This is a genomic window from Helicobacter pylori, from assembly GCA_008032935.1.
GTDB lineage: Bacteria > Campylobacterota > Campylobacteria > Campylobacterales > Helicobacteraceae > Helicobacter > Helicobacter pylori_CX.
Genome location: CP032039.1, coordinates 519,043 through 631,038, shown reverse-complemented (window position 1 = coordinate 631,038; position 111,996 = coordinate 519,043). Strand labels below are relative to the sequence as shown.

Sequence of the window (111,996 nt, the reverse complement as noted above, 5' to 3'; positions counted from 1 at the left end):
GGCTCTTAGTTTTCTTCTTTCGCTTTACGCAAATTATCTAAACCGGTCACAAAATAACGCGCCGGAGCCGTCCAAACAGAAAGCAACATTCCCATAAGCTCTTCTTTGCTTGGGAGTTTTGAAACCGCTTCCACATGAGCTACGCTAACGCTTTCTTTATCAAACAAGCCCGCTTTCAACACAAAGTGATCTTTATGCTCTTTTTGGAAATCAAACACGAGTTTAGAGAGAGCGATTTGATCACCGCCCCACAAAAACACATTGGTTTCTTTCAAATCCAAATCAGAATAGCCAGCCTCTTTCATGGCAATATGAGCGAGAGTGTTCTTAATCACTTGCACTTTAATGCCTTGAGTGCGAGCCTTATTCCTTAAAGCTTCCAACTTTTTCACGCTAAGACCCTTATAATCGCAAATTAAAAGGGCTTTGGCATCTACAAATTGCGACTTTAAGTTAGCGACTAGCTCTACTTTATGCTGCCTTTGATGTTGTTTTTGCATCTTTTCCTCCTTTCTAGACTAGACCTCTGCAAGATTATCTTTTTAAAAAAGAAATTTTAAGCTTTTTAGCTCTTACGATCTTCAGCCTAAGATTAAAAACTCCTAACGCTATTTAATATCCATCAATTCCTGTGCGTCCAAACTCACTGAAGGCGACATGGTGAGCGAGAGAGCGGCGTTTCTAATATACTTGCCTTTCGCGCTACTGGGTTTTAGGCGGTTGATCGTTTTAACCAACTCAAGCATGTTTTCTTTGATTTTTTCTTCAGGAAAACTCGCTTTGCCAATAGGGGCATGAACATTGCCCTTTTTATCCACCCTGAAATTCACTTGACCGCTTTTAGCGTTACTAACCGCTTTAGCAATATCCATCGTAACGGTTCCGGTTTTAGGGTTTGGCATCAAACCTTTAGGGCCTAAAATCCTACCCACTTTACCGACAACCGCCATCATATCAGGCGTTGCGATCACCATGTCAAAATCAATACGGCCATTTTTGATTTCTTCAGCCAAATCGTCTCCGCCAACGACATCAGCCCCAGCGTTCTTGGCTTCATCTTGCTTGATGTCTTTTGCAAAAACGGCCACTCTTACTTTTTTCCCTGTTCCATGAGGAAGCACCACCGCACCGCGCACCATTTGATCCGCATGCCTTGGATCAACCCCTAGCCTTAACGCTACTTCCACGGTTTCATCAAATTTGGCTGAAGCGAGGGACTTAACCACCTCTACGCCTTGCTCTACGCCATACGCTTTATCGTTTTGAATTTTAGAAAAAAGTTTTTCCAATCTTTTAAATACTTTTTTTGCCACGATTCTAATCCTTAAAAATTTCTTTCAATTCCAACAAAACCCAATCAATCCACAACTTCTACGCCCATGCTCCTAGCGCTACCCATAACGATTTTTTTGGCCGCTTCCATGGTACTTGTGTTTAAATCTTCCATTTTCAATTGTGCGATCTCTTCCACTTGCTTGTGGGTGAGCTTTGCAATTTTATTTTTGAGCGGGTTGTCAGAACCTTTTTCAACCCCAGAAGCTTTTTTGATCAAATCCGTTACCGGAGGCTTTTTAGTGATAAAAGTGAAACTCTTATCTTGATAAACCGTGATAATGACCGGGATATTAAAACTCCCCATGTCTTTAGTTCTCTCATTAAAAGCCTTGCAAAATTCCATGATATTAACCCCTCTTTGACCCAACGCTGGCCCTACGGGAGGTGAAGGGTTTGCCTTACCGGCAGGGATTTGAAGTTTGATTTCTCCGACTACTTTTTTAGCCATGTTTTCTCCTTAAAAAGTTATATAATTTTTTCCACTTGCGAATGCAAAATCTCTATTGGAGTGTTCCTACCAAAAATAGAAACATTGAGCTTGAGTTTGCGGTGCTCCACATCATACTCTTCCACCGTAGCGGTAAAGTTCGCAAAAGGGCCTTCCACCACGCGCACCACTTCGCCTTGCTCAAAAAAGATTTTGGGCTTGGGGGCCGCTCGGTTATTCATTTTTTCTAAAATATGCCCAATATCCGCTTCACTCAATGGGGTTGGCTTTTTATTTTCTCCAATAAAACGGCTCACTCTTGGCAAAGATTGTATCTTATGCCACAAAACCGTATCTAAATCCACCTTAATAAAAACATACCCAGGATAAAGGCTTCGTTCCGTTACTTTCGTCTTGCTTTTTTTAGAAACCTCTATAATATCTTCAGTAGGCACAATGATCTCTTGTATCCTATCTCTTATATTATGATCGTTCGCTAGATTCTCAATCGCTTTCTTAACGGACTGCTCGCTCCCTGAATAAGTTTGTATAGCATACCAATCCATCATTATTCTCCTTATTTAAAGCCACCAACCTATAGAACACTAGAGATAAAAGCCCCCAGAGAAAAATCCAACAAAGCTAAAAACAGCGTGATAGCACTCACCACCACCAAAACAGAAACAAGCGCGTTGCGTATCTGCTCCTTAATGGGAAATATCACTTTAGAAAGCTCTTCTCTAGCTAATTTATATTGCATGAGCCATTTATCCATAATTTCTTTTCGCCCTCACTTAAACTTAATACATTTATACATTAAAAGAATTTTCAATTTTATCCAAAATAGCTTAAACTAAAATTAAAAATTCAAAAACAATCCAATTGAAACAAAAATTTGATAGAATAAATTAGTAGATGGCAGGCCAGGAGGGACTCGAACCCCCAACAACCGGTTTTGGAGACCGACGCTCTACCATTGGAGCTACTGACCTAACCTCCCCTCCCTTTAAATTGCAATGCAAAAGAAAGAGCTAACTCTTCAATTTAATTTCTTTATGAAGAGTGTGCTTATTTTCCCTTGGGCAGAACTTTTTAAGCTCCAGTTTTTCAGTGTTAGTCTTGGCGTTCTTAGTGGTGCTGTAATTGATATCTTCGCAATCAGAACACTTCAACCCTATTTTAACTTTCATGATAACCCTTTATTAGCGACCTTTATGGTAACTTTTTCACTTCCATATGAGTAAGATTATTCAATAATATTACTCACAACACCAGCACCAACAGTCCTACCGCCTTCACGAATCGCAAATTTAGTTCCCAACTCTAACGCAACAGGGCTAATCAATTCTACAGTGATTTTAACATTATCGCCAGGCATAACCATTTCTACGCCTTCAGGAAGGGTGATAGAGCCAGTCACATCAGTTGTGCGCACATAGAATTGCGGGCGGTAATTGGTGAAGAATGGAGTGTGTCTCCCGCCTTCTTCTTTAGAAAGGACATAAATTTCTCCCTCAAATTTCTTGTGCGGAGTGATAGAACCTGGTTTGCATAGAACCATACCGCGTTCTACTTCTTCTTTTTTAGTTCCTCTTAAAAGCACGCCCACATTATCGCCGGCTTCACCTTTTTCCAACTCTTTCCTAAACATTTCTACACCGGTTACAGTCGTTTTTTGTGTAGGTCTGATACCAACGATTTCCACTTCATCGCCTACTTTCACCACACCTCTTTCAATCCTACCTGTAACCACAGTCCCTCTACCCGCAATAGAGAACACATCTTCAACCGGCATCAAGAAAGTTTTTTCAGTGTCTCTTTCTGGAGTAGGGATATAGGCATCCACTTCAGCCATGAGCTTAAGCACTTTTTCACCCCATTCACCCACATTACCAGCCTTTGCTTCTTCTAAAGCTCTCAAAGCTGAACCCGCTATGATAGGAGTGTCATCGCCAGGGAATTCATACGCGCTCAACAATTCGCGTACTTCCATTTCCACAAGCTCTAACAATTCTTGGTCATCTACCATGTCTTGTTTGTTTAAGAAAACAACGATGTGAGGCACGCCTACTTGACGAGACAATAAGATATGCTCTCTGGTTTGAGGCATAGGACCATCAGCTGCAGAAACAACCAAAATCGCTCCGTCCATTTGCGCCGCACCGGTGATCATGTTTTTTACATAGTCAGCGTGTCCTGGGCAATCCACATGCGCATAGTGTCTGTTTTCAGTCTCATATTCAATGTGAGAAGTAGCGATAGTGATCCCTCTTTCTTTTTCTTCAGGGGCGTTATCAATATTATCATAGTCTTTCATTTCTGCAAGACCTTTCAAAGAAAGCACCGCTGAAATCGCTGCACTCAAAGTCGTTTTACCATGGTCTACATGCCCAATGGTTCCAATATTAACATGCGGCTTAGTTCTGTTAAACTTTTCTTTTGCCATTTGTATTTCTCCTTAATTTTTTGAAATGGATTTTAGAATTATACTAAACAAAATCCTAAGTATTCCTAAATGCTACCACAAAATTTAAGACATTTTTGTCTTATCGCCATTCAAGAGATTATAAACTGGAGCCTATAAGCGGAATTGAACCGCCGACCTCTTCCTTACCAAGGAAGTGCTCTGCCTCTGAGCTATATAGGCGTCTCAAAAACTAAAATGTTATCCTAAAAATGGAGCGGGAAACGGGACTCGAACCCGCGACCCTCAGCTTGGAAGGCTGATGCTCTAGCCAACTGAGCTATTCCCGCATCTAAAAAAACAAAATGGTGGTGAGACGTGGATTCGAACCACGGAAGACATAGTCAGCAGATTTACAGTCTGCCCTCGTTGGCCACTTGAGTATCTCACCAAAAACTTCGCAAAATAACATTTTAACTGGAGCTGGCTAAGGGACTTGAACCCCCGACCTGCTGCTTACAAGGCAGCTGCTCTACCAACTGAGCTAAGCCAGCAACTAAAATAATCAAAGACTTGGGATTATAGCAGTTTTATACTTGACTTGTCAAGAAATGATGACGGAAAGCTAAATTATTCGTATGGCACAGAGCATGGTTAAAATTTAGCTATAATCTAGCTCAATTTGGCTTAACACAGCTCAAAGCTTATTACATATAAAGGAATTTATGGACACTTAAATTATGGCGAAAAAAAAACATAAAATTTCTACTTTAAAATACTTTTTGCGCTCTTTAAAGCAAATCTACATGCTCATCACTTTCAAGGAAAAAATGGTTTTTTTCCTGCTTGTGCTGATGGCGGTTTTTTCTTCTTTTGTGGAAGTGATGTCTCTAACCCTCCTAATGCCTTTTATCACTCTCGCTTCCGATCCCAGCAGGGCTTTAGACGATAAAGATTGGAAAATGGTCTATGATTTTTTCCATTTTTCATCTCCCGTTCGCCTCATGTATTTCTTTAGTTTTTGCTTAGTAGGGATTTATTTGTTCAGGATGTTTTATGGGGTGTCTTTCACTTATTTGAAAGGGCGTTTTTCCAACAAGAAAGCTTATCAAATCAAGCAACAACTTTTTTTACAGCACATTAAAAGCAACTACCTCTCCCACCTTAACCACAACTTGGATTCTTTAAGAGATATTATCAATAATAAAGCGGATGGCATGTTTATGAGCTTTAACGCTTTTTTGAATCTACTCACTGAATTAACCGTGATCGTTTTTTTCTATTCCACGCTATTAATCACTAACTGGAAGTTAACGCTTGTATTCACTCTAATCATCTCTATACAAATTTTTATCATCACTAAAAAAATCACCATTCTTATTCAAAAAAAGGGCGAGATAGCGGCAAAATCTAGGGCGCAAACGCTTAAGGTTTTTTCCAAATTTTTCAGCAATTTCAAAATCACTAAACTCAAAGACAACCACGAAGAAGCCCACAAGCTTTTTGGAGAAAATAGCCGTAAAGCCCATGACACTGAGATCATTTACGCTACTTTGCAAGTAGTCCCCAGGTATTCATTAGAAACGGTGGGTTTTAGTTTGTTGATTTTAGCGGTCGCTTACATTTTATTCAAATACGGCGAAGCTAAAATGGTGCTTCCTACCATTTCTATGTATGCTCTAGCGCTTTATCGCACGCTCCCTTCTGTTACTGGCGTTTTGAATCAATATAATGAAATCGCTTACAACCAACTTGCGACCAACATTGTTTTTAAAAGCCTTACTAAAACCATCGTTGAAGAGGATTTAGTCCCTTTAGACTTTAATAAAAAAATCACTCTCCAAAACATTTCATTCGCTTATAAGCCAAAACACCCGGTTTTAAAGAATTTTAACCTCACCATTCAAAAAGGTCAAAAAGTCGCTCTCATAGGCCATAGCGGGTGCGGAAAATCCACGCTGGCGGATATTATTATGGGGCTTACCTACCCTAAAAGTGGGGAAATTTTTATTGATAACACCCTTTTAACCAACGAAAACAGGCGCTCATGGCGTAAAAAAATAGGCTATATCCCCCAAAATATTTACCTTTTTGATGGCACTGTGGGGGATAATATCGCTTTTGGGAGCGCCATAGATGAAAAACGCTTGATTAAGGTGTGCAAAATGGCTCATATTTATGATTTTTTATGCGAGCATGAGGGCCTTAAAACCCAAGTGGGCGAAGGGGGTGCTAAGCTTAGTGGCGGTCAAAAACAGCGCATAGGCATTGCAAGAGCCTTATACGATAACCCTGAAATTTTGGTTTTAGATGAAGCCACTTCGGCCCTAGACAATGAAACCGAGAGTAAAATCATGGATGAAATCTATCAAATCGCTAAAAATAAAACTCTGATCGTTATCGCCCACCGCTTAAGCACGATTGAACGCTGTGAAGTCATCATTGACATGAGCCAACACAAAGACAATCTTGACTAATCAGCTGGCTTTATTCTTGCTTGAAGTTTTGTAAATCAAACCCCTTAAAGCTCTCCAAATACTTCCCTTGATAGCCGTTTTGACCCACTAAATTTTTCAAAACCTTGCTGTTGTAACCCAAAAACGCCACTTCATTAGCTTGAGCGCTTTCATAGTCATTGACACTATCGCCTATCATTAGCATGCGGCTTGGGTTATAGGCGTATTTTTGAATGATATTAGCGATGATCTTGGGTTTATTAGGCGGACTCCCTTCAACGCTCCTAAAATACTTAGTAATCCCTAAAAACTCGCACAACACTTGCAATTCGCTATGCAAAGCCGCTGAAGCGATATGGAAAATATAATTTTTATAATGCTCATCAATAAACGCCATCACTTCGCTGTTCAAATGCTCCCTATCAAAAAGCTTTTGTTCTATGATAGTGCCAAACTCTAGGGCTAATGCATCCACTTCTTCTTGATCGATAGGGGTTTTTAAAATCTCGTTATAAAAATATTGGATTTTTTCATTCCTTGAAATCCCCCCACTTTGATAGTGATAAACTTCAAATCGCTTCAAACTCTCTTGATTCTTGTTGCCATGCTTTTGAAACAACGCCTTAAACCCTTCATTTTTTAAATGCATGCTGTCAAAAATCACGCCATCAAAATCCCATAAAACCACTTCAAGCACCATGATTTCCCCTTTTTTATAGGCTTATTTTGGCTTCATTTTACCTTATTCAAGCGGTATTTAAGCGATTATTTTTATCATTATTGGAGTATCTTGGATTGGTTTTAATCAAATACCGCCTGCTAAAGCCTCATTTAAAAACTCTAACGCTCTTTAGACTTTTAACTTAAAGCTCGTTCTTAAAGGTTGGGCTGTTTTGACTCTTATTTGATAAGAATATGCAAACACTCTTTGGTGTGTGCGGCTTTGTGGGCGCGTTTGTTATCCGCTTTAAAACGCATGTAGGTTTTGGTCATTAAGGAGTAAGTGCCGTATTTTTTTAAAATATTTTTAATCTCTGTCTCGCTCATAAGCCCTTCATTGTTATAGCTTAAAAAAATATATTTGAATCGCGCTTTTTTGATTAAATTTTCAAAAGCGTTTAAGATTTGAGAACGAGAGCAAAAAGAGGATTTCTGGTAATTAGGCAAGCCGGTTTTGCCTTTTGGAGCAAAGGGCGTATAAGCAGCAATCGTGTTCAATAAATGGTAATTCGCCCCGTATTGTCTCGCATTGTAAGGGGGGTCTAAATACAAAATATCCCCTGAAATCTTTCCAATCAAATCATTAGAATCCTGCTGGTACACTTCATTAGCGTTTAAACTCACATCAAAATGAGCGCCTTTTAAGATGAGTTCTTTTTGAGCGCTTTTTTTAAGGCGTTTTAAAAAAGCCCCATACACTGAAGCGGTGTTAGCCACCTTGTCCGCGCTTTCTAATAGCGATGCGAGCAAAAAATAATATGCATGATTATCAATGTTTTGAGAAAGTTTAAGCTCTTCAATTTTTAGACGCACCGCATCAATTTTTTGAGCGTTTGTTTCGCTAAAATACTGCCTTGAACTCCCCCCTAAAGAATAATGCGAATGAATAAAACCCTTTTTTAAAGCAACGCTATTAAGCCTATCAATAAGCTCTTCTTGATTAGGGATTTCTTGGATATTGCCGATATAATTTTGATTCAAAACAAAGCTATAATATTCCAAATCATTAGAAATAACCTTATTAACGACTTTTTTAAACGCGCGCCCCACAATGCCCGTCCCAGCGAACAGATCACAAAAAATCGTGCCAGAGAGATCATTGCCCGCAACCGCATGGATATTTTCTTTAATAAAGGGAATGAGCTTGTATTTAGAGCCGATGTAGTTCATTGCAACCGCTATAAAGTAGTTTTTTGATGGTATCCAATTTGATACCCATCACCATAGCCTTTTTGATACCCTTCATTGTATATCCTATCATTACAAGTTTTCCTGTATTGTATGGGGTCATACTGGTAACAACCCACACAGCCGTCATATTCAAGCCTCCCCTTCATAAAAAGGATAATGATTGCCAGGAATTTTTGTTGCATCAAATCTATAGCCAGTCTCTTTGCATTCTTTACAAATCTGGCGTTTCTTGTCATTACAAGCTTTGCATAAAGCCTGAAAATCATCAAAAGTCTGTGCGTTTGAATCAGAAACTCTTGAATCATCCTTGCGGCCGTCTTTATGATCCACTTCTATTTGAGTGTTTTCAGAATTGCCGCACGCACCGCACATCGTGCAACATTGTTGCTTATAGTGGTTTTTAATGTCTTGACGGATACTTTGGTTAAAAACACATTCGGTATTATAGCCATTCAAGCGTATTCTATCAATAAAATTCCCTAGAGTTTGCCCTTTATCAAACTCCAAATTAAATTCTTTAGCTAAAGATAAGTTGTTCCTACACCAACTCCCCCCATTACCTAGCTGTAATCCTTGGTATTTTCCTACAAATTTTGTAACGCTTACCCAACGACTCACCCTGTTTTATCAGGTTGTGCAAGTTCCAAAAATAATTCTTTTTTACTTTTATTCATCTTTAAAATTCTCTCTATAAAATTTCATAAATTCTAATCAATTTATTTCAAAATAACCCGCATGGCGCAAACTCCAACCGCTTATTTAAAATTAATGATCCTTTGTGATGGTTTTAGCTTTAGCGCCTACAGCCGTAGAACCCGTAGGTAAATCTGAAAGCACCACCGCATTAGCCCCAATCCTCACATCATCGCCCACGCAAATCGCGCCCAAGACCTTAGCCCCTGCCCCCACTACCACTCGGTTGCCTAAAGTAGGGTGGCGCTTGCCCTTAAACTTGCCCGTGCCCCCTAGAGTTACGCCATGATAAATGGTAACATCATCCCCAATTTCTGTGGTCTCGCCAATCACCACACCCATGCCATGATCAATAAAAAGCCCTCTCCCAATCTTAGCGCCAGGGTGGATTTCTATCCCAGTGATAAAGCGCGCTAACTGAGAAAGCGCGCGTGCAATAAAATAAAACCCTTTCTTGTGCAACGCATGCGCTAGGCGGTAACAAAGCAGTGCATGAATGCCCGGATAAAGCAAGAGCACCTCCCACTTATTCCTAGCTGCCGGGTCTTCTTGCAAGACACGCTCCAGGCTATAAGACAAATCTAGCATGACAGAGTCTCCGGTTGGAATATATTTGAATCAACATGACTTAAGCAGATTTTTTCTCATCCATTCCAATAAAACTTGATGCAAATTTTTCTTGTCATTATACCTAAACTCACACTCCTTATTATAATGGATTAAACAATCCTTTAAAAAAGGCTTAAAAAACCCACTAATCCACATTGATTTGGCATTTATTTGGGATAAAACTATTTTAATGAAAAAATAAAAAGCAGATTGAAAAAGATTACTATTAACTATTAATGGTGCCGAAGGTCGGACTCGAACCGACACGGGATTGCTCCCACCAGATTTTGAGTCTAGCGTGTCTACCAATTCCACCACTTCGGCGTGTATAAAGCAAAGAGTGAGATTATACCCATTTATTCCTTAAAGAAACTTAATGGTGCACTGGGCGAGACTCGAACTCGCACGAGATTGCTCCCACCACCCCCTCAAGATGGCGTGTCTACCAATTCCACCACCAGTGCTAAAAATTTAAAACAGGTATTATAGCTAAATCATGCCTTTTAAGCAATAATTTAGCCCATCAAAAAACCCTTAACTTAAGAATGGGTTACTATAAATAGCGATAATAGCAAACACTAGAGTATAAATCACTTGCGCTTCAATCATCGCCATGGCCACGAACATGGTTGTGAGCAATTTACCGCCCACTCCTGGGTTTCTCGCTGTGCCTGTAATGGTCGCTGCGGCCGCATTCCCCATGCCGATCGCCCCACCAAAAGCGGCAATCCCTAAACCAATCATCGCCCCTAAGATAGAATAGGATTTAATCATATCCATCCCACCCATTCCACCATCATGAGCGAAAGCGACACCCGCTAAAGCCAGAAAAAATAACGCTAAAAATTTCATTTTCGCACTCCGTTTCAAAAATTGGGCTTGATTTTCATTTCGAATCGTTCCTCTACTTTCAAAAATACAAGCAAGAATCTATTCTAATACAAACTAGCTTAAAATCTCTTTTAAAATAATAAATTTTTATTAAATTATTAGAAATAAGGAAGTTTTTAAAAAACAAATTTGCTTTAAGCAATAAGTTATCCTTAAAAACTTAAAACAATCCATTAGTAGTATAATGATGTGGTCAATAAATTAGATACAACAAAGGATCACAATGCCAAAAGATAACAATAAAGAACTCACTCTACTTGAAAGGGTTTTGGGTAGCAGAATAGAAGTTCTGCCGACTTTGCCAAGAAAACAAACACTTGATAGCAATTATCAACGCATGATTTTAATTAAATCAAATGAGCTATACGATAAGCTAGGTCATATCATCAATCATGGCCTTAGCTCTTTGCCTATTTTTACAACAAGTGTTCCTTATAGATAAATTAGTGTTATATAAAGATGGAAAGGTTTCATCTATGTTAAAAGGTGTCAAAGGGTTTGGGGGCCATGAAGGTTTTGAGATAGTAGGTGCTATTGAGCTAACTACAGGGATTATGAACCATATTGCCCCTATTCTTAATTATAAACTAGCAGAAATCTATTATGAAGCATATGCCGAAACTAATCGTCTTTTTGACGAAAACCAAAGGCTACTCACACAACAAAACATCTTTGTTGCCCAACAAGTTAATGCCTTAAAAGCTAAAACTAAATTTCTCCAAGAAGTTTATAAGGATATTTCTCAAATTTCTAAAAGTGATATTTGGAGACAATCAACATGCACAAATTTACAAAGAATACATATTGAATTAAATGAAATTTTTTATAATTTTATATCCTAAATAAATCAAGGGCTAATATTAAAGAACTTTAATGATGTAAGTGGTAACCACATTTGTGCAAGATACGCTCTTTCTCATTATATTTTTGCGTTGGTTTTAGAATATGTTGCTGCAGGACTCATTGATAATGAGAGCATGAAATTTTTAAAAGCCAAAGTTGAAGAAGCTTTTGATAGTTTTAACAAAACAACAAGTGATTTGGAAAGAGAATTAAATTTTATCCAAAATAGCAATTTTCAAACACAAAAATATATTTGGAATAATCCGTTTCTTGGTTGGTGGTATGATAGCTGGAACAATCAACCACAACCACAACACCCTTATCAGCAAAACGAATTAAATAGGTTGAATAATGAAAATATAAATATAGAATATATTAAAAATAATGTTTTAAGTTATTTTGATATAAAAAGGGATAGAGAAGCTCTCTTTAATTTAATTGAAGCCCCTAAACAATACCTTCAAAATATTGTTATCACCCACGAAGAGTAATAAAAAGAGTGTATATATTTTAGCCAAGTCCTATGTATTAGATTGGTTTTACATAGGACTATGGATAATTTAAGAGATGGATTAAGCCAAATCCAAAGCGATTTTACCCTTATTGAAACTAATCACCCTACATTTGATGCTATCGCCTTCTTTTAAAACCACTTGACACCTGTCCATGTGTTGTTTTCTTAACAAGCCTTCGCCCCCCTTAGGCAAGCTTAAAAACGCCCCAAAATCCACGATTCGTTTCACTTGAGCTTCTAGCACCTCATCAATAGCGTATTGCTCCAATTCTTGATCTAAAGAATGCAAATAGTTTAAAATAAATTCCTTAGTTTTTAAAACGTGCTCTTTATTCCCCATGATTTTCACTTCACCGCTTGGTTTGTTCAAATCAATTTTAACTTCAAACTTTTCCACTATCTCTTTAATCACACGCCCCCCTTGACCGATAATTTCTACAATTTTATCGGGCGCGACATTAAAAATTTCAGTCGTGGGCAAATGGGAAAAATTGATCACAATCTTTTCTTTCGCTTCATGCATGATTTTTAAAATATGTTTCCGCGCTTCTTTAGCTTGGAGTAAGGCTTGGTATAAAACCTCTAATCTAATACCGCTCATTTTGGTATCCATTTGCATGGCCGTAATGCCTTCTAAATTCCCAGCAATTTTAAAATCCATATCGCCTTCTGCGTCTTCTAAGCCGCTAATATCGCTTAAAATAGCGTGATCTTGCCCTTCGCTCACCATGCCCATAGCCACCCCAGCGACTAAATCGTAAATTTCCACACCGCTTGCATAAAGGGCTAAAGAGCCTGCGCACACGCTCGCCATTGAGCTTGAACCATTGCTTTCTAAAATCTCAGAAACCAATCGTATCACCTGCTCTTTATTTTTAATGCTCGTTTCTAAGGCCCTTTTAGCCAAATTCCCATGCCCTAATTCGCGCCTTGAAGCCGCGCCAATAGAACTCGCTTCGCCCACGCAAAAAGGAGGGAAATTGTAATGAAACATGAAGCGCTCTTTAATGGGAGCTTTATGCTCCAAACTCTCATGGGTTTGAGCGTCATTATCCGTGCCTAAAACCCCTACCACTAAGCTCTGCGTTTGCCCCCTAGTGAATAAAATAGAGCTGTGCGCCATAGGGAGCAAGTTGCTCTCTATTGAAATGGGCCGCACTTCTTCTAACGCGCGCTTATCCGGGCGGATTTTATCTTGAATAATCATGCACCTTATCTCAGTTTTTTTCACTTTTTCTAAAGACCATTCAATTTCTTCTAAACTGAATTCTGAGTGGGCTTCGCTGATTTTTTTAGCAATTTCATTGAAAACATTTTCTCGCTCGCTCAAAGCAGAACTTTCAATGCCTTTGATGATTTCATCAAAATACTGATTTTTTAATAAATCTAACAGCCTTTCATTAAAAATTATTCCTTGGCTCTCTTTAAAAAGCAGCTCGTTTTGGTGGGGCGTGAAAACCTCTTCATAAAGCGTGCAAGTTTCTTTCAAACTTTTTTGAGCCAATTCTAAAGCTTTTAGCATTAAAGGCTCTTCTAAAGCGTTTAATTTTTGCCCCAAAGAGCGCATTTCTATCATGTTCAAACTCTCTTTTGTGCCGGACACGAACAAATCCAAACTGGATTGATTCAAAAGGCTTGTGTTAGGGTTAATGATAAATTCGTTATCCACCCTAGCGATCCTGCAAGCGCTCACGCTTTTAATAGGAGCGATATGGGCCAAAAAGAGAGCGGCTGAAGCGGCGTTTAAAGCAGAAACCTGCAAGTCATTTTCAATATCATGGCTTAAAACCATTAAAGTGATCTGGGTAGGGTAGCGGTAGTCTTTAGGGAATAAAGGGCGTAAAGTCCTATCTATGAGCCTAGAGGTTAAGATTTCAAAATCTTGCGCCCTGCCTTCTCTTTTGACAAAACCGCCCGGGATCTTTCCGGCTGCATAAGATTTTTCTAAAAACTGCACCACTAAAGGCAGAAAATCTCCACTCACAGGCTCTCTTTCTATGCACACGCTCGCTAAAATGATGGTTTTTCCTAAGCGATACATTAGAGAGCTGGTGGCTTGTTTGGCCACTTGTTTGAGAGCGAACTCTTCGTTTTTGTTACTAGAATTGATGGTGATAAAATCCATATTTAATGTTCCTTTTTTAAATTAGGCGCGTTGTTAGCGCCCAAGTATTTTTCAATTTCTTCATTGCTTAATCGCTTGAGTTCTTTATAATGATGCTCCACAGAGACAAAACATTCAGGGCGATACACGCTAATCACCCCATCGCACAAACCTTCTAAGCCTTGAGCGACATTTTGTGCGAGAATGGGGGTTAAAATATAAATGTCTTGGCATTCTTTTTTCAAGCAAGTTTGCACGCCTAACCCTGCTCTAAATCCGGTTTCAATCCCCCTATCTACGATAAAAATATTTTTATCTTTTAAGCTTTTGATCGCATTGCCTTTGCGATACTGATAAATGTGAGACAAAATGTCTTCTTCATAAGCTCGCTTGGCTTCCCCATAAACATAATCTAAAGTGATGTCAAAGGAATTGATCAAACTTTCATTCATCACTATATCCATGCTCTCACTCACTAAAGCGATTTCGCATTTTGAGTTTAAAGGGGCTAGGATAGGTTCTAAAAAAAGTATATCATAAGTCGCTCCAAATTTTTGCGCTAAAGCGTGAGCTAAATACAGAGCGTTAAAACTCAAAGCGAGCATGATGGAATCTTTTAAATCAATGTGGCGCGTGTGGATTTCATTAATCAATTTGTTTAAAGCGTCTTCTTCATTAATAAAACGCATGCCCTCTATATCGGTGATATGGCTAAAGTCCGTATTCAAATGCATTCCTTATTCTTACTTACGCTGTAAAGAGCGGTAAGTTACATTGGTTTTAGTGATCGGTGAAAAGTCTAATTCTAGCTTAACATAGTTATTTTCAAACACCCTTATAGGCTGGTTGGGATCGCCAGTAAGGATAGGGCGTCGTTGGTTGACGAATTGAAAGCCAATCCCAAAACAACGGATTTTTTTATAAATCCCCACATTCCAATTTAAAACCACATTGTTTCTAATATCATAACCCACATCCGCACTCATGGAAAAGTAACCAAAGTCGTTGCTAAAACCCGCCTTTAAATAATCCGCAGGATTTTCTACAATGCTATTAATCCCACTGCTAAAATTGTTCCTTAAAAAATAAGAGAGGTTAAAGCTTAAAAACTTGCGTTGGTAATTGGCGTTCACAGAGATTTCTTCTAAGCGGTTTTGATAAAACGAATAAAAGACATTCCCAAAGATGTTCAATCCCGTTAAGGGCGAAAACCCGATCTTGCTCTCTAATGGCATTCTAAAGGGCGAAACTTTATCGTCAAGATTGATGAGTTGCGATATTTTAAAATACAATAACTCTTGCCCCCCTAAGCCATAAAGGTATTGCGTTAGGGTTAAATCCACCGTCTTATTGCTCGCATTGATAGGTAAAATACTGCTAGGATTCCACACCGAGTCATACAAACGCCCTTGATAATCATAATCTCTCAATAAAGGCGAAGTGTAGCTGTTTAGAGCTTGCGCGCTTAAAGCATACATGTTTTGAGAAAACAAGCCGTTTTTAAAGGTGTAATAAGGGATGTTGAAAATCGCTTCCAATTGGATCGTGTGGAAAAGCTTGTTGTATTCTCTGGCTAAATCCGTATTGACATACATGGAAAAATTTGAAGACACAAAATTCCCAAATTCCCTTGATTCATTAGGGATCGTAGGCACGAAGGAATTTTTAGATTGCATTAAAGCCACATTAGATAGTTGGAGATCGTTCCAAAGCCCTATAGACAAATACTTTTTAAACAAAGAAAATTGCAAACCCACCGGCACATTCAAAGCGTTTTGCACATAGCCATAGCCAATCTCTCTTGCGGTGTTTCTAAACTGATAATCCACTGAATACAATAAATTCCTGAAATACAAAGAATTTAAATATTTATGGTATTGCAAATTAGGGACAGATTGGAAAGTGCGGTTATTGTTGATTTTATTCAGGTTTAAAAAATACTTGATATTCAAGCCGTAATAATTGTTTTCTGTTTGCAAATAGTAATTCGCTCTAGACATGTGCGTGGCGTCTGTGATGCGCTTATTAACCTTTTCAAAACGCACATAGTCCAAATCGTTCATGTATAAAAAGTCAATGTAATGCCCGTTGTCAATATTAGACTTAAGATGGAAGTATTTTTGTAAAGTGTCCCTACTGGAGCTTAAAAATTCAAACCCGTAGATATTTTGATTCCTCAAATCATAGCGTTTGACGTATTGGGTGTAATTCCTAAAATAGCGCGCATTGAATAAAAACCTGTCGTTTTTAGAGTTGATGTAGCGCGCTTCAAAATTCAAGCCAAAACCCCTTTTATAGCGGATTTGTGGGGTAAAGGTCATATCCCATGAGTTTTTGGGGGCTAAATAAAAGGGTTGCAAATAAATAAAGCCGTCTAAGTTGGAAGTGCCAAACTCAGGGTATAAAAACCCGGTAGTTCTTTTATTGCTAGTGGACATGAAAATATAGGGCAAATACAATACAGGAATATCACCGACATAGATCTTAGGATTCCACATAGACAAATGCGATTTTTGCATGTTGAATGAGCCTGAAGTCGCATTGACATGCCAAATGGGGTTATCAATGCTGCACCCTGAAGCGCTCATGTTTTTAACCTTATATTTTTGATCCTTCCCACTAGCAATATCCGCGCTCACCCAAATCCCGCTCACGCTGTCTTGGACATAAAAGGGGAAAATGATCTCATATTTTTCATTCAAACTCAATTTCACATAATCGGTTTTAACGAGCAAACCCTCGCCCCTATAAACCTTGATATTGCCTTCTAATAACGCTTCTTTAGTCTTGGTGTCATAACGCACCTTGTCCGCTAGAATATACACGTCATAATTCAACAAGATCGCATTCCCTGAGGCGGTTATCACATTGTCTTTAGCGCTCACTTTATCCGCAAGGATTTCAAAAATCTTATGGTTTTGTTTGTCAAATCGTTGCATGGCGATTTCTTTAGCGTCTAATGCGCTCAACAAAAAAAAGACCGCCAAATACAACCAATAAATCATGATTAAAACAACACCAAAAGACTTTTGCTTTTTTCTTCATGCCATGCCCTATGATAGGGGTTTTTAAATACCACAAACCATAAAAAGGGGCATAGAAAAACCACAATCTTTAACCCTAAACGCTTCAATAAAATAGCCCTACTGGGGCAATCCGCTAAATAAATATCAATAATCTTAATCCTAAAAACCAGTTTAGCCAAACTCATCTTGCACAAACACACAAAAAAGATTTCATAAACGCCATACAAGATGATAAAACCCATCGCAACAAACACGCTGTGATAAATGGGGTTAGCTAGCCAATATAAAGAATGCAAAAAATCGCACGCCCCTAAAAGATCGCTCAATAAAAACGCCACCAATAAACTATCGGTTAAAAACGCTAAGATGCGCCAATACAAGGGGCATAAACGCATTTTTTCATGCATAAGAAGTGTTTCTATGATTTCAGTTTCTTCTTTTTCTAAGTTTGGAGAGCGCATTCAAAACAAACAAGACAAACTCTTTGGTTTGTCTTAAACTTCAAGAATATTCTTTCAAATCTAACACCTTAAAACCAATATCCTTGCGATAAAACATGCCTTCAAAATGCACCTTTTGAGCGATTTCATAAGCATGGTTTCTGGCTTCTAATAAAGATTTTCCTCTGCCAATGGCAAAGATCACCCTCCCCCACTGCTTTCAAACACGCCATTATCCTGCTCCACCTCCCCTAAAATCAAATGACCCTTTTTTTCATCAACCGGATCAATATAAAGGGTTTGCTTGGGCGAAGAGCTAGTGGGGTAATTCCTAGAAACAAGCGCCACACTCATCACAAATTCTTTAGAAAACACCAATTCAAGAGAATGTAATTCCCCTTTAGCTGTAGCCAAACACAAATCTAAAAGCGAGCTTTCTAAAAGGGGTAAAATCGTCTGGCATTCAATGTCTTTAAAACGCACGCTAAAATCCAATAAATACGGCTCTAAAACGCCCTTTTCTTCTATGATTACAATTTCAGCGAGTAAAACCCCTTTAAAAGGCGTGTTATTAGCTTGAAGTTTCTCTAAAGTGGGTTTAAAGATATGATTTTTTATTTTCTCTTCTAATTCATTAGAGAAAAAGTTTGCAGGAGCGATGGCCCCCATACCCCCCGTATTGACTCCATTATCCCCTTCTAATAAGCGTTTGTAGTTTTGGCAAAAGGGCAACAAGATAAAATCATCATTGGCTATGAGCGCTGTAACTGAAAGCTCAAACCCCTCTAAAAAAGGCTCTATGATCACAGGCCCATTGCTTTGTTTGAAAGCGTATTCAAGGATTTTTATCGCTTCTTCTTGTTGATGGACAATGCTTGTGTTTTTATTCAACGCTTTAATCACTAAGGGGAAAGAAGCGTTTTGAATGTAACTCAAAGCTTCTTTTAAGTCGTTTGTTTCAAAATAAGACGCGCTTTTGATACCGCATTCTTTAACAAAAGCTTTCATATAGCTTTTAGAAGCCTCTAATTTCGCCGCTTCTTTAGAAGCCCCAAACACTAAAATACCCACTTTTTCTAGCATCTCTGTAAGCCCTAAAACCAAAAGCTCTTCTTCTGAAATGATGGCTAAATGGATCTGTTTTTTCAGGGCTAATTCCACGATATGCTCGTAATGTTCGCATTCTAGATTTTCGCCTAAATCTTGAGTGCCACCATTACCCAAACAAAAATACAAAGCATTCACTCGCTCATCTTGCTGAAGCCTTTGAGCCAAAGCATACTCTCGCCCCTTATTCCCCACAATTAAAACATTATAGTTATTGTTATCTTTCATGTCTTTCCTAAAATGTGGTTGTTTTTAAACCCAGATGACCGCTACTTTTACATGCGCATAAGTTCAACAAACCTACACTAATAAGGCTAGGAGGATTTTCTTAGGGGCAGATTTAAAAAATGCCATCACACAAAAACCACTACCTTAGCCTAACTTATTTTTTCAACGAACTTGCCATCAATAAGAAACACGAATCATCCAGGCGATTCTTGCAATTATACTTAAATTTTAAAGAAATTCCATGTAAAACTATACAGCATAAAAAACACAATCAAAAAATAGAAAACGAGAGAAATTATAGTCGTGGGTATGGGCGGTAAGGTTTCAATTGCGTTCGAATTTCTAATTTTTTGCTCTTAATCTTTTAGAAAAAATTCAAATTCTAAGGATCTATCTTTTCGTTAGGGTTTAGAGCGATTTGGTTCATCGCATTCAAATGAAAAATTTTTTCCGTCAAACTTTCTGAGAAAAAGACCTGATTGTTTGCACAATTCCAATGCTTTGTTAAGCTTTTGATTCCTTATCTCTTCCAATTGTTTAATATTCGTATCAAGATAGACTTCATAGGTTTCTTCTGTCATTATAATTACTCCAAATGTTAAAATACTATAGCCTTTATTTTGATAATAGGTTTTAAGTGCAACAAAGATCACTAAAGCATAAACACCTAGAAGCGCCAATAACCAAAGAGTTATTTTGCTTGTTATGGATAATGCTTTTTTCACTTCAATACCTAAGATTATCAAAATAATCAAACATTTTAGTATTGTTTTGTGGCTGTGTATTTTGATGATTGGAGTTAAGAATGTTGTTTGTAGGGTTTTCTAAGGGCTTTTTTGTAGCCGGCTCATCGCATTCAAACGAAAAATTGGTGTTATCAAATTTTTTAAGAACACGATTTTGTTGTTTGCAAAATTCTAAAAACTTTTGAAAATTCTCTTGAGATTTTTTTCTTGCTCTTCTTTTTGCCTACGCTGTTCTTTAAGATTTTTTTCTCTTAAAAGTTCTGTATGCCACCTTGAGATTTCAGTATCTCTTTTAACTTCTGCTTCTTTTAATCCAATATTGCTAAGTTTTTTAAACTTAATACAATTTTCAAGAGATTTGAATAAAGAAAGACATAAAGAATCTTCAATTTCTAATCCATCTAGTTGCTTGCCAATTTTATACTGAAACCAAATATTATCCATGTGTAATTCCTTGTGAGAAATTATTATTCTACCAAAAATAGAATAAGACAAAAATTCTAGCTATTTCTAATTTTAATACCCCATTAAACTTAATGAAACCTAAACTCAACGAAACCAAAACCCAACATAAATATTACTAAAAAGATTTTTTCTAAAGATCTCACCACCAACAAAGCGATAACTCGCAATTCAATCTTAGGCTTCATCTGCAACAATACAATCTTTAGCAATCAAGCCATCTGTTATGATTAGACATGACTTTAGATTTTATTTTTAATAGTAAAACTCATTCCCCCTACAACCCCAAACTAAACCCCCTAACCCTAAAGAGCGCTTTTTTAAGAAGTTATCATTTAACTAGCGTCAAAATCTTTTATTTATTATAAAAAACGCTTTTAGTATTTCTTAAAATATTATCACTCAATAGGAAATCCTTTACTGATTTATTTCAACCTTTCTTTATACGCCGCTTCCAAACTGCTATACCCTTTTTTCAATTCTCCCACATCCCCAAAAGCCACCACTTTGGCTTCTTTTAAAAAAATCGCGCTGTCTAAATACTTTTCCACATCCACCACCAAATGCGTAGAGACTAGCAAACTTGCGTTTTGGCTAAATTCCTTAGCGATTAACTCAAAAATCTCTTCTCTAGCGATAGGGTCAATCCCAGCCACCGGCTCATCAAAAAGATACAAAGAAGCGTTTCGTGATAGGGTTAAAATCAGTTGCAATTTTTCCCTCATGCCTTTTGAAAGGGCTTTGAACTCTCTTTTTAAAGGCACGCTGAAGCGTTTTAGCAAATTTAGGGCTTTTGATGAATCAAAATCGCTGAAAAAATCCTTGTAAAAAGCGATCGCTTTTAAAGGCGTTAATTTAGGATCTAAAAAATCGCCATCGCTTAAAAACGCCACGCTTTTTTTCGTCTCTATGCCGATCTTCTGATTTAAAATTTTCACTTCCCCTTGATAGTTCAAATTCAACCCAGCTAAAATTTTTAACAGAGTGGTTTTACCCGCCCCATTAGGGCCTAAAAGCCCTATGAATTGCTGTTTGGGTAGTTTCAAACTGATATTGTCTAGCGCTTTTAAACTCCCATAAGTTTTAGTCAAATTCTCTATTTCTACTAGCATTTTAATTCCCCAAATTTGCGCACTCTTTTGTAAAAATCGCTAATGATGTTTTCTAAATCTTTAGGGGTGAAATCAGGCCATAAAATCGGCGTGAAAAACAATTCCGCATAACTGGACTGCCACAATAAAAAATTGGATAGGCGCATTTCTCCCCCTGTTCGCAACAACAAATCCACCTCAGGCAAATCATGCGTGTCTAAACGATTAGAAATTTCATTTTCTAAGCTTTCTAAAGGGTCTATATTGTTAGGTGGGTTTTCTAGCAAGCTTTTAAACGCCCTTGAAAGCTCGTTTTTAGATCCGTAATTAAGGGCTAAAACTTGCGTAAAATCCTTAAAATGCCTGGTATCGTTTTCAAGCCGTAAAATCGTATCTCGTAATTCTTTAGAAAAGCCCTCTAAATCCCCTATCGCCCTGAAGCGTATGTTATTATCCAAGTAAGTGGATCGCTCATCTTTAAGGTATTTTTTAAGCATTTTCATCAAAAAATCCACTTCACTTTTGGGGCGTTTCCAATTTTCCGTAGAAAAAGCGTATAAAGTCAAGCATTCTAATTTATGGTTAGCGCACCAGATCGTAATGTCTTTAAGGGTTTTTACGCCCTTTTTATGCCCATAAGCCCTAGCTTTATTCTTTAATTTAGCCCACCTGCCATTACCATCCATAATAATGGCAAGATGTTTGAGAGTGTTATCCAATGCCTTTACCCTTTAAAGAAAGTCTTTAATTATACACCATTAAAGCGTGCAAGCATCCACTAAATAAGCGATATGCTGCCAAGCGAATTGGGTTTTTTCACTCAAACCAATTTCACAAGTGCTAGAAGTGGAAAAGCCCCTTTTAAGATCATAGGATTGGTAAAATTCTTGAAAGCCGTTTAAAGCGCTCTCGTTCAATTCAGGGGTGAAAAAGCCCTTATTCCCCGCAAAGCCGCAACAACCCGTCTCTTTATGGATAACAATCTCGCCCAAAGTGCATTTTTTAGCCAAATTGAATAACAACTCTTCTTTATTTTCTAACTTTAAAGCGCACATCGTGTATAGCCCTATGTCTTCGTTAATGGGGTTGAATTTTAATTTAGGGCTTAGAACTTCTTCAATATAGACGCTCAAATCATAGACTTTCAAATCCTTATAGGCTTTCATCTGCTTGAAAAAATGCGTCGAACATGCACTATGGTCTAAAACGATCGGTATTTTTCCCTTATCGCTTAATTGCAAAAAAATCGCATGGTTTTTTTCATTGTTTTGCTTGGTCAAATCGGTATAATTGATAAAGGCTTTCCCGCAACAAAGTGCATTCAATCCATTAGGATACATTACCGAAACTTTGGCTTTTTGGCATAAGGATTCAAACACTTCTTGAATGCATCTTTTATCCGCCATTTTGGTTGATGGAGCGAACGAACGGTTGATGCAAGTGCTGAAATAAATGACTTTTTCTTCGCTCTTATGCGTTTTATTTTCTAAAGGATAGGCGTTGTTTTTGGGCATGTAATGAAAGGCTTTAGGGAAGGGCTTGATGAATTTTTTAATCCCTTTGGTCAGGCTCACTAAGTTGTGAGAGCCTATGAGATTTTGAACGAAGCGAGCGCTTTTTAAAGAAAAACGAGCCGCGCTTGTGGTTGTTTGCATGTTATTAAGGATCTTTGAAGCGATCTTTTCGCCTTTAGGGTTTTTTTGATAATAATTTAAAGCGATCTTTCCGGTATCAATTCCTAAAGGGCATAGCATAGAGCACATATGGCACACCGCACAAGTGGCGTGCGCTAAATATTCAGACTCTTTTAAAAGCTCATCTAATAAAACTTGATCTTCATTATGACCTTGACTTACCCTTTCTTTTAAGCACTCTATCTCTCTGTGGATAACGATTCGTTGTCGTGGCGTTAAAGATAAATCTTTGCTAGGGCAAACCCTTTCACAAAACCCGCATTCCATGCACATGTCCAAATGCTCTTCAATAGGGTGAATGCTCTTTAAATTTTTAGTGTGGATTTCTTTATCGTTTGTGATGATCACATCAGGGTTTAAAATGCCGTTAGGATCAAACAATTCTTTGATTTGTTTGTGGATTTTATAGGCTTTTTCTCCCCATTCCATTTCCACAAAGGGGGCTACCATCCTGCCTGTGCCATGTTCGGCTTTAATAGATCCAGAGCTTTCGCTCACCATTAAAAACATGTCAGAAACTAAATTTTCAAACGCCTTTCTTTCAGTTTCATTTTCTAAAATCGGCGTAACGACAAAGTGCAAATTCCCGCTTAAGGCATGCCCAAAAATAATGCTGTTATCCTTAAAGCCATGTTTTTTTAGAAGCCCTTCAATCGCTTTTGCTCCCTCTACAAAATTTTCTTGACTAAAGCACACATCTTCAATGATCACAGAGCTTTGGCTTTTTCTTTGAGACGCTGCGATAGGGAAAATGCCTTTTCTGATCTTCCACCACGATTGATAAACAGTAGGATCACTGCTGATTTGAGAATCTAAAACGACCGGTACCGCACTCAAAGCGTTCAAAATCGCTTGCATGTTGTTTTCTAAAATCAAAGGATCATCGCTTTCGCTTTGAATGAGTAAGCATGCGTTAGGCTCTTTGACTTCTAAAACCACTCTAGGCATGCCCTCTAAATTTTTCACGCTTTTTAAGCACGCATAATCCATAAGCTCTGCTGAAGAAATCATTTCGGGTTGTTTGGCTTTTAAGGCGGCTAAAATTTGAGCGGCTTTGGCGCATTGCTCTAAATTTTCATAAAACAATAACGTGCAAGTTTTGTAAGCGTAGTCTTTCACGCATTCTAATCCCACGCTTGAAATAAAGCCTAAAGTCCCCTCAGAGCCTATGAATAAATGGCTGATAATCTCAATAGGGTCTTCAAAATCAATGAGAGCGTTTAAGCTGTAGCCGGTGGTGTTTTTGATCTCGTATTTTTTCTTGATTAGAGCATGCAATTCCTTATCTTCTAATATTTCTTTTCTTAAGTTTAAAACCCCTTCAATCAAATCTTTACGCGCGTTTTTGAAATCCTCAACGCTCTCTTGATTGGCCGTGTCTAAAAGAGTGCCATCAGCTAAAATCACTCTTAAGGATTTTAGGGTTTTGTAGCTGTTTTGCTCCACCCCGCAACACATCCCGCTAGCGTTATTAGCGACAATCCCCCTATCATAGCGGTGTTTATCGTAGAAGGATCCGGGCCTATTTTTTTATGATAAGGTTTCAATAAAGCGTTCGCGTTACTCCCTATGACTCCGCATGAGAGCTGAATGCTTGTAGCGTTATTTAAAATTTTAGCGTCTTTGAAAAAATGCGTAACCATAACCAGCACCCCATCACAGATCGCTTGCCCTGATAAAGAACTCCCAGCCGCTCTAAAAGTCAATGTAACGCCATGCTTTTTGGCTAAAACACAAAGCTTTTGAACTTCTTCTTCATTTTTCACCCAAGCGACTATTTTAGGGATATAACGATAACATGACGCATCAATGCCATAAGCCAAACGGCGTAAATAATCCTTAAAGATCCGCTCGTTTAAAAACCCGCTCGCTTCGGTAAAAAAAGCATGATAATTTTCTTCCACACGCACTCCTTAAATATTCCTATTTATCAAATCATTGTAACATAACCTTACTTTAAAAATTAAGGATAAACATGCTCGAAGATTATGCGATCAGTTTAGAAGAAGTCAATTTCAATGATTTTATTGTCGTAGATGTGCGCGAGTTGGACGAATATGAAGAACTGCATTTGCCTAACGCCACGCTCATTAGCGTCAATGACCAAGAAAAGCTCGCTGATTTTTTAGCCCAACACAAAGATCAAAAAGTGTTGCTCCATTGCAGGGCTGGTCGCAGGGCTTTAGATGCGGCTAAAAGCATGCATGAATTAGGCTATACGCCCTATTATTTAGAGGGCAATGTCTATGATTTTGAAAAATACGGCTTTAGAATGGTCTATGATGATACCTCTTTGAGCAATAAAAAAAACTAAGCATGAGGGAGATTGTATGGGTGCATTCTCAAAGAATCGCCCCCTATAAGACTCTCATTTTAAATGAATTGCACTACTATCCATTAGAATTAGATCCAACCCCTTTTAACGCTCTTGTTTTCACTTCTAAAAATGCGGTGTTTTCCTTGTTAGAAACCCTAAAAAACAGCCCCAAACTCAAAATTTTACAAAACATTCCTGCCTACGCTTTGAGCGAACCCACCGCCAAAACTCTACAAGATCACCATTTTAAAGTCGCCTTTATAGGGGAAAAAGCCCATGGCAAGGAGTTTGTTCAAGAAATCCTTCCTTTATTGGAAAAAAAAAGCGTTTTGTATCTCAGGGCAAAAGAAATTGCCTCTCCTTTAGACACCATTCTTTTAGAGCATGGCATTAATTTCCAACAAGCCGTTGTTTATGAAAACAAGCTCAAACATTTAACCTTAAGCGAACAAAACGCCCTAAAACCCAAAGAAAAGAGCATTCTTATTTTTACCGCTATAAGCCATGCAAAAGCCTTCTTGCACTATTTTGAATTTTTAGAAAATTACACCGCTATAAGCATTGGCAACACGACCGCTCTTTATTTGCAAGAGCAAGGCATTCAAAGCTATAGCGCCAAAAAGCCCTCCTTAGAAGCGTGTTTAGAGCTGGCTTTGAGTTTGAGGGTTAAAGAATGTTAAAGACATCTCATTATAATGCTCTCAGTGATTTTTTAAAGGATGATGCATGAATTTTGTCTTTTTATGGGCCGCTTTAGGGGGGGCTATAGGGAGTTCGTTAAGGTATTTTGTGGGCAAAATGATGCCCAGTAAATTTTTAATGTTTGAAAGTTTTCCTTTAGGGACTTTTAGCGTGAATATCATAGGGTGTTTTGTCATCGGCTTTATGGGGCATTTAGCTGTTAAAAAAGTTTTTGGCGATGATTTTGGGATTTTCTTTATAACTGGGGTTTTAGGAGGTTTTACGACCTTTTCTTCTTATGGGTTAGACACTTTAAAACTCTTGCAAAAATCCCAATACATTGAAGCCGTTTCTTATGCCTTAGGCACTAACATTTTAGGGCTTATTGGGGTAGCCATTGGTTGGTTTTTGGCTAAAAATTTTGTAGGCATTAATTAAAAAACGCTTTTTAGCGTTTTATTAACGCTTGATTCAAACAGAGCCTTACAACAGCCACAAAGCCATTTCATCGGCCATGAAAAAATCGCTCGCTACCAATCGGTCATTTTTAATGAAAGCCTTGTTTTCTTCAATCAAAAACTTTACTTTATTTTCATCTAAGAAACTAAGCTCAACCCCCAGCACGCACCTTAAGCCTAAAAACAGCTTTTCTAAACGTTTGTCTTGTTCGCTAAGCGTTTCAACTTGGCGTTTTAGGGGGTCTTTGATGTAGTTTTCTATGAGTTTTTTCGCATAAAAGCGCTCATTCGCCACGCAGCCTACAGCCCCAGCCCCACACCCTAAATAATCTTTAGCCCCCCAGTAAGCTAAATTGTGCTTGACTTGATAATTTCTAGCGTAATTAGACACTTCGTATTGCTTGAAAGAAAAGCCCTCTAAAATCTCTTTTATGGCATTGTCAAAATTGGTGCATGAGGGTTTTTTGGCGTTTTTTTCTAAATTCGTGTTTTTTTCAACACTCAAAGCATAAGCACTCAAGTGGTTGATAGGGAGTTCTTCAGCGAGCTTTAATTCTTCTTTTAAAGAGTTTTCATTGTCTAATGGGGTGTTATAAATCAAATCAATGCTGACATTTTCAATCCCGCTATTTAAAATAGTTTCTATCACAGGAGCGATATTTTTGGAATGTTGGCGCTCTAAAAACAATAATTTATCCTCCCTAAAACTTTGCACCCCTAAACTCAAGCGGTTGATCCCTAAATCTTTTAAGCCTTGACACCAAGCTTTAGTGATCAATTCGGGGTTAGCTTCAGTGGTGATCTCACAATCCATGCTCAAGCGCGCATTGTAGTAAATGCTTTCAAAAATCCTTTCAAAAGACTCCACGCTTAAAGTGTTAGGCGTGCCGCCGCCAATAAAAACGCTCTCAATTGGTTCATCAGTTTGGCTTAAGGCATGCTTTAAATCCAGGCATAGCGCTTGAGTGTATTCTTCTTTTAGCCCATGCTTATTTTCATAGGAATTGAAAGCGCAATAACCGCATTTATTTTCACAAAAGGGAATATGAATGTATAAAATCATATTTATTTCTCTCATTTTCATTTCATTTTAAGCAAAACTTAAACTTGTAATTGTATCATTTTAGGGTTATTTTGATAAGCATGAGGAGACACACTATGAAAAAGGTTATTATGGCTTTAGGCGTTTTAGCGTTCGCAAACGCTTTAATGGCAACAGATGTTAAGGCTCTTGCAAAAAGTTGTGCCGCTTGCCATGGGGTTAAGTTTGAAAAGAAAGCTTTAGGCAAAAGCAAAATCGTCAACATGATGAGTGAAGCGGAAATTGAAAAAGAGCTTATGGGTTTTAAAAGCGGTGCCAACAAGAATCCTGTCATGACCATGCAAGCTAAAAAATTAAGCGATGAAGACATCAAAGCTTTAGCCAAATACATCCCCACTCTCAAATAAATTCTCTTAGTTTTAATAGTGCTGTTTGGGCGCTATTAAAATGAGTTTCAAGCCCTTTTTTTTAATTTTTGATTTTAATGGCGTTCTTAACCCTACTTAAAGCCAGCATACACTATAATACCATCTTAATCAAACAAGAAAGAGCTAAAATAAAGACCTATGCTACATAAAAAATATCGTCCTAATGTTGCGGCTATCATTGTGTCGCCAGATTACCCTAATACATGCGAAATTTTTATCGCTGAGCGCATAGATATTGAAGGAGCGTGGCAATTCCCCCAAGGGGGCATTGATGAGGGTGAAACCCCTTTAGAAGCGCTCCATAGAGAATTATTAGAAGAAATTGGCACGAATGAAATAGAGATTTTAGCGCAATACCCCAGATGGATCGCCTATGATTTCCCAAGCAATATGGAGCACAAATTCTATTCGTTTGACGGGCAAAAACAACGCTATTTTTTAGTGCGCCTAAAGCATGCTAACAACATTGATTTGAACAAGCACACGCCAGAATTTAGAGCTTACCAATTCATTCATCTTAAGGATTTGCTTAAAAAAATCGTTCCCTTTAAGCGTCAAGTGTATCGCCAAGTCATTGCTTATTTCAGAAGAGAGGGGTATTTAGGGTGTTAATCGTTCAAAAATACGGCGGCACGAGCATGGGCAGCGTAGAAAGGATCCACAATGTCGCTCAAAGGGTTTTAGAAAGCGTTAAATTAGGGCATCAGGTGGTGGTAGTGGTTTCGGCAATGAGCGGCGAAACCGATAGGCTTTTAGAATTTGGCAAGAATTTTAGCCATAACCCTAACAAGCGAGAAATGGATAGGATTGTAAGCGTGGGGGAATTGGTTTCAAGCGCGGCTTTGAGCATGGCGTTAGAGAGGTATGGGCATAGAGCCATTTCCTTGAGCGGGAAAGAAGCGGGCATTTTAACCAGTTCGCATTTTCAAAACGCCGTGATCCAATCCATTGACACCAAACGCATCGCAGAGCTTTTAGAAAAAAACTACATTGTGGTGATCGCTGGGTTTCAAGGCGCTGACATTCAAGGCGAAACAACGACTTTAGGGCGTGGGGGGAGCGATTTGAGTGCGGTCGCTTTGGCCGGGGCTTTAAAAGCGCATTTGTGCGAAATCTATACGGATGTGGATGGCGTTTATACCACTGATCCACGCATTGAAGAAAAGGCTCAAAAAATCGCACAAATCAGCTATGATGAAATGCTTGAACTGGCTTCTATGGGGGCTAAGGTTTTATTAAACCGCTCGGTGGAATTAGCTAAAAAACTCAGCGTGAAGTTAGTGACTCGCAATTCGTTTAACCATAGCGAAGGCACGCTCATTGTGGCTGAAAAAGACTTTAAAGGAGAACGCATGGAAACCCCTATAGTGAGTGGGATCGCATTGGATAAGAATCAGGCTCGTGTGAGCATGGAGGGCGTGGAAGATAGGCCAGGCATTGCCGCTGAAATCTTTGGCGCTTTAGCGGAGTATCGCATTAATGTGGATATGATCGTCCAAACGATCGGCAGAGACGGCAAAACCGATTTGGATTTTACGATCGTTAAAACCCAAATAGAAGAAACCAAGCAAGCCTTAAAGCCTTTTTTAGCGCAAATGGATTCCATTGATTATGATGAAAATATCGCTAAAGTTTCCATAGTGGGCGTGGGCATGAAGTCGCATTCTGGGGTAGCGAGTATCGCTTTTAAAGCCCTAGCCAAAGACAATATCAATATCATGATGATTTCTACAAGCGAGATTAAAATTTCGGTTTTGATTGACATTAAATACGCTGAATTAGCGGTTAGAACTTTGCATGCGGTGTATCAATTAGATCAATGAAAAATTTCTACGATTGGATCAAGGAATTTGTGCGCGATCAGGGGGAATTTATCGCCCAACAAAGCGGGTGGCTGGAGTTAGAGCGATCAAGCTACGCCAAGCTCATCGCGCAAACCATCTCGCATGTGCTTAATGGCGGATCGCTGTTAGTGAGCGCTGATTCTTCTAGGCACTGGTTTTTAAACTACATTCTTTCTAATCTCAACCCTAAAGACTTAAAAGAGCGCCCCTTATTGTCCGTCATTGATTTTAACGCTTCTTCTTTCTACCCTAAAAACGATGCGAATCTCTCTCTGGCCACCATAGAGATGACTTATCAAAACCCCATGTTTTGGCATGTTGGGAAAATTGAAAATGAAGGCTTGAAAACCTTACTATTGAGTAAAATCCCTAGTTTTTTATGGCTTTTTGAAGAGCTTAAAGAAGATTGCTTGCTTTTAAAAGAGCATGATAATTTGCTAGATTATAAATTATTGCAACTCTTCAAACTCTTTGAAAACGCGCTTTTTAGCGTGCTATACAATAAGGTTACTCTGTGAAAAACCTCAACCGCCTTATTTATACGGACAATCTTGAAGAGAGCCTAGAAGAGACTGCAAGCCTTTTTGAACACCACATTAAATTCTACACCGAGATCATTGAAAAAGACAAAAAGGTGATCAAAACTTTTAACAAGGATTTTAAAATAGAGCATGCCAAAGAAGTGATTTCAAAGGCCCATCTCAAACACAGCGAACTGAACGCTTTTTTAATCGCTGCACCCAGCTATGGCATAGAAGCCCAAAACGCGCTTTTAAAAATCTTAGAAGAACCTCCGAATAATGTTTGTTTTATCATGTTCGCTAAAAGCCCAAACCATGTGTTAGCCACCATTAAATCCCGCCTGATCAAAGAAGACAGGCGCCAAAAAATCCCCCTAAAACCTTTAGATTTGGATCTATCAAGGCTGGATTTGAAAGATATTTATGCGTTTTTAAAAAATTTAGACAAAGAAAATTTTGATTCCAGAGAAAATCAGAGGGAAAAAATTGAAAGCCTGTTAGAGAGCGTCAATAGGCATAAGATCCCATTAAACGAGCAAGAATTGCAAGCCTTTGATTTAGCGATTAAGGCTAATAACTCTTATTACAAGCTCAGCTATAATCTTTTACCTTTACTTTTAAGCCTTTTATCTAAAAAGAAAACGCCATGATTTTAAAACGCCTTAACCCTGATGCGCTCAAAAACGCCCTTTTAAAAACCGGATCAGAAAAATCCGCTCAAACCCATATGCACAAAAAAGGCGTTAGCTTTGTTTTTGAAATCCAGCATCTGCCCTTAAGTGCAACGCTCATTTTAAAACAAGAGGCCATCAGCGTTGGGGGCGATTTCGCCACGCCAAGAGATTGTATTTTAGCTAAAGAGTCTTTTTATGATGGGGTGCTGATTGTGAGCGCTAACCAGTTAGAACGCCTTATTGTCAAGTGCCATTCCCAACCCTTTGGGCTTAAAAATTTAGCGCAAGAATTAAAAAGCCACCTTAAATCCCAAAAGCCTAACAACCCACAGATCATGGCAATTTTGAATCTCACGCCGGATAGTTTTTATGAAAAAAGCCGGTTTGATAGCAAAAAAGCGCTTGAAGAAATCTATCAATTGCTAGAAAAGGGTATCACGCTCATTGATATAGGCGCAGCCAGTTCAAGGCCAGGGAGTGAAACCATTGATCCAAAAATAGAGCAAGATCGCTTAAAAGAAGTTTTATTAGAAATCAAATCCCAAAAACTCTACCAATGCGCTAAATTCAGCATAGACACCTACCATGCCACAACCGCCCAAATGGCTTTGGAGCATTATTTTTCCATCCTTAATGATGTGAGCGGTTTTAATAGCGTTGAAATGCTAGAAGTCGCAAAAGATTACAAGCCCACTTGCATTTTAATGCACGCTCAAAAAACCCCCAAAGACATGCAAGAAAATGTTTTTTACCACAATCTGTTTGATGAAATGGATCGCTTCTTTAAGGAAAAACTAGAGGTTTTAGAAAAACACGCGCTTCAAGATATTATTTTAGATATAGGGTTTGGGTTCGCTAAATTAAAAGAGCATAATTTAGCCTTAATCAAGCATTTAAGCCACTTCCTCAAATTCAAAAAACCCTTATTGGTGGGAGCGAGTCGTAAAAACACGATCGGGCTTATCACCGGGCGTGAAGTTCAAAACCGGCTCGCCGGCACTTTGAGTTTGCATTTAATGGCACTGCAAAATGGAGCGAGTATTTTAAGAACGCATGACATTGATGAGCATATAGACCTCATCAAGGTGTTTAAGAGCTTGGAAGAAACAAATTGAAAAGCGCCTCACCCTAACCTTGTTTTAAAGGGTAACATCCATAGAAGAAGGGTTATTATAAGCGTTCTGGTAGCGTTGCAAAAAAGCGTTATGGTTGGTAGCGTTAAAGGTTTGTAGGGCTTTTTTGTGCAAGCCATTTATCGGTTGCTTGGGGGCGTTTTCCACTTCTTTAGAGAATTTTCCGTTATAAAAATCCGTCAAACTATAGAGCGACTGAGCGGCCAAGCGTTTTTGGCTCTCATCCATTCCAGCCGTAGCCCTTAAAAAAGCCTCATACTCCCTATCGCTCATCAATTCTAAAACCAAAAAGCCGTAAGTTTCTCGCTTGTCAGGGTTAAAGGGGAGGTTTTCTGTTGGAGCGTCCTTTTTTTCTCGCTCTATTTTTTCTGTGTTTTCAACAGGAGCTAGGTCTTCTTTAGGAGCGCTTTTAGCGTTTAAAAGCCCATAGAGGTTAGAATCAAACTGATTGATAGAAGAAACAGCCATGCGAATTTCCTAAAATTGAATTTTACGCTGATATTAAGCAAAATCCATTCCCTAATGAGATAATCCTCTAGCATGGGGTTTTAACAAAACAAGGGATTTAAAAAGCTTAAAAGAGTTTTCTAATAGTGGCGTTCAAACCCTTTAAAAAGGGTCTAGGAGTTTATTTTCAAAAAGGATTCGTGTTTTTATGTTTTCATATTTCTATAAGGAGTTTGAAATGCTGAAGCTTCTAGAATGATTCTAGACAAAACAAAAGGTAAAACTCCTAAAACATTGTTATAACATGATTTTACCAATCAATGCAACTTTTATGCTTTTAGAGCTTAAAAACTTTAATCCTTAATTAGAGATTTTAGGTTAAACTACCCTAAAAATCTTTATTGATGGGTAAAAGGCATGCGTAATACCATTTTATTTGGCGTTTCAATGATACTCTTGGCGAACTTATGCTTTGGAATCATGAGCGCGTTTGTTAAAATCACAGCGGATTATTTTTCCCCTATGGAAAATGTGTTTTACCGCTCCATTACCATGACGCTCTTACTCTTACTTATTTATCCTTTCAAACCCTACCGCTTGAAGAGTTACAAACAAGGCGGTTTTAAAAAGCTCGCTTTTAGGGTCGTTGTAGGGGGCTTGGCCATGTTAGCGTTTTTTTATAATATTGAAAAAATTTCGCTCGCTACAGCGACGGCTTTCTCGCAATGTGCGCCGATTTATACGGTGCTTCTTTCCCCTTTTCTTTTGAAAGAAAAGCTCAAAAGAAGCGCGTTAATTTCCGCATGCATCGGGCTAGTGGGGGTGGTGTTGATCTCCGATCCTAGCGTGGAAAATGTGGGGCCGGTTGAAATTTTTATGGGCATATTGAGCGGGATCTTTGTGTCTTTAGCGTATATCACTTTAAGGGATTTGAGGGAATATTATGACAAGCAAGCCGTGATTTTAGCGTTCGCCTTTGGCATGAGCCTTCTTGGATTAATAGGCATGTTTGTTGATATTCCTTTTTTATCCACAGGCATTCATATCCCTAGAAAAGAGGATATTTTGTGGATTTCTTTAATAGGGATTAGCGGGACTTTAGGGCAGTATTTCTTAACTTATGCTTACATGAACGCTCCTGCTGGGATCATCGCCCCCATTGAATACACCCGCATTGTTTGGGGGCTGTTGTTTGGGCTGTATTTAGGCGATACATTTTTGGATCTTAAAAGCTCTTTAGGGGTGGCTTTGATCTTATGTTCAGGCTTACTCATTGCCTTGCCCGCTCTTTTAAAAGAATTAAAAAAAATTTAAGTCATGCAACTAAGCCCCTTACAAAGCGCTCTGTTATATTTCCGCTATTTTATTTATCCGGAAAAAAAAACAAGGAGCTTTGATTTAAGCGATTTAATTTTTATCATCATGGCTTTTTTAGTCCTAGCTTTGGGGCTGTTGATGAGTGGAGAAATTTCTATCAGCTACAATGAAGCGAAGGATTTTTTTTATAGCAGCGCATGGTTTGTTCAAATCGCTCAAAAAAGCACCGCTATTTTAGGTCAAAACGATTTGGCTTTAAGATTGCCTTTTTTGATCGCTCATCTCATTAACATGTTTTTATTTTATTTGATAGGGCGAAAGATTTTAAAAAAGCCTAAAGACGCCCTTTATGTGGTATTGACTTACGCTTTATTGCCTGGAGTGAATCTCTTTGCGATTTTACTAGCTAAAAGCGTGCTGTTGTTAAGCCTTGGGCTTTTGGTTAGCTATTTGTATATCAAAACCCAAAAAATCCCTTATTTAACCCTTAGCGCTTGCGCGTTTTTAGACGGCGCGTTTATCCCGCTTTTACTAGGGGTTTTTGCCTACGCTTTAAGAAGACGCTATTTTAAGAGCGCGATCTTTATTTTGGTGGTTTTAATTGTGAATACCGCTCTTTTTAGCGGGAGTTTCAATAAGGGCTTGCCTAGTGGGTATTTTATAGACACATGCTTAGAACTCATGCTTTTATATTCACCCTTATTCTTCCTCTACTACCCTTATACGCTCTATAAAGCCCTTTTGGATAAAAAACCATCGTTACTAGCCTTTATGAGCGCGAGCGGTTGGCTTTTCCCTTTGCTTTTGAGCATGCGCCAAGAGATAGATTTAAAAACTTTCGCCCCCTTAGCGTTAATCGGTTTGCCTTTGTTTGTTAAAAGCGTTTTAAATAGCCTTAGGGTGCGTTTAAAGGAATTTAGGGGGCAATATTATTTGCGCGTTTTCAGTTTGTATCTTTTAATGCTCACTGAAACGCTTTTTTTATGGGGGAGTAAAATTTCTGGCGCTAATGAAAAATTATTAAACCGGCATTTCTTAGCCAAAGAAGTCGCTACAGCCTTGCAATTAAGGGGCATCCATCAAATCCGCACTAACGATAAACAACTCGCTTTAAGGCTCCAATTCTATGGCATTAAAGAGGGGGGAGGTTAAGACTGATTAACACTAAGATTTCTAAAAAACGCCCTGATATTACAATCATCTACGCTGATAAAATTCTACAATCCTATAGTTTGGTGCGCCATTAAATTAATTCTTTAAAAAGCGTTTTATCTAAAAAACGATAAAATACACTCTAAACAAAATATAAAATACGCGAGAAAAATCATGAGACTCAAACTAACCCATATCACCCACATAAGCCATAAGATTGCTAACGACTTTATCCATTCAAAACTATTAGAATTAAAAGCCCCTAGAGAATTATTGTGTGAATTGATAGAGGGGATTTTGGAAAAAAGCGTTAAAAAAGAAAACGCCATAGATGAGCAAGCCAGAGAGCTTTTAGAAGAAAACACCGATGAGATAGAATTCATGCGGATGGATGAAAGGCAGCTTTTTTGGATGATTAAAAGACAGATCGCTCAAAAAGAGGGCTTTCATTTGTTTTGGGAAGAAAGGTGCAGCGATTTGTCGCACCAGATTTTGAATAAAATCTTAGACGAAGATTTAATCATGTTTAATGTGTCAGAGAATTTGATAAGAAACTTGATTTACAAATCCATTGACACCTATTCTAAAGCGTATGAAAGCATTGAAAATGAAGTGCATGAAAAAATCAAGCATTACAAACGCAAACTGCCCGTAGGGAGCGATGAATACGAGCTCGTGTTTGAAAGGCTTTATGAAGAAGAATTAAGGCGCAAGGGCTTTTTATAATGGTCTCTCTCTACTTAGAAAACGGGCTTTTTTTGCAAGCGCAAAGTTTTGGGGCTAGCGGCACGCAAGCGGGCGAGCTTGTTTTTAACACTTCTATGAGCGGCTATCAAGAAGTCATTAGCGACCCTAGCTATAAGGGGCAATTCGTGGTTTTTAGCATGCCTGAAATTGGGGTTGTGGGCGCTAATTCTAAAGATGATGAATCCTTTTTTTCATGCGCAGGGGTTTTAGCGCGCCATTACAACGAATTTTTTTCTAATTCAAGGGCGGATTTTAGCTTGAGCGCTTATTTAAAAAAGCGCGGCGTTTTAGGGATTTGTGGCGTTGATACCAGGAGTTTGATTAAAACCTTACGCCATCATGGGTGCTTGATGATGGTCGCTTCCACGATAGAGCATGACAAAAACAAACTTGAAGAAATTTTAAAAAACGCTCCTAAAATTTCCCACTCCCCCCTAGTGTCTAGCGTTTCTACGCCAAAAATCATCACGCACCAACGCACTACTTTTGATTTCAAAACCCTAGATTACAAGCCTTTTGATGAAAAAACTCCGCATAAAATTATCGCGGTGCTAGACTTTGGGGCTAAGGACAATATTTTAAACGAGCTTCAAAATGTGGGGTTAAAAGCCCTTATTTACCCGCACCACACTAAAGCTAGCGAGCTGATTAAAGCCTATGAAAAAAAAGAAATTAGCGGGATTTTCCTCTCTAATGGGCCGGGCGATCCTTTGAGCTTGCAGCAAGAAATTAAAGAAATCAAGCAACTCATTGAAGCTAAAATCCCCATGTTTGGCATTTGCTTAGGGCATCAATTGCTCTCTATCGCGCAAGGTTATCCCACTTACAAGCTCAAATTTGGCCATCATGGGAGCAACCACCCCGTTAAAAACCTAAAAACAAACGCCGTTGAAATCACCGCGCAAAACCACAACTATTGCATCCCTGAAGAAATTGAAGAAATCGCTACTATCACGCACCGCAATCTTTTTGACAACACCATTGAGGGCGTGCGCTATAAAAACGCTCCCATCATCTCTGTCCAGCACCACCCAGAAAGCAGCCCAGGCCCCAAAGAAAGCCATTATATTTTTAAGGAATTTGTGGGATTGTTAAAGGGTTTTTAGGGGGTTTTAAAACAACACCTATAAAGGTTGAAAAGCGCTTTAAAAATAGATTTAAATCTTTTTATCAAAAAATCTCGCATTTACTCTAAATTAGTTCTCTTGCAATAGTATTCTCTCGCAATAATTGTTATTGTTATTGCGACAAAACTTTTAGAAGGAGTTATTATGGGAAGTATCGGTAGTATGGGCAAACCTATTGAAGGGTTTTTAGTGGCAGCCATTCAGTTTCCTGTGCCAATTGTCAACAGCCGTAAGGATATTGATCACAATATTGAAAGCATTATCAGAACCTTGCATGCGACTAAAGCGGGGTATCCGGGAGTGGAGCTTATCATTTTCCCTGAGTATAGCACGCAAGGTTTGAATACCGCTAAGTGGCTTAGCGAAGAGTTTTTATTAGACGTCCCGGGTAAAGAGACAGAGTTATACGCTCAAGCGTGTAAAGAGGCGAAAGTTTATGGTGTTTTTTCAATCATGGAGCGCAATCCTGATTCTAACAAAAACCCCTACAACACCGCCATTATCATCGATCCGCAAGGTGAAATCATTTTAAAATACCGCAAGCTATTCCCATGGAATCCTATTGAGCCATGGTATCCTGGGGATTTAGGAATGCCTGTGTGCGAGGGTCCGGGCGGATCAAAATTAGCCGTGTGCATTTGCCATGACGGCATGATTCCAGAGCTCGCTAGAGAAGCAGCCTATAAAGGGTGCAATGTGTATATCCGCATTTCAGGCTATAGCACTCAAGTCAATGATCAGTGGATTTTGACCAACCGCTCCAACGCATGGCACAATTTGATGTATACCGTGAGCGTGAATTTAGCCGGCTATGATAATGTCTTTTACTACTTTGGTGAGGGGCAAATCTGTAACTTTGATGGCACGACTCTTGTTCAAGGGCACCGCAACCCTTGGGAGATTGTAACCGGGGAAATCTATCCTAAAATGGCAGACAACGCTCGCTTAAGCTGGGGCTTAGAAAACAACATTTACAACCTAGGCCATAGAGGGTATGTGGCTAAACCGGGCGGAGAACATGACGCAGGCTTAACCTACATCAAAGACTTAGCCGCTGGTAAATACAAATTGCCTTGGGAAGATCACATGAAAATCAAAGACGGCTCTATTTATGGCTACCCTACCACCGGTGGGCGTTTTGGGAAATAATCCCTAACCTTGTATTTTTGCTAGAACCTGTTTAAAGGTTCTGGTTTTTCCCCTATTTTAATTTTTTTTCAATCAATTTTTACGAATAGTCTTCTATTGTAGAGCATGTAAGACGACCCATAAAAAGCGTAAGCCCCATAAAGCGATATAGCCCACACAAAACCATGTTATTTTTGATAAAGACCACCACCCCATTGTAGATGATAGAGCGCTAAAATCTGTAATAATGCCATAGCCACAATAGATCATTCCCGCTAAACATGCCAATTTATGAGCATGGTAGTAAGCGCTAATCCCAAAACCACCACCAAGATTGATAAAAGAATACGAGACCAAGACCCCATGACAACTCCTTAAACATCAAATGTTGTATTATATCGTTTTTTTGTTTGTCAAGGGGGTTTATCAGTCAGTGGATAGTGTTTTAATATTTATAAAACAATAGCGTTTATAATAATGAAAGTTTAGCCCCTAATTGTAGCGCCCCTAACAAGCCTTCCACATTCAGCCCCAACCCCACGCTCAAATTCTCGCTTGAGCTTTTAATATAGGGGCTATGAAAGTCCTCTAACCGCACACAGCCCGCGCTTTCTTGCCACAAGCCGCTCTCTAAGTATTTTTCTATCTCGCTACAATCAAACGCCTTTAAACGCGCTCTAAAAACCGACAGATCCAGCCATTCTAGTTTAGGAGAAATCAATGCCGAACAGGTTAAAACCTCTATTTCATTGCCATTTTGGAGTTTTAAAAATTCAAGGGCTTCTCGCTTGTTTTGAGCTTTTCGTTGCATGCGATTACCCACGCTCACCACGCTATCAGCAACCACGATAGCGCAATGGTTTGTGAGTAATTTTTTAGCTTTTTCTAATTTCCCCTTGCACGCCAAATAGACAAACTCCTTAGGGTCTGTGGTTTTTAGGCTTTCTTCATCAAAATAGAGCGCTTTTTGTTCAAACTCAATCCCATGCTCTTTTAAAAGATTCGCCCTAGCGCTAGATTGAGAGCCTAAAATAAGCTCCATGTTATCCCTCTAAAGCTTTAAGAGCGGTATTTTTCGCTAAATTGAGCGCGGCTTGCAAATTTTCAATATCCTTGCCCCCAGCGCTCGCAAAATCATCTCTTCCGCCCCCTTTGCCCCCTAAAATTTGCGCCACTTCATTAGCCCATGCGTTCGCTTTTATGGGCGCGTTTTTCACCCCGCATGCGAGAGTTATGCGCTCGTTTTCTTTTTTAAACACCATAGCGAGCAATCTTTCATGCTTACTTTTCAATCGGTCAATCATTTCTTTAATGTCGCCTTGCTCCACGACGCCCACCACCAAACTCACGCCATGGATTTTTTCAACCGGTAAATCCATAGAAACGGGGGCTTTTTGGCTGTTTTTCACGCTCTCTTTAAGCTTGTTGATGCCGGCGATCACATCGTTATTTTTCAATAAAGTCTTAGCGCTTTTAAGCTCTTTATTTTCTTCTTTGGCCAATTGGTAAAAGGCCTTCCCGCACACCGCTTCAATGCGTCTGACCCCACTACTCACCCCGCTTTCTTTTACAATCCTAAACCCCCCAATCAGCCCGGTATTTTCCACATGAATGCCCCCACACAATTCAATGGACGCTTCTTTAAAGCTCACCACCCGCACATTTTCAGCGTATTTTTCACTAAATAACGCTAACGCTCCCTTATCTTTGGCCTGATTTAAGGGCATATGCTCCACCTGGCTTTTTAGGTGCTTGAAAATTTGAGCGTTGACTAGATCTTCTACTTTTTCTAACTCTTCATCATTGAGCGCTTTAGCATGCGAGAAATCAAAGCGCAATCGTTTGGATTCCACTAAACTCCCCGCTTGACTCACATGCGAGCCTAAAACTTCTCTTAAAGCGCTCTGCAATAAATGCGTCGCGCTATGGTGTTTGGCGATTTCAAAGCGTTCATCGCTCACTTGCGCGATCACTTGATCGCCTTTTTTTAACGCTTTTTTGATTTCAAGGAGCGAAAAATTAAGCCCAAAAAAGTTTTTTGTATCTAGCACTAGAGCCGCTTCTTCATCACCTTTTAAAAGCGCGCCTTTATCGCCTATAGCCCCCCCACCTTCTGCATAAAAAGGGGTTTTTTCTAATAAGACCCAGACTTCTTGGTTAGGATTTGCCTCTGCTATTTCTTTAAAACCGCTATCAAAAAACCCTAAAACTTTAGCAGAACATTCTGTCGTTTCATACCCTACAAATGTATTAGGCGCATAAGCGTTTAAAATAGCGCTAAAATCGGCGTTGTTTTGCTTGCCTTTCCATGAGGCTTTAGAGCGTTTCACTTGCTCTTGCATGCAATTTTCAAAGCCTTGCATGTCCACACACGCCCCATAGCTTCTTAGCATGTCGTTTGTCAAGTCTAAAGGAAAACCAAAAGTGTCATAAAGCTTGAAAGCGATCTTGCCATCAAAAATTTTATTTTCATTCAAATGCTTTAAAGACAAGTTAAACAATTCCATGCCCGATTCCAAAGTCTCTAAAAAGCGCTCTTCTTCTTCAAAACATTCTTTTACCACCATTTCTTTAGATTCTTTCAAATACGCATGCACATTAGAAAATTGCTCGCACACCACGCCCACGACTTTGTATAAAAACGCTTCTTTCAAGCCCATTAAATACCCATGCCTTAAGGCTCGCCTTAAAATGCGCCTTAAAACATAGCCACGGCCTTCCTTATTGAAATGCACCCCTTGAGCGAGCAAAAACGCTACCGCCCTTGCGTGATCGGCCACTACCCTAAAGCTTGGCTGGAACTCGCTCGCATAATCCAAACCTGTAAGCTCGCTGATTTCTGCCATTAAAGGCGCAAATAATGAAGAATCAAAATTATTGAGCTTATGTTCTAATAGCGCTTGCACCCTTTCTAATCCCATGCCTGTATCAATGCTAGGCTTTGGCAAGGGGGATAAAACGCCATCATTAGAGCGTTCGTATTGCATGAACACCAGATTCCAAATTTCTAAAAACCTATCGCCCTCGCCCCCAAAATAATCCTCGCTCCCCTTAAAGTGTTTTTCGCCCTGATCAATGTAGATTTCACTGCAAGGCCCGCAAGGCCCGCTATCGCCCATTTGCCAGAAATTATCTTTATCGCCCATTTTTTTAATCCTATCAACAGGCACAAACTTTTCCCATAATTTAACGGCTTCATCGTCCTTTTCATGCACGCTGATGTATAAATCTTTAGGCTTAAACCCTAAATTCTTGGTTACAAATTCCCACGCAAACAAGATCGCTTCTTCTTTGAAATAATCCCCAAAAGAGAAATTCCCTAGCATTTCAAAAAGCGTGTGGTGCCTTGCGGTGTAACCGACATTTTCTAAATCGTTATGCTTACCGCCTGCGCGCATGCACAATTGCGAGCTTGCCGCTCTAGGAACGCTAGGGCGTGGCACTATACCGGTAAAAATATCTTTAAACTGCACCATGCCGGCATTGGTAAAAAGCAAGGTGGCATCATTAGGCACTAAAGGCATGCTGGGATAAATCTCATGCCCTTTATTTTTAAAAAATTGTAAAAATTCGTTGCGAATGTCCATGGGTATTCCTTTTTGTCGTTTTATCGCGCGCTTTAAAGCTATTTTATAGCTCTTTTAAGTTGTTTTTTTAAAAAGATAGTTTATTATACTTTAAACATCCAAAATAAAGGAGAAAACCATGTTCCATGAATTTAGAGACGAAATCAGCGTGTTAAAAGCGAATAATCCGCATTTTGATAAGATTTTTGAGAAACACAACCAGCTTGATGACGACATCAAAACCGCTGAGCAACAAAACGCTAGCGACGCTGAAATCAGCCACATGAAAAAACAAAAATTAAAATTAAAAGATGAAATCCACGGCATGATCATAGAGTATAGAGAAAAGCAAAAATCCGATCATGTTTAAGGTTTAGCCATCTTGGTGAAAACACGCTAAAACGCTTTTTAAGGAGCGTTTTCGCTTTACCGCTTAGTTAGATTTAACGCTTTGATTTTGATTAAAGCGGTAGGTTGTTTTTAACTTTATTTCCACCATAAGCTTTATTAATTTTAATGTTCTTTACATCATTTTAAAAATGGGGTTTTGTTTTATCGTTTTAGCTCTCATTTTGTTGTAAAAATCATTTTATTAAAGTTTCGTTTTATTAAAGTTTTATTTTATTTTCTTGAGATATAGAAAGCGCTTTGAAACCATTCTCCCCCTTTTAATCTCCAACTTAAACCCCCTAAAAAAGCGCTTTTTTAAAAACTATCGCTTAAAGTAGCGTCAAGTTTCCCACTAACCAAATCGTCAAAAACGCTAAAAAGGATTTTGCATCAACCCCCCCAAAAAAAAGAGGATTTAAGAGAGGGGGTTCAAAAGAAAAAAGATTTTTCATTAAAATCCCCCAAAAAAATAAAGAGTTCAAAAACAAAGGGTTCAAAAGAAACCCCCCCAAAAAGAGGGTTAAAAAAGGGAGTTCCACAAATAGCTAAACATCAATAAGCGAACACATAATTCAAATACACGCTATAGAGCCTTCGGTATTTGAGTTCAGCCCCCATAAAGGAATAGTAATTGGTGTTGATGGTGGGGATTTTAAGCCCTAGTTCAATGCCGTGTTGAGCCACATGATCGCTGCCTTTTTTCTTAGATCTAGCGAGATTCATCCTCACTCCCATGTTGAATAAGAATTGGAAATTCGCCACGTTCATTTTAGCGTTATAGACGTTATTCACGGTGGCTAAATTCACGTATTCAGAGTTAAGCCATGAAGTGCCCGCTAACGCAATGCCACCAAAAAGCCCCACAGAAAGCTTGTTGTTTTTGCCTAAGAAATTGGTGGCTTTATCGTTGATGAAGTTATAGAGGGCGTCCGCTCCAAAGCCATAAGTCCACACGTCAGAAGCCGAGTTGAAGAAGCTGGATTTGATGAACGCATGGTTGTAATCAAAAAAGCCGTAGTATCTTGCGCCCCATTTTCTTTTTTGGCCAAAGAATTGCTTGTAGCCCACCTGAATACCGATCCCATTCATGGCACCGTTGTTGGTTTGAGAACTGACGATGCCCACTTTCCTAAAGGGATTACGCCCTAACTCTTGGTTGATGGTTTGGACTTGGTTATACGAGTTTTGATTCAAGTAGTAGTTGGTTTCTATGCCTTGCGGGCTATAGGGGTTATTCTTTTTGCTCACCGCATTTTGCAAGCTTGAGCCGTTAGGGATGCTTGAAAGCGCAGTAGTGATGCTGTTATAGGTATTCCCTAATTCATTGTATCGGGATTTGAAATTCACCAAAGTGTCAGCGATGTTTTCGGCTTGCTGTATTTGCTGTTCTTGAGTGCCAAAATGCGCGATGCTGTTGGTTAAATTCGTTATGGTTTCTTGCACATACGCGCAACCGGCCCCCCAAGTGTTAGAAGTTGTCTGACCTGGATTGGTGCCCCTACGCTCACCCCCTTCCACTTGATAACACACCCCTAAAGAGCCATTTACAAAGGCTGTAGGGATTTTTTCAAAGTTTTTCACCACTTGTTCGGCTTGGTTTAAAATCTCTGCTTGGGCTTGCGCGTTTTTGAGCATGCTTTGCGCAAAGCTAGCGTCTGTGTAAGGGTTGAATGGTTTTCCAGTGTCTAAGTTGCTCTGATTTTGCGCATTTTCACTAACGATTTTGCTTTGCGCAACGGCTTCTTGCGCGTTAGCGATCATGCCTTGGATAGCGCTGATTTCATTCTTAAACATCCCACACATTGTCCCATTGCCGCTTATCCCTGCCCAATAACCGCTACCACCATTCTGGAAGTTTGGGCATGCCTCATTTAAGGTAGTGATAATGACGCTCGCTTGTTTTAAAAGCTCTTGAGCGTTATTTTCTGTGTTGATACTTTCTGTTGTTGGTGTTGATGTTCCTCCATTCCACGAGGTTGAAATAGCTTTCCCATGACTCCATGGGTATATTAAAGGTTCATTTGGTTTGCCCTCCGTTCTTTTGTCTCCATTGATAGTGAAATCAAGTTTTGTGGTGGTGTTGCTTAAAACGGGGACCCCATCCCCACTAGATCCATTGGCTGTCAAAGCCTTTTGAATGATTTGATAGGCCTTGTTAATGATCGCATAATTTTCAGTGGATATAGGCCCACCATGTCCTGGTTGGTAATACGAATTGCAAGTGATGGTCGTCGTATTTTGTCCTGGCACATTATTAAAAGTTTGGATCCCTCCATTCGCGTTCTCGTTACTGCCAGGACCACAAGCAGTAAAAGCATAGCTTGTAACTTGCCACAACCCCACCGCCGCATTCAACGCTAAAAGCACGGCTTGATAAGCCGGGGAGTTGGTTTTGACATCAAGCAAATTCCTAGAGCTTGAACCTAGATTATCCCTTACTTCGTTAATCGTGCTCGGATCAGAGGATAATTTGATCAGGGTGTTTAGGGTGCTGTAATTATTCAAAAAATTGTTCAACTTTTCATAATTTTCTGAAAGCTGTTGGATGCCCTTAGTGTTTGTTACCATTTGAGCGGCTTCACCGATTTGATAGCCTACGCTTGTGTAAAAGCCGTCGTCTTCAGCGCTCAAAGTGGAAACTAAAAGCGAGCCTAAAGCTAATGAAAGGATGTGTTTTTTCATGTTTTCTCCTTGAAATTAAAATGGTTAGGTAAGTCTTTTAAAAGAATAAGATCTTATCACAAGATTTTGTTAATATAGCATGGATTGATAAGATTTTTGCACTAATTTGGCGTTTTGTTGTTTCAAAAAAAAAAAAAAGGGTTTTTGGGGTGTTTTGGAACCATTTTAAATGATTAAAAAGGTTTTAAAATTTGTTTTAATCAAGATAGCGGTAAAAATGGGGGTTTAGTTACTTGGTGGGATCGTTTTAGATTTGGCTGCAAAACTCTTAAGGGGGTATTTTAAAATAACATTCCCACTAGTTCAATAATAACGCTTAAGAAACCACCGCTAAAATCAAGATTTTTCATTTTGTCATGAAGCGCCCAAACACTAGAGATATTTGGGTTTTCTGCTTGGGTGGTTTTAAGGGGGATTTTTATCGTTTTTACCGCTAGCGCTCCATAAAAGCCAAGCCAAGATTAAATAAGATTAAATTAAATAAGATTAAATTAAATAAGATTAAATTAAATAAGATTAAATTAAATAAGATTAAATTAAATAAGATTAAATTAAATAAGATTAAATTAAATAAGATTAAAAGGGCATGCCCCCTATTAGCCCTAAAAAATTCAGTGCTGTTTAAAAGGGCTATCCACGACCTTTTTCCTGTCCACAATGTAGGGGATTAAAGCCATGTGGCGGGCTCTTTTGATCGCCACTTCCACCCTCTCTTGCCACTTTTTGCTATTGCCTGTCAATCTCCTTGGCATGATTTTATAGCGCTCTGATAGCGTGTGCTTGAGCATGTCTAAATCTTTATAGTCAATAAAGCTGATTTTAGCTTCAGTGTATTTGCAATAGCGTTTTGAATAGCGTTTTCTTTCCATAATGTCTCCTTAATTTTAACCCTTAAAAGGGGATTTCTTCTTCATCAATATTGATTTCAGGCACGCTGTTTTGATACTTGGACGGCTGTGCTTGTAAATTCTCTTTAGCGTGAGCGTTTTGCACATAACTTGGGGCTTGGTTAAAAGGATCTTGGCTAGAAGCGTTATGATTAGCGGGATAAGCGTTGTTGAAATTCTCATGCATCATGCTATCTTGCATAGCGTTTGCTTGGGGATTGTCTGACTTTTTATCCATAAATTGCAACGAGTCCGCTGTGATAGTGTGGCGGGAATTTTTTTGCCCGTTTGATCCATCCAACTCTCATAAGTCAAACGCCCTTCTATCAAAACGCTTGAACCCTTGCTCAAATACTGGTTAGCGATTTCAGCCGTTCGCCCAAACAAACGCACATCTATAAAGCACACTTCTTCGCCTAGCGTGCCGTCTTGCTTTTTGAAACGCCTGCTTGTGGCTAAACCTATTGTAGCCGCAGCCGAACCGCTAGGCAAATATTTCAATTCCACATTCCTAGTCAAACGCCCTACCATAATCACTTTATTAAACATGATAAGCCCTTATTCGCTATGAGATCCTGTGCTTTTTGCTTCCTCTGCGTGGTGAGAATGCGTGTGTTCGGTTTTTTCGTGTTTTTCTTTAGCGTGCGATGGCTTTTTATTAGCCCTATCCACTAACGCATGCCACGCTTCTACCTCTTTTTTGCTTTCGTATTTGATCACAATGAAACGCAACACGTCTTCATTGATGCGATACAATCGTTCAAGCTCTAAAATCATGGACGGCTCTGCTTTGAAATACGCCACATAATAATAGCCTCTTTTGTGCTTTTTGATTTCATAAGCCAAATTACGCATGCCCATATCCAGGCTCGTTTCAATCACGCCGTGATGCTTAGTGATCACTTCTTTATAAAATTCAATCTTGGATTTAATCTCTTCTTCTACTAAAGTAGGTTTGAGAATAAACATTGTTTCATAATGCCTCATCCATTCTCCTTGTGGTTGTATAGCCCTTTTTTTACTAAAAAAGAGCAAGGTCTAAAAAACTTTCGATTATACCTTGCTTTCGCTTGTTTTTGGATTAAATGTTTCTCATCAAATATTGAAACTCAAAACTTTATTCTTAATTTTTTAAAAAATGGGGTTTTTAACTTCAATTTTTTATAACAAAACTCATTCTCTTAAGGGGATAGGGGGGTATTTTGAAATAACTCTCCCCCTTAACCCCCTTAAAATCCCCCTAACCCAAGAAGACCGCTTTTTTAGTAAAGTTATCGCTTGCTTGACGCAAGCTCTTTTATTGTTAGATTATAAAAACACCTTTCAGCATTTTCAAGGGTTAATGATTTTTTGAATGGGGGTTAAATACAAAAAGCCCAATTCCTTTTGCCCTTGCATGCTTTGAATGTGCCATAACCTAAAAATTTCAAAAACCCTCTTATAGCCGGCTTCTTTCAAACGCAGGGCGTTTTTGGCGTAATTTTCGGCAATCTCTTTAGGAGGAGCGTAGCCTAAAACCTCTTTAGCGTCCATTAGACCGGTCGTTTTAATGTGGGCGAAAAATAAAAAAAGCTGGTAAAAATACCGCTCTAACCCCCTTAAAATATCCGCATCTTTTTTGCCCTCTTTTAACAAATAATCATAAATATCAAGCACGCTTTTTTTCAAAAAAAGCCCTAAAATGAGCTTTTGCAAATCCATATCCCCCGCATTGGAGCTTAATTCTTGAATGTCTTCTAAAGTGATGGGCGTATTTAAAACCGCTAGCTTGTCCAAATCGTTAAACGAAACGCCTAAATCTTCGTTATTAATTTCAAAAAGAGCGTTTAAAAGATGGCTGCTGATGTCTAAATGTAAAACATTAGCCCTTTCTTGCAAGAATTTCAAACTCTCCCAAGTTTTAGGGGTAAAAAAGCGCGCACAAATGGCTTCATCTTTCAAGGGGCTTTTTTGGAAAAATTTAACGATAGCGTCGCTAGTGTGTTTGTATTTTGTGGTGTCGCTTTTAGCATTATAAAGCCCTATGATAAGCCTGTTATGGCTAGGCCTCTCTAAAGCCTTTAAAAAAGATTGATATCATTTTCCTTAAATTTCTTATGCAGGGCAAAATCCAGTTTTAAAACGACTAAACTGCTCCCTCCAAATAAAGAATCCTGCTCTAAAAGGGTCGCAATCTGGCTTTTTTCATAATCGCTCGCATAAAAAAGCGAAGTTTCTGTGTCAGGGTTATTGCATTTAAAAAGCACGCTAATCGTTTGAATGTAATAATGGATAAAAAAATCAAACTCCCCATACAAAAACACCGCTTTAGGGAGGCGCTGTTTTAAATAATGGTCCAAATCTTTACGATACATGCTCTTTAATCCTTTCTGTGATTTCGCCTCTAACTTGCCCTAAAATCAAATCCGCATGCGTGATTTTAATACGCACCTTTTCTAACGGCTTAAAAACCTTGTTCGTTTTGATTAAAACTTTAAGCCCTATAAATTCTTTTAACCCCACCACCACCCAATCTTTAACCTCCAAAACCACGCCCAAAAATTCTTTTTCTAAAAGTTCTAAAGCTAAGCGGGCGAATTTGCGTTTGACAAAATCCCTTTCAATCAAAGCGGCCTTTTTTTGTAAAGCGTTCAACTCAGCGCACAATTCAGGCGTTTCTTCTAACAAATACGAGCAGCCTTTAGCTTGATGGAACAACAATTCTTTTAAAAGTCTGTGTAAGGCTAGATCGCTGTATCGTCTAATGGGCGAAGTGAAATGCGTATAGCTGGCAAACCCCAAACCAAAATGGCTTTCTTGCATGGGGCTATAAAGAGCTAAATTTTGAGATTTAATGATCAAGCGCGAAACTTCTCTCTCTATACTCTTTTCTTTGGCTATCTTTAAGGCATGCTCTAAAAAAGGAAAAAAGCCCATGTTTTTAGGGCGAACAATCTCATAATCAAAAAGCTTGGCATAGAGGCGTTTTTGCTGCTCCAAACTTGGCTCTTTGTGGGTGCGGTATATCCCCCTATTTTGAAAATGTTCATCTAATAACCTAGCGCTAGACTGGTTGGCTAAGAGCATGGCTTCTTCTATAAGGGTGTGCGCATCGCTTTCTTGTTGCGTTTCAATTTTTTCTATACGCCCTTCTTCATTCAAATACAGCTTGTTTTCAAACGAGTTGAAATTAAACCCCTTTTTTAAACGCTCCTTTTTTAACTTTAAAGCCACTTCTAAAAACCCCAAAAGGCTTTGTTGCAAATCTTTATCTAAAGAGCTTTGTTGAGCGCTTAAAAAATGATTGATTTCTTCATAAGTGCAATTAGCCCTAACTTCAATAACGCCTTGAGATAATCGGGCGTTTTTCAAATTATCTAAAGGGATTTCATACACTAAAGCCAGGCGTTTTTCAAACGCTTTTAATGAGCATGCCCCTTGAGACAAACTCAAAGGCAGCATGGGATACACGCTATTAGGGAAATACACGCTAAAGCCCCTAACCCTAGCTTCTTTATCCAAACTGGAATGTTTCGGCACAAATTCGCTCACATCAGCAACCGCCACAAACAAAACCCTTTTTTCTTGGTCATAAAAAATCGCATCGTCAAAATCTTTAGCGTCTTTGGGGTCAATGGTGATAAAAGGGATATGAGAATAATTGATCCTGTCTTTAAAATCGCTCGCTTTGAGTTGCGCGTAATATTGCGCTAAATTCAAGCAATCTTTTGAAAAATCCTTAATCCTGTCAAAAAGGCTTAAAGAAAGGTTTTCATCTATTAAAGGGTCTTCTAAAGCCCCTAAAATTTCGCTGATTTCACGCTTTTTAAGATCGATCTTTACCACGCAATGCCTGGGCAATTCCAATAAGGATTTTTGGCTGTGCTTTAAAGAAACAGGTTTTTTAAAAGGCTCTTTAAAAGGGATAGCCACAATCTGGTTTTTTTCTTTAGCCAAGTAAGCTATCATCGTGTCTTGCACATCAAAAAATGCGGCTTTAAAAAAGGCTATGGGGCGTTTTTTAGAACATTCTATTTGGCATAAAATCAAAGCGCCTGTTTTAAAAGACGGGGGTAAGTTTTTGATTAAAGGGTCTTTAGGGTAATTTTTCGCTAAAGAAATGAAAAACGCCTTATCTTTTACTTTTTCAACTTTGCCTATATCAAAGCCTTCTTTTAAAAAATAGCGATCCTTATTTGATTCAAGCGCTTCTTTTAAAACGCCCTTTTCTATTAGAGGAGCGAATGATCTAGGGATCTTTTTAACCCCAAAAAACAGGCTTCTTAAAAACCCTTGCATCAAAAAACACTTCGCATGACTTCAAACGCTTTTGAATAAGGGATTTGAGAAGCGCTGAATTTTTCAAAACTTAAAGAGGCTTGATAGATGAGCATGTCTTTTCCGTCTTGAAAGGGGATTTTTAACTCTTTGGCTAAAGACAAAAAGGGCGTTAAAAACCCATACGCCAAATCATAAGCGAGCTTAGCCTCTTTAAAATACCCTTTCAAAACCTCTTTATTTAAAGGCAATTCGTTATTCAAACTCGCTGAAGTGGCGTTAATGATCAAATCAAAAGCGCTTTTAGGAGGCTTTATAAAACAATCACAGCCCAAGCGTTGGAAAAAATCCAATCCCCTAGAAGAGCGGTTCAACACGCTCACTTTCAAGCCTTGTTTTTTTAATTCGCACGCTAAAGCTTTAGCGCTCCCCCCAGAGCCTAAAATCAAAGCGCTCTGGTAGCCCTCATCTCCCAAAGAGAGCCAGAAACCTAAAGCGTCGGTATTGTAACCCACAAGCTCATCATTTTCCAAAACAAGCGTATTGATTGAAGTGCATTCAAGCGCGATACCTTTGATTTTATCGCAAATTTGAAACGCTTTTTCTTTAAAGGGTAAGGTTACATTAGCCCCACTCAATCCTAAATGCAAGAACTCGTTTTTGATGTGGCTTTCTAAAGGGAGTAATATGGGGTGGTAATGCCCCAAAAACCCTAATTCTTTTTGAAAAGTCAAAAAACAAGCGTTATGGATCAAGGGCGATTTGGAATGCTTAATGGGATTTCCAAAAACCCCAAACGATTTTAATTTCATTATTCTTTCATTCAGCCTTTTTTAAAAGTTTTAAAAACACATAGCCCTTTGTTTTATTAGAAAATTCAATTTCAGCCCAATCGTTTTGGATTTCTAAAACCTTCACGCTTTTATTTTTTAAAAGCAATCCCAAGATTTTACCTTTTGTGCTAGGAAAAGCGCGCACATTCACGCCATTGACTGCGACCTTATACTCTAAAGGTTTTTTTCCCATTAAGGGGGTTGTAGGGGTTTTTTGATTGTTTTGAGTGGGTGAGGCGCTGTTTTGTTTAGGCTCGTTTTCTTTTTCTTGCTCTTGTTTAATCTCTTGTTTGGTTTCTTTTTCTTGCGCGGCTGTGTCTAAAGGTGGCGCTGTGTCTTTGGTGGGGCTTTCTTCTGTGGCGGTTGTGGTTGCGTTGGCTTCTTCTTGTTTGGGCGAAAGCGCGCTGTTTTGGCGCTCTGTCTCGGTTTTTTCTGCATTTGGGCTCATTGGAGCGCTGTCTTTTTTCACATAAAAACCAAGCGCAGCATGCGCTAAAGCATACAACAACATGAACGCTAAAACCACCAACAAAGGCCGCATAAAAAGTTTTAAAGAAGATTTCATCTCAGTTTTCATTCCTACCCTCAACGCTTTTCAAAATCAATCCTAGGGTCAATCACCACGCAAAGCAAATCGCTTATCAAACTCGCCACCAAGCCTAAAAGCGTGAAAATATAGAGCGAACCAAACACAACAGGATAATCCCTACTCACAATGCTTTCATACCCTAAAAGCCCTAACCCGTCTAAACTGAAAACAATCTCTATCAATAAACTTGAGCTAAAAAACATGCCCAAAAAAGCCTGCGGGAAACCCGCCACCACTAATAAAATCGCATTACGAAACACATGCGCATAAAAAATACGCCCCACTGAACAGCCCTTAGCCTTAGCGCTCAGTACATAAAGTTTGCCCATTTCATCTAAAAAAGAGTTTTTCACCAAAAGCGTGAGGCTTGCAAAACCCCTAAAGAAATGCAAAGAACGGGCAAGGTGATATGCCATAAATAATCCTTGATTTTACCTAACGCGCTCAAACTTTCAAAATTATCGCTCACTAGCCCTTTTAAAGGGAACCAATGCCAATAATTCCCTCCAGCAAAAAACACGATCAACACCACCGCAAACAAAAAGGCCGGGATAGCGTTAGCGACAATGATCACCACGCTGCTTAGCACGTCTAAAGGCTCGTTATTGCGTTTGGCCTTGAAAATCCCTAAAGGGATAGAAATAAGATAAATCAAAAGCGTGCTAAAAAACCCTAACGAAATGGATACCGGCAATTTTTCCTTAATCAAATCTATCACTTTAATCTGGCGGTAAAAGCTCTCCCCAAAATCAAATTGCAGGTATTTTTTGAGCATGAGGAGGTAGCGCTCCCCTATAGGTTTATCAAAACCATAGAGTTTTTTTAAATTTTCTAACAAATCGCTCTCCAACCCTTGAGACGCCCTATACGAACGCTCTTTAACAACGCCTTGAATCTCTTTGGACTGCGTGTTATTGATTTTAGCCATCATCTGCTCAATAGGCCCTCCTGGGGCGGATTGGATCAGAAAAAAATTGATCGTCATGATGGCTAGTAAAGTGGGGATAATTAAAAGCAAGCGTTTGAGGATGTAAGCAATCATTGAAGATCCTTTTCTTTTATCCACCACAAATACGGCGAAAATCCATAGCTAGGGCTGATTTCAGGCATGCCAATGTAATTATACGCTGCGATCCTGTAATTAGGCAAATAAAAATGCGGTATCACATAAAACCCCCACAACAGCACCCTATCCATCGCTTGAATGGCGGCTAATTGCTCCTTGTAATCTTTAGCGTTAATGATTTTTTCAATCAAATCATCTACCGCTTTACTAGAGATCCCCGCATAATTCCTTGTGCCTTTTTCTTTCGCGCTCAAAGAGCCAAAATAAAAGCGCTGCTCATTACCCGGGAAAGACGATTGGCCAATCACTCCTACAATCATGTCAAAATCATAGCTTTTGACCCGATTGACATACTGGCTTAAATCCACTCTTTGGATTTTCATTTCAATCCCTAACACCCTTAAGTTTTTAGCAAAAGCTAGGGCCAGTCTTTCAAATGCCGGGCTGTTTAAAAGCAAAGTGAAACTGAAAGGCTTGTTATTCTTATCCACTAAACGCATGTTTTTGTAAGAAAAACCCGCACTCTCTAAAAGCTTTTGAGCGTATTTTAAATTTTCCCTCAAATTATCGCCCAAAACATCAGCCCCATCGGTTCTAGGCACGACATAAGGCTCTTTAAAAACCCTTTCATCTAAACTTTTTTCATAAGGGGCTAACAGAACTTTTTCTTCAGGGCTTGGGAGTGGAGGGGACGCATAAACAGAGTTACTGAAAAAACTGGTGGTGCGCTTGTATTGCGAAAAAAACAAATTTTTATTCGCCCATTCAAAATCAAACGCATAAAACAAGGCTTCACGCACCCTTTTATCCTTAAAAATTTCCCGGCGCGTGTTGAAGAAAAACCCTTGCATGCCGCTTGGCATTTTATGGGCTATTAGGTATTTAGTGATTTTTTTATTATCCATAGCTTTCCCCACATAGCCCCTAGCCCAAATTTTAGCCGTGCTTTCAATGCGCCAATCATACGCCCCGCTTAAAAAAGCCTGTAAGGCGACGGTTTCATCTTTGTAATACTCAAACTTAACCTGATCAAAATTGAATTGCCCCTTTCTGCTAGGCAAATTCCTCGCCCAATAATTAGGGTTTCTTTGGTAGGTGATTTTCTTGCCCACATCAAAGGAAGCGATCACATAAGGGCCGCTAGAAACAGGAATGAGTAAAGGGTTTTTTTCAAAATAATCCTTTTGAAACGCTTTTTTGGAAAAGATCTGCAACTGCCCTAAAATGAGAGGCAACTCTTTATTTTCAGTGGTTTTGAAAATGAATTTAACATGGTGTTTGTCTAAGATAACCGCCTTTTTAACATCTTGGTAATACTGCCGATAAATAGGCGATCCTAACTTCATGATCGTATCAAAACTAAACTTCACATCGCTCGCTAAAATGGGGGCGTTATTGCTGAATCTCGCTCTTTTATCTAGGGTAAAAATCACATAGCTGTTATCCTTAGCCACTTCAGCGTCTTTAGCGATCAAAGGGTATTCGGCAAAAGGTTCGTCCAAACTTTGCACCATTAAAGTGTCATAAATCAAATCCAAGCCTTCGGCTTTAGTGCCTTTAAGCGCAAAAGGGTTAAGGCTATCAAAAGTCCCTATGGCGTCATTCCTTAAAACACCGCCTTTTCTGGCGTTAGGGTTAGCGTATTCAAAATGCGTGAAATTGTCTTTATATTTAGGCTCTTCGCCCAAGTATAAATAAGGCGTAGCTTTAAGGAAACAAAACACCCCTAACCATAAACTTAAAATTTTCATCTAAACCAACCCCATCAATTCTTTAGCCTTTTGGTAAGTCGCCCTCGCTAAAGGCCTGGCTTTTTCTACGCCGCCATTTAAGACGGCTTTCACTTCATCATCGCTGATTTCTTTGTATCTTTCTTGGATAGGCTTTAAAGATTGGATCACTACTTCAGCCAATTCCTTTTTAAAATCCCCATAGCCTTTATTTTTGAAACGCTCTTCTATGTTTTCTGGGTTTTCATCGCTCAAAAGCATGTAAATATTTAAAAGGTTAAAAACGCCCTCTCTTTTTTCATCAAATGCAATAACGCCGGCAGAATCAGTGGCCGCTTTTTTGATTTTTTTTACAATAATGTCTGGCTCATCTAAAAGAAAAATCGCATGGTTAGCCCCTTGATGCGATTTACTCATCTTCACTTTTGGATCGTCTAGCCCCATAACCCTTGCCCCCACTTTAGCGATCAAAGGCTCTGGCACTTTAAAGCAGTTCCCAAAATCCCTGTTAAATTTTTCTGCAACGTTTCGCGTGAGCTCTAAATGCTGTTTTTGATCTTCGCCCACTGGCACTAAATCGCTTTGGTATAATAAAATATCTGACGCCATTAAAATAGGGTAATTGAAAAGCCCCACGTTCACGCTTTTAGGGTTTTTTAAAGACTTGTCTTTGAATTGCGTCATTCTTTGCATTTCCCCCATAGACACCTGACAATTTAATAGCCATGCTAAAGCTGCGTGCTCATCCACTTCACTTTGAATGAACAACCCCGATTGCTTAGGATTAATCCCGCAAGCTAAAAGCAATTTGACTAACTCATAGGTTTGGGATTTTAAAAATGTAGGATCTATGGGTAGGGTGATCGCATGCGAATTGACGACGCAAAAAAGGTTTTCATATTCATCTTGCATCTCTACCCAATGCTTGATCGCTCCTAAATAGTTGCCCAAATGGATTTGCCCAGTAGGTTGGATGCCTGAAAAGACTCGTTTTTTATGCATGTTGTTTCTCGTTGGTTTAGTTAGTATTATTGTAACCACCTAATTTTAATATTTTAATTTATCTTAGTTTTTAAGAACGCTTGATCCCCGAAAAGAGTAACACTTCATAGCTCAATTTTTCAAACGCCATGTTTTGAAAAAAATGTTTTTTTTGCTTGAAACTCAGCGTTGAACCTCCCAAAAGACCGCATTTTTTAAGGTAATTCAAGCAATCTTGTTTGCGGTTGAAATAAAGAGAAAAGCGCTTGTTTTCTAATTCTATTTGAAAATGTTTAAAAGCGTTTTTGATCAAGGATTTGAGCGTTTTAAGATCCCTTAAAGGCGAAGGCGTGCCTAAAAATTCATGCACTTCATGCAAACTAAAATCCGTATGGATAGCTAAAGCCACCTCTTGACTAGAAAGAGCGATTTTTTCTAAAACGCTTTTTAAATCCCTTGCCCATTGTAAAGAGGAAGAAGACACAACCAGATCGTAATCGCAAAAAACATGCTCTTCAAAATCCGCATGCTCTAAAGAGATTTTTGGATGTTAATAGAATGCGTGGGGTGTAATTTGAGCATGTTTATGGAATTATCCAAAGCGATAAAGTCTTCAATCACAATATTTTGCCGCTCTAAAGCGTTAAAAACAGCCCCACTCCCCGATCCTAGATCTAAAACTTTATCGTAATGTTTTTGTTTTAAAAATTGAACAAGACAGATAGCGATTTGCTGCTGGATATGAGCAAAGAGGTGATAAGTTTTGGCATGCTTATTGAATGAATGCTGATTGAATGCAAGCTGATTGAATGAATAAAAAGAGTCCAACACTACCGCCTTTAACGCGCCACGCTTGAAATTAAAACTAAATTTTAGTGTATTCTTAGCAAATTTTAGATAAGATCAAGCGTAATTTTTTCTAAATTTTAGGGATTTAAGGAATCAGTGTTTATGACAAGCGCTCTGTTAGGCTTACAAATTGTTTTAGCGGTATTGATTGTGGTGGTGGTTTTGTTGCAAAAAAGTTCTAGCATCGGCTTAGGGGCTTATAGCGGGAGCAATGAGTCTTTATTTGGCGCTAAAGGACCTGCGAGCTTTATGGCGAAATTGACCATGTTTTTAGGGCTGTTATTTGTTACCAACACCATCGCTTTGGGCTATTTTTATAACAAAGAATACGGCAAAAGCATTTTAGATGAAACTAAAACCAACAAAGAACTTTCGCCCTTAGTCCCTGCCACCGGCACGCTTAACCCAACGCTTAATCCCACACTTAACCCTACGCTCAACCCTTTAGAGCAAGCCCCCACTAACCCTTTAATGCCCAAACAAACGCCTAACGAGCTTCCTAAAGAGCCAGCCAAAGTGCCTTTTATTGAAAGCCCCAAACAGAATGAAAAAAATGATGCCAATAAAGAGAATAAAGAGAATAATATAAAGGGCGTTGAAAAAACCAAAGAGAATGCAAAAACGCCCCCAACCGCCCACCAAAAGCCTAAAACGCATGCGACAACCAACGCCCATACCAACCAAAAAAAGGATGAAAAATAATGTTACAAGCCATTTATAACGAAACCAAAGATCTCATGCAAAAAAGCATTCAAGCTTTAAATAGAGATTTTTCCACTCTAAGGAGCGCGAAAGTTTCAGTCAATATCTTAGATCACATCAAAGTGGATTATTACGGCACGCCCACGGCATTAAATCAAGTCGGCTCGGTGATGAGCTTGGATGCGACCACTCTTCAAATCAGCCCGTGGGAAAAAAACCTGCTCAAAGAAATTGAAAGATCCATTCAAGAAGCCAATATCGGCGTGAATCCTAATAACGACGGCGAAACGATCAAGCTTTTTTTCCCGCCCATGACAACCGAGCAAAGAAAACTCATCGCAAAAGACGCCAAAGCGATGGGTGAAAAGGCTAAAGTGGCTGTAAGGAATATCCGCCAAGACGCTAACAACAAGATAAAGAAATTAGAAAAAGACAAAGAAATCAGCGAAGATGAAAGCAAAAAAGCCCAAGAGCAGATCCAAAAAACCACCGATGAAGCCATTAAAACAATTGATGAAAGCGTGAAAAACAAAGAAGACGCGATTTTAAAGGTCTAAACATGGATATTAAGGCATGTTATCAAAACGCTAAAGCGCTGTTAGAGGGGCATTTCTTGCTCAGTAGCGGGTTTCATTCTAATTATTATTTGCAATCCGCTAAAGTTTTAGAAGATCCCAAACTAGCCGAACAATTAGCCAAAGAATTGGCCAAACAGATCCAAGAAGCCCATTTGAATATTGAATGCGTGTGCTCGCCTGCTATTGGGGGGATCTTGGCTGGATATGAGCTTGCAAGGGCTTTGGGCGTGCGTTTTATTTTCACTGAAAGGGTGGATAATACCATGGCGTTAAGGCGTGGCTTTGAAGTCAAAAAAAACGAAAGAATTTTAGTGTGTGAGGATATTATCACTACGGGAAAATCCGCCATGGAATGCACTAAAGTTTTAGAAGAAAAGGGCGCTCAAATCGTGGCTTTTGGCGCTTTAGCTAATCGGGGCATTTGCAAGCGCGTTCATTCTCATTTAAAAGCCCAAGAGGGCGCGTGTTTGCCTAGCCATTTGCCCCTTTTTGCTTTAGAAGATTTTGTTTTTGACATGCACAAGCCTAGCTCTTGCCCTTTATGCGCTACTAGCGTTGCTATAAAACCAGGAAGTCGTGGCAACTAAAAAAACCAAAAAAAATAAAATTCCAGAAAAAAAGCAAGCGTTAGAAAGCCCTTTAAAAGGGCTGTATCTCTCTTTGCGCTTAAAGGCCTTTATCACCGATATTTTTATGATTTATACCCCCATGCTTTACATAATGACCTATGCGATTTTAGGGAGCGCGAAGGATTTTAGGGAAAACCAGAGCGCGATTTTTTTATGCTTGCTTTTTTACGCCCTAACGCACAGCTTTTTTATCGCTTTTAAATCCCAAAGCCCTGGCATGCGTTACGCTCAGTTTAAATTAGTCAAAAATAATGGCAAAAAGGTGGGCTTTTTTTTAGCTTTGTGGCGGTTTGTTTTGTGGGTGTTGAGCATGGGGTTACTTATAGGGTTTGTTACGCCTTTTATTTTTAAGTTTTTTTTGCATGACAAACTCAGCGGCACTCATATTGAAATCATCAAGGAGGAAACATGAAAAATTTAGTGATCCTAAGCGGGGCTGGCATTTCAGCAGAAAGCGGGATTAAAACCTTTAGAGACGCTGATGGTTTGTGGGAAGGGCATGACATCATGGAAGTCGCCTCGCCTTATGGTTGGAAAAAGAACCCACAAAAAGTGTTGGATTTCTACAACCAAAGGCGCCGACAGCTTTTTGAAGTTTATCCTAACAAGGCTCATGAGGCTTTAGCGGAATTGGAAAAACACTATCAAGTCAATATCATCACCCAAAATGTAGATGATTTGCATGAAAGAGCGGGTTCTTCTCGCATTTTGCACTTGCATGGGGAATTATTGAGCGTTCGCAGCGAAAAAGATCCTAATTTAGTTTATAGGTGGGAAAAGGACTTGAATTTAGGCGATCTCGCCCATGATGATTCGCAATTACGCCCTGATATTGTGTGGTTTGGCGAAGCGGTGCCTTTGCTTAAAGAAGCGATTTCTTTAGTCAAACAAGCGCATCTTTTAATCATCATTGGCACTTCTTTGCAAGTCTATCCGGCCGCTAGTCTCTATACGCATGCGCATAAAGACGCTCTCATTTATTACATTGACCCTAAGGCTAAAAACGCCCATTTGCCCCAGAATGTCCAATGCATTAGTGATAGTGCGGTGCATGCCATGCAAGATTTAATGCCCAAACTCATAGAAATGGCCTTTTAAGAGATGTTGAAATAATTTTTATTTTTTCAGCTAACGATTAGCAAAAACATGGTTTAATTGGCTTCATCATTTGCTAGTAATTAAAGGAGTTTGAGAGTCTGATGCAACAAGCCACAGAAGCATTGAATCACCCCTATTTTGGCGTTTTTGTTTTGCTAGTATTCACCTTTTGGGTGTTTAACTTAACCTTAAGGATCCAAAGGTTTTTAAGCCGTAAAATGGCTCAAAAAAAGGGCGAAAAGCTCAAGCTCGCTCCCTATGAATGCGGGCCTGTGGCTCTCAAACAGCCTAATAGAGTGTCGCACCATTTCTATATCATGGCCATGCTTTTTATTTTATTTGATGTAGAAATCGTTTTCATGTTCCCTTGGGCGATTGATTTTAAAAAATTAGGCTTGTTTGGGCTCGTTGAAATGCTAGGCTTTGTCTTCTTTTTAACCATTGGTTTTATTTACGCTTTAAAGCGAAACGCTTTGAGTTGGCAGAAATTAGAGGTGAAATAATGCAACAAGTACCGGTTGTTCTAAGCACTTTGGATAAATTATTGAATTGGGGGCGTTCTAATTCGCTTTGGCCTTTAACCTATGGCTTGGCGTGTTGCGCAATTGAGATGATGGCGACAGGGGGTTCAAGGTTTGACTTTGACCGGTTTGGCACGATTTTTAGAGCGAGTCCTAGGCAATCGGATGTGATGATCATCGCTGGCACGCTCACCAAAAAACATGCCGAATTCATGCGTAGGCTCTATGATCAAATGCCTGAACCTAAATGGGTGATCTCTATGGGGAGTTGCGCTAACACGGGCGGGATGTTCAACACTTATGCGACCGTTCAAGGAGCAGACAGGATCGTTCCTGTGGATATTTACTTGCCCGGTTGCGCGCCACGCCCAGAGACTTTACAATACGCTCTTATGGTTTTGCAAGATAAAATCAGACGCTCTAAAGCGATCAAACAAGACGCTCCTAAAAGGTTAGTGTGATGGTAAGAAAACAATCCCCCTATGAAGATGTGCAAAAACAATCGCGCCAGCATGACCCCTATAAAATCATAGAACCCACCCCTAAAAATATTTAGAAGGCAGTGCTTATGAGATCATTTACAACCACCTTTCTTACAAGCATGAGATTTTAGACAAATACATAGAGACTAACACGGCTGTGTTTTGGATCAAAAAAGACGATATTTTTTCTGTTGCTACGATTTTAAGGCATTTGGGTTATGAGTGTTTGAGCGAAATGAGCGCGATAGATTTGTGCGCTAAAAAAGGGCATTTTGAATTGTTTTATCAATTCGTGGGTTTTAGCGATAGCTGTAAGAACCGCCGTAGGGTGCGCGTGAAATGCGTTTTGTTGCCTAATGAGAGCGTGGATTCTTTGAGTTTTTTATACCGATCGGCTAATTGGAGCGAAAGGGAAGCGTATGACATGCTTGGTATTGTGTTTGACAAACACCCCTATTTGAAACGCCTTATCATGCCGCATGATTGGGTAGGCCACCCCTTATTGCGTTCTTACCCGCTCAAAGGCGATGAATTCGCTCAATGGTATGAAGTGGATAAAATTTTTGGCAAAGAATACCGAGAAGTGGTGGGCAAAGAACAGAGAGACAGCGCGAGAGTGGATGAAAAAGACACTTTCAATTTTGCAAAAATTGGCTATGAGCAGGGCAAGGGCGAAGAATTAAAAGAAGTAGAAGAAAAACATGCGTTTAAGAAAATCCCTTTTGTCAAAGATTTGCACAAAATCGCCCCCACTATCTTAAAAAAGAGGCTATAAAATGGCTCAAAATTTCACGAAACTCAACCCCCAGTTTGAAAACATCATTTTTGAACATGACGACAACCAAATGATTTTAAACTTTGGCCCCCAACACCCCAGTAGTCACGGACAATTGCGCTTGATTTTGGAATTAGAGGGCGAAAAAATCATTAAGGCTACCCCTGAGATTGGCTACTTGCATAGAGGCTGTGAAAAGTTAGGCGAAAACATGACCTATAACGAATACATGCCCACTACCGACAGATTGGATTACACTTCTTCTACCAGCAATAATTACGCTTACGCTTATGCGGTAGAGACCTTGCTCAATTTAGAAATCCCGCGCCGAGCGCAAGTGATCCGCACGATTTTACTAGAGCTTAACCGTATGATCTCACACATCTTTTTTATCAGCGTGCATGCTTTAGATGTGGGGGCGATGAGCGTGTTTTTGTATGCGTTTAAAACGAGGGAATACGGCTTGGATTTGATGGAGGATTATTGCGGGGCTAGGCTCACGCATAACGCTATAAGGATTGGGGGCGTGCCTTTAGATTTACCCCCTAATTGGTTAGAAGGCTTAAGAAAATTTTTAGGCGAAATGAGGGAATGCAAAAAACTCATTCAAGGCTTATTGGATAAAAATCGCATTTGGCGGATGCGCTTGGAAAATGTGGGCGTTGTAACGCCAAAAATGGCGCAAAGTTGGGGCATGAGCGGTATCATGTTAAGAGGGACTGGGATCGCTTATGATATTAGAAAAGAAGAGCCTTATGAGCTTTATAAAGAGCTTGATTTTGATGTGCCGGTGGGTAATTATGGCGATAGTTATGATCGGTATTGTTTGTATATGTTAGAAATTGATGAAAGCATTCGCATCATTGAGCAACTCATTCCCATGTATGCTAAAACCGATACGCCTATCATGGCTCAAAACCCGCATTATATTTCCGCCCCTAAAGAAGATATAATGACGCAAAACTACGCCTTGATGCAGCATTTTGTTTTAGTGGCTCAAGGCATGCGCCCGCCTGTTGGGGAAGTGTATGCCCCCACAGAAAGCCCCAAAGGGGAATTAGGGTTTTTTATCCATTCAGAGGGCGAGCCTTACCCTCACAGATTAAAAATCAGAGCCCCTAGCTTTTATCACATTGGGGCTTTGAGCGATATTTTAGTAGGGCAATATTTAGCGGATGCAGTAACCGTGATTGGCTCAACCAATGCGGTGTTTGGCGAGGTGGATAGATGAAACGCTTTGATTTACGCCCCTTGAAAGCAGATATTTTTGAACGCTTAGAGGAATTGATTGAAAAAGAAATGCAACCTAATGAAGTCGCTATTTTCATGTTTGAAGTGGGGGATTTTTCTAATATCCCTAAGAGCGCTGAATTTATCCAATCTAAAGGGCATGAGCTCCTCAATTCTTTGCGTTTCAATCAGGCGGATTGGACGATTGTCGTGAGGAAAAAGGCTTGATTTTGAGCGGCTTTAACCCCTTAAATTCTCCCTTAATCGCAAGCTCTTCTCTTAGCTTGAAAGAAGCCTATTGTTTAGAAAAATTATCTCTTCAAAAAGGGTTTAAGATCAATTACAAGATGACAAAAGATAGCTTAAACCTTTTAGAAAAAAGCGATTTGTGCGTTTTGTTTGGGGGGTTTTCAAACGCTTGTTTGAATGAAAATGAACGATTGATTTTAGGAAGCATTAACCAACTAAAACTCCCCTACGCCTTGTTAAGACCCTTACAAGACATAAGAGACTTGCAAGAAAATTGCCTTTTTGCGTCGTATGAAATCAACACGGAAGCGGCGGTTTTGGCTTTGATTTTAAGGGGCATTTTAGAAAAAACTTCCCAATTAAAAGGGCATGTTTTAGAAGGTGTTGATGTGGGGTATTTAAGCTCTGAAGCGAACATGAGCGAAGAAGAATTGCAAGAACTTATCGCTCTTATCATTAAAGCGAAAAAAAGAGTGCTTGTTTTAAACAGAGAAATCACTAAGCATGCGGATAGCGCTTTTTTATACACCCTTTTAAGCGAGTTGCAAAACCACCTAGAAATTTTGCATATCCCTTGCAAGGATTCAAACGCAACCCCCACTTTTTATGATTCTAAAGATCAAGAATGGCTGCTAGAAACAGCCTTAAAAGAGGGTATTTTGCCTTTTGAATCACAACTTAAATCAAAAGATTTAGAGCTTTTAGAGCGAATGAGTGAGGCTAACGGCTCGTTTGTTTATGTTTCTTACAAGAGCCTTGAAACCCCCAAATTATCTTTTTCCAAGCAATTTAAGATCGCTAATAAGATCGAGCATTCTAAAGCGGGGTTTCAAATCTCAAATAAAGCGCTAGAATGCGAGTTAGAAGAAAGCCCCCATTTGAAGGGTTTGATTGCGATTTTAGAAGGGGCGTTTTTTGACGCTTACCCTTATATCCCTATTTTATCCCACTCTCAAGGAATTTCATGATCACAATGAATATCAATGGCAAAACGATTGAATGCCAAGAGGGACAAAGCGTTTTAGAGGCTGCTAGGAGCGCTGGGATCTATATCCCTACTATTTGCTATTTAAGCGGTTGCTCGCCCACAGTCGCATGCAAAATGTGCATGGTTGAAATGGATGGCAAACGGGTTTATAGCTGCAACACGAAAGCCAAAAACAACGCCGTTATCCTCACCAACACCCCAACGCTCATGGATGAAAGAAAAAGCATCATGCAAACTTATGATGTCAATCACCCCCTAGAGTGTGGCGTGTGCGATAAGAGCGGGGAGTGCGAATTGCAAGACATGACGCATTTAACCGGCGTAGAGCACCAACCTTATGCGGTGGCTGATGATTTTAAAGCGCTAGATTCATGGGCACAAGCCTTGTATGATCCCAATTTGTGCATCATGTGCGAAAGGTGCGTAACCACTTGCAAGGACAATGTGGGCGAAAACAACCTCAAAGCCACTAAAGCCGATTTGCATGCTCCGGATAAATTTAAAGACAGCATGTCCAAAGACGCTTTTAGCGTGTGGAGTCGTAAGCAAAAAGGCATTATTTCTTTTGTGGGTAGCGTGCCTTGTTATGATTGCGGGGAATGCATTGCGGTATGCCCTGTGGGCGCTTTGAGCTATAAAGATTTCGCTTACACGGCTAACGCATGGGAACTCAAAAAGATCCATTCTACTTGTTCGCATTGCTCAGCTGGGTGTTTGATTTCTTATGATGTGCGCCATTTTGATACTCTAGGCGAAGAATTTAAAATTTTTAGAGTGCTTAATGATTTTTACCATAACCCTATTTGTGGGGCAGGCCGTTTCGCTTTTGATGTGAGCTCTAGCCCTAAAGGCAGTGCTAATCTTAAAGAAGCACAAAACGCCCTCAAAGAATGCGAAGCGGTGCGGATAGGAGGAGACATTACGAATGAAGAGGCGTTTTTAATAGAGCGTTTGAGGAAAAAGCTTGATTTTAAAATCTACAATCAAGAAGCGTATCGTTTCCAGCAATTTTTAAAAGTATTGGGCGAAGTTAAACGCCCCAGTATTGAAGAGATTAAAACTTCTCATTTAGTCATTACGATAGGATCTTCTATCAAAACAGAAAACCCTTTGGTGCGCTATGCTATCAATAACGCCCTCAAACTCAATAAAGCTTCTTTGATCGCTATGCACCCTATCAAGGATAACGCATTAGTGAATTTGTGCCGAAGTTCTTTTTGCATCACCCATGAAGTGGGGGCTGAAGAAATCCTTTTAGGCATGCTTTTAAAAATGCTTAACATTGAAAGCACGGCTCTAAAAAGCTTAGAAGATTCCAAGCAAAGCATTGTGGATGAAGCGGCTCTTAAAGCCTTAGAAGAAGAGCGAAAAAAAGCTTTAGAACAAGCCGAGCAAGGGTGCAGTATTGGAGAAAATAAGGCAGAAAATCAAGAAGAGGATAAAACAGAAGCAGCCACCCCAAAAGAAGAAAATCAAAAAGAAAACAAGACAGAGGTTAAAGAAGAAAGCGTTGAAGTCCCTACCAAGACCACTTATTTGTTGCTTGAAGAAGCGGGCATCCATTTAGAAACTTATGAAAAAATTCTGGCTCTTTTGCAAAAATCAAATAACACCCTGCTAGTGGTTGGCGAAGAAATCTATAGCCATAAACAAGCCCACAATATCGCTAAAATGTTGCGTTTGTTAGCCCAAAAAAGCGCTATTAAACTCATTCTTATCCCCCCAAGCGCCAACGCTTTAGGCATCGCTTCTCTTTGTGAATTGAGCGAGGAAGTTTTTGAACATGAAAAAATTGTAGGCATTCGCGCTCAAGGGGATTTCACTATCAATAGCGATGATAGGGTTTTTGGAAAAGATGCCGTCAGCAAAGTGGATTTTATTTTACCCAGCCTTAACCAGCTAGAAGGCACGATCACTAATATTGAAGGGTGCGTGTTGCCTTTAAAACCGGCTTTGAGGTTTGAAGGCTATGACTTGAGCGACATTATGCAAGGCTTTGGCTTTGTGGAAGAAAACCTCACAGAATGCACCCACAAACTCCCTACAGAAGCGGGCTTTAAAGCCATAGAATTTGACCATCTAACCAACTATTTCACTAACGACAGAGTCAATCACAGAGGTTATCTGCTAGGAACAAGCCCTTTTGAAAAGAGCGCTAAAGAATGCGAAACCATAGAATGCGAGCCTATCAAGCCTTTAAAAGAAAAAATCGCTTTCAACGCGTATTTAAAATACCCAGAAACGCAATTCAATAACGCTACCCATAAAAGCGAGAATTTGCAATTAAAAGCCGGTGTCTATGTGTCTAAAGCTTTCTTAAAAAAATTGAATAAAGAAGTGGGGCAAAACATCACTTTATCTAAAGAAGAAGAGGAATTAACAGGCGTTTTGTATCTTGATGAGAGCTTGGATCAAGAGGTGTTTGTCATTTCGCCTTCTCTTTTGAAAAACCATTCTGGCTTTTTTAGAGAGGGCGTGTTTGATAGCGTGGATTTAAAGGAGCAAGCATGAGCGCTTATATCATTGAAACTTTGATTAAAATTTTGATTTTAGTCGCTGTTTTTTCGGCTTTAGGAGGCTTTGCCACTTATATTGAAAGGAAAGTGTTAGCCTATTTCCAACGCCGTTTAGGGCCTTGTTATGTGGGGCCTTTTGGGCTTTTGCAAGTCGCAGCAGACGGCATTAAGCTTTTCACCAAAGAAGACATTATCCCCCAAGGCGCGAATAAGTTCATTTTCACGCTAGCGCCCATTATTGCGATGGTGAGCGCGTTTGTGTCCATGGCGCCCATCCCCTTTTTCCCTAATTTCACTCTGTTTGGCTATGAGATCAAGCCCCTTATTTCTGACATCAACATTGGCTTTTTGTTTTTCTTAGCCGTGGGTTCAGCAGGGATTTATGCGCCTATTTTAGCTGGGCTTGCCTCTAATAACAAATACTCTTTAATTGGCTCCGCAAGAGCGACGATCCAACTGCTCAGTTTTGAAGTGGTCAGCACTTTAACCATTTTAGCCCCCTTAATGGTGGTAGGATCGCTCTCTTTAGTGGAAATCAATCATTACCAAAGCGGTGGGTTTTTAGACTGGCTTGTGTTTAAGCAGCCTCTAGCGTTTGTTTTGTTTTTGATCGCAAGCTACGCTGAATTGAATCGAACTCCCTTTGACTTGTTAGAGCATGAAGCCGAGATTGTAGCAGGGTATTGCACCGAATACAGCGGCTTGAAATGGGGCATGTTCTTTTTAGCGGAATACGCGCATTTATTCGCTTTTTCTTTTGTGATTTCTATTGTGTTTTTTGGCGGGTTTAACGCATGGGGCTTTATCCCTGGGGGCATAGCGATTTTGATTAAAGCGGGCTTTTTTGTCTTTTTATCCATGTGGGTTAGAGCGACTTATCCGCATGTAAGGCCCGATCAGTTGATGGATATGTGCTGGAAAATCATGCTGCCTTTAGCGTTATTGAATATCGTGCTAACAGGCATTATCATTTTAATTTAAAGGAGGTTTTATGGCCAAACAAGAATACAAACAACTTCCTAAACGATCCGAAGTCCATAGCGTGACCGAGCAGTTTCAAGACACCATTAAAACGAGCTTGGGTTTGGATCTATTCAAAGGGTTAGGGCTTACGATCAAGGAATTTTTTAGCCCAAGCGTAACCATCCATTACCCTATGGAACAACTCCCTTTAAGCCCTCGTTATCGTGCGGTGCATAATCTGCAACGGCTTTTAGACTCAGGCTCTGAAAGGTGTATAGGTTGTGGGCTGTGTGAAAAGATTTGCACGAGCAATTGCATAAGGATCATCACGCATAAGGGCGAAGACAACCGCAAAAAGATCGATTCTTACACGATCAATTTAGGGCGTTGCATTTATTGTGGGTTGTGCGCGGAAGTTTGCCCAGAATTAGCGATCGTTATGGGGAATCGGTTTGAAAACGCCAGCACCCAACGCTCCCAATACGGCTCTAAAAGCGAGTTTTTAACGAGCGAACAAGACGCTAAAAACTGCTCGCATGCCGAATTTTTAGGCTTTGGTGCGGTAAGCCCTAATTATAACGAACGCATGCAAGCCACCCCTTTAGATTATGTCCAAGAGCCTTCAAAAGAAGAATCCAAAGAAGAGTCTCCAAGCCCAGAAAGTAATAAGGGAGATGAAAATGTTTGAAACCATTGCCTTTTATTTCTTTGCGATCCTTACTTTGAGCATGGCGTTAGTGGTGATCACCACCACGAATATCCTCTATGCCATTACCGCTCTCGCTAGCAGCATGGTTTTTATTTCCGCTTTTTTCTTTTTACTAGACGCTGAGTTTTTGGGCGTGGTGCAAATCACGGTGTATGTGGGCGCGGTCATTGTGATGTATGCGTTTGGCATGATGTTTTTCAACTCCGCTGCAGAAGTCATTGAACGCAAGCAAAGCCCTAAAATCTTGTGTGTTCTTTCATTTGGCGTGGCGCTGTTGCTCACCTTGATTTTAAGCGCTCCTAGCATTGGCGAAAACCTTTCTAAGCAAGTCAATTCCAACGCTATTGATGCGCAAATCCCTAACATTAAAGCCATTGGTTATGTGCTTTTTACCAATTATCTCATCCCTTTTGAAGCGGCGGCTTTAATGCTTTTAGTCGCTATGGTTGGAGGCATCGCTACAGGGATTCAAAAAATCCATGGGAAAAATCACACGCAATTTATAAAGGAATCTCTATGATAGGGTTAAACCACTATTTGATTGTTTCAGGGTTGCTCTTTTGCATTGGTTTAGCGGGCATGCTGAAACGCAAAAATATTCTGTTACTCTTTTTTTCTACAGAAATCATGCTCAATGCGATCAATATCGGTTTTGTAGCAATCTCTAAATACACGCACAATTTAGACGGGCAGATGTTCGCGCTCTTTATTATCGCTATTGCCGCTAGTGAGGTGGCTATTGGTTTGGGCTTGGTGATTTTGTGGTTTAAGAAATTCAAAAGCCTAGATATTGATTCTTTAAACGCTATGAAAGGTTGAGCATGCAGTATTCTTCTTTGCTGTCAGTGGTGTTATTCTTGCCTTTAATCGGCGCAGTTTATGCGGGGCTGTTTGGGGCTAAAGCGAAAGCGTTGCATGTGGGCGTTTTCAATTCTTTGTGCGTGCTGGTTTCTTTCATTGGCGCGGTGGTTCTTTTCGTTCAAGCATGGCATCATCAAAGCTATGAAAAATACTTATTTGACTGGATCGTGGTAGGGAATTTTAAAGTCGGCTTTTCTCTCATGCTGGATAATATCAATGCGGTCATGATTGTCGTGGTCACTTTAGTTTCTTTCTTAGTGCATGTGTATTCTATAGGCTATATGGAACATGATAAAGGGTTTAACCGCTATTTTTCCTACCTTAGTGGCTTTGTGTTTTCCATGTTGGTGTTGGTGTTGAGCGATAATTTTTTAGGGCTTTTCATTGGCTGGGAAGGGGTGGGGCTATGCTCTTACTTGCTCATTGGCTTTTGGTATCATAAAAAAAGCGCGAATGACGCTTCCATTGAAGCCTTTGTGATGAATCGGATCACGGATTTAGGCATGCTCATGGGGATTATTTTGATCTTTTGGAATTTTGGCACTCTCCAGTATAAAGAAGTCTTTAGCATGCTCAATAACGCCGATTATTCCATGCTCTTTTTCATCAGCGTGTTTCTTTTCATTGGCGCTATGGGCAAGAGCGCTCAATTCCCTATGCACACATGGTTAGCCAACGCTATGGAGGGGCCAACCCCTGTATCCGCTCTCATCCATGCAGCGACGATGGTAACCGCTGGGGTGTATCTGGTCATTAGAGCCAATCCCTTGTATAGCGCGGTGTTTGAAGTGGGTTATTTCATCGCATGTTTAGGGGCGTTTGTGGCTTTTTTTGGAGCGAGCATGGCTTTAGTCAATAAGGATTTAAAACGCATTGTGGCTTATTCCACGCTTTCTCAGTTAGGCTATATGTTTGTAGCGGCCGGTCTTGGGGCTTATGCGATCGCGCTTTTCCACCTCTTCACGCATGCGTTTTTCAAATCCCTCCTTTTCTTAGGATCAGGCAATGTCATGCATGCGATGGAAGACAATCTGGATATTACTAAAATGGGCGCTTTATACAAGCCTATGAAAATCACAGCGATCTTTATGATTATAGGGTCAGTGGCTTTGTGCGGGATCTACCCTTTCGCAGGATACTTTTCTAAAGACAAGATTTTAGAAGTGGCTTTTGGGATGCACCACCACATTTTATGGTTTGTTCTTCTAATTGGGGCGATCTTTACCGCTTTTTATAGCTTCAGGCTCATCATGCTGGTGTTTTTTGCACCCAAACAGCACGGAATCAACCACCCCCATGAGGCCAAAAATTTCATGCTTTTAAGCATGCTGCCGTTAGGGGTTTTAGCGGTCATTGCCGGGTTTTTTGAAGAGCCGTTTTTTCATTTTATTTCTCAAGTGATCCCTAGCGTTGGAGAGTATCTAGTCCCGCTCGCTCTTTTAATCAGTATCACCACCATAGTGGTGTTATTGAGTATCGCTTATGCCATATTTAAATATAAAAATGGTATCACTTCCAAAAAAGAGGGGGGCTTTTTATACAAGCTCTTGCTCAACCAATACTATATCCCACAGCTCTATCAAGGGATTGCAAAAGTTTTTAGCACCATCGCTTCATTCTTGCACCAGGTCGTGGAATTAAGGATCATTGATGCGATAGTGGATACCATAGGAAGAAGCGTTTTTGTTATAGGGCGTGTGTTTAGAATCAGTCAAGATGGGAATTTAACTTCCATGCTGCGCTTCATGGTGGCTGGGGTTTTAATCTTGTTAGCGTTTGTAGCTTTTTTTGGGAGATAAGAAATGCAGTTTTTACATGCGCATCTTTTAAGCGTGGTGATCTTTTTCCCCATGCTGAGCACGCTATTAGCGTTCTTTATGAGCGATCAAGCGAGCAGAGCGTATGCGATTGTCATCGCTTTGATTGAGTTGTTATTAATCTTGTTGTTGTGGCATGGGTTTGATATTCAAACAGCCGGCATGCAGTTTGAAGAAATGAAAGAATTAGTCTATCAAATTGGCGTGAATTATCATGTGGGTGTTGATGGCATCGCGCTCTTTTTGTTGCTCTTAAACGCTATCGTGGTGTTATTGTCCGTGATTTATGTCAAAGAGCGTCGTAAAGACTTTGCGATTTGTCTTTTATTGCTAGAGGGGATTTTGATGGGCGTGTTTTCTTCTCTTAATATGATCTTTTTCTACGCTTTTTGGGAAATCTCGCTCTTGCCGGTCTTATACCTCATCGGTCGTTTTGGCCGTAATAATAAGATCTATTCTGGCATGAAGTTTTTTCTCTACACCTTTTTAGCGTCATTATGCATGCTCTTAAGCATTTTATACATTGGGTATTACTACGCTAGCAATTACGGCATGATGAGTTTTGATATTTTAGACTGGTATCAATTGAACTTTTCTGGCGGGGTTAAAACCTGGCTCTTTGTGGCTTTCTTAGTAGGGATTGCGGTTAAAATCCCGCTCTTTCCCTTACACACATGGCTGCCTTATGCGTATTCTAACGCCCCTACTTTAGGCTCTGTCATGCTTTCGGCCTTGCTTTCTAAAATGGGGACTTACGCCTTATTACGCTTCTTGCTCCCGCTTTTTCCTGAGCTTTCAGAAATTTATTTAACCCCTATAGCCATTGCAGCACTATGCATGATCATTTATGGAGGTTTTCTAGCCTACGCTCAAAAAGATTTAAAAACCCTCATCGCTTATAGCTCATTCTCGCACATGGGAGTCGTGGTGCTTGGGGTTTTTTCTTTCAATGTTGAGGGGGTTTCAGGGGCGGTGTTTATGATGTTTGCGCATGGTATTATCGTCATGGGATTATTTTTGCTCGCTGGTATCTTGGAAGAGCGCGCCAGCAGTTTAGAAATCGCTCGCTTTGGATCGATCGCTAAAAGCGCTCCTGTTTTTGCAGCCTTTTTTATGATCGTTTTAATGGCGAACGTGGGCATGCCTTTAAGCATTGGTTTTGTGGGAGAGTTTTTAAGCTTGTTAGGGTTTTTTGCCACTTACCCTCTTTTGGCTATCATTGCCGGGACAAGCATCATCCTGTCAGCGGTTTACATGCTCACTTCATATAAAGATGTTTTCTTTGGTAATTTGAAAGCCGGGAACAATCAAATCAGCGTGTTTGAAGATTTGAACGCTCGTGAGGTAGGGGTTTTGAGCGTGATTTTAGCTTTGATTTTAATTTTAGGGATTTATCCTAGAGCACTTTTAAAACCGATTGAGCAAGGCTCTAAACAGCTTTTAGAGGTGATAGAAATCCGCTCGCTCCCCTTTTTAGGTTCATTGGACACTAAGATAAAAGAGGTCTCTTATGTTAATAGATAGTCTCCATATCTCTTTTGACAGCTTTAATTTTGAAAGCATTTTACCCATGCTGGTGTTGGTGTGTGGGGGGATTTTCACGCTCTTAATCAACGCTTTCACTTCCAGGTTTTCACGCAATTTGAATGTATTTTTATGCATGCTCTTTTTGGTTTTGGATTTTTTGGTGGTTTTAGGGTTAGAAGAGCAAGAAAACGCCTTTTTTGGGTTTTTGAGCTTGGATACGCTCTCGCTCATCTCTCAAAGCATTGTCTTGATTTCAGCCTTTTTGCTCATTTTCTTAGCCCTTTCAAAAGAGCGCTTCAACGAATTTCAAACCGCTGAATTTTATTCCTTATATTTGTTTATTGTTGCTGGCTTTCAGTTCATGGTTTCAAGCAACCATTTGTTGTTAATCCTTATTGGGTTAGAGACAGCGTCCTTGCCCCTTTGTGTGTTAATGGCGTTGAGCGATAAACGCTACGGCTTGGAAGCAGGGATCAAGTATTTCACTATGGGGGCGATGGCGAGCGCGTTTTTTGCTATGGGGGCGATGGCTTTTTACTTGCTTACAGGGAGCTTGAATCTTGAAGTCATTACCCTATACTTGCACACTGAGGGCGTTACAAACCCCATGCTCTTTGCGATGGGCGCTATTTTTTTGATTGGAGCGATTGGCTTTAAGGTTTCTTTAGTGCCTTTCCATACCTGGATGCCTGATGTGTATGAGGGCAATAACCCAGTCTTTGCGAGCTATATTTCCATTGTGCCTAAAATCGCTGGCTTTGTGGTAGCCACTCGCCTTTTTGGGGCGTTTATAGACACTCATACCGCTTGGGTAGAAGACATTTTTTATGTTTTGATCCTTATGACTATCACTATTCCTAATTTCATTGCTTTATGGCAAGAAGATGTCAAAAGGATGCTCGCTTACAGCTCCATTTCGCATTCTGGGTTCGCTTTAGCATGCGTGTTTATCCACACTGAAGATAGCCAACAAGCGATGTTTGTTTATTGGTTCATGTTCGCATTCACTTACATTGGGACTTTTGGCCTTTTATGGCTCTTAAAAAGCCGGGAAAAAACATGGGATGAACGCTACGATCACCCTTATTCCAAATTCAACGGCCTTATCAAAACCCACCCTTTAGTGGCGATCTTGGGCGCTATTTTTGTTTTTGGGCTTGCAGGGATCCCGCCTTTTAGCGTGTTTTGGGGGAAATTTTTAGCCGTTGAAAGCGCGTTAGAGAGCAATCACATTCTTTTAGCGGTGGTGATGTTAGTTAATAGCGCGGTGGCTGCGTTTTATTATTTCCGTTGGCTCGTGGCGATGTTTTTCAATAAGCCCTTACAAAGCTACGCTCAAAACGATATTTACACCCAAAACGCTACCATACCCATTTATGCGGTCATTATTGCTATGGCGTTAGCGTGCTTGTTCTCTGTTTTTATGATGCGAGGGCTTTTAGAGTTTGTGGCTTAAGTCAAAAATCTTTCTTTTAATGGGCTTGCTCTCCCATTCGCTCAACGCCTTAAGCCTCACTCTCACGCAAGGCAAAGAAGGGGGGGAAGATTTTTCGGTTTTAACCTTACGACACAATAAGGCATTTTCTTGTTTTTATACCAATGAAAAACCGCCAAGCGGGATTGAAGCGTCTTTATCCATTATACACGCTAAACGCCCCATAGAATGCGTGATAGACTCTATCCCTAAGGAGGGCTTTACCCCTTTAGAAAACGCTTTTTTCAATATCACCTATTCTATGCGCCAACAACAATTCATTTTACACATCAAACCCAAAGTGATGCGAAGACTCACCCTTTTTTCTTTTGATAGGGATTATAAAAAAGCGATCCCCCTTTTTGTGGAAAACGATCCTAAAGCCAAAATGTGGCAAATCATAGGCTATGATCAAAATATCCCTTTTTTGAGCGAAAAAGACAACGCTCAAAAAGGCTTGAATTTCCCCATTGTCATTAAAGACGCTCAAACCCCTATCATTCAAGAACTAGATGTGAATAACAAACCCCTACTCACCACAAAGGGCTATGACTTAAACGCTTATTTAGAGGCTAAAAAACAAATGGATTCGCAAGCCTATTTTGACGCTTTACGAACGATCAGCCGCACGTTTAAAAACTACCCTCAAACGATGTTTAAAAAAGATCTGTATTTATTAGAAATTATCGCATTAGGCCAATTAGGCATTAAAAAATCCTTACTCATAGATATTGGCGCCAAGTGGATCAAAAATTACCCGACGGATCCCAGTATCCCTGAAGTGTTATACTATGTCGCCAAAGCTTTAGACGAAAACAACAATTACAAACAGGCCATGTGCTATTACAAACGCATTCTTTTAGAATACAAGAACTCGCGCTATGCTCCTTTAGCCCAAATGCGTTTAGCCATTGAAGCGGCTGAAGGCTCTGATTTGAGCAACGCTAGCATGCTTTTTAAAGAAGCTTTTTCTAACGCCAAAGACAAAGAGAGCGCGAGTGAAATCGCTCTTAATTGGGCTGAAGCAGAGATAAACTATCAAAACTTTAACAACGCTAAATACCTCATTGATAAGGTGGTTCAATCCAACCCTGATTATATTTCTAAACACAGCGAATCAGCCCTAGACTTGCTCAAGTTATTGAAAAAAAACCAGATGAATGCAAGCGCGATTGAGATCGCTCACTTGCTCCTTAATCAAGACGATGATTTAAAAGCTAAAGAGCAAGCGCTTTATGATTTAGGGGCGTTGTATGCAAGGATCAAGGACTTTAAGAACGCCCACCTTTACAATCTGCAATATTTGCAAGATTATGCGGAATTGGATAAAGCTTCTGTCGTTAGAGCGCGCGATGAAAAAGCCCTTTTTTCCATGGAGGGGAACACGCAAGAAAAAATCGCCCATTATGATAAAATCATTCAAAATTTCCCTAATTCTAATGAAGCCCTAAAGGCTTTAGAATTGAAAGCCCAACTCTTGTTTGAAAACAAGCGTTATGCTGAAGTGTTAGGCATGCAAAAAAATTTGCCTAAAGATTCTCCTTTGATCCAAAAAACGCTCAATGTCCTTGCTAAAACCCCATTAGAGAACAATCGTTGCGAAGAAGCCTTAAAATACTTATCCCAGATCACCGCCTTTGCATTCAGCCCCAAAGAAGAAATCCAAGCCTTTGATTGCTTGTATTTCGCATCGCTCAAAGAAAAAGCGCAAATCATTGCCCTAAACGCTTTAAAAACAGCTAAAACCCCTAGCGAAAAATTAATATGGCTTTATCGTTTGGGGCGCAATTACTACCGCTTAGGGGATTTTAAAAATTCCACTCTGGCTTCTAAAGACGCTTTAACTCTCGCTCAAAGTTTAAACAAAAAAGAATTTTATGATATTGCTTTTGTTTTATTTTCGGATTACATGCAAAACAATGAAAAAGAATTGGCCCTCAATTTGTATGCGTTTTTAGAAAAGCATTTCAAAGACGATAAACGCATGGCGTTGGTTTATTTTAAATTGCTAGAGAATGAAAAAGACCCTAAAAGCGTCAAAATTTATGCCACAAGCTTGCTCAAACTCCAAGACGCTTACAAGGACTATTCTTACACGCCCTTTAGCGAATTTGCTCTCATTGATGCTTACAGGACCACCAAAGACTATTTAAAAGCGTTAGAAACGCTAGACAAACTCTTAAACCGCAGGCTTTCTTTAGAAGATCACCAAAAAGCCTTATACTTGCAATCCAGCTTATTAGATCTAACCAATCAAAAAGCAAAATCTAGAGCCAGTTTAGAAAAATGCGTTCAGTTAAAACAAAAAGATCAAACAAACGCATGGCAAAATTTATGCGAACAGGGTTTAAATTTATTCAAAAACAAGGAGTCATGACATGGACATTAGCATTTTTAGGGAATATGATATTAGAGGCATTTACCCCACCACTTTAGACGAAAATACGGCCTTTAGTATCGGCGTGGAATTAGGGAAAATCATGCGAGAATGCGATAAAAGCGTGTTTGTAGGACATGACGCTAGGGTGCATGGGCGCTTTTTGTTTGAAGCTTTGAGCGCGGGGCTGCAATCAAGCGGCTTGAAAGTGTATGATTTAGGGCTAATCCCCACACCGGTAGCGTATTTTGCGGCCTTTAATGGAATCAATGGCATTCAATGCCCTAATTCCATCATGATCACTGGCTCTCACAACCCCAAAGAATACAACGGCTTTAAAATCACGCTCAACCAAAACCCGTTTTACGGCAAGGACATTCAGGCTTTAAAAGACACGCTTTTAAACGCAAAGCATGAAATAAAACCCTTAAAAGAAACACCAGAAAAAGCCAATGCCCTAGAAGCGTATCAGCGCTATTTGATCAAGGACTTTAAGCATTTAAAAAATCTAAAATACAAAATCGCCCTGGATTTTGGCAATGGCGTGGGAGCGTTAGGGTTAGAGCCGATTTTAAAGGCTTTAAACATTGATTTTAGCAGCCTTTATAGCGATCCTGATGGGAATTTCCCTAACCACCACCCAGACCCCAGCGAAGCGAAAAACTTAAAAGATTTAGAAAAACACATGCAAGAAAACGCTATTTCTATAGGCTTTGCTTTTGATGGCGATGCGGATAGGATTGCGATGTTAAGCTCTCATCATGTTTATGCGGGCGATGAATTAGCGATTTTATTCGCTAAACGCTTGCATGCTCAAGGCATCACCCCCTTTGTGATCGGCGAAGTCAAATGCTCTCAAGTGATGTATAACACGATTAATACCTTTGGCAAGACGCTCATGTATAAAACCGGGCATAGCAATTTAAAAATCAAACTCAAAGAAACCAACGCGCATTTTGCGGCTGAAATGAGCGGGCATATCTTTTTTAAAGAGCGCTATTTTGGCTATGATGACGCTCTTTATGCATGCTTAAGGGCTTTAGAGTTATTGCTCGAACAAACCCCAAGCGATTTGGAAAACACCATTAAAAACCTCCCCTATTCCTACACCACGCCTGAAGAAAAAATCGCCGTGAGCGAAGAAGAAAAATTTGAAATCATTCACAACTTACAAGAAGCGCTTAAAAACCCGCCAAGCCATTTCCCTACAATCAAAGAAATCATCAGCATTGATGGCGTGAGAGTGGTTTTTGAACATGGCTTTGGGCTTATTCGCGCAAGCAACACCACCCCCTATTTAGTCAGCCGCTTTGAAGGCAAGGATGAAATAACGGCGTTAGAATATAAAAGGGCGTTGCTTGGGTTATTAGAAAAACTTTAAAATAGAGCTTGGGATAATCTCATTTCTTATCCCTTACTCTTAAAAATATTAGATCAATTAAACAAGTTGCTTTAAAACCACACATAAAATCATAAGATCTCAAATTTTTTACACTATTCAAGCTAAGCCTAAGCCTATTATAATGAAAAGTATTAAATTAATCGTAAAGGATTTTTATGAATACAAAGGGCAAAAATAAAAATGCTTCTCATCTCACTCACGAAATGAAAAAGGAACACGGAAGTCTTTTAGAAGCAAGCAAAAAAGCTGAAATGCAACCAATCCTTGAAGCATTATTGGCTATAGCTCAAGAAGAAAAAGAAGGATATAAACAAGCGGCTGAAGGATATAAAAAGGCGCTTGAAGCAAAAGAAAAGATGGATAAAATCGTAAACACTTTGAAAGCAATCAACCATGACAATAACATAATAGACATAGAACCCGAAGATTAAAAGGACTAAACAACCAATAGTTCTTTTTAGGAGTATTATAAAGAGCTTATGGCTTGGTATATCAAAATTAGCCTTTTTTATTATCAAAATACCTGCGATTTTAAGCCGCTATCAACCACGCTAAAAGGTTGCCTTTATATTGTTGTTAGGCTTATGGCAGTATTTTCTACGCTAACGCCTGACTACGCTACACATTTGGTGAATGGTATGCCTAGAATCGGAAAGCCCAATACAACAAGAACAGTGCCTTTCACAGATTTAGAAAAATACACCCAATAATAACGCGCATGCAATAAAACCTGATGATGATTGTTAGTCTATAATCTTTAATTTTTTAACGCAACAAAACCTAAAAGCCTTAAAAAATCATTCCTCCTATAAACCCTTTAATTTTTTCTAGCATGGCGTTTTCATCGTTCAAATTTTCTTCTATGATTTTGACTAACGCTGAGCCACAAATCACGCCATCAGCACCCATGCCTTTAGCGTTTGTGATGTGTTCTTTTTGAGAAATGCCAAAGCCCAGTAAGGCTGGGGTAGAGCTAAAGGTTTTTAAGGTTTTGATGATCGCGCTTGCATCATTCTCTAGAGCATGGCTTATCCCTGTAACCCCACTCCTGGCTAAAGTGTAGATATAGCCTTGCGAATGCGTAGCGGCTTGTTCTAAATCTTTACTGCTCGCGTTAGGGCTGGCGATAAAGATTTGTTTGATTTGGTGTTTTTGAGCGGATTTGATGACCAATTCTTTTTCTATTAGGGGCATGTCCGCTATTAAAACGCTATCCACGCCGCATTCTTTGATTTGAGCGTAAAAACCATCAACGCCATAAGAAAAATGAGATTCGCATACGCTAAAAGCCCTATGGGAATGTCATGGTTGTAACCTCTAATCTTTTTTAAAAGCTGGAAATTTTTAGCCATGCTAGCGTGTTTTAACGCCCTTAAATGGCTCGCTTGTATGGTAATGCCATCCGCTACGGGATCTGAGAAAGCAAGACCCAATTCCAAAGCGCTCACCCCGCTAGCCATTAAGGTTTTAATGATTTCAAAACTCAATTCATAATTGGGATCGCACAAGGTTACAAACGGGATAAACGCCATTTTGTCTTGTTTTTTTAAGGTTTCAAACATGTTTTGATACCTCATTTTAAACCCCCTTTTAAAGCGTTATAAACGGTGCTTAAATCCTTATCCCCTCGACCGCTTAAATTCACTACAATAATGCTTTCTTCTTCGCATTTTTGAGCGAGTTTTAGGGCATACGCTAAGGCGTGTGAGCTTTCTAGCGCTGGGATAATGCCTTCTTTTTGGCATAACAAACTGAAAGCTTCTAGCGCTTCAATATCGCTTGCGCTCTCATAAACCGCGCGCCCAATCTCTTTTAAATAGCTGTGTTCTGGCCCCACTCCTGGATAATCAAGCCCGGCGCTAATGCTATGGCTTTCTGCAATCTGGCCTTCATCATCTTGTAAAAGATAGGTTTTATTCCCATGCAAAATCCCCACACGCCCCTTATTCAAAGTCGCCCCATGCTTATTGGTTTCTAGCCCTAAACCGGCTGGCTCTACGCCTATGAGTTTGACCTCTTTATCGTTTAAAAACGCGCTGAATATCCCTATAGCGTTAGACCCCCCTCCAACGCATGCGATCACATAATCAGGCAAGCGGTTTTCTTTTTCTAGAATTTGGCTTTTAACTTCATCGCCTATCATTTTTTGAAAGGTTTTAACCATTGTGGGGTAAGGGTGCGGCCCGGCGGCTGTGCCTAGCAAATAATGCGTGTCCTTGTAACTGCTCGCCCAATCTCTCAAGGCCTCATTCACGGCGTCTTTAAGCGTCGCACTCCCTGAATTAACTTCTCTCACTTCAGCGCCCAATAAGCGCATTCTAAAAACATTCATTTCCTGGCGCTTGATGTCTTTGCCTCCCATAAAAATCACGCACTTTAAGTTCAATAACGCGCAAGCGATAGCCGTTGCAACGCCATGCTGCCCAGCGCCCGTTTCAGCAATAATCCTTGTTTTACCCATTTTTTTCGCTAAAAGGGCTTGCCCTAAGGCTTGATTAGTCTTATGCGCCCCGCCATGGATTAAATCTTCTCGTTTTAAATAAAGCTTAACTTTAGGGTTAGAAACGATGTTTTGACACAAGGTTAAAGGGCTGGGACGGCCCACAAAATCTTTTAAAAGATGAAAATATTCTTTTTGGAATCCCTCATCTTTCAAACACGCATCAAACGCCTGTTCTAATTCTCTTAATGCAGGCACTAACAACTCTGACACAAAACTCCCTCCAAACTCCCCAAAATACGCTTTTTGATTCATTTTAATACTCTCTTAAAATTCGGGCTAATCGCTTGATTTTATCCTTATTTTTAATCCCGGGGCTTATTTCTAAACCGGAATTGAAATCCAAACCCAACGCTTTAATCTTCAAGGCTTTTTGAATATTATCCAAATTAAGCCCACCAGCTAGCATGAAAGGCGTTTTGACATTTTCTAAAATTTCCCAATCAAAACTCACGCCATTGCCTCCCATTTTATCCCCCTTAGTGTCGTATAAAATCAGAGAGGCTTCTTGAATTTTAGGCACTAAATCTTTAGCGCTCATCACGCTTATTACTTGCCAAATCGCGCAAGTTTTAGGGAGCGATTTTTTTAATTGAGCGATTTCTTTTTGCGAATAGCCATAAAGCTGCACCGCTTTTAAATCAAGCTTTTTAGCGATTTTTTGAATTTTTTTAATGCTATCTTTCACAAACACGCCCACAAAATCCAATTTTTTAACCGCTTTTGTGATTTTTAGGGCTTCTTTAGGCTTGATGTATCTGGGCGAAGATTTTTCAAAAATCAAACCCCCATAAATGAAATGGTTTTTATAAACGGCTTTAGCGTCTTTAATCCTTGTAAGCCCGCACACTTTATTTTCGCCTAAAATCAATTTAACACACGCTTTTTTCAAATCCTTTTCTTTCATTAAAGAGCTGCCCACTAAAAAGCCATTCACATAAGGGGCTAGGGCTTTGATTTGTGTGTGCGAATGAATACCGGACTCACTCACCACGAGCGCGTCTTTAGGCAAGAGAGAGCGCAATTTGAGCGTGTTGTTAATGTCGGTTGTCAGGGTGTGTAAATCCCTGTTATTGATGCCTATAATGTCGTATTGGAGTTTGAGCAAGCGCTCAATTTCTTGCTGGTTGGAAACTTCAGTTAACACACTCATGTTTAAAGATTTGGCGAGGTTGAAAAGCTCTAAATAATTTTTATCATCTAACGCGCTTAACATTAAAAGTGCCGCATCAGCTCCCATAATCCTAGCAAGTTTGATCTGAAAAGCATCAATGATAAAATCTTTGCATAAAATAGGCTTAGTGGAATGCTGCGAAACGATCTTAATGTTTTCATAAGAGCCTAAAAAATATTTAGAATCAGCTAAAACTGAAACGCAAGAGGCAAATTTTTCATAAGTCTTGGCTATTTTTAACAGATCAAAATCTTTTCTGATTAAACCTTTAGAGGGCGATGCTTTTTTACATTCTAAAATAAAGTTGGTTTTTTTTTCTAGTAACGCTTTTTTAAAATCCCTATCGCTTGGAGTTATGTTTGCGGGCAAGGTGTGATTTTTTTTGAGCGCAGAGACTTCTAGGAGTTTGTCTTTAAGGATGTTTTCTAACACGCTAGGCATGGCTTAGCCTTATGATTTTTTGCAAATGCGCATAAGGCGCTTTGGTTTTTAAATGCTCTAAAGTCATGCCCACGCCCTCTTTTAAATCTTTAGCTTTATGGCTTAAATACAACAAACTCGCCACATTCGCCACAACCACCATCGTGTGCGAATCCTTTCCTTTATTTTCTAAAATATCTAAGCACGCTTGAACGCTTTCTTTGGCGTTTTCAATCTGTAATTCTTTCAAATCATAGGGGGGTAAGTCAAAATCTTTAGCGCTCAAGTCATACTCTAAAATTTCATTATTTTTCAATTCACACGCATGCGTAATGTCATGCAACACGATTTCATCTGTCCCCCTCCATTAACCACCATCGCCCTTTTAACGCCTAAAGCCTTCAACGCTAGAGCCATAGTCTTACACAAGGATTTTTCATACACGCCTAAAAGCTGGATTTTGGGCCTTAAGGGGTTGATTAAAGGCCCTAAGCAATTAAAAATCGTTTTAGTGAAAAGCTCTTTTCTTAAAGGGGCGGATTTTTTAAAACTTTGATGGTATAAGGGCGCGAACAAAAACCCAAAATGCGTTTGTTTGAAGCAATTCTCTAATTGCATGGGGTTCATTTCAATATTCACGCCTAAATTTTCCAACAAATCCGCGCTCCCGCTATGACTGGACACGCTTCTTGATCCATGTTTGGCCATAGGCAATCCCATAGAGCTGGCAATGAGTGCGGCAATCGTGCTGATGTTAATCGTTTTTAGCCCATCGCCCCCTGTGCCGCAATTATCTATTAAATCCAAGCCGCTGTTAAAAGGCTTAGGGGCATGCTCTAAAAGCGTGGCCGCAGCAACGCTAATCTCCTTAAAGCTCTCGCCCTTGATTTTTAAAGCGCACAAAATGGCCCCAAGTTGCGCCGGGCTTACTTTTTCGTTGATAATGAGAGTGAATAACTTTTTAACTTCTTCATCGTTCAAATCTTTTTGATGATAAAGAGCGTTTAAAATCTCTTTCATAATAACCCTTCTAAAAACCCTACGCTTTGCTCCAACAGCGCCCTCCCTTGTAAAGTCATGATGCTTTCAGGGTGGAATTGATAGGCTAAAATTCTATCTTCTTCATTGACAATAGCCATAGGGATATTGTCATGTTCGGCGATCACTTCTAAATTTTTAGGCAACCCGCTCGCCATTAAAGAATGGTAACGCCCCACCACCATGCTTTCCCCTAAACCTTTAAAAACGGCATGCTTTTTGAGCGCAATAGTCGTCGCTTTGCCATGCACGATTTCTTTGCTCCTTATGATTTTAGCCCCATAGCTTTGCGCTAAAGCCTGTAAGCCTAAACAAACCCCTAAAATGGGGAATTTCTTTTTAGCCATTTCAATGATTTTTAAAAGATTGCCTGAATTACTAGGGTTACCAGGCCCGGGTGAAATGAACAATAAAGGCGTTTTTGATTCTTCATTCATCAAATCCATAAGATAACTCGGATCAATATCGTTTTGATAAACAGCCACTTCATAACCCAAACACTCTAATTCATACACCAAGTTATAAGAGAAAGAATCAAAATTATCTATAAAAAAGATTTTCATAAGCTTGTTTTCCTGATCGCATCAATAAGGGCTTGCGCTTTGGCTCTTGTTTCATTCGCTTCGTTTTGCGGCACGCTGTCTAACACGATACCGGCTCCTGCTTGGATCAGCGCCCTATTGTTTTTAACAAAACATGAACGGATAGTGATGCAAGAATCCATAGAGCCCTCGCTATTTAAATACCCCACGCTCCCCCCATAAGAGCCTCTCCTTTGGTTTTCTAATTGGTAAATGAGCTTGATCGCAGAGATTTTAGGCGCTCCGCTAAGCGTGCCGGCGTTCATAAAACTCCTGTAAGCATGCAAACTATCGCACCCTTTTTTCAATTCCCCCACAACCCTTGAGACTAAATGCATGACATTGGAATACTTATCCACTTTTAAAAGCTTATCGCAATAGCGTTTTTTTGAAACTCTGGCCATGTCGTTTCTGGCTAAATCCACTAGCATGATGTGTTCAGCCCTTTCTTTATAGTCGTGTTGCAAATCAAATTCCATTTTACTATCCAAATCGTAATCAATATTCCCTTGTTTGTCCTTACCTCTTAAACGAGTGCCAGCAATGGGATAAATTTCAGCCGTATTCATTAGGGCGTTGTATTTTAAAGCGCTCTCAGGGCTTGCCCCAAAAAGGATAAAATCGCTGTCTTTAATATAGAACATATAAGGGCTAGGGTTAGAGAGCTTTAAATGGTAATACGCGCTCAAACCCTCCAAGCACTCCATATAAAAGCTACGCGACAACACCGCTTGAAAAATCTCGCCTTTTTTGATTTCTTCTTGTAAGGATAGCACCCTTTTTTCAAACTCGCTATCATCACAACTAACGCTAACTTCTGTGCTTTGCTTAGCTTTTTTAGGGATAAAATCGCTTTTGATGTTTTTAGCCAACTCTTTTAAATCCTGTAATTCTTTAGCTATCTCTGTTTTAAAGCGTCCATCAAAACACGCCCCCAAAATTTCAGCGCTTTTTTCTTTATGGTCTATGATGATCAAATTTTGCGCGACATAAAAATAAAGTCATGCGCGGTGTTGTCTTGTGCTTTTAAGTGTGGTAAATCTTCAAAAAAATTGAGCATTTCAAAAGAAAAAACGCCTGCGCTTAAAAGCATAAAAGGGTGTTTGGGTTTTGTTTTAACGCTTTTAAAAAGCCCCCTCAAAGCGTCAAAGGGGCTAGGTTCAAAGAGTTTTAAAAACTCATCTTGCGTTTTTTTATTTTTGGTGTAGGTTAAAATTAGGGCATTGTCTTGTATAGGCGTTTTAAAAAACGCGCTCAATGTTTGCAAAAACGCCCCGCCATTAGGCGTTAGGCTAGTGATAGTTACGATATTGTGGTTGCAAATTAGCTTCAAACAGGCTTTAGCCATTAAAAGGGATTTGGTGTGCGCTTTGCTCTCAATCTCAGCGCTTTCAAAAAGCAAGGTGTGTGGTTGCTCTAACTTTTCATAAAGAGCTAGGGGGTAGGGAATGTAAGGGGCTTTTTCTATGAGACTAACCATCAATTTCTTCACGCTAAAAATAAACTCGTATTTTACAAGAAATAGATAAATGAGCACAAAATCTTATTAGCCTAGTTGGTGCGAGAGCTAATCTAGCTTAAATTCAAATTGAATCCCTCAAGGCTCAATTTATGAGGAAATTAGAAATTTTAATGTTTGTTGCGGTTATCTTTCTTGCGCGTGATGAGAAAGATTTTTTGTGATAAATCCCATAATCTTTTCGCTTTCTTTTTTAATGTCAATCAAACCCATGTCGTTTGATCCATTAGGTGGGGTGATGCCTAAAAATTGTTCGTTGAAAGGCCGCCATCTGGCAATAGAGGCGGTGAGTTCGTTAGGGTAAAACCCGATAGATTGGTTGTCAAATAAAGCGTTCACATGCAAAGGGCCTGAAGCGTTCCCGATATAGACGCTTAAATTCGTGCACAATTTGGCTAAATCCACTAAACTATGGCTCGTATCATAGAGATGAGCGAAAGGGGCTTTTTTAAGGAGTTCTTCTGTGGCTTTCCTCTCGCCTGGCCCGCAAATAAGAATGATCTCACAACTTAATTTTTCATGCAAGATTGCAATCAACTCAATGAAATGCGAGGCAGGCAATACGGGCGAACTGCCTCCGCTATGCATATGCACGCCGATCCACAATAGATCAACATCAGCGTTGAGTTTTGAAGCGATGATGGATCGCTCTTTGAATTTGTCTTTAAGCTTCCATGCGATTTTTTTAAGTTGGGCGTTAGGGAGGTTGTGATCTTTACAAAACACATGGATGAGATCCAAATTGTATTCGTATTCGGTTTTTAAACATAAAGAGCGGTTTTGGCGCACGCTCTTTTGATAAAACCAAGAATAGATTTTAGTCTTTGGGGCTAGGATATAAGGAATAAATTTCCTCAAACTAAAAGCGAGTCTGGCGTTTTTAAAATTAGAAAATAAAAAGATAAGAGCGTCAATGGATTTACTTTTGAGAGTGGCACTCAAACGGTTGTCTTCTATAATGACTTCATCAATGAAAGGGAATTCCAAGGCTATTGGGGTGGTATAGCTAGGTACAACCACGCCCAAATACACTTCTTTGCCTTTTTCTAAAAAAGCATGCTTGAGAGCGATTAAAGCGGGTATGGCTAAAATAAAATCGCCTAACTTATCGTTACGGATTACAAAAACTTTTTGAGAGTTTTCTTTATCTTTACATTTTAAATCTTCAAACCCTACAAAATCCATGACTCCGCCTAAGAGATCAAATTTTTTGTCATGTTAGCAAAAATCGTTCTTATGCGATGGATAAATTTTATTTTTTATTCTGCCATGCTTTTATGGGCCCATCTTCCCATGTGCCATAAAGAGAGTTGGGTAAAATGATCCACTCTGTGCCGAATTTTTGAGCGTTTTGCAAGACTTTAGCCCGTTGTTCTTGGCTGTTTTTAGCGTCTTTAGCAAAAAGCGCGTCAAAATCATGCAAAGTATCGCCCACTTGTAAAACAATCTCATAATCCTTAGCAACTAACTCTCGCCTAACGGCTTTAGGCTTGCCTTTTTCTTTTAATAAAACGGATTCTTCACTCACTTGGGGGAGTTTAAAACTTTTGAGCGTTTTTAAGGTGAATACCTTATTTTTTTGCGTGCGGTTAGAAATGTAAAAAATCTTAACGCCCTTAGAATTAGCGTATTCTAAAAAGTCTAGCGCTCCAGGAATGAGCGAAAGAGAGCCTTCTTTTTCAAATTTATCCCAAGTTTCTGGGGTGTATTTAATGCAATTTTTGATCAAATAGCCCGAATAATCCGCCGTGTTTAAAACGGTTTCATCTAAATCCAAGATGACGGCTGGCTTTTTGTCTTTAACGAGCTTGAGATTATTGTCTAGCGCCATTTTCGCCATTTTGTAACTTTGCAATTGCAAGGCCCTGATCTCAGCGCTTTGCTGATGGTATTTAGCGCTTTGAATCAAGGGCGAAACGCATTCTTTGGCATTTAAAACACTCATCAAACTCAATCCTAATAAAACTGATGCAAAGGTCTTTTTTATCATAACAACACCTACCTAATGGGGATTTTTTGTATTATACCTTAAAACAGATGATTAGGAGTATTTTTATCATTAACCATTAACCGAATTGTTGTATAGTTGGCTTTTTTAATTCAAAATGAAGTGAGGAAACAATGAAAAAAGCGTTAATATCCACCCTTTTTGGTGTTAGTTTGGTGTTTGCAAAACCCTATACGATTGATAAGGCAAACTCTAGCGTGTGGTTTGAGGTCAAACACTTCAAATTCAATGAAACAAGAGGCGTGTTTGATAGTTTTGATGGCAAAATTGATGCCGATCCTAATACCAAAGCTCTCAATGTTTTTGAAGGCAAAATTGATATTAAGAGCATCAACACTAGGAACAAAAAAAGAGACGACCACCTAAAAACAGCAGAGTTTTTTGATGCACTAAAATACCCAAAAGGGAGTTTTAAAATGACAAAATACGAAGATGGTAAAATCCATGGGGATTTGACCCTTCATGGCGTAACCAAACCTGTCGTATTGGAAGCCAAAATCCAAGCCCCCTTGCAAAACCCCATGAATAAAAAAGAATTCATGGTATTACAAGCTGAAGGCAAAATCAACCGCAAGGATTTTGGTATCGGTAAAACATTTAACGATGCTGTCGTTGGAGATGAGGTAAAGGTTGAAATCAAACTAGAAGCTTACGCTCAATAATCGTTTTGCAAGAGATAGATATTTTCTTCTCTTGCGTTTTTCTAACAGGACAAAAACTTTTACTTTAACTTTGATACGCCATATCCCAAAACAGATATTCGTATTCGCTTGTAGCGATAAAAATCTCCTTTAATTTTTCAATTTCTTGTTTTGAAGAAGCGAGGGTGAGGGAATCAAGCAAATTAATGTTCCAAGTTACACACGCTTGAAATTCTTTTGAACTATAGCCCTTAATCCAATGCCCATAAAAGGCATGTTCTAAAGCGTTGGGGATTTGGCTCAAATTTCGCGCGATCACTAAATAGCTCCAGCCACAGGCTAAAACAGCCGCCGTAACTTCCTTAATAGAGCCCTTAAACCCTTCAGCGAGCATGTAGCTTGTATAGGATTTATTCGCTAGAGTGGGGCGCGCGTTTTGCAATTCTTTTGGAGTGATTTGAAGTTCTCTAATGTAATGGTTATGGATACTCATCTCGTTATTCAAAATATCTTGTATAGCGTTAGAAAACTCCCTCATCACCGCTTCATCACAAGCCTTAACTACGCCTAAAGCAAACACCTTAGCGTATTCTAAAAGGAACAAATAATCCTGAATGATATAAAAACGGAATTTATCTCTTCCTAAAGTCCCACGCCCTATGCCTTGAACGAACGGATGGGAAATACAATCCCCCCAAATAGATTGCACGTTTTGATACAGATATTGTGAAATTTGCATTTTTACACTCCTAAAATCAATTCAATACGCATTCTAACACGAAAGCTTGTGATATGGTATAAAAATTTGTTGTTAAAAAGGTTTGTGAGCAGGCTCTTGCTTTCAAAAATTGAACGCTGTATTAAAATATCTGTGATTTTGAATAGCGATTAATGATATTATAGGGCTTGTATTGGTTGTTTAAGATTGGCTATCCTTTGTAATCATAAAAGGTTAATTCCATCTCGCTCTGTAGGTTTTGATTTTTAGAAGTTTTTATTATGGGAACTTGTAGTATGGCACTTACAAGATAGGAGTCAATCTTAGATGCATGGTTTCAAACCTATTACAGAGCGAGATGGAATTAACCCTACCATTTATGATTGGTTTAACCTCTGTATCAAGTCACATCGGCCAAAACTCAAAATAGTTTAGCATAAAAATAAAAAAGCGTTTAATATATTCAAAACAGGCGTTCAATTTTTAAGCGGTTAGTGTAAAAACGCAATTAAAGGCTTTGATGCTTGAAACTTGACGCTCCAAAACGCTTAAAAAATGCTAAAACCATAAAACCAATGATTTACCTTAATCCTGTAATTTGTGTAGAAACAAAACACTTATTAATCTTTTTGTGATATTTTACTAATCTGTAACAATACTTTGAATGCGATTGTGGTATAAATATTCTCATCAAGGTGTGCCAAACATGCCTTGAGTCTCAATTTTTGAATCTCAATTTATGAAAGGATTTGTTATGAGTGGATTAAAAGCATTTAGTTGTGTAGTGGTTTTATGCGGTGCAATGGCTAATGCGGCTATAGCTAGTCCTAAAATAGAGGCAAGGGGTGAATTAGGCAAACTTATAGGGGGTGGTGTTGGGGGTTTTGTTGGTGATAAAATTGGAGGAGCAATTGGGGTTCCTGGAGGTCCAGTGGGTATTGGATTAGGGAAATTTGTTGGTGGCACAGCAGGAGGATATATTGGGTCTGAAATAGGCGATAGAGTAGAAGATTACATCCGTGGCGTTGATAGAGAGCCACAAGCCCCAAGAGAACCCACCTATGATCGTCATTTCGTGTATGATAGGTAGCTTTGGGCAAGAAAGGAGAGAGCATGAATATCAAAAAGCGTTTGAGCGACTGGGAATATCAATGGGCAGTGGCCATAGTCTATGCGGGATGCATATCCACAATTCCTTATAGCCTAGGCGCTGTCGATCCACTTTTTAGCCCTAAAGATAGTTATTATGCATGGCTAACACTCTTAATAGCGGCTCTATTGTCTAACCTTTTATTTGACCCTCGAGGTAGGGATTGTTATAAATCTTTCCAAGTAAGATACCCTAGGTTTCTCAAAGCCATTTTTAAGGCTAGGTTTTTTGGCGCGTTTCATGACGCTGTGTTAGGGGCAAGACTGAGGGATTTTTATATGGCACTTTTAACGATGCCCTTTATTGCCGCTATCCATGAGATCTCGGCGTATTGTGGGCATCCTAGCAATCTCCTTATAGAGGGTTTGGTTATGCTTGCTTTCTTGTGTGTTTTTGGGATTTGTTCTAGGCTTTGCGCTAAATTAGGGTGGTGATTTAACCCAAATGTCATTAAATGGAGGGGGGAGTAAAAAAATTAAAGAAACTTTAAAGTGCGTTCTCACTGATTTATGTTACAATAAGGAGCATTTAAGGGGTGCTTTTTAAAACGCTCAAGTTTTTAAAAGGCTGAGATCAAACCCGTAGAACTTGTCAAGGTAATTCTTGCGTAAGGAAATAGCATGTTAATAACCACCCAACTATCCAAACGATTTTACACCATACTCATTCTTTCTTGCGTGTTTTTAACCATCACTAACATCCTTGTCAAAGGCTCGTTTATCAATCTTTTAGCGGGGCTTAGTGGGGTTTTGTATGCGTTTTTTGCCGGAGAAAGGCAAACGATTTGCTTTGTGTTTGGTCTTGTTTACAATTTGAGTTACGCTTATGTCGCTTATCAGTGGAAATTAAACGCTGATGTGATTTTATGCCTTTTTTTGTATATGCCGGTAACGATTTATGGGCTGTTCGCATGGAAAAAGACAGAGCAGCATGAAGGCGTTATCAAGGCTCAAAAACTTCCCAAAAATTGGCGTTTTATACTCATTTTAGGCATAGGGGTTTTAACTTGTGTGAGCGCTTTGTTTTTTAAAGAGATTAAAACGAATTTTTTATGGGCAGAGAGTTTTAATTTCGTCATCTTTATTATTGCTTTTATTTTGCAGGTTTTGCGTTATATGGAGAGTTATGTTTTAATGACTTTGGGGAATATCGTGTCTATTATCGTGTGGTTTTGTATTTTCCAAATTTCTACAGAGAGCTTGGTGCAACTCTTCACAACGATTCTATACCTTTTTATTGGCTTGTATTATTTTAACCGCTGGAATCAGTCATGCAAGCAGTGATTTTAGCGAATGGGGAGTTTCCTAAATCTCAAAAATGCTTAGACATTTTAAAAAACGCTCCCTTTTTAATCGCATGCGATGGGGCTGTCCAGTCCTTGCATGCGCTTCAATTCAAACCCAGCGTTGTTATAGGCGATCTAGATAGCATTGATTCGCATTTGAAAGCCTTGTATAACCCTATACGCATGAGCGAACAAGACAGCAACGATTTGTCCAAAGCCTTTTTTTATGCTTTGAATAAAGGCTGTGATGACTTTATTTTTTTAGGGTTGAATGGCAAGCGAGAAGATCACGCTTTAGCGAACACTTTTTTATTGTTGGAGTATTTTAAATTTTGCCAAAAAATCCAAGCCGTAAGCGACTATGGTCTTTTTAGGGTGTTAGAAACCCCTTTTACCTTGCCCAGTTTTAAAGGGGAGCAAATCTCGCTTTTTAGCTTGGATCTTAAAGCCCGATTCACTTCTAAAAACCTCAAATATCCCTTAAAAAACTTGCGTTTAAAAACGCTCTTTTCTGGTTCGCTCAATGAAGCTACAGATCATTTTTTTAGCCTTAGCTCTACACCTAAATCGGTGGTGTTGGTGTATCAAAAGTTCTTATGAGCGGGTTTTGCTAGGCAAGTTTTTGTCTGTATGTTGTGTCAAGTTAAGAAGCGTTTGAGTTAGCAAGTATAGAAAGATTGATTCAGTTTCGCTTTGCGTGGAGGTGGTAGGTTTAGTGTTTTTAATGTGCATTGTGTGGCGGACACAATGATAGGAGTTCATATTTTTTCAACAAAACCATTACAAAGCGACTAAATCAACCTATCACTCATATCGGCTAAAATCCAAAGCAGTTTAGTATAGAGGAATAGCCAATATCTAGCATGTCTAAAACACAATCCATCTAACTCAATCTCCAGCAGTTGGATTTCTTACAATCATCAAACCAATTGGAAATCTCAATAAAAATGCAAGAAATGCCGTTCAATTAAAGGGTGGGATAAAAGCCAGTGCGAGTTTTGAGTTTATTTTAATTTTTTAAAAAATAGGGTTTTAGTTACTTTATTTTTGCAGTTTGGAGGTTATCGCTTAACTAAGCTCTTTTATATTTTGATCACAGAAAATGTTTTTTAGCATTTTTTAAATTTCATGATCAATAAAACAAAGTCAAAGCTTTTAAGTGCTTCTTTTAAAAGGATAAAATCAAAGCGATAACCACCAACCAAGACTAAATCTTGGCTAGCAGTTCATCAAATTTCACACAAATTCAATGGTGGCTAGAGTGGAAGCGTCCCCTCTTCTAAAAGTGGTGCGTTGGATCCTGGTGTATCCGCCATTCCTTTGTGCGTATTTGGGCGCGATTTCGGTTACAAGCTTGTGGGTGGCTTCTTTGTTTTGCAAATAGGCAAAAACATGGCGGTGCGCGTTAAAATCGCCCACACGAGCCGCTGTCGTTAATTTCTCAATGTAACTGCGCAACTCCTTAGCTTTATAAATCCCTGTTTCAATTTTGTTATGCTCAATCAAAGCGATCGCTAAATTCTTTAATAACGCCTTCCTGTGCGAGCTGGTTCTCCCAAGCTTGCGGTATCCGTGTTTGTGTCTCATCAGTCGTTACCTCCTTTATCTTCTAATTTTTCTAATCTTTTCTTTAAACTCTCTCTTTGTTCAGGGCTTAATTCTGTGCCTACCGGATAGCCCAAATCATTCAATTTTTCAGCGATTTCATCATAGGATTTTTTACCCATGTTTTTCACGCCCTTAAGCTCTCCTTCGCTCATCAACACGAGTTCGCCCACATACTTGATGCCGATTTTATCCAAGCAATTAAAACACCTGGCACTCAAATTCATGCTTTCAATCTTAGCGCTCAAATCTTTAGCGTCATCTCTTTGAGCGTAATCGCCTGAATACTCCGTGTTAGCAATGGGTCTTTCGCCAAAAACGCCCAGTTGCTTGCTCATCACTTTCACCGCTGATAAAAACGCTTTATAAGGGTCAATCTGCCCGTCTGTTTCAATATCAAAAATGATTTTTTCATAGTTGGGATCGCCCTCAACCAAAACATTTTCAATCTCATAAACGACCTTTTTAATCGGCGTGAAAGATCCGTCTAATGGCATGTAGCCCTCAGGCATCAATTCCCTTGTGTTTTCGCTTGGGACATACCCCATTCCTTTATAGATAATGAGCGAAAAATTCAATTGAGCGTCTTCGTTGATTGTCGCTAGGGGCATTTCCGGATTGACGATTTCTATATGCTCAGAATTCAAATCCCTAGCCCTAAGCTCCATAGGCCCTTTAAAAGAATAATCCACCACAACCGATTGGTTTTCTAAAGAGCTATCCTGCCCCACTAACGCCTTAGCTATAAAGCGGATATTCTTTAAATTCATGATAAAAAGCGACACATCTTCAGTAACCCCCCTTAAAGAGTCAAACTCATGATGCACACCTTCAATCTTTAAACCTACAGGAGCATACCCCACAGAGCTTAAAAGCAAGAGTCTTCTAATAGGATGAGCGAGCGTAACAGCGTAACCAAACTCAAATGGAGCCAGAGAAATCTTAACCCGATTGCCCTCTTTCTCTAGCACCTTAATTTCTGATGGGATCAAAGGTGCTGTTTTGATAACTTTCATGCTCTAACCCCTTACTTAGAATACAATTCTACAATGAGTCTTTCTTCAATAGGGACAACCACTTCTTCTCTTTCAGGGTAGCGGGTGAAGATGCCGTATTTTTTATCTTTTTCCACATCAATCCATGGCACAATCCCTGTTTGAGCCGTCAATTCCATCGCGCGCACCACTTGAGGGTTGCTCTTGGTTTTTTCTTTGATCTCAATTTTTTGCCCTGAACGCACGAAATAAGAGGGAATATCCAAACGCTTACCATCCACAAGCACATGCCCATGCGTTACCAATTGCCTAGCAGAGCTTCTAGTGGTCGCAAACCCCATGCGATAGACAACATTATCCAATCTTCTTTCAATCAAGCGGATAAGGTTTTCACCCGTATTGCCGTCCAAGCGATTGGCTTCCACAAAAATACTCCTGAATTGCTTTTCAGAAATGCCATACATCATTTTAGCTTTTTGCTTTTCTTTCAATTGCAACCCGTAATCAGAAGTCTTAGCGCGTCTTTGCCCATGCTGGCCTGGCCCATAAGCCCTTTTATCTAGTGCGCTCTTCCCGCTCAATCGCCTTTCACCTTTTAAAGCTAAAGAAACCCCAAAACGCCTTTCTAGTCTTTCTACTGCGCCTCTATATCTTGCCATAAAGCCTCCTTACACTCTTCTTCTTTTAGGGGGTCTGCAACCATTATGAGGGAGCGGGGTGATGTCTTTAATCCAAAGCACTTTAACGCCCTCTGTCGCGCCCACGCTCTTAATAGCGGTCTCACGCCCACTTCCTGGCCCTTGAACCTTAATGCCCACTTCTTTAACGCCATGCTCTTTAGCCTTGCTTAGAGCGCTTTCTACAGCTTGTTGGGCCGCATAAGGGGTGGATTTTTTAGAGCCTTTAAACCCTAAACCGCCCGCCGTGCTCCAGCAAATCACATTACCCATTTCATCAGTGATAGTGATGTTGGTATTATTAAAGGTCGCTGAAATATAAACAACCCCTCTAGCAATATTCTTTTTGACTACTTTCTTTTTAGCCGTTACATTTCTCTTAGCCATTAAATCATCATCTCCTTATCCGCTACTTGCTACCCACGGTTTTTTTCTTACCCTTACGAGTCCTAGCATTATTTTTGGTGGTTTGGCCTCTTACAGGAAGACCCTTACGATGCCTGATCCCACGATAATTCCCTAAGTCCATTAAAGATTTAATATCCATTTGAACTTTTTTACGCAAATCGCCCTCTACTAGGTAGCTTTGTTGGATTTTTTTAGCGATACTAGACACTTCATCTTCACTCAATTCATGCACGCGCTTGTCAAAAGAAATGCCTACCGCTTCTAAAATCTCTCTGGAACTCTTAAGCCCAATCCCATAAATATAGGTAAGGGCATACTCTACTCTCTTCTTTTTTGGTAAATCCACACCAGCAATCCTTGCCATGCTTTATCCTTGTCTTTGTTTGTGTTTAGGGGTAGCGCAGATCACTCTAATAACGCCCCTTCTTTTAATGATTTTGCACTTATCGCACATCTTTTTCACTGATGGCCTGACTTTCATGATTTTTCTCCTTTGAAAAAATTAGGCACTATTAAAAGCTTTTATACTAACATATTTTCATTGAAATAACCCTTAAATTCATTTATATCTAAAAGTTATCCGACCCTTGTCTAAGCTATAGGGCGTAAGCTCTAGCTTGACCCTATCGCCTAAAGCAATCCTAATATAGTGCATGCGCATCTTTCCAGAAATACGGCACAACACCACATGCTTATTGTCTAATTCCACCTTAAAAGTGGCGTTAGGCAACGCCTCAATCACTTTTCCATCCACTTCTATAACATCATCTCTTGCCATTAACGCTCCGTAAGAATCACTGCTTTATTGCCAACTATAGCGATAGTATGCTCATGGTGGCTTGTGTTAAGCCCATCCACTGAAACCACGCTCCACTTATCCGCTAGTATTTTAGGCTCGCCCTGTTTTTGACACACCATAGGCTCTAAGCAAAATACCATGCCCTCTTTGATTTTAGGGCCGCTATTAGCCTTGACGCCTTTTTCTAGGTAGTTGGGGATTTCTGGCTCTTCATGGGGTTTTTTACCAATGCCATGCCCACAAAATCCTTTCAAAGGCACAAAGCCCCTTTCTGTAATAGCGCTCTCTAAAATCTGACTCAACTCTTTAAAATGCATGCCCACCCTGATTGAATTAATGGCATGCATCAAGCTCTCTTTAGAGCAAGCGAGCAATTTTTCATCTTGCGGGCTTATCGCGCCTATGGGAAGCGTGAGGGCTGAATCGCCATAATAGCCATCCACCTCCACCCCCAAATCCAAGCCTATAATATCCCCTTCTTGTAAAACATAATCCGTAGGAATGCCATGAATGACCACCTCATTTAAGGACATGCACACAGAGTTAGGGAAACCATAGAGCCCCTTAAAAGCAGGCCTAGCATGCGAGGATTTGATAAAATCTTCAGCCATTTTATCCAGCTCTAAAAGTGAAACCCCAGGCCTTACTTCTCGCTCTAAAAGGGCTAACGCTTGTGCGGTCAATTCCCCAGCTTTTCTTAGAGCTTTGATTTCTTTTGGGCTTTTAATAGAGATCGCCATTAAAAGCCTACCGCGCTTAAAGTTTTATACTTGCTCATATAAATTTGCGCTTCAATCTTTTTCATGGTGTCAATAGCGACTTGAACCACAATCAGCACCGCCGTGCCTCCAAAATAAAAAGGCACGCCCATAGCCTTAACCAGAATCCAAGGCACGGTAGAAATGAGCGCTAAATACAACGAACCCCACAAAGTGAGCTTGCTCGCTACAGAATTTAAAAACGATGAAGTCCCCTCTCCAGGCCTAAGCCCTGGAATATACCCGCCATTACGCCTTAAATTATCCGCAATATCCTTAGAATTGAACACGATAGAAGAATAAAAGTAAGCAAAAAAGATAATGAGTAAGAACATCAAAATATTATACGCATACCCTTGCGGGCTTAAAAAATCCGCAATCGCTTGCAAGGTTTTGTTGCTTGTGGCTTGCTGCAAAATCGTAGAAGGGAACACGAGCAAAGCTGAAGCGAAAATAGGAGGGATCACCCCGCTTAAATTCAACTTAATGGGAATGTAATTCATGATGCGCTTGTTTTGGTTTTGCATCACCACTTTACGCGCATAAGAAATAGGGATCCTGCGCTCGGCTAATTCCACATAGATAATCGCAAAAATAGTCGCTAAAACAATCAGCACAATACCAATGAGCATTAAGATATTAATAACGCCCGTATTGACCAAGTTGAATGTGCCTGAAATAGCCGATGGGATCCCTGAAACAATCCCGGCAAAAATAATGAGACTGATCCCATTCCCCACGCCCCTTTGCGTGATTTGCTCCCCTATCCACATGAGCAGCATCGTCCCTGTAAGCATAGAAAACGCTGAAACGATCATAAAGACTTGCATATCAATCATGATCGCTCCATTGACTCCTCCGCTAATGCTCCTTAAGCCCACTGAAACGCTCACCGCTTGGATTAGGGTGATTAAAATGGTCAAATAGCGCACAATTTGCATGTATTTTTGCATGCCGTCTCGCTCTTTTTTCATTTTAGCCAGGTTGGGGAAAGTCGCGCTCAAAAGCTCCATGATAATTGAAGAAGTGATATAAGGCATGATACCCAAAGAGATAATGCTCAAGCGAGAAACCGCATTCCCGCTAAACATGTTAAACAACCCCAAAGCGTTGTTGGAATTGCTGTCAAAAAAAGCCTTGATCGCTGCTAAATCTACGCCAGGAATGGGGATATAAGCTAAGACTCTGTAGAGAAATAAAAAACCCAAAGTGATGAGTATCTTACTAGCAATAGCTTTATTCATATTAACTTATTCCTCTCCAATCAAGCTGATAAGGGCATTACTTCTGCCCGCTTGTTTTGATTCTCTCATCTTTAATTTTAGAAGCTAGGTTTTTAGCGTCTTTACCGATCAATTTCACGCCTTCAATATAAAGGGGGAAATGGTGCAAAGCGCGCAAGCTTGAAAAAGTGATTTCTTCTAAATTTTTAATCGCTCCATTCTTTTCTACATTGATAGAATAGATATGAGAATCTTTAGTCCTAAAACCTATTTTAGGCAAACGGCGTTGTAAGGGTTGTTGCCCTCCTTCAAAGCCTCTTTTAGCCTTATAGCCTGTCCTTGCGGTTTGGCCTTTACCGCCCCTTGTGGCCGTCTTTCCCATGCCGCTTCCTTGACCACGGCCCACTCGTTTGATTTTTTTAACGCTACCTTTAGCCGGTTTTAAATTTTCTAATCCCATCATCATATCCTTTTTAACTACGCCTTGATTTTCGCTAAAGCGTCAAAAGTCGCGCGCACCACATTATAGGGGTTGTTGGAGCCTAAAGATTTGGTGAGAATATCCTTAATGCCTGCTAGTTCCACGATAGGGCGCGTTGAACCCCCAGCAATCACTCCCGTTCCCTCACTCGCCGGTTTGAGTAAAATACGGCTTGCGTTGTATTTATGCTCAATATCATGAGCGATAGTTGTGCCTTTAATGGTTACATGGATTAGGTTTTTAAACGCATCATCTACCGCTTTTTTAATCGCATCAGGGACTTCCTTAGCCTTGCCCAAACCAAAGCCTACAAGCCCATTTTTATTGCCCACAACCACTAAAGCGTTAAAACGAAACCGCCTACCGCCCTTAACCACTTTGGTTACACGACCAATATTCACAACGACTTCTTGAAACTCTTCTCTGTTAATTTCTTCCATATCTTTCCTTTCTGTCATAGAGCGATCCCGTTCTCTCTCAAGCTTTCAGCAAACGCTGCCACCACGCCATGATAGAGGTAACCATTCCTGTCATAAACCGCTCGCTCAATCCCTGCTTTTTTCAATTCTTCAGCAAAGAGAGCGCCTAATTTCTTAGCGTCTTCTTGCGTGTTTTTAAAGCCCATTTTCCTGCCGTCAATATGCGTTATGGTGCTTTGTTTAACATCATCAATCGCTTGTGCATAGAAATAGCGATTCGAACGAAAAACGCTCACCCTAGGCCTTAATTTATCGCCCAAGAGCTTGCTTTTAATCCTTAATTTTCGGCGATCTCTTAAGGCTTTCTTTTTATACAATGCTTTCGCGTTCATCACTCCACCTTATTTATTTTTTAGCTGTTTTACCAGCTTTTCTAATAATGACTTCATTGCTGTATTTCACGCCCTTGCCCTTGTATGGCTCTGGGGGTCTGAAGCTCCTGATTTCAGCGGCGACTTGCCCTACTTGTTGCTTATCGCTCCCTTTGATCGTGATCGTGTTTTTTTCCACCACCATTTCAATCCCTGCTGGAATGGGGTATTTCACCGGGTGGCTAAAACCCAAACTCAAATCCAAAGTTTTATTGCCCAAAGCCACCTTATAGCCCACGCCATTGACTTCTAAAGTCTTACTGAAACCGGCACTTAAGCCTGTTACAATGTTGTTGGCTAACGCCCCATAAGTCCCCCAATAAGCCCTAGACTGCGCGTCTTCGCCCACAGGCTGGAAGCTCAATTGGTTGTTTTCAAGCGTGATTTTCACTCGGTTGTGAGTTTCTAACTCATGCTTTTCTTTGCTGTTTTTAAAAAGAAGCTTGCTCCCTTCCACGCTCGCTTGCACAGAGCTTGGGATTTCAATGATTCTTTTCCCGATTCTTGACATTTCTAATCCTTTACCAAATGCTGCAAAGCACTTCGCCACCGACATTTTGTCTGTAAGCTTCTTCGTTGGTGATCACCCCCTTAGAAGTGCTTACCACAATCACGCCATAGCCATTTTTAAAGCGCTTCAACTCGTTTTTTTGCTTATACACACGACGACCGGGCTTGCTTAAGCGCTTCACTTCGCTGATTTTTGAATGCCCTTTTTCATCATAAGCCAATTGCACATAAACCGATTGTTTCTTGTCTTTATCTTTGATATTGAAATCTTTAATGAAACCTTTTTCTTTAAAAATCTCTAAAATAGAAACCACGATCTTTGCGTAATAAAGCTGTGTGAATTCTAAGCGGCGCATAGAAGCGTTTCTCAAACGAGTTAATGAATCTGCAATTATATCATTTACCATATCTTATCCTTACCAACTGGCTTTTCTCAAGCCTGGGATGAGTCCCTCACTGCCCATTTTTCTTAGGCACACCCTACAAAGTCCAAAATCCCTATAAACCGAATGAGGTCTCCCACAAATGCGACATCTGGTATAAGCCCTTACTTGGAATTTTGGTTTCCTTTGAGCCTTTGCTATCATTGATTTTTTAGCCATATTAACCCCTTATCTCACTTTTGCAAAAGGCAATCCAAGCAATTCTAACAACTTGAACGCTTCTTTATCGTTGTCCGTAGAAGTTACCATAGTGATGTTCATGCCATGACTGACCATAATATCATCATAAACCACTTCCGGGAAAATCAACTGCTCATTGATCCCAAAGGTGTAATTCCCACGCCCATCAAAACCATTTCGTGAAATCCCTCTAAAGTCTTTCACTCTGGGTAATGAAATCACAATCAGCTTTTCTAAGAAATTATACATGCGTTTATTCCTTAAGGTAACTTTCGCCCCTACCGCCATGCCTTCTCTGATCTTAAAGCCTGCAACGGATTTTTTCGCTTTAGTGATAACCGCTTTTTGCCCTGCAATCAAAGAAATCGTTTGCGCGATATTTTGCATGATTTTCATGTCTTTTGCATGAGCCCCAGCGCCCACGCTGATAACGATTTTTTCTAGCTTGGGTAAAAGCATGGGGTTTTTGATGTCTAATTCTTGAGCGAGTTTTGCCCTCACTTCATTTTGATAAAATTGTTTCAAACCAAACATGTATCTAACTCCTTAGGCTTTCTTCACATTGGAAATGTGCATGGGCTTTTCTTTATGGATAAAGCCCCCTTTAGGGTTATCATCGGTAGGTTTAATCGCTTTTTTCACCACTTTACACCCTTCAACAACCACTTGAGAAGTCTTAGGCAACACCGCTAAAACCTTAGCGACCTTACCCTTATCATCTCCTGCAATGACTTTCACCATGTCATTTTTTTTGATTTCGCTTTTCATTATACAACCTCCGGCGCTAGAGAAATAATTTTCATGAAATTAGCGTAACGCACTTCTCGGCTCACGGGCCCAAAAATCCTTGTGCCAACCGGATCTTTTTTAGCGTCCAAAATCACCGCTGCATTGTCATCAAAACGCACCAAAGAACCATTTTTCCTTTGGATTTCTTTTTTCGTTCTCACCACAACGGCTTTGACTACTTGACCGCGTTTCACCTTACCATTAGGGATAGCTTTTTTCACGGAAGCCACGATCACGCTACCCACGCTCGCATAGCGTTTATGGCTGCCTCCTAACACCTTAATGCACATGATTTCTTTAGCGCCGCTATTGTCAGCGACATTCAATCTTGTAAAACTCTGTATCATGCTTATACTCCCACTACTAAAATTTCTTTAAGCGTGAAAGACTTGGTTTTAGAAAGCGGTCTGCACTCAATCGCGCTCACAAAATCCCCTACTTTCACCTGATTGTTTTCATCATGGATGGTGTATTTTTTAAACTTTTTAACAATCTTGCGGTATTTTTCATGCACCACTTTTCTTTCCACAAGAATCACAGCGCTTTTTTCAGCAAACTTGCTGATAACCTTGCCTTGCACTAACCTCTTATGCGGCTCTTTCGTATTCATTGCTTACCCTTTTTTTACTCAACGCTAGAAGAATAATGCGCATTAATGGCCGTGTTAATGCGAGCGATATTTCTTCTGGCTTTCTTAATCTCGTTAGGATTACTCAATTGCATAGCCTTTAACTTAACGCGCAACTCAAAAAGCTCCGCTTTTTTAGCATGCAACAACTCTTCTAATTCCTTGATACTTTTATCTTTCAATTCAGTATATTTCATTTTCGCTCTCACAAGTTACAATTTTGGTTTTAAAAGGAAGTTTGCTCTGAGCTAACGCTAAAGCTTCTCTCGCTAGTCCTTCTTCAATGCCTAGCATTTCATAAACGATTCTGCCCGGCTTGATATTCATCACCCATTTCTCCACAGAGCCTTTACCTTTACCCATCCTGGTTTCTAAAGGTTTAGCGGTCAAAGGCTTATCAGGGAACACTCTAATCCACACCTTACCCGCTCTTTTAATGTGCCTTGTCATGGCCACCCTTGCGGATTCAATCTGGCGTGAATCAATCCTCCCATGCTCTATGGCTTTAATCGCAATATCCCCAAACGCAATAGAGTTACCACGATGGGCTTTCCCACGGTTGCGCCCTTTCATTTGCTTTCTGTATTTTGTTCTTTTTGGCATTAACATGATTATTGCCTCCCTCTTCTGCTTCTTCTAGGCTCTCTTTCTTCTTTAGCCTCTTCTTTTTTCTCAAATTGGATGCCTTTTTGCAAAACTTCCCCTTTGAAAATCCACACTTTCACGCCAATAATACCATATACCGTCATCGCTTCAGCAAAGCCGTAATCAATCTTAGCCCTCAAGGTGTGTAAAGGCACGCGCCCTTCCATATACCATTCGGTGCGAGCGATTTCAGCCCCTGCTAAACGGCCAGAAACGCGCACCTTGATCCCTTTAGCGCCGGATTTTAACGCCGCTTGCATGACCTTTTTCATCGCGCGGCGGAAAGCGACCCTTTTTTCTAGCTGGGTGGCTACATTTTCTGCGGCTAATTGGGCGTCAGCTTGGGGGCGTTTGACTTCTTTAATATTAATGGAGACTTCTTTTTTGATGAGCGTTTTTAAGCCATCTTTGACCTTTTCAATATCCACGCCTTTTTTACCAATGATAAGCCCTGGGCGAGCCGCTACAACCGTAACGCGCAGTTTTTTAGCCGCTCTTTCAATCACAATCTCGCTCACGCCAGCGTAATAAAGCTCTTTTTTAAGGAATTTCCTAATCTTATTGTCTTCATCAATATTGCTTGGAGCGGTGCGAGCGCTAGGGAACCATCTGGAAGTCCAATTCCTATTAATACCTAATCTCAAACCTACCGGATTAACTTTTTGTCCCATGCCCTACTTACCTTCTGCTTGATTTTTTTTATGGCTTTTAGAAGATTTCATTTCTTTCCCTTCTGCTACTTCTACGAATACATGAGATGTTGGCTTTCTAATGGCTGTGGCTCTGCCTTTAGCCCTTGGAATGGAGCGCCTAAGCACAGGGCCAGCATCCACTCTGCAAGAAACAATTAAAGCGCTCTTGGCGTCTAATGAGCCGTTAGCGACCGCAGAAGCCACCACTTTTGAAAGCACTCTAGCCGCTTTATTGGGCGTAAATTCCAAACTAGCGATCGCTAATTCAGCGTTCATGCCTTGAATCTGTCTTGCAATCAATCTGGCTTTAGTAGGAGATAACCGCACAAATTTTAATAACGCTTTACTCATTCTACCCCCTTACTTGCCAATCTTTTTTTGGACACTGCCTTTGTGCCCTTTAAAAGTTCTTGTAGGAGCGAATTCCCCTAACTTATAACCCACATGGTTTTCTGTGATATACACAGGGACAAAAACCCTTCCGTTATGCACATTATAAGTAAAACCAATCATTTCAGGCAAAATGGTGCTTCTTCTAGACCATGTTTTAATCGGGCGGTTATCCTTGCCCTCTTTTGCCTTGAGCGTTTTTTTCATCAAGTGGTCGTCTATAAAAGGACCCTTTTTAATTGACCTAGACATTCTTTAACCCTTTATTTATGTTTCTTTCTGGAAATGATGAGCTTGTCGCTAGCTTTTTTCTTTCTCGTTTTATAGCCCTTAGCCGGAGTGCCCCAAGGCGATACAGGATGACCGCTTGTCCCTGTTTTACCCTCACCCCCACCATGCGGGTGATCCACTGGGTTCATAGCGCTACCACGAGTTTGTGGGCGAATGCCTCTGTGGCGGTTACGCCCTGCCTTACCGATAGAGACATTGATAAAATCCTCATTCCCTACCACGCCAACACTCGCCATGCATTCGCTTAAAATGTAGCGCATTTCAGAGCTTGGCATCCTAAGAATGGTGTATTTATTTTCTCTACCCATGATTTGAGCGCTCATCCCCGCGCTTCTGGCTAATTGCCCGCCAGCCCCTGGATGCATTTCAATATTATGCACCACCGTTCCTATAGGGATATTTTTTAACTTCATCGCAAAACCCACTTTAATATCCAAACCGCCTTCAGCAGCGATAACGCTATCGCCTACTTTCAAGCCGCTTGGCTGTAAGATATAGCGTTTGTCCCCATCAGGATAGACTACAAGAGCGATGCGCGCGTTTCTGTAAGGATCATACTCAATCGCAGCCACTTTCCCTTCAATATTGTATTTGTTGCGCTTGAAATCAATAATGCGGTAGAGTTTTTTAGCCCCTCTCTCTTTGTGGCGGCTGGTGATGCGCCCGTTATTGTTTCTCCCTGCTGTCGCTTTAAGCTTAGTGAGTAAGCCTTTGACACTGCTTTTTGCGGTAATGTCTTTAGAGTCCAACACCGACATGAAGCGTCTGCTTGGGGTGTAGGGCTTATAAGTTTTAATCGCCATAACGCTTTCTCCTTTCTACGCGCCAAGGGCGGCAATGCTAGCGCCCTCTGGAACTTTCACATAAAATTTCTTAAACGACTTTCTTTGTCCAAGCTTCCCTCTAAAGCGTTTCACCTTACCCTCTTGTTTCAAAGAATTGATCTTCAAAGGCTCAAAGCCAAAGTAAGTTTTAAACACTTCTTTGAGCTGGTTTTTGGTTACATTTTGAGCCGTTTGAACCACTAAAACGCCTTTTTCTTGCAATCCTAATGACTTTTCAGTGTAAAGAATTGACTTTATATCCATGATGTCTGCCATTTTTTACTCCTCTGTCTTATCTTGCACCACATGCTGAAACGCTGCTTCTTCCATCACAACAGAGCTAAACGCCGCTAAAAGATAAGCGTTCAACTCGCTCACATCAATAATAAGGCATTTTTTAAGGTTACTAAAGGCTAACTCGGTGTATTCGTCCATGTTCATGCACACAAACAAAGTGTCTCGTTGCTCTAAAGCCTGGAACATTTGGTTGGCTTCTTTAGTCAAATGCTTTCTTTTATTGTCTTCAACCACGCCTTTTATAGCGATTTTTTCCACCACAAAAAGCTTATTCGCTTGCGCTTTTTCTTCTAAAGCGTATTCTAAAGCCAAGCGTTTTTGTTTTTTATTGATTTTAAGGTTGTAGTTGCGGTTGTTAGTGGCCCCATGAGAAACACCCCCACCCACAAACACAGGCGAAGTGATGCTCCCTGCTCTGGCTCTTCCGCCCCCTTTTTGCGCCCAAGGCTTCCTACCGCCCCCACTCACTTCAGCGCGGTTTTTACTTTTAGCGGTATTAGCGCGCGCAGAAGATAAATAATGTTTCACATAAAGATAGAGGTTATGGCTGTTGATGCCCTCATATCTTTTAGGTAACTCCACGCTACCCTTTTCTTTCAAATGGCTGTCTAAAACGATGGCCTTACTCATATCAAACCCTTTATATTGTATTCAATGTATGGTTTTATACCGCTCTAATGCGTCCATAAGCCCCAGAAAAGCCGGCCACTGAACCCTTTAGCGCTAACACCATACTTTCTTTATCAAAAGAGAGCACCTCGTTTTGGCAAGTAACTAGCTCATTGCCATAATGCCCTGCCATTTTCCTACCCTTTTGCACTCTTCCTGGCCATTCTCTGTTACCAATAGAACCAGGGCGGCGATGGAAACGACTCCCATGAGCGGCAGGCCCGCCTTGGAAATTCCAACGCTTCATCACCCCCGCAAAGCCTCTCCCTTTAGTTTTAAAGCTCGCTTTAACCCTTTTAAGCGTTTCTAAAGCGCTCAAATCCAAATCGCCCAACTCTTTTTGTTGGGAAGCTTTTAAGGTAGCGAAATGGTTAAACTCTTTACTGAGTTGGTATTTCTTTTGCTGGCCTTCAATCGCCTTATTGTGTTTTTTATGCATCGCATAGGCCACTAAAGCTTTCCCGTTTTCTAATTGGCACACTTTCGCTTGCAAGACTTTAAGCAAGGTTACAGGCGTGCTGTTAGCGTCAATGGTGCGACTCATGCCTATCTTTTGAACTAAAAATTCCATATCTAACCCTTATTTTATTATCTCAATGCGTTAGGACTACTTCGTTTCCATAGAGGTTACTTCTACATCCACTTCAGGAGCTAAATCCAACTTCATCAAGCTATCCACGGTTTCTGGGGTGGCCGAGATAATATCAATCAATCGGCTATAAACCCTAATCTCAAACTGCTCTCTTGAATCCTTATTGACATGCGGGGAGCGTAAAACGGTGTAACGCTTATTCTTAGTCGGTAAAGGGATAGGCCCTCTAATTTCAGAACCTGAGCGCTTTACGGCTTCCACGATAGCCACAACAGAGCGATCCAACACTCTATGGTCATAAGCTTTGAGCTTCAACCTGATTTTTTCCATAAACTCTCCTAAAAGAACTCGTTTTATCCGTTACTAAAAACAGAATAAAACAATAAAATAAAAACTGAAATACTACTCAAAATGCACCATTTAGTCAATAACTTTTGCTATTTTTAGGGATTTTTAGAGATTTTTACTTCCTTTTTATAAGGAAATAGAAAAAATGCGCTACGATTATCTTAATCCCATCTCATTTGAAAGGAAGTTCATGCCCCTTTCTTGCTTGCACCCTTTTGGGCCTTTTGAAACCCCTAAAGAGCCGGCTTTAAACAACCCGCTTTTAAAGGTGCATTCAAGCGATAAAATCTGTCTTTTAGGGCCGATGAAATCCGGTAAAACCACTTTAGCCCTCAAACTAGCGAAGGATTTTAAAAACCCTGTGTATATCAATTACAATGACATGCGCTTGAACAAAAACATTCTAAGCTCATGGCTTTTAAAATGGCATTTAGAAAAGAAAATGGATTTACTCATTTTAGATCATATTGACCGCTTGGATTTCAGCCTGCCTAAGCTTCCTAAAATCGTTCTTATCCCTAATTATTTAAGCCCCATAACAGCGCCAGATTGCAGCTTGTGCTATGCGTTAGGGTTGAATTTTAAAGAATATATTAGCTTTTTCAAACCCAACACCCCTAAAAACACCCTGTTTAACCGCTTTTTAAAAGACGGCAACGCTTTAGATTCGCTTTTTACAGAAAACGAGCAACAAAAAATCCTAAAAAAACAAGAAAATATCAAATTAATCTTTCAAGCTTACGCCCCCTTAATGGCTAAAATCTGCTCGTATCAATCTAAGTTTGTGAGCGCTTTTTATCTTTATACGCAACTCAAAAAAGAGCTTAAGATCTCTAAAGACACCCTTTATAAATTGTTGCACGCGCTAGAAAACCAGCGCATCATTTTTTTAGCCCCCAGTTTTGAAAACAATAAAACCAAATTGTATCTGTGCGATTTTGCCTTGCCTTATAGCCTAACTCCTAGCCCCTCGCTTTTAAGCGTTTTTGAAAACATGGTTTTTTTAGAGCTTTACAAGCAATTCCCAAATTATGAGCTTTACTCCCATGATAACGGGATTTTTATCTTGCGAAATCCTACCAGTAAGCTCGCCCTCATCGCCCACGCTTTCCCCACGCCCCATTTTTTAGAAAAACAGCTTTCTTGGTGCCACAAACATGGGTTTTTAAATATCGTGGTGGTTTCTATCAACGCCCCCATTTCAGCCAATAATCCCCCCTACAAACACCTCAATTTCATTGATTTTTCTTTGGATGTTCAATCTATTTTGGTATAATAGTTATTATGTATTTATGTATTTATGTATTTATGTATTTATGTATTTAATATTATTACTAAATTTTTTAATTGATTATTTAATATTTTTTATTTTTTCTTAAGCTAACTCGCTATAAGCTATCCCAGTATTTCGCTTTTTTGAGAAATACCACCTACCCTAAAAGCGTAGGGCGTTTTTAATATTCTTTTATAGAAAGGAAGCTATAATGAACGCATTGAAAAAATTAAGTTTCTGCGCCTTGCTATCCCTAGGCCTCTTCGCTCAAACAGCGCATGCTAAGAGTTTGAAAGACACGATTAACTACCCTGATTGGCTTAAAATCAATCTTTTTGACGACAAGAAACCGCCCAATCAATATGTCGGATCGGCTTCAATTTCGGGTAAAAGGAACGATTTTTACGCCAACTATATCCCCTATGATGACAAATTGCCCTCTGAAAAGAACGCTGAAGAAATCGCTCTTTTAAGGGCCAGAATAAACGCTTACAGCTCGTTAGAGAGCGTTTTAATCACTAAAATGCACCATCGCATTGTTAAAGCGCTTCAAGTTAAAAATAACGTTATCAGCTATTTATTCGGGCTTGTTGATTTTTTAACGTCTAAATCCATTTTGGCTAAAAGGTTCGTGGATGCCATCAACCATCGTGTGTATGTTATGGTGCAATTCCCTTTCATTCAGCCTGAAGATCTTATCGCTTACTTTAAAGCCAAACGCATCAGTCTTTCTTCAACGAGCGCTACCCATCTCAGCACCATTTTAAATAAGGCGTTGTTCCACATCTAAAAGTTTGGGAATTAACAAGCGGTTTTTAAGCGTGAAGCTATGCCGATGAAAAGGCGTAGCCCCTAGCTTAATAATCGCTTCTATATGCTGTTTAGTCCCATACCCGCAATTCTTATCCCAGCTGTATTCCTTAAACAAAGCGTGCAATTGTCGCATTTCTCTGTCCTTAAAAGCTTTCGCTAAAACAGACGCCATAGCGATTTGAGCGATCTTTTCATCGCCCTTGATGATGGTTTGTATATTGGGGTAGCGTTTGTTCAAGCCAAACGCCGTGTTGCCATCTATCTTTATTTCATTGGCTAAAGGGCAACCATTTTCTACAATTTCTTGCACAGCGAGCTTCAAACACGCCCCCAAACCCAAGCTATCAATTTCATTCGCGCTTTTTTTAACCACGAAAAACTTGACCTCATCATGCGTTTTGATTTTATCTTCCAAGAAAAAGCGCTTTTTTAGGCTGAGCTTCTTGCTGTCTTTTAAACCCATTTCTAAAAACTCTAAGGCCGTTTTTTCATTACACACCACCCCAGCCACAAAAAGCGAACCAGCCAAACACCCCCTACCCGCTTCATCAATACCTAAAATCATTGATACGCAACCAAACCGGTATCAAAATCCCTACTCACACGCTCCATGCGTTATCCTGTTTCCTCTTAATTTCTTAATAAACTCTGTTAATTCTTTTTCAAAGTTTTTCACGCTTTTTCTGTCGCTTGGCGATGAAGGGATCGTCAAAACATGCACTCCATCAGTCAGCTTGGCATGCTTGCCTCCAGGTTCCAAATAAAGATTCAAATCTTTATTGTCATGCAACGCCTCTTTTAAGATCTTACGGATCTCTTTGCAATGAGTGGCTTTTTCAGGATTCATCTCGCACGCCCGCCCAAGGTTTTTAAGCCTTAGGCCCGATCATCTTTTCAGGCACCACGAATTGGTCAAAATCTTCAGCGCTCAAGAGTTTCAGTTCCAGCGCGCTTTCTTTTAAAGAAATGCCTTTTTTGTGGGCGTTTTTAGCGATTTTAGCGGCGTTTTCATAGCCTACATGCGGGTTTAGGGCGGTTACTAGCATTAAAGAATGGTGCAAGTAATAATCAATCTTTTCTCTATTAGGCTCAATACCGATCGCGCAATGGACATTAAAACTTTCCATGCTATCGCTTAGTAGCCTTAAACTTTGCAAGAAATTATAAATGATCACCGGCTTGAACACGTTCAATTCAAAATTACCCTGACTGGCCGCAATGCCAATAGCGGTATCATTCCCCATCACTTGCACGGCCACCATTGTCATCGCTTCGCATTGCGTGGGATTGACTTTACCGGGCATAATAGAACTGCCCGGCTCGTTTTCAGGGATATTAAGCTCGCCCAAACCACAGCGCGGCCCGCTCGCAAGCCATCTAATATCGTTAGCGATTTTCATTAAATTCGCCGCTAAAGCCTTAAAAGCCCCATGCGCATAAGCGATAGCGTCATGGCTAGTGAGCGCATGGAATTTATTGGGTGCAGAGATGAATTTCACCCCGCTAAACTGACTCAATTCTTCAGCCACTTTTTCGCTCAATTCTTTATGAGCGTTTAGCCCGGTGCCTACCGCCGTCCCGCCTATGGCTAATTCCCTTAAATGCTCCAAACTCTCTAAAATTTGTTGTTTAGAATGCTCTAACATGCTCGCATACCCGCTAAATTCTTGCCCCAAAGTTAAAGGCGTAGCGTCTTGCAAATGCGTGCGCCCGATTTTGACAATCTCTTTAAATTGTTGGCTTTTGTCTTTAAAGGTTTTTAACAGATTCTCTAAACTAGGCAGTAGTTTATGCGTGATTTCTAGCACGCTCACAACGTGCATTGCGGTAGGGAAAGTGTCGTTGGAGCTTTGAGACATGTTCACGTCATCGTTAGGGTGGATGAGTTTTTTCTCTCTGAAATTACCCCCTAAAATTTCTGTAGCCTTATTGGCAATGACTTCATTGAGATTCATATTCGTTTGAGTCCCGCTCCCTGTTTGCCATATCGCTAGGGGAAACTCGCCGCACAGCTCGCCTTTTAAAATGCAATCGCACGCCTTGATAATGGCTTGGGATTTTTCTGGGCTTAATTTCCCTAACTTGTGATTGACAACCGCCAGACTCCTTTTGAGTTTGGCAAATGCGCCAATGAGTTCTTTAGGCATTTTTTCGGTGCCAATTTTAAAGTTTTCAAGACTGCGTTGCGTTTGAGCCCCCCAGTATTGGCTATCATCCACTTGAATTTCGCCCATCGTGTCATGTTCAATTCTAAATTGCATGCTAATCCTTTGAAATTTGATTTTAAAACCTTAAAAAAATAGCATAAACTCTTATACCTTCTACTTAAAAACCCTAATTTTTTTAAAAACAATTTCCACAATTTTTACACAAAAGAAAGTTATCATTCACCCGCAACAAGAATTTTCTTGTTATCTTAATTTAAAGGTCAAAACGATGAAAAAGTTAGCCGCTTTATTTTTAATAAGCGCATTGGGGGTTATGAGTTTAAACGCATGGGAGCAAACCCTAAAAGCGAATGACTTGGAAGTGAAAATCAAATCCGTGGGCAACCCCATTAAAGGCGACAACACTTTCGTGCTTAGCCCCACTTTAAAAGGTAAGGCTTTAGAAAAAGCTATCGTTAGGGTGCAGTTTATGATGCCTGAAATGCCTGGCATGCCAGCGATGAAAGAAATGGCGCAAGTGAGTGAAAAAAACGGCATTTATGAAGCTAAAACCAATCTTTCCATGAACGGGACATGGCAGGTTAGGGTGGATATTAAATCTAAAGAGGGCCAGGTTTATCGCGCTAAAACAAGCTTGGACTTATAAGCACATGCTGTCTTTTATAAGCGCGTTTGATAAAAGGGGTGTTTCAATACGCCTTTTAACAGCCTTGTTACTGCTTTTTAGTTTGGGTTTGGCTAAAGATTTAGAGATCCAATCTTTTGTGGCTAAATACCTTTCTAAAAATCAAAAAATACAAGCCTTACAAGAGCAAATTGACGCTTTAAATTCTCAAGAAAAAGCCGTTAGCAAATGGGATAACCCTATTTTGTATTTAGGCTACAACAACGCTAACGTGAGCGATTTTTTCAGGCTGGATAGCACCTTAATGCAAAACATGAGCTTGGGTTTGTCTCAAAAAGTGGATTTAAATGGTAAAAAACTCACGCAATCTAAAATGATCCATCTAGAAAAACAAAAAAAGATATTAGAGCTTAAAAAAACCAAGCAGCAATTGGTGATTAATTTAATGATAAACGGCATTGAAAATTATAAAAACCAACAAGAAATAGAGCTTTTAAACACAGCGATTAAAAATTTAGAAAACACCCTCTATCAAGCCAACCATTCCAGTTCGCCTAATTTAATAGCGATCGCCAAGTTAGAAATTTTAAAATCGCAATTAGAAATCAAAAAAAACAATTTAGAAGAAGCGCTCTCTAGCAGCCATTATTCCATGGGTGAATTGACTTTTAAAGAAAACGAGCTTTTAAGCATTGCCCCTAAAAATTTTGAATTTAATAAGGAGCAAGAGTTATATAACATCAGCACCACTAATTACGATATTGCGATCGCCAGGCTTGATGAAGAAAAAGCGCAAAAAGACATCACTTTGGCTAAAAAAAGCTTTTTAGAAGACATAAACGTTACCGGGGTGTATTATTTCCGCTCCAAACAATACTATAACTACGACATGTTTAGCGTCGCTTTGTCTATCCCTTTGCCTCTTTATGGCAAGCAGGCCAAATTAGTGGAACAAAAGAAAAAAGAAAGCCTGGCGTTTAAAAGCGAAGTGGAAAACACCAAAAACAAAACGCGCCACCTGGCCCTAAAACTCCTTAAAAAATTAGAAACCTTGCAAAAAAACCTGGAAGCGATCAATAAAATTGTAAGGCAGAATGAAAAAATCGTGCAAATTTATGCGCTTGATTTGAAAACTAATGGCGATTACAACGCTTATTACAACGCTTTTAACGACAAAATCACAACTCAAATCACCCAGCTTGAAACCTTAAGCGCTCTCAATAGCGCTTATTTGTCCTTACAAAACCTTAAAGGATTAGAATGAAACGGCTTTTATTGTTAGCCCTATTTTTTAGCCTCTTATTGGCTAACGCTCAAGAAATTAAAGAAACTCAAGAGACTAAAGAAACTAAAGAAGCTAAAAGCCAAACCCGTTTTAATATTTCCACCACTAAGGTTATAGAAAAAGAATTCGCCCAGAGCCGGCGCTATTACGCGATTTTAGAGCCTAATGAAGCGCTGATTTTTTCTCAAACCCTGCGTTTTGATGGCTATGTGGAAAAGCTTTATGCGAATAAAACCTATACCCCCATTAAAAAGGGCGATAGACTATTGAGCGTGTATTCCCCTGAATTAGCGGGCGTTCAAAGCGAGTTGTTATCATCATTGAAATTCAACCAGCAAGTGGGAGCGATTAAAGAAAAATTAAAACTACTAGGGCTAGAAAACTCTAGCATTGAAAAAATCATTAGCAGCCACAAGGTTCAAAATGAAATGACTATTTACTCTCGCTTCAGTGGCGTTATCTTTAAAAAAAGCCCGGATCTCAATGAGGGGAGCTTTTTTAAAAAAGGGCAAGAGTTGTTTCAAATCATAGATTTAAGCCAATTGTGGGCGCTTGTTAAAGTCAATCAAGAGGATTTAGAGTTTTTAAAAAACACGCATAAAGCGATCTTGTTCGTAGAAGGGATTAAAGGCGAGCAAGAAATCACGCTTGAAAACATCAACCCCATCATAAATGCGCAAGATAAAATGCTAGAAGCGCGCTTCAATGTGCCTAATCTTAAACAGCTTTATTACCCTAACATGTTCGCTCAAGTAGAAATCTTTCAAAAACCACAAAAAATGAAGATTTTGCCTAAAGAAGCGGTTTTGATTAAAGGGGGGAAAGCTATCGTGTTTAAAAAAGACGATTTTGGCTTAAGCCCGTTAGAAATTAAAGCCGTCCGCTTGAGCGATGGGAGTTATGAAATTTTAGAGGGTTTAGAAGTGGGTGAAGAAGTCGCTAATAACGCTTTATTCGTGCTAGACGCTGACGCTCAAAA

The 111,996-nt window shown here is 39.8% G+C and carries 120 protein-coding genes, 7 tRNA genes, 16 pseudogenes and 1 riboswitch (1 of these 144 only partly in view); of the genes and pseudogenes, 54 read left to right on the top strand and 89 right to left on the bottom strand.

All coding sequences use genetic code 11. The features are described 5' to 3' along the window. Positions 1–5: 5 nt before the first annotated feature. The 12 genes from D2C78_03290 to D2C78_03235 all read right to left on the bottom strand — a co-directional run bounded on the left by D2C78_03290 (position 6) and on the right by D2C78_03235 (position 4,720). Entirely contained in the window at positions 6–500 is a 495-nt protein-coding gene (locus D2C78_03290) for a 50S ribosomal protein L10 (protein ID QEF35043.1), read from the bottom strand. 108 nt (positions 501–608) lie between these two features. Further along, the gene (locus D2C78_03285) at positions 609–1,313 is read right to left on the bottom strand and encodes a 50S ribosomal protein L1 (GenBank protein QEF35042.1); all 705 of its coding nucleotides are present in this window, start codon (positions 1,311–1,313) and stop codon (positions 609–611) included. Positions 1,314–1,357: 44 nt separating this feature from the next. Further along, on the bottom strand, positions 1,358–1,783 hold the full coding sequence (gene rplK, locus D2C78_03280) for a 50S ribosomal protein L11 (protein ID QEF35041.1): 426 nt from the start codon (positions 1,781–1,783) through the stop codon (positions 1,358–1,360). A gap of 17 nt (positions 1,784–1,800) precedes the next feature. Further along, a complete protein-coding gene (gene nusG / locus D2C78_03275) occupies positions 1,801–2,331 on the bottom strand; it encodes a transcription termination/antitermination protein NusG (GenBank protein ID QEF35040.1) in 531 nt (176 codons plus the stop codon). A gap of 26 nt (positions 2,332–2,357) precedes the next feature. Then, positions 2,358–2,537, bottom strand: coding sequence for a preprotein translocase subunit SecE (secE, locus tag D2C78_03270; protein QEF35039.1), 180 nt, complete (start codon positions 2,535–2,537; stop codon positions 2,358–2,360). 141 nt (positions 2,538–2,678) lie between these two features. Further along, a tRNA-Trp gene (locus D2C78_03265) sits at positions 2,679–2,754 on the bottom strand. A gap of 39 nt (positions 2,755–2,793) precedes the next feature. Then, positions 2,794–2,952, bottom strand: coding sequence for a 50S ribosomal protein L33 (gene rpmG / locus D2C78_03260; protein QEF35038.1), 159 nt, complete (start codon positions 2,950–2,952; stop codon positions 2,794–2,796). Between the two features lie 56 nt (positions 2,953–3,008). Continuing rightward, complete coding sequence (gene tuf / locus D2C78_03255) at positions 3,009–4,208, bottom strand: elongation factor Tu (protein ID QEF35037.1); 1,200 nt, start codon at positions 4,206–4,208, stop codon at positions 3,009–3,011. A 126-nt stretch (positions 4,209–4,334) separates the two neighbouring features. Next, positions 4,335–4,409 (bottom strand) — tRNA-Thr (locus D2C78_03250). Between the two features lie 30 nt (positions 4,410–4,439). Next, positions 4,440–4,516 (bottom strand) — tRNA-Gly (locus tag D2C78_03245). Positions 4,517–4,532: 16 nt separating this feature from the next. Beyond that, positions 4,533–4,617, bottom strand: a tRNA-Tyr gene (locus D2C78_03240). A 27-nt stretch (positions 4,618–4,644) separates the two neighbouring features. Then, positions 4,645–4,720 (bottom strand) — tRNA-Thr (locus D2C78_03235). Between the two features lie 186 nt (positions 4,721–4,906). On the opposite strand from D2C78_03235, the gene D2C78_03230 reads away from it, so the two are divergent. Continuing rightward, positions 4,907–6,643, top strand: coding sequence for an ABC transporter ATP-binding protein (locus D2C78_03230; GenBank protein QEF35036.1), 1,737 nt, complete (start codon positions 4,907–4,909; stop codon positions 6,641–6,643). A 10-nt stretch (positions 6,644–6,653) separates the two neighbouring features. Here D2C78_03230 and D2C78_03225 read toward each other — a convergent pair whose 3' ends face one another. From D2C78_03225 to D2C78_03190, 8 genes and pseudogenes are all read right to left on the bottom strand, one after another. Next, a complete protein-coding gene (locus D2C78_03225; protein ID QEF35035.1) occupies positions 6,654–7,322 on the bottom strand; it encodes an HAD family hydrolase in 669 nt (222 codons plus the stop codon). Positions 7,323–7,522: 200 nt separating this feature from the next. Continuing rightward, entirely contained in the window at positions 7,523–8,512 is a 990-nt protein-coding gene (locus tag D2C78_03220) for a modification methylase (protein ID QEF35034.1), read from the bottom strand. An 8-nt stretch (positions 8,513–8,520) separates the two neighbouring features. Beyond that, entirely contained in the window at positions 8,521–8,769 is a 249-nt protein-coding gene (locus tag D2C78_03215) for a hypothetical protein (GenBank protein ID QEF35033.1), read from the bottom strand. After that, a pseudogene (locus D2C78_03210) lies at positions 8,663–9,207 on the bottom strand (HNH endonuclease). The gene D2C78_03215 and the pseudogene D2C78_03210 overlap by 107 nt, the downstream one beginning before the upstream one ends. 91 nt (positions 9,208–9,298) lie before the next feature. Next, positions 9,299–9,814: a serine O-acetyltransferase gene (gene cysE / locus D2C78_03205; protein QEF35032.1), complete on the bottom strand. Its 516-nt coding sequence runs from the start codon at positions 9,812–9,814 to the stop codon at positions 9,299–9,301. A 258-nt stretch (positions 9,815–10,072) separates the two neighbouring features. Continuing rightward, a tRNA-Leu gene (locus D2C78_03200) sits at positions 10,073–10,159 on the bottom strand. A gap of 53 nt (positions 10,160–10,212) precedes the next feature. Further along, positions 10,213–10,299 (bottom strand) — tRNA-Leu (locus D2C78_03195). 70 nt (positions 10,300–10,369) lie between these two features. Beyond that, positions 10,370–10,687 carry an ATP synthase subunit C gene (locus D2C78_03190; protein QEF35031.1) on the bottom strand — a complete coding sequence of 106 codons (318 nt, stop codon included), beginning with the start codon at positions 10,685–10,687 and terminating at the stop codon, positions 10,370–10,372. Between the two features lie 262 nt (positions 10,688–10,949). On the opposite strand from D2C78_03190, the pseudogene D2C78_03185 reads away from it, so the two are divergent. Continuing rightward, positions 10,950–12,060: pseudogene (locus tag D2C78_03185) on the top strand (hypothetical protein). Positions 12,061–12,141: 81 nt separating this feature from the next. On the opposite strand, the gene D2C78_03180 reads toward D2C78_03185, so the two are convergent. From D2C78_03180 to purD, 5 genes and pseudogenes are all read right to left on the bottom strand, one after another. Next, the gene (locus D2C78_03180; GenBank protein ID QEF35030.1) at positions 12,142–14,208 is read right to left on the bottom strand and encodes a polyribonucleotide nucleotidyltransferase; all 2,067 of its coding nucleotides are present in this window, start codon (positions 14,206–14,208) and stop codon (positions 12,142–12,144) included. A gap of 2 nt (positions 14,209–14,210) precedes the next feature. After that, positions 14,211–14,921 carry a phosphoribosyltransferase gene (locus D2C78_03175; GenBank protein QEF35029.1) on the bottom strand — a complete coding sequence of 237 codons (711 nt, stop codon included), beginning with the start codon at positions 14,919–14,921 and terminating at the stop codon, positions 14,211–14,213. 9 nt (positions 14,922–14,930) lie between these two features. Further along, a complete protein-coding gene (locus D2C78_03170; protein ID QEF35028.1) occupies positions 14,931–17,192 on the bottom strand; it encodes an LPS-assembly protein LptD in 2,262 nt (753 codons plus the stop codon). A gap of 2 nt (positions 17,193–17,194) precedes the next feature. After that, positions 17,195–17,674, bottom strand: a complete 480-nt coding sequence (locus D2C78_03165; GenBank protein QEF35027.1) for an RDD family protein — start codon at positions 17,672–17,674, stop codon at positions 17,195–17,197. Positions 17,675–17,714: 40 nt separating this feature from the next. Next, positions 17,715–18,988 (bottom strand): annotated as a pseudogene (gene purD, locus D2C78_03160) (phosphoribosylamine--glycine ligase). Between the two features lie 119 nt (positions 18,989–19,107). Between purD and D2C78_03155 the strand changes: the two are divergent. After that, a pseudogene (locus D2C78_03155) lies at positions 19,108–19,245 on the top strand (hypothetical protein). A gap of 144 nt (positions 19,246–19,389) precedes the next feature. On the opposite strand, the gene D2C78_03150 reads toward D2C78_03155, so the two are convergent. The 5 genes and pseudogenes from D2C78_03150 to D2C78_03130 all read right to left on the bottom strand — a co-directional run bounded on the left by D2C78_03150 (position 19,390) and on the right by D2C78_03130 (position 24,891). Continuing rightward, positions 19,390–19,713, bottom strand: coding sequence for a hypothetical protein (locus D2C78_03150; GenBank protein ID QEF35026.1), 324 nt, complete (start codon positions 19,711–19,713; stop codon positions 19,390–19,392). 1 nt (position 19,714) lies between these two features. Then, positions 19,715–20,178: pseudogene (locus D2C78_03145) on the bottom strand (hypothetical protein). Positions 20,179–20,621: 443 nt separating this feature from the next. Beyond that, entirely contained in the window at positions 20,622–21,308 is a 687-nt protein-coding gene (locus D2C78_03140; protein ID QEF35025.1) for an ABC transporter ATP-binding protein, read from the bottom strand. Continuing rightward, positions 21,302–22,006, bottom strand: coding sequence for a di-trans,poly-cis-decaprenylcistransferase (locus tag D2C78_03135; protein ID QEF35024.1), 705 nt, complete (start codon positions 22,004–22,006; stop codon positions 21,302–21,304). Before D2C78_03135 ends, D2C78_03140 begins: the two co-directional genes overlap by 7 nt. A gap of 39 nt (positions 22,007–22,045) precedes the next feature. Continuing rightward, positions 22,046–24,891, bottom strand: a pseudogene (locus D2C78_03130) (FAD-binding oxidoreductase). Positions 24,892–24,956: 65 nt separating this feature from the next. Between D2C78_03130 and D2C78_03125 the strand changes: the two are divergent. The 3 genes from D2C78_03125 to crcB are packed head-to-tail and all read left to right on the top strand — an operon-like array spanning position 24,957 to position 26,417. Continuing rightward, positions 24,957–25,295, top strand: coding sequence for a rhodanese-like domain-containing protein (locus tag D2C78_03125; protein QEF35023.1), 339 nt, complete (start codon positions 24,957–24,959; stop codon positions 25,293–25,295). A 2-nt stretch (positions 25,296–25,297) separates the two neighbouring features. Further along, a complete protein-coding gene (locus tag D2C78_03120; protein QEF35022.1) occupies positions 25,298–25,978 on the top strand; it encodes a uroporphyrinogen-III synthase in 681 nt (226 codons plus the stop codon). A 46-nt stretch (positions 25,979–26,024) separates the two neighbouring features. Next, positions 26,025–26,417 (top strand): fluoride efflux transporter CrcB, encoded by a 393-nt coding sequence (gene crcB, locus D2C78_03115; GenBank protein QEF35021.1) that lies wholly within the window; start codon positions 26,025–26,027, stop codon positions 26,415–26,417. Positions 26,418–26,462: 45 nt separating this feature from the next. Here crcB and D2C78_03110 read toward each other — a convergent pair whose 3' ends face one another. Continuing rightward, positions 26,463–27,521, bottom strand: coding sequence for a coproporphyrinogen III oxidase family protein (locus tag D2C78_03110; protein ID QEF35020.1), 1,059 nt, complete (start codon positions 27,519–27,521; stop codon positions 26,463–26,465). 74 nt (positions 27,522–27,595) lie between these two features. On the opposite strand from D2C78_03110, the gene D2C78_03105 reads away from it, so the two are divergent. The 6 genes from D2C78_03105 (at position 27,596) to folP (ending at position 32,061) form a co-directional block, all read left to right on the top strand. Further along, a complete protein-coding gene (locus D2C78_03105) occupies positions 27,596–27,886 on the top strand; it encodes a cytochrome c (protein ID QEF35019.1) in 291 nt (96 codons plus the stop codon). Positions 27,887–28,045: 159 nt separating this feature from the next. Further along, positions 28,046–28,519: an RNA pyrophosphohydrolase gene (locus D2C78_03100; GenBank protein ID QEF35018.1), complete on the top strand. Its 474-nt coding sequence runs from the start codon at positions 28,046–28,048 to the stop codon at positions 28,517–28,519. Then, a complete protein-coding gene (locus D2C78_03095; GenBank protein ID QEF35017.1) occupies positions 28,513–29,730 on the top strand; it encodes an aspartate kinase in 1,218 nt (405 codons plus the stop codon). The genes D2C78_03100 and D2C78_03095 overlap by 7 nt, the downstream gene beginning before the upstream one ends. Next, on the top strand, positions 29,727–30,269 hold the full coding sequence (locus tag D2C78_03090) for a DNA replication regulator family protein (protein QEF35016.1): 543 nt from the start codon (positions 29,727–29,729) through the stop codon (positions 30,267–30,269). The genes D2C78_03095 and D2C78_03090 overlap by 4 nt, the downstream gene beginning before the upstream one ends. Beyond that, positions 30,266–30,922: a DNA polymerase III subunit delta' gene (locus D2C78_03085; GenBank protein ID QEF35015.1), complete on the top strand. Its 657-nt coding sequence runs from the start codon at positions 30,266–30,268 to the stop codon at positions 30,920–30,922. The genes D2C78_03090 and D2C78_03085 overlap by 4 nt, the downstream gene beginning before the upstream one ends. Then, on the top strand, positions 30,919–32,061 hold the full coding sequence (folP, locus tag D2C78_03080; GenBank protein ID QEF35014.1) for a dihydropteroate synthase: 1,143 nt from the start codon (positions 30,919–30,921) through the stop codon (positions 32,059–32,061). The genes D2C78_03085 and folP overlap by 4 nt, the downstream gene beginning before the upstream one ends. A gap of 24 nt (positions 32,062–32,085) precedes the next feature. Here folP and D2C78_03075 read toward each other — a convergent pair whose 3' ends face one another. Then, positions 32,086–32,547: a hypothetical protein gene (locus D2C78_03075; protein ID QEF35013.1), complete on the bottom strand. Its 462-nt coding sequence runs from the start codon at positions 32,545–32,547 to the stop codon at positions 32,086–32,088. Positions 32,548–32,943: 396 nt separating this feature from the next. Here D2C78_03075 and D2C78_03070 point away from each other — a divergent pair, with 396 nt between their 5' ends. From D2C78_03070 to D2C78_03050, 5 genes and pseudogenes are all read left to right on the top strand, one after another. After that, a complete protein-coding gene (locus D2C78_03070) occupies positions 32,944–33,840 on the top strand; it encodes a DMT family transporter (protein QEF35012.1) in 897 nt (298 codons plus the stop codon). 3 nt (positions 33,841–33,843) lie between these two features. Next, positions 33,844–35,090: pseudogene (locus tag D2C78_03065) on the top strand (hypothetical protein). A gap of 79 nt (positions 35,091–35,169) precedes the next feature. After that, positions 35,170–35,721, top strand: a complete 552-nt coding sequence (locus D2C78_03060; GenBank protein QEF35011.1) for a DUF507 family protein — start codon at positions 35,170–35,172, stop codon at positions 35,719–35,721. Continuing rightward, positions 35,721–36,848 carry a carbamoyl-phosphate synthase small subunit gene (locus tag D2C78_03055; GenBank protein QEF35010.1) on the top strand — a complete coding sequence of 376 codons (1,128 nt, stop codon included), beginning with the start codon at positions 35,721–35,723 and terminating at the stop codon, positions 36,846–36,848. The genes D2C78_03060 and D2C78_03055 overlap by 1 nt, the downstream gene beginning before the upstream one ends. 165 nt (positions 36,849–37,013) lie before the next feature. After that, positions 37,014–38,018: a formamidase gene (locus tag D2C78_03050; protein ID QEF35009.1), complete on the top strand. Its 1,005-nt coding sequence runs from the start codon at positions 37,014–37,016 to the stop codon at positions 38,016–38,018. Between the two features lie 93 nt (positions 38,019–38,111). On the opposite strand, the gene D2C78_03045 is transcribed toward D2C78_03050, so the two are convergent. From D2C78_03045 to alaS, 3 genes are all read right to left on the bottom strand, one after another. Continuing rightward, positions 38,112–38,354, bottom strand: coding sequence for a hypothetical protein (locus D2C78_03045; GenBank protein QEF35008.1), 243 nt, complete (start codon positions 38,352–38,354; stop codon positions 38,112–38,114). A 112-nt stretch (positions 38,355–38,466) separates the two neighbouring features. Continuing rightward, entirely contained in the window at positions 38,467–39,039 is a 573-nt protein-coding gene (locus D2C78_03040) for a septum formation inhibitor Maf (protein ID QEF35007.1), read from the bottom strand. 1 nt (position 39,040) lies between these two features. Next, positions 39,041–41,584: an alanine--tRNA ligase gene (alaS, locus tag D2C78_03035; GenBank protein ID QEF35006.1), complete on the bottom strand. Its 2,544-nt coding sequence runs from the start codon at positions 41,582–41,584 to the stop codon at positions 39,041–39,043. Between the two features lie 118 nt (positions 41,585–41,702). Here alaS and D2C78_03030 point away from each other — a divergent pair, with 118 nt between their 5' ends. Both D2C78_03030 and D2C78_03025 read left to right on the top strand, forming a co-directional pair. Further along, positions 41,703–41,933 (top strand): DUF465 domain-containing protein, encoded by a 231-nt coding sequence (locus D2C78_03030; protein ID QEF35005.1) that lies wholly within the window; start codon positions 41,703–41,705, stop codon positions 41,931–41,933. Positions 41,934–42,313: 380 nt separating this feature from the next. Then, entirely contained in the window at positions 42,314–42,502 is a 189-nt protein-coding gene (locus D2C78_03025; protein ID QEF35806.1) for a hypothetical protein, read from the top strand. A 3-nt stretch (positions 42,503–42,505) separates the two neighbouring features. On the opposite strand, the gene D2C78_03020 is transcribed toward D2C78_03025, so the two are convergent. The 4 genes and pseudogenes from D2C78_03020 to D2C78_03005 all read right to left on the bottom strand — a co-directional run bounded on the left by D2C78_03020 (position 42,506) and on the right by D2C78_03005 (position 46,509). After that, positions 42,506–44,635, bottom strand: coding sequence for an outer membrane protein (locus D2C78_03020; protein QEF35004.1), 2,130 nt, complete (start codon positions 44,633–44,635; stop codon positions 42,506–42,508). Positions 44,636–45,246: 611 nt separating this feature from the next. Then, positions 45,247–45,504 carry a 30S ribosomal protein S18 gene (gene rpsR, locus D2C78_03015; protein QEF35003.1) on the bottom strand — a complete coding sequence of 86 codons (258 nt, stop codon included), beginning with the start codon at positions 45,502–45,504 and terminating at the stop codon, positions 45,247–45,249. Between the two features lie 22 nt (positions 45,505–45,526). After that, positions 45,527–46,071 (bottom strand): annotated as a pseudogene (locus D2C78_03010) (single-stranded DNA-binding protein). A 9-nt stretch (positions 46,072–46,080) separates the two neighbouring features. Next, complete coding sequence (locus tag D2C78_03005) at positions 46,081–46,509, bottom strand: 30S ribosomal protein S6 (GenBank protein QEF35002.1); 429 nt, start codon at positions 46,507–46,509, stop codon at positions 46,081–46,083. On the opposite strand from D2C78_03005, the gene D2C78_03000 reads away from it, so the two are divergent. Together D2C78_03000 and D2C78_02995 are read left to right on the top strand one after the other, a co-directional pair. Continuing rightward, positions 46,501–46,689, top strand: coding sequence for a hypothetical protein (locus D2C78_03000; GenBank protein ID QEF35001.1), 189 nt, complete (start codon positions 46,501–46,503; stop codon positions 46,687–46,689). The two genes, D2C78_03005 and D2C78_03000, sit on opposite strands and share 9 nt — an antisense overlap. Further along, a complete protein-coding gene (locus D2C78_02995; GenBank protein ID QEF35000.1) occupies positions 46,661–46,876 on the top strand; it encodes a hypothetical protein in 216 nt (71 codons plus the stop codon). Before D2C78_03000 ends, D2C78_02995 begins: the two co-directional genes overlap by 29 nt. Here D2C78_02995 and D2C78_02990 read toward each other — a convergent pair. The 8 genes and pseudogenes from D2C78_02990 to D2C78_02955 form a co-directional block, all read right to left on the bottom strand. After that, positions 46,855–47,876: pseudogene (locus D2C78_02990) on the bottom strand (hypothetical protein). The gene D2C78_02995 and the pseudogene D2C78_02990 sit on opposite strands and share 22 nt — an antisense overlap. Next, on the bottom strand, positions 47,866–49,800 hold the full coding sequence (locus D2C78_02985) for an RNB domain-containing ribonuclease (GenBank protein QEF34999.1): 1,935 nt from the start codon (positions 49,798–49,800) through the stop codon (positions 47,866–47,868). The pseudogene D2C78_02990 and the gene D2C78_02985 overlap by 11 nt, the downstream one beginning before the upstream one ends. Then, positions 49,800–50,591: a shikimate dehydrogenase gene (locus tag D2C78_02980; GenBank protein QEF34998.1), complete on the bottom strand. Its 792-nt coding sequence runs from the start codon at positions 50,589–50,591 to the stop codon at positions 49,800–49,802. Before D2C78_02980 ends, D2C78_02985 begins: the two co-directional genes overlap by 1 nt. Positions 50,592–50,598: 7 nt before the next feature. Next, positions 50,599–51,189 (bottom strand): hypothetical protein, encoded by a 591-nt coding sequence (locus D2C78_02975; GenBank protein QEF34997.1) that lies wholly within the window; start codon positions 51,187–51,189, stop codon positions 50,599–50,601. 8 nt (positions 51,190–51,197) lie between these two features. Beyond that, a pseudogene (gene yejB / locus D2C78_02970) lies at positions 51,198–52,243 on the bottom strand (microcin C ABC transporter permease YejB). After that, positions 52,240–54,018: an ABC transporter substrate-binding protein gene (locus D2C78_02965; GenBank protein QEF34996.1), complete on the bottom strand. Its 1,779-nt coding sequence runs from the start codon at positions 54,016–54,018 to the stop codon at positions 52,240–52,242. Before D2C78_02965 ends, yejB begins: the two are co-directional and overlap by 4 nt. Next, entirely contained in the window at positions 54,019–55,038 is a 1,020-nt protein-coding gene (gene trpS / locus D2C78_02960) for a tryptophan--tRNA ligase (protein QEF34995.1), read from the bottom strand. It lies immediately after the preceding gene. A gap of 31 nt (positions 55,039–55,069) precedes the next feature. After that, positions 55,070–55,806 (bottom strand): annotated as a pseudogene (locus tag D2C78_02955) (methyltransferase domain-containing protein). A gap of 117 nt (positions 55,807–55,923) precedes the next feature. Here D2C78_02955 and secG point away from each other — a divergent pair. The 23 genes and pseudogenes from secG to D2C78_02840 all read left to right on the top strand — a co-directional run bounded on the left by secG (position 55,924) and on the right by D2C78_02840 (position 77,435). After that, the gene (gene secG / locus D2C78_02950; protein QEF34994.1) at positions 55,924–56,529 is read left to right on the top strand and encodes a preprotein translocase subunit SecG; all 606 of its coding nucleotides are present in this window, start codon (positions 55,924–55,926) and stop codon (positions 56,527–56,529) included. Further along, complete coding sequence (frr, locus tag D2C78_02945) at positions 56,529–57,086, top strand: ribosome recycling factor (GenBank protein ID QEF34993.1); 558 nt, start codon at positions 56,529–56,531, stop codon at positions 57,084–57,086. Before secG ends, frr begins: the two co-directional genes overlap by 1 nt. Positions 57,087–57,088: 2 nt before the next feature. Continuing rightward, entirely contained in the window at positions 57,089–57,694 is a 606-nt protein-coding gene (locus D2C78_02940; GenBank protein ID QEF34992.1) for an orotate phosphoribosyltransferase, read from the top strand. Continuing rightward, positions 57,684–58,148: an RDD family protein gene (locus tag D2C78_02935; protein ID QEF34991.1), complete on the top strand. Its 465-nt coding sequence runs from the start codon at positions 57,684–57,686 to the stop codon at positions 58,146–58,148. Before D2C78_02940 ends, D2C78_02935 begins: the two co-directional genes overlap by 11 nt. Continuing rightward, positions 58,145–58,834 carry an NAD-dependent deacylase gene (locus D2C78_02930; protein QEF34990.1) on the top strand — a complete coding sequence of 230 codons (690 nt, stop codon included), beginning with the start codon at positions 58,145–58,147 and terminating at the stop codon, positions 58,832–58,834. Before D2C78_02935 ends, D2C78_02930 begins: the two co-directional genes overlap by 4 nt. 101 nt (positions 58,835–58,935) lie before the next feature. Then, positions 58,936–59,337: an NAD(P)H-quinone oxidoreductase subunit 3 gene (locus D2C78_02925; GenBank protein ID QEF34989.1), complete on the top strand. Its 402-nt coding sequence runs from the start codon at positions 58,936–58,938 to the stop codon at positions 59,335–59,337. After that, a complete protein-coding gene (locus tag D2C78_02920) occupies positions 59,337–59,816 on the top strand; it encodes an NADH-quinone oxidoreductase subunit B (protein ID QEF34988.1) in 480 nt (159 codons plus the stop codon). Before D2C78_02925 ends, D2C78_02920 begins: the two co-directional genes overlap by 1 nt. After that, positions 59,813–60,612: pseudogene (locus tag D2C78_02915) on the top strand (NADH-quinone oxidoreductase subunit C). The gene D2C78_02920 and the pseudogene D2C78_02915 overlap by 4 nt, the downstream one beginning before the upstream one ends. Position 60,613: 1 nt before the next feature. Beyond that, positions 60,614–61,843, top strand: a complete 1,230-nt coding sequence (locus D2C78_02910) for an NADH-quinone oxidoreductase subunit D (protein QEF34987.1) — start codon at positions 60,614–60,616, stop codon at positions 61,841–61,843. Continuing rightward, entirely contained in the window at positions 61,840–62,070 is a 231-nt protein-coding gene (locus D2C78_02905) for a hypothetical protein (GenBank protein QEF34986.1), read from the top strand. The genes D2C78_02910 and D2C78_02905 overlap by 4 nt, the downstream gene beginning before the upstream one ends. A 2-nt stretch (positions 62,071–62,072) precedes the next feature. Next, positions 62,073–63,059: a hypothetical protein gene (locus tag D2C78_02900; GenBank protein QEF34985.1), complete on the top strand. Its 987-nt coding sequence runs from the start codon at positions 62,073–62,075 to the stop codon at positions 63,057–63,059. After that, positions 63,056–65,590 (top strand): NADH-quinone oxidoreductase subunit G, encoded by a 2,535-nt coding sequence (locus D2C78_02895; protein ID QEF34984.1) that lies wholly within the window; start codon positions 63,056–63,058, stop codon positions 65,588–65,590. Before D2C78_02900 ends, D2C78_02895 begins: the two co-directional genes overlap by 4 nt. Then, positions 65,587–66,576 carry an NADH-quinone oxidoreductase subunit H gene (locus tag D2C78_02890; GenBank protein ID QEF34983.1) on the top strand — a complete coding sequence of 330 codons (990 nt, stop codon included), beginning with the start codon at positions 65,587–65,589 and terminating at the stop codon, positions 66,574–66,576. The genes D2C78_02895 and D2C78_02890 overlap by 4 nt, the downstream gene beginning before the upstream one ends. A 10-nt stretch (positions 66,577–66,586) precedes the next feature. Then, on the top strand, positions 66,587–67,246 hold the full coding sequence (gene nuoI / locus D2C78_02885; protein QEF34982.1) for an NADH-quinone oxidoreductase subunit NuoI: 660 nt from the start codon (positions 66,587–66,589) through the stop codon (positions 67,244–67,246). Then, on the top strand, positions 67,239–67,787 hold the full coding sequence (locus D2C78_02880; protein ID QEF34981.1) for an NADH-quinone oxidoreductase subunit J: 549 nt from the start codon (positions 67,239–67,241) through the stop codon (positions 67,785–67,787). The genes nuoI and D2C78_02880 overlap by 8 nt, the downstream gene beginning before the upstream one ends. After that, a complete protein-coding gene (gene nuoK / locus D2C78_02875) occupies positions 67,784–68,086 on the top strand; it encodes an NADH-quinone oxidoreductase subunit NuoK (protein QEF34980.1) in 303 nt (100 codons plus the stop codon). Before D2C78_02880 ends, nuoK begins: the two co-directional genes overlap by 4 nt. Before the next feature lie 2 nt (positions 68,087–68,088). Continuing rightward, the gene (locus D2C78_02870; protein QEF34979.1) at positions 68,089–69,927 is read left to right on the top strand and encodes an NADH-quinone oxidoreductase subunit L; all 1,839 of its coding nucleotides are present in this window, start codon (positions 68,089–68,091) and stop codon (positions 69,925–69,927) included. 3 nt (positions 69,928–69,930) lie between these two features. Further along, positions 69,931–71,469, top strand: coding sequence for an NADH-quinone oxidoreductase subunit M (locus D2C78_02865; protein QEF34978.1), 1,539 nt, complete (start codon positions 69,931–69,933; stop codon positions 71,467–71,469). Then, on the top strand, positions 71,456–72,928 hold the full coding sequence (nuoN, locus tag D2C78_02860) for an NADH-quinone oxidoreductase subunit NuoN (protein ID QEF34977.1): 1,473 nt from the start codon (positions 71,456–71,458) through the stop codon (positions 72,926–72,928). Before D2C78_02865 ends, nuoN begins: the two co-directional genes overlap by 14 nt. Next, the gene (locus tag D2C78_02855; protein QEF34976.1) at positions 72,918–75,323 is read left to right on the top strand and encodes a flagellar protein; all 2,406 of its coding nucleotides are present in this window, start codon (positions 72,918–72,920) and stop codon (positions 75,321–75,323) included. The genes nuoN and D2C78_02855 overlap by 11 nt, the downstream gene beginning before the upstream one ends. Position 75,324: 1 nt before the next feature. Next, the gene (locus D2C78_02850; protein ID QEF34975.1) at positions 75,325–76,704 is read left to right on the top strand and encodes a phosphomannomutase/phosphoglucomutase; all 1,380 of its coding nucleotides are present in this window, start codon (positions 75,325–75,327) and stop codon (positions 76,702–76,704) included. Between the two features lie 176 nt (positions 76,705–76,880). Further along, positions 76,881–77,156 carry a hypothetical protein gene (locus D2C78_02845; GenBank protein ID QEF34974.1) on the top strand — a complete coding sequence of 92 codons (276 nt, stop codon included), beginning with the start codon at positions 76,881–76,883 and terminating at the stop codon, positions 77,154–77,156. Between the two features lie 48 nt (positions 77,157–77,204). After that, complete coding sequence (locus tag D2C78_02840) at positions 77,205–77,435, top strand: hypothetical protein (GenBank protein ID QEF34973.1); 231 nt, start codon at positions 77,205–77,207, stop codon at positions 77,433–77,435. A gap of 79 nt (positions 77,436–77,514) precedes the next feature. Here the strand turns inward: D2C78_02840 and D2C78_02835 are convergent. From D2C78_02835 to D2C78_02800, 8 genes and pseudogenes are all read right to left on the bottom strand, one after another. Continuing rightward, positions 77,515–78,302 (bottom strand): annotated as a pseudogene (locus D2C78_02835) (tryptophan synthase subunit alpha). Continuing rightward, positions 78,299–79,480, bottom strand: coding sequence for a tryptophan synthase subunit beta (gene trpB / locus D2C78_02830; protein ID QEF34972.1), 1,182 nt, complete (start codon positions 79,478–79,480; stop codon positions 78,299–78,301). The pseudogene D2C78_02835 and the gene trpB overlap by 4 nt, the downstream one beginning before the upstream one ends. A 1-nt stretch (position 79,481) precedes the next feature. After that, positions 79,482–80,840, bottom strand: coding sequence for a bifunctional indole-3-glycerol-phosphate synthase TrpC/phosphoribosylanthranilate isomerase TrpF (gene trpF / locus D2C78_02825; GenBank protein ID QEF34971.1), 1,359 nt, complete (start codon positions 80,838–80,840; stop codon positions 79,482–79,484). Then, positions 80,833–81,839, bottom strand: a pseudogene (trpD, locus tag D2C78_02820) (anthranilate phosphoribosyltransferase). Before trpD ends, trpF begins: the two are co-directional and overlap by 8 nt. Next, on the bottom strand, positions 81,836–82,420 hold the full coding sequence (locus tag D2C78_02815; protein QEF34970.1) for an aminodeoxychorismate/anthranilate synthase component II: 585 nt from the start codon (positions 82,418–82,420) through the stop codon (positions 81,836–81,838). Before D2C78_02815 ends, trpD begins: the two are co-directional and overlap by 4 nt. Next, positions 82,417–83,918: pseudogene (gene trpE / locus D2C78_02810) on the bottom strand (anthranilate synthase component I). Before trpE ends, D2C78_02815 begins: the two are co-directional and overlap by 4 nt. Before the next feature lie 165 nt (positions 83,919–84,083). After that, on the bottom strand, positions 84,084–85,142 hold the full coding sequence (locus tag D2C78_02805) for a lipopolysaccharide heptosyltransferase family protein (GenBank protein ID QEF34969.1): 1,059 nt from the start codon (positions 85,140–85,142) through the stop codon (positions 84,084–84,086). Between the two features lie 67 nt (positions 85,143–85,209). Then, positions 85,210–85,947: a 5'-nucleotidase, lipoprotein e(P4) family gene (locus D2C78_02800; protein ID QEF34968.1), complete on the bottom strand. Its 738-nt coding sequence runs from the start codon at positions 85,945–85,947 to the stop codon at positions 85,210–85,212. A gap of 131 nt (positions 85,948–86,078) precedes the next feature. Between D2C78_02800 and D2C78_02795 the strand changes: the two genes are divergently transcribed. Next, entirely contained in the window at positions 86,079–86,627 is a 549-nt protein-coding gene (locus tag D2C78_02795) for a polyisoprenoid-binding protein (protein ID QEF34967.1), read from the top strand. Between the two features lie 64 nt (positions 86,628–86,691). Here the strand turns inward: D2C78_02795 and tenA are convergent, their stop codons facing one another. Beyond that, positions 86,692–87,345 carry a thiaminase II gene (gene tenA, locus D2C78_02790; GenBank protein QEF34966.1) on the bottom strand — a complete coding sequence of 218 codons (654 nt, stop codon included), beginning with the start codon at positions 87,343–87,345 and terminating at the stop codon, positions 86,692–86,694. Positions 87,346–88,063: 718 nt separating this feature from the next. Here tenA and D2C78_02785 point away from each other — a divergent pair. The 4 genes from D2C78_02785 to D2C78_02770 all read left to right on the top strand — a co-directional run bounded on the left by D2C78_02785 (position 88,064) and on the right by D2C78_02770 (position 90,359). After that, entirely contained in the window at positions 88,064–88,414 is a 351-nt protein-coding gene (locus D2C78_02785; protein ID QEF34965.1) for a pantothenate kinase, read from the top strand. Positions 88,415–88,437: 23 nt separating this feature from the next. Continuing rightward, positions 88,438–88,908: a hypothetical protein gene (locus D2C78_02780; protein ID QEF34964.1), complete on the top strand. Its 471-nt coding sequence runs from the start codon at positions 88,438–88,440 to the stop codon at positions 88,906–88,908. A gap of 87 nt (positions 88,909–88,995) precedes the next feature. Further along, a riboswitch (TPP riboswitch) is annotated at positions 88,996–89,105 on the top strand. Then, a complete protein-coding gene (locus tag D2C78_02775; GenBank protein ID QEF34963.1) occupies positions 89,095–89,757 on the top strand; it encodes a nicotinamide riboside transporter PnuC in 663 nt (220 codons plus the stop codon). Its footprint overlaps the riboswitch before it by 11 nt. Then, positions 89,745–90,359 (top strand): thiamine diphosphokinase, encoded by a 615-nt coding sequence (locus tag D2C78_02770; GenBank protein ID QEF34962.1) that lies wholly within the window; start codon positions 89,745–89,747, stop codon positions 90,357–90,359. The genes D2C78_02775 and D2C78_02770 overlap by 13 nt, the downstream gene beginning before the upstream one ends. Positions 90,360–90,995: 636 nt before the next feature. Here D2C78_02770 and rplQ read toward each other — a convergent pair. The 29 genes from rplQ to D2C78_02625 all read right to left on the bottom strand — a co-directional run bounded on the left by rplQ (position 90,996) and on the right by D2C78_02625 (position 104,835). After that, a complete protein-coding gene (gene rplQ, locus D2C78_02765; GenBank protein QEF34961.1) occupies positions 90,996–91,346 on the bottom strand; it encodes a 50S ribosomal protein L17 in 351 nt (116 codons plus the stop codon). Further along, positions 91,346–92,380 (bottom strand): DNA-directed RNA polymerase subunit alpha, encoded by a 1,035-nt coding sequence (locus D2C78_02760; protein ID QEF34960.1) that lies wholly within the window; start codon positions 92,378–92,380, stop codon positions 91,346–91,348. Before D2C78_02760 ends, rplQ begins: the two co-directional genes overlap by 1 nt. 11 nt (positions 92,381–92,391) lie before the next feature. Beyond that, complete coding sequence (gene rpsD / locus D2C78_02755; protein QEF34959.1) at positions 92,392–93,018, bottom strand: 30S ribosomal protein S4; 627 nt, start codon at positions 93,016–93,018, stop codon at positions 92,392–92,394. Positions 93,019–93,027: 9 nt separating this feature from the next. After that, on the bottom strand, positions 93,028–93,423 hold the full coding sequence (locus D2C78_02750) for a 30S ribosomal protein S11 (protein ID QEF34958.1): 396 nt from the start codon (positions 93,421–93,423) through the stop codon (positions 93,028–93,030). 22 nt (positions 93,424–93,445) lie between these two features. Further along, entirely contained in the window at positions 93,446–93,808 is a 363-nt protein-coding gene (locus D2C78_02745) for a 30S ribosomal protein S13 (GenBank protein ID QEF34957.1), read from the bottom strand. A gap of 3 nt (positions 93,809–93,811) precedes the next feature. Continuing rightward, on the bottom strand, positions 93,812–93,925 hold the full coding sequence (gene rpmJ / locus D2C78_02740) for a 50S ribosomal protein L36 (GenBank protein QEF34956.1): 114 nt from the start codon (positions 93,923–93,925) through the stop codon (positions 93,812–93,814). Between the two features lie 78 nt (positions 93,926–94,003). Continuing rightward, entirely contained in the window at positions 94,004–94,222 is a 219-nt protein-coding gene (locus D2C78_02735) for a translation initiation factor IF-1 (protein QEF34955.1), read from the bottom strand. Further along, positions 94,222–94,983: a type I methionyl aminopeptidase gene (gene map / locus D2C78_02730; GenBank protein QEF34954.1), complete on the bottom strand. Its 762-nt coding sequence runs from the start codon at positions 94,981–94,983 to the stop codon at positions 94,222–94,224. The genes D2C78_02735 and map overlap by 1 nt, the downstream gene beginning before the upstream one ends. Next, complete coding sequence (gene secY, locus D2C78_02725; GenBank protein QEF34953.1) at positions 94,983–96,245, bottom strand: preprotein translocase subunit SecY; 1,263 nt, start codon at positions 96,243–96,245, stop codon at positions 94,983–94,985. Before secY ends, map begins: the two co-directional genes overlap by 1 nt. 37 nt (positions 96,246–96,282) lie before the next feature. Further along, complete coding sequence (locus D2C78_02720) at positions 96,283–96,684, bottom strand: 50S ribosomal protein L15 (GenBank protein QEF34952.1); 402 nt, start codon at positions 96,682–96,684, stop codon at positions 96,283–96,285. 17 nt (positions 96,685–96,701) lie between these two features. Then, on the bottom strand, positions 96,702–97,145 hold the full coding sequence (gene rpsE / locus D2C78_02715) for a 30S ribosomal protein S5 (GenBank protein ID QEF35805.1): 444 nt from the start codon (positions 97,143–97,145) through the stop codon (positions 96,702–96,704). Between the two features lie 14 nt (positions 97,146–97,159). Then, entirely contained in the window at positions 97,160–97,516 is a 357-nt protein-coding gene (locus D2C78_02710; GenBank protein QEF34951.1) for a 50S ribosomal protein L18, read from the bottom strand. 13 nt (positions 97,517–97,529) lie between these two features. Continuing rightward, positions 97,530–98,066 (bottom strand): 50S ribosomal protein L6, encoded by a 537-nt coding sequence (locus D2C78_02705; GenBank protein QEF34950.1) that lies wholly within the window; start codon positions 98,064–98,066, stop codon positions 97,530–97,532. A gap of 10 nt (positions 98,067–98,076) precedes the next feature. Next, on the bottom strand, positions 98,077–98,472 hold the full coding sequence (locus D2C78_02700; protein ID QEF34949.1) for a 30S ribosomal protein S8: 396 nt from the start codon (positions 98,470–98,472) through the stop codon (positions 98,077–98,079). 9 nt (positions 98,473–98,481) lie between these two features. Further along, positions 98,482–98,667: a 30S ribosomal protein S14 type Z gene (locus tag D2C78_02695; GenBank protein ID QEF34948.1), complete on the bottom strand. Its 186-nt coding sequence runs from the start codon at positions 98,665–98,667 to the stop codon at positions 98,482–98,484. 9 nt (positions 98,668–98,676) lie between these two features. After that, positions 98,677–99,222 (bottom strand): 50S ribosomal protein L5, encoded by a 546-nt coding sequence (locus D2C78_02690; protein ID QEF34947.1) that lies wholly within the window; start codon positions 99,220–99,222, stop codon positions 98,677–98,679. A gap of 12 nt (positions 99,223–99,234) precedes the next feature. Beyond that, entirely contained in the window at positions 99,235–99,456 is a 222-nt protein-coding gene (locus D2C78_02685; protein ID QEF34946.1) for a 50S ribosomal protein L24, read from the bottom strand. Beyond that, the gene (locus D2C78_02680) at positions 99,456–99,824 is read right to left on the bottom strand and encodes a 50S ribosomal protein L14 (protein QEF34945.1); all 369 of its coding nucleotides are present in this window, start codon (positions 99,822–99,824) and stop codon (positions 99,456–99,458) included. Before D2C78_02680 ends, D2C78_02685 begins: the two co-directional genes overlap by 1 nt. A 2-nt stretch (positions 99,825–99,826) precedes the next feature. Then, positions 99,827–100,087, bottom strand: coding sequence for a 30S ribosomal protein S17 (locus D2C78_02675; protein ID QEF34944.1), 261 nt, complete (start codon positions 100,085–100,087; stop codon positions 99,827–99,829). Between the two features lie 14 nt (positions 100,088–100,101). Further along, positions 100,102–100,302 (bottom strand): 50S ribosomal protein L29, encoded by a 201-nt coding sequence (locus D2C78_02670; protein QEF34943.1) that lies wholly within the window; start codon positions 100,300–100,302, stop codon positions 100,102–100,104. After that, the gene (locus D2C78_02665) at positions 100,289–100,714 is read right to left on the bottom strand and encodes a 50S ribosomal protein L16 (protein QEF34942.1); all 426 of its coding nucleotides are present in this window, start codon (positions 100,712–100,714) and stop codon (positions 100,289–100,291) included. The genes D2C78_02670 and D2C78_02665 overlap by 14 nt, the downstream gene beginning before the upstream one ends. Positions 100,715–100,716: 2 nt before the next feature. Beyond that, positions 100,717–101,421, bottom strand: a complete 705-nt coding sequence (rpsC, locus tag D2C78_02660) for a 30S ribosomal protein S3 (protein QEF34941.1) — start codon at positions 101,419–101,421, stop codon at positions 100,717–100,719. Positions 101,422–101,424: 3 nt separating this feature from the next. Beyond that, complete coding sequence (gene rplV, locus D2C78_02655) at positions 101,425–101,793, bottom strand: 50S ribosomal protein L22 (GenBank protein ID QEF34940.1); 369 nt, start codon at positions 101,791–101,793, stop codon at positions 101,425–101,427. A gap of 9 nt (positions 101,794–101,802) precedes the next feature. Then, positions 101,803–102,084, bottom strand: a complete 282-nt coding sequence (rpsS, locus tag D2C78_02650; protein QEF34939.1) for a 30S ribosomal protein S19 — start codon at positions 102,082–102,084, stop codon at positions 101,803–101,805. Positions 102,085–102,095: 11 nt separating this feature from the next. Continuing rightward, positions 102,096–102,926, bottom strand: a complete 831-nt coding sequence (rplB, locus tag D2C78_02645) for a 50S ribosomal protein L2 (GenBank protein QEF34938.1) — start codon at positions 102,924–102,926, stop codon at positions 102,096–102,098. 15 nt (positions 102,927–102,941) lie between these two features. Beyond that, on the bottom strand, positions 102,942–103,223 hold the full coding sequence (locus D2C78_02640) for a 50S ribosomal protein L23 (GenBank protein QEF34937.1): 282 nt from the start codon (positions 103,221–103,223) through the stop codon (positions 102,942–102,944). A gap of 3 nt (positions 103,224–103,226) precedes the next feature. Further along, positions 103,227–103,874: a 50S ribosomal protein L4 gene (locus D2C78_02635; GenBank protein ID QEF34936.1), complete on the bottom strand. Its 648-nt coding sequence runs from the start codon at positions 103,872–103,874 to the stop codon at positions 103,227–103,229. 34 nt (positions 103,875–103,908) lie between these two features. After that, positions 103,909–104,484: a 50S ribosomal protein L3 gene (locus D2C78_02630; protein ID QEF34935.1), complete on the bottom strand. Its 576-nt coding sequence runs from the start codon at positions 104,482–104,484 to the stop codon at positions 103,909–103,911. Between the two features lie 36 nt (positions 104,485–104,520). Further along, positions 104,521–104,835: a 30S ribosomal protein S10 gene (locus D2C78_02625; protein ID QEF34934.1), complete on the bottom strand. Its 315-nt coding sequence runs from the start codon at positions 104,833–104,835 to the stop codon at positions 104,521–104,523. Between the two features lie 163 nt (positions 104,836–104,998). On the opposite strand from D2C78_02625, the gene D2C78_02620 reads away from it, so the two are divergent. Further along, a complete protein-coding gene (locus D2C78_02620; protein ID QEF34933.1) occupies positions 104,999–106,129 on the top strand; it encodes an ATP-binding protein in 1,131 nt (376 codons plus the stop codon). Between the two features lie 181 nt (positions 106,130–106,310). After that, entirely contained in the window at positions 106,311–106,916 is a 606-nt protein-coding gene (locus D2C78_02615; GenBank protein QEF34932.1) for a hypothetical protein, read from the top strand. Here the strand turns inward: D2C78_02615 and D2C78_02610 are convergent. The 4 genes and pseudogenes from D2C78_02610 to D2C78_02595 form a co-directional block, all read right to left on the bottom strand. Then, complete coding sequence (locus D2C78_02610) at positions 106,890–107,504, bottom strand: ribonuclease HII (GenBank protein ID QEF34931.1); 615 nt, start codon at positions 107,502–107,504, stop codon at positions 106,890–106,892. The two genes, D2C78_02615 and D2C78_02610, sit on opposite strands and share 27 nt — an antisense overlap. A gap of 30 nt (positions 107,505–107,534) precedes the next feature. Beyond that, positions 107,535–107,786, bottom strand: a complete 252-nt coding sequence (locus tag D2C78_02605) for a hypothetical protein (GenBank protein ID QEF34930.1) — start codon at positions 107,784–107,786, stop codon at positions 107,535–107,537. Positions 107,787–107,808: 22 nt separating this feature from the next. Further along, positions 107,809–109,200, bottom strand: coding sequence for a class II fumarate hydratase (gene fumC / locus D2C78_02600; GenBank protein ID QEF34929.1), 1,392 nt, complete (start codon positions 109,198–109,200; stop codon positions 107,809–107,811). After that, positions 109,158–109,339: pseudogene (locus D2C78_02595) on the bottom strand (hypothetical protein). Before D2C78_02595 ends, fumC begins: the two are co-directional and overlap by 43 nt. 36 nt (positions 109,340–109,375) lie before the next feature. On the opposite strand from D2C78_02595, the gene D2C78_02590 reads away from it, so the two are divergent. The 3 genes in view from D2C78_02590 to D2C78_02580 are tightly spaced (at most 4 nt apart) and all read left to right on the top strand, a layout consistent with a single transcriptional unit that may run on beyond the window. Next, on the top strand, positions 109,376–109,753 hold the full coding sequence (locus D2C78_02590) for a copper resistance protein (protein QEF34928.1): 378 nt from the start codon (positions 109,376–109,378) through the stop codon (positions 109,751–109,753). A 4-nt stretch (positions 109,754–109,757) separates the two neighbouring features. Further along, the gene (locus D2C78_02585; protein QEF34927.1) at positions 109,758–110,996 is read left to right on the top strand and encodes a hypothetical protein; all 1,239 of its coding nucleotides are present in this window, start codon (positions 109,758–109,760) and stop codon (positions 110,994–110,996) included. Continuing rightward, positions 110,993–111,996, top strand: the 5' portion of a protein-coding gene (locus D2C78_02580; GenBank protein QEF34926.1) for an efflux RND transporter periplasmic adaptor subunit. The gene runs 16 nt beyond the window's last position; 1,004 of the gene's 1,020 nt are visible here — the first part of the coding sequence; it begins with the start codon at positions 110,993–110,995; the stop codon falls past the right edge of the window. Before D2C78_02585 ends, D2C78_02580 begins: the two co-directional genes overlap by 4 nt.

Bases quoted from the DNA above. Each gene is read 5' to 3' on its own strand.
- D2C78_03290 (QEF35043.1), bottom strand. From the start codon at position 500: ATGCAAAAACAACATCAAAGGCAGCATAAAGTAGAGCTAGTCGCTAAC.
- rplK (QEF35041.1), bottom strand. From the start codon at position 1,783: ATGGCTAAAAAAGTAGTCGGAGAAATCAAACTTCAAATCCCTGCCGGT.
- nusG (QEF35040.1), bottom strand. From the start codon at position 2,331: ATGATGGATTGGTATGCTATACAAACTTATTCAGGGAGCGAGCAGTCC.
- secE (QEF35039.1), bottom strand. From the start codon at position 2,537: ATGGATAAATGGCTCATGCAATATAAATTAGCTAGAGAAGAGCTTTCT.
- rpmG (QEF35038.1), bottom strand. From the start codon at position 2,952: ATGAAAGTTAAAATAGGGTTGAAGTGTTCTGATTGCGAAGATATCAAT.
- tuf (QEF35037.1), bottom strand. From the start codon at position 4,208: ATGGCAAAAGAAAAGTTTAACAGAACTAAGCCGCATGTTAATATTGGA.
- D2C78_03230 (QEF35036.1), top strand. From the start codon at position 4,907: ATGGCGAAAAAAAAACATAAAATTTCTACTTTAAAATACTTTTTGCGC.
- D2C78_03225 (QEF35035.1), bottom strand. From the start codon at position 7,322: ATGGTGCTTGAAGTGGTTTTATGGGATTTTGATGGCGTGATTTTTGAC.
- D2C78_03220 (QEF35034.1), bottom strand. From the start codon at position 8,512: ATGAACTACATCGGCTCTAAATACAAGCTCATTCCCTTTATTAAAGAA.
- D2C78_03215 (QEF35033.1), bottom strand. From the start codon at position 8,769: ATGACAAGAAACGCCAGATTTGTAAAGAATGCAAAGAGACTGGCTATA.
- cysE (QEF35032.1), bottom strand. From the start codon at position 9,814: ATGCTAGATTTGTCTTATAGCCTGGAGCGTGTCTTGCAAGAAGACCCG.
- D2C78_03190 (QEF35031.1), bottom strand. From the start codon at position 10,687: ATGAAATTTTTAGCGTTATTTTTTCTGGCTTTAGCGGGTGTCGCTTTC.
- D2C78_03180 (QEF35030.1), bottom strand. From the start codon at position 14,208: ATGGATTTTATCACCATCAATTCTAGTAACAAAAACGAAGAGTTCGCT.
- D2C78_03175 (QEF35029.1), bottom strand. From the start codon at position 14,921: ATGCATTTGAATACGGACTTTAGCCATATCACCGATATAGAGGGCATG.
- D2C78_03170 (QEF35028.1), bottom strand. From the start codon at position 17,192: ATGATTTATTGGTTGTATTTGGCGGTCTTTTTTTTGTTGAGCGCATTA.
- D2C78_03165 (QEF35027.1), bottom strand. From the start codon at position 17,674: ATGCGCTCTCCAAACTTAGAAAAAGAAGAAACTGAAATCATAGAAACA.
- D2C78_03140 (QEF35025.1), bottom strand. From the start codon at position 21,308: ATGCTAGTAGAAATAGAGAATTTGACTAAAACTTATGGGAGTTTAAAA.
- D2C78_03125 (QEF35023.1), top strand. From the start codon at position 24,957: ATGCTCGAAGATTATGCGATCAGTTTAGAAGAAGTCAATTTCAATGAT.
- D2C78_03120 (QEF35022.1), top strand. From the start codon at position 25,298: ATGAGGGAGATTGTATGGGTGCATTCTCAAAGAATCGCCCCCTATAAG.
- crcB (QEF35021.1), top strand. From the start codon at position 26,025: ATGAATTTTGTCTTTTTATGGGCCGCTTTAGGGGGGGCTATAGGGAGT.
- D2C78_03110 (QEF35020.1), bottom strand. From the start codon at position 27,521: ATGAAAATGAGAGAAATAAATATGATTTTATACATTCATATTCCCTTT.
- D2C78_03105 (QEF35019.1), top strand. From the start codon at position 27,596: ATGAAAAAGGTTATTATGGCTTTAGGCGTTTTAGCGTTCGCAAACGCT.
- D2C78_03100 (QEF35018.1), top strand. From the start codon at position 28,046: ATGCTACATAAAAAATATCGTCCTAATGTTGCGGCTATCATTGTGTCG.
- D2C78_03090 (QEF35016.1), top strand. From the start codon at position 29,727: ATGAAAAATTTCTACGATTGGATCAAGGAATTTGTGCGCGATCAGGGG.
- folP (QEF35014.1), top strand. From the start codon at position 30,919: ATGATTTTAAAACGCCTTAACCCTGATGCGCTCAAAAACGCCCTTTTA.
- D2C78_03075 (QEF35013.1), bottom strand. From the start codon at position 32,547: ATGGCTGTTTCTTCTATCAATCAGTTTGATTCTAACCTCTATGGGCTT.
- D2C78_03070 (QEF35012.1), top strand. From the start codon at position 32,944: ATGCGTAATACCATTTTATTTGGCGTTTCAATGATACTCTTGGCGAAC.
- D2C78_03060 (QEF35011.1), top strand. From the start codon at position 35,170: ATGAGACTCAAACTAACCCATATCACCCACATAAGCCATAAGATTGCT.
- D2C78_03055 (QEF35010.1), top strand. From the start codon at position 35,721: ATGGTCTCTCTCTACTTAGAAAACGGGCTTTTTTTGCAAGCGCAAAGT.
- D2C78_03050 (QEF35009.1), top strand. From the start codon at position 37,014: ATGGGAAGTATCGGTAGTATGGGCAAACCTATTGAAGGGTTTTTAGTG.
- D2C78_03040 (QEF35007.1), bottom strand. From the start codon at position 39,039: ATGGAGCTTATTTTAGGCTCTCAATCTAGCGCTAGGGCGAATCTTTTA.
- alaS (QEF35006.1), bottom strand. From the start codon at position 41,584: ATGGACATTCGCAACGAATTTTTACAATTTTTTAAAAATAAAGGGCAT.
- D2C78_03030 (QEF35005.1), top strand. From the start codon at position 41,703: ATGTTCCATGAATTTAGAGACGAAATCAGCGTGTTAAAAGCGAATAAT.
- D2C78_03020 (QEF35004.1), bottom strand. From the start codon at position 44,635: ATGAAAAAACACATCCTTTCATTAGCTTTAGGCTCGCTTTTAGTTTCC.
- rpsR (QEF35003.1), bottom strand. From the start codon at position 45,504: ATGGAAAGAAAACGCTATTCAAAACGCTATTGCAAATACACTGAAGCT.
- D2C78_03000 (QEF35001.1), top strand. From the start codon at position 46,501: ATGCCTCATCCATTCTCCTTGTGGTTGTATAGCCCTTTTTTTACTAAA.
- D2C78_03005 (QEF35002.1), bottom strand. From the start codon at position 46,509: ATGAGGCATTATGAAACAATGTTTATTCTCAAACCTACTTTAGTAGAA.
- D2C78_02995 (QEF35000.1), top strand. From the start codon at position 46,661: ATGGGGTTTTTAACTTCAATTTTTTATAACAAAACTCATTCTCTTAAG.
- D2C78_02985 (QEF34999.1), bottom strand. From the start codon at position 49,800: ATGCAAGGGTTTTTAAGAAGCCTGTTTTTTGGGGTTAAAAAGATCCCT.
- D2C78_02980 (QEF34998.1), bottom strand. From the start codon at position 50,591: ATGAAATTAAAATCGTTTGGGGTTTTTGGAAATCCCATTAAGCATTCC.
- D2C78_02975 (QEF34997.1), bottom strand. From the start codon at position 51,189: ATGAAAACTGAGATGAAATCTTCTTTAAAACTTTTTATGCGGCCTTTG.
- D2C78_02965 (QEF34996.1), bottom strand. From the start codon at position 54,018: ATGAAAATTTTAAGTTTATGGTTAGGGGTGTTTTGTTTCCTTAAAGCT.
- frr (QEF34993.1), top strand. From the start codon at position 56,529: ATGTTACAAGCCATTTATAACGAAACCAAAGATCTCATGCAAAAAAGC.
- D2C78_02940 (QEF34992.1), top strand. From the start codon at position 57,089: ATGGATATTAAGGCATGTTATCAAAACGCTAAAGCGCTGTTAGAGGGG.
- D2C78_02930 (QEF34990.1), top strand. From the start codon at position 58,145: ATGAAAAATTTAGTGATCCTAAGCGGGGCTGGCATTTCAGCAGAAAGC.
- D2C78_02925 (QEF34989.1), top strand. From the start codon at position 58,936: ATGCAACAAGCCACAGAAGCATTGAATCACCCCTATTTTGGCGTTTTT.
- D2C78_02920 (QEF34988.1), top strand. From the start codon at position 59,337: ATGCAACAAGTACCGGTTGTTCTAAGCACTTTGGATAAATTATTGAAT.
- D2C78_02910 (QEF34987.1), top strand. From the start codon at position 60,614: ATGGCTCAAAATTTCACGAAACTCAACCCCCAGTTTGAAAACATCATT.
- D2C78_02905 (QEF34986.1), top strand. From the start codon at position 61,840: ATGAAACGCTTTGATTTACGCCCCTTGAAAGCAGATATTTTTGAACGC.
- D2C78_02895 (QEF34984.1), top strand. From the start codon at position 63,056: ATGATCACAATGAATATCAATGGCAAAACGATTGAATGCCAAGAGGGA.
- D2C78_02890 (QEF34983.1), top strand. From the start codon at position 65,587: ATGAGCGCTTATATCATTGAAACTTTGATTAAAATTTTGATTTTAGTC.
- nuoI (QEF34982.1), top strand. From the start codon at position 66,587: ATGGCCAAACAAGAATACAAACAACTTCCTAAACGATCCGAAGTCCAT.
- D2C78_02880 (QEF34981.1), top strand. From the start codon at position 67,239: ATGTTTGAAACCATTGCCTTTTATTTCTTTGCGATCCTTACTTTGAGC.
- nuoK (QEF34980.1), top strand. From the start codon at position 67,784: ATGATAGGGTTAAACCACTATTTGATTGTTTCAGGGTTGCTCTTTTGC.
- D2C78_02870 (QEF34979.1), top strand. From the start codon at position 68,089: ATGCAGTATTCTTCTTTGCTGTCAGTGGTGTTATTCTTGCCTTTAATC.
- D2C78_02865 (QEF34978.1), top strand. From the start codon at position 69,931: ATGCAGTTTTTACATGCGCATCTTTTAAGCGTGGTGATCTTTTTCCCC.
- nuoN (QEF34977.1), top strand. From the start codon at position 71,456: ATGTTAATAGATAGTCTCCATATCTCTTTTGACAGCTTTAATTTTGAA.
- D2C78_02850 (QEF34975.1), top strand. From the start codon at position 75,325: ATGGACATTAGCATTTTTAGGGAATATGATATTAGAGGCATTTACCCC.
- D2C78_02845 (QEF34974.1), top strand. From the start codon at position 76,881: ATGAATACAAAGGGCAAAAATAAAAATGCTTCTCATCTCACTCACGAA.
- D2C78_02840 (QEF34973.1), top strand. From the start codon at position 77,205: ATGGCTTGGTATATCAAAATTAGCCTTTTTTATTATCAAAATACCTGC.
- trpB (QEF34972.1), bottom strand. From the start codon at position 79,480: ATGAATCAAAAAGCGTATTTTGGGGAGTTTGGAGGGAGTTTTGTGTCA.
- trpF (QEF34971.1), bottom strand. From the start codon at position 80,840: ATGCCTAGCGTGTTAGAAAACATCCTTAAAGACAAACTCCTAGAAGTC.
- D2C78_02815 (QEF34970.1), bottom strand. From the start codon at position 82,420: ATGAAAATCTTTTTTATAGATAATTTTGATTCTTTCTCTTATAACTTG.
- D2C78_02805 (QEF34969.1), bottom strand. From the start codon at position 85,142: ATGGATTTTGTAGGGTTTGAAGATTTAAAATGTAAAGATAAAGAAAAC.
- D2C78_02800 (QEF34968.1), bottom strand. From the start codon at position 85,947: ATGATAAAAAAGACCTTTGCATCAGTTTTATTAGGATTGAGTTTGATG.
- D2C78_02795 (QEF34967.1), top strand. From the start codon at position 86,079: ATGAAAAAAGCGTTAATATCCACCCTTTTTGGTGTTAGTTTGGTGTTT.
- tenA (QEF34966.1), bottom strand. From the start codon at position 87,345: ATGCAAATTTCACAATATCTGTATCAAAACGTGCAATCTATTTGGGGG.
- D2C78_02785 (QEF34965.1), top strand. From the start codon at position 88,064: ATGAAAGGATTTGTTATGAGTGGATTAAAAGCATTTAGTTGTGTAGTG.
- D2C78_02780 (QEF34964.1), top strand. From the start codon at position 88,438: ATGAATATCAAAAAGCGTTTGAGCGACTGGGAATATCAATGGGCAGTG.
- D2C78_02775 (QEF34963.1), top strand. From the start codon at position 89,095: ATGTTAATAACCACCCAACTATCCAAACGATTTTACACCATACTCATT.
- D2C78_02770 (QEF34962.1), top strand. From the start codon at position 89,745: ATGCAAGCAGTGATTTTAGCGAATGGGGAGTTTCCTAAATCTCAAAAA.
- rplQ (QEF34961.1), bottom strand. From the start codon at position 91,346: ATGAGACACAAACACGGATACCGCAAGCTTGGGAGAACCAGCTCGCAC.
- D2C78_02760 (QEF34960.1), bottom strand. From the start codon at position 92,380: ATGAAAGTTATCAAAACAGCACCTTTGATCCCATCAGAAATTAAGGTG.
- rpsD (QEF34959.1), bottom strand. From the start codon at position 93,018: ATGGCAAGATATAGAGGCGCAGTAGAAAGACTAGAAAGGCGTTTTGGG.
- D2C78_02750 (QEF34958.1), bottom strand. From the start codon at position 93,423: ATGGCTAAGAGAAATGTAACGGCTAAAAAGAAAGTAGTCAAAAAGAAT.
- D2C78_02745 (QEF34957.1), bottom strand. From the start codon at position 93,808: ATGGCAAGGATTGCTGGTGTGGATTTACCAAAAAAGAAGAGAGTAGAG.
- rpmJ (QEF34956.1), bottom strand. From the start codon at position 93,925: ATGAAAGTCAGGCCATCAGTGAAAAAGATGTGCGATAAGTGCAAAATC.
- D2C78_02735 (QEF34955.1), bottom strand. From the start codon at position 94,222: ATGGCAAGAGATGATGTTATAGAAGTGGATGGAAAAGTGATTGAGGCG.
- map (QEF34954.1), bottom strand. From the start codon at position 94,983: ATGGCGATCTCTATTAAAAGCCCAAAAGAAATCAAAGCTCTAAGAAAA.
- secY (QEF34953.1), bottom strand. From the start codon at position 96,245: ATGAATAAAGCTATTGCTAGTAAGATACTCATCACTTTGGGTTTTTTA.
- D2C78_02720 (QEF34952.1), bottom strand. From the start codon at position 96,684: ATGGGATTAGAAAATTTAAAACCGGCTAAAGGTAGCGTTAAAAAAATC.
- rpsE (QEF35805.1), bottom strand. From the start codon at position 97,145: ATGGAAGAAATTAACAGAGAAGAGTTTCAAGAAGTCGTTGTGAATATT.
- D2C78_02710 (QEF34951.1), bottom strand. From the start codon at position 97,516: ATGAACGCGAAAGCATTGTATAAAAAGAAAGCCTTAAGAGATCGCCGA.
- D2C78_02705 (QEF34950.1), bottom strand. From the start codon at position 98,066: ATGTCAAGAATCGGGAAAAGAATCATTGAAATCCCAAGCTCTGTGCAA.
- D2C78_02700 (QEF34949.1), bottom strand. From the start codon at position 98,472: ATGGTAAATGATATAATTGCAGATTCATTAACTCGTTTGAGAAACGCT.
- D2C78_02695 (QEF34948.1), bottom strand. From the start codon at position 98,667: ATGGCTAAAAAATCAATGATAGCAAAGGCTCAAAGGAAACCAAAATTC.
- D2C78_02690 (QEF34947.1), bottom strand. From the start codon at position 99,222: ATGTTTGGTTTGAAACAATTTTATCAAAATGAAGTGAGGGCAAAACTC.
- D2C78_02685 (QEF34946.1), bottom strand. From the start codon at position 99,456: ATGAAAAGCGAAATCAAAAAAAATGACATGGTGAAAGTCATTGCAGGA.
- D2C78_02680 (QEF34945.1), bottom strand. From the start codon at position 99,824: ATGATACAGAGTTTTACAAGATTGAATGTCGCTGACAATAGCGGCGCT.
- D2C78_02675 (QEF34944.1), bottom strand. From the start codon at position 100,087: ATGAATACGAAAGAGCCGCATAAGAGGTTAGTGCAAGGCAAGGTTATC.
- D2C78_02670 (QEF34943.1), bottom strand. From the start codon at position 100,302: ATGAAATATACTGAATTGAAAGATAAAAGTATCAAGGAATTAGAAGAG.
- D2C78_02665 (QEF34942.1), bottom strand. From the start codon at position 100,714: ATGTTAATGCCAAAAAGAACAAAATACAGAAAGCAAATGAAAGGGCGC.
- rpsC (QEF34941.1), bottom strand. From the start codon at position 101,421: ATGGGACAAAAAGTTAATCCGGTAGGTTTGAGATTAGGTATTAATAGG.
- rplV (QEF34940.1), bottom strand. From the start codon at position 101,793: ATGAGTAAAGCGTTATTAAAATTTGTGCGGTTATCTCCTACTAAAGCC.
- rpsS (QEF34939.1), bottom strand. From the start codon at position 102,084: ATGTCTAGGTCAATTAAAAAGGGTCCTTTTATAGACGACCACTTGATG.
- rplB (QEF34938.1), bottom strand. From the start codon at position 102,926: ATGGCGATTAAAACTTATAAGCCCTACACCCCAAGCAGACGCTTCATG.
- D2C78_02640 (QEF34937.1), bottom strand. From the start codon at position 103,223: ATGGCAGACATCATGGATATAAAGTCAATTCTTTACACTGAAAAGTCA.
- D2C78_02635 (QEF34936.1), bottom strand. From the start codon at position 103,874: ATGAGTAAGGCCATCGTTTTAGACAGCCATTTGAAAGAAAAGGGTAGC.
- D2C78_02630 (QEF34935.1), bottom strand. From the start codon at position 104,484: ATGGAATTTTTAGTTCAAAAGATAGGCATGAGTCGCACCATTGACGCT.
- D2C78_02625 (QEF34934.1), bottom strand. From the start codon at position 104,835: ATGGAAAAAATCAGGTTGAAGCTCAAAGCTTATGACCATAGAGTGTTG.
- D2C78_02620 (QEF34933.1), top strand. From the start codon at position 104,999: ATGCGCTACGATTATCTTAATCCCATCTCATTTGAAAGGAAGTTCATG.
- D2C78_02610 (QEF34931.1), bottom strand. From the start codon at position 107,504: ATGATTTTAGGTATTGATGAAGCGGGTAGGGGGTGTTTGGCTGGTTCG.
- D2C78_02605 (QEF34930.1), bottom strand. From the start codon at position 107,786: ATGAATCCTGAAAAAGCCACTCATTGCAAAGAGATCCGTAAGATCTTA.
- fumC (QEF34929.1), bottom strand. From the start codon at position 109,200: ATGCAATTTAGAATTGAACATGACACGATGGGCGAAATTCAAGTGGAT.
- D2C78_02590 (QEF34928.1), top strand. From the start codon at position 109,376: ATGAAAAAGTTAGCCGCTTTATTTTTAATAAGCGCATTGGGGGTTATG.
- D2C78_02585 (QEF34927.1), top strand. From the start codon at position 109,758: ATGCTGTCTTTTATAAGCGCGTTTGATAAAAGGGGTGTTTCAATACGC.